Annotated in this window: 95 protein-coding genes and 3 tRNA genes (1 of these 98 only partly in view); 46 read left to right on the top strand and 52 right to left on the bottom strand. The window is 53.7% G+C overall.

The annotated features are described in order from the left end of the window. Positions 1-74: 74 nt before the first annotated feature. A complete protein-coding gene (locus AC07UY_RS09970; RefSeq protein ID WP_494701035.1) occupies positions 75-515 on the bottom strand; it encodes a hypothetical protein in 441 nt (146 codons plus the stop codon). Positions 516-941: 426 nt separating this feature from the next. On the opposite strand from AC07UY_RS09970, the gene AC07UY_RS09965 reads away from it, so the two are divergent. The 5 genes from AC07UY_RS09965 to AC07UY_RS09945 are packed head-to-tail and all read left to right on the top strand — an operon-like array spanning position 942 to position 4388. After that, entirely contained in the window at positions 942-1886 is a 945-nt protein-coding gene (locus tag AC07UY_RS09965) for an MBL fold metallo-hydrolase (protein ID WP_494661452.1), read from the top strand. A gap of 3 nt (positions 1887-1889) precedes the next feature. Then, on the top strand, positions 1890-2216 hold the full coding sequence (locus AC07UY_RS09960; protein WP_494661453.1) for a hypothetical protein: 327 nt from the start codon (positions 1890-1892) through the stop codon (positions 2214-2216). Continuing rightward, the gene (locus tag AC07UY_RS09955) at positions 2204-3019 is read left to right on the top strand and encodes an MbnB/TglH/ChrH family RiPP precursor modification enzyme (protein WP_494701036.1); all 816 of its coding nucleotides are present in this window, start codon (positions 2204-2206) and stop codon (positions 3017-3019) included. Before AC07UY_RS09960 ends, AC07UY_RS09955 begins: the two co-directional genes overlap by 13 nt. A 12-nt stretch (positions 3020-3031) precedes the next feature. After that, entirely contained in the window at positions 3032-3763 is a 732-nt protein-coding gene (locus tag AC07UY_RS09950) for an HvfC/BufC family peptide modification chaperone (RefSeq protein WP_494701037.1), read from the top strand. Positions 3764-3767: 4 nt separating this feature from the next. Beyond that, a complete protein-coding gene (locus AC07UY_RS09945; RefSeq protein WP_494701038.1) occupies positions 3768-4388 on the top strand; it encodes an HvfX family Cu-binding RiPP maturation protein in 621 nt (206 codons plus the stop codon). Between the two features lie 125 nt (positions 4389-4513). Here AC07UY_RS09945 and AC07UY_RS09940 read toward each other — a convergent pair whose 3' ends face one another. The 3 genes from AC07UY_RS09940 to AC07UY_RS09930 all read right to left on the bottom strand — a co-directional run bounded on the left by AC07UY_RS09940 (position 4514) and on the right by AC07UY_RS09930 (position 7569). Beyond that, positions 4514-5767 (bottom strand): MFS transporter, encoded by a 1254-nt coding sequence (locus AC07UY_RS09940; RefSeq protein WP_203359067.1) that lies wholly within the window; start codon positions 5765-5767, stop codon positions 4514-4516. Positions 5768-5899: 132 nt separating this feature from the next. After that, complete coding sequence (locus tag AC07UY_RS09935; protein WP_203359066.1) at positions 5900-6856, bottom strand: sugar phosphate isomerase/epimerase family protein; 957 nt, start codon at positions 6854-6856, stop codon at positions 5900-5902. A gap of 8 nt (positions 6857-6864) precedes the next feature. Then, positions 6865-7569 (bottom strand): GntR family transcriptional regulator, encoded by a 705-nt coding sequence (locus tag AC07UY_RS09930; RefSeq protein WP_203359065.1) that lies wholly within the window; start codon positions 7567-7569, stop codon positions 6865-6867. 1041 nt (positions 7570-8610) lie between these two features. On the opposite strand from AC07UY_RS09930, the gene AC07UY_RS09925 reads away from it, so the two are divergent. The 4 genes from AC07UY_RS09925 to cuyB all read left to right on the top strand — a co-directional run bounded on the left by AC07UY_RS09925 (position 8611) and on the right by cuyB (position 12659). Continuing rightward, positions 8611-9981 carry a tyrosine phenol-lyase gene (locus tag AC07UY_RS09925; RefSeq protein WP_203359064.1) on the top strand — a complete coding sequence of 457 codons (1371 nt, stop codon included), beginning with the start codon at positions 8611-8613 and terminating at the stop codon, positions 9979-9981. A gap of 185 nt (positions 9982-10166) precedes the next feature. Beyond that, a complete protein-coding gene (locus AC07UY_RS09920) occupies positions 10167-11429 on the top strand; it encodes an aromatic amino acid transporter (protein ID WP_494701039.1) in 1263 nt (420 codons plus the stop codon). Positions 11430-11454: 25 nt separating this feature from the next. Beyond that, a complete protein-coding gene (locus AC07UY_RS09915) occupies positions 11455-11589 on the top strand; it encodes a hypothetical protein (RefSeq protein ID WP_255565705.1) in 135 nt (44 codons plus the stop codon). Between the two features lie 335 nt (positions 11590-11924). Next, positions 11925-12659, top strand: a complete 735-nt coding sequence (gene cuyB / locus AC07UY_RS09910; RefSeq protein ID WP_494701040.1) for a cysteate racemase — start codon at positions 11925-11927, stop codon at positions 12657-12659. 7 nt (positions 12660-12666) lie between these two features. Here the strand turns inward: cuyB and hypT are convergent, their stop codons facing one another. The 5 genes from hypT to AC07UY_RS09885 form a co-directional block, all read right to left on the bottom strand. Next, complete coding sequence (hypT, locus tag AC07UY_RS09905) at positions 12667-13575, bottom strand: hypochlorite stress DNA-binding transcriptional regulator HypT (RefSeq protein WP_494701041.1); 909 nt, start codon at positions 13573-13575, stop codon at positions 12667-12669. A 68-nt stretch (positions 13576-13643) separates the two neighbouring features. Continuing rightward, positions 13644-14810, bottom strand: a complete 1167-nt coding sequence (iadA, locus tag AC07UY_RS09900) for a beta-aspartyl-peptidase (protein WP_494701042.1) — start codon at positions 14808-14810, stop codon at positions 13644-13646. A gap of 12 nt (positions 14811-14822) precedes the next feature. After that, positions 14823-15284 (bottom strand): YjiG family protein, encoded by a 462-nt coding sequence (locus tag AC07UY_RS09895; protein WP_162380735.1) that lies wholly within the window; start codon positions 15282-15284, stop codon positions 14823-14825. Then, positions 15281-15967 (bottom strand): nucleoside recognition domain-containing protein, encoded by a 687-nt coding sequence (locus AC07UY_RS09890; RefSeq protein ID WP_494661460.1) that lies wholly within the window; start codon positions 15965-15967, stop codon positions 15281-15283. The genes AC07UY_RS09895 and AC07UY_RS09890 overlap by 4 nt, the downstream gene beginning before the upstream one ends. Before the next feature lie 185 nt (positions 15968-16152). Then, positions 16153-17316, bottom strand: a complete 1164-nt coding sequence (locus AC07UY_RS09885; protein WP_494701043.1) for an MFS transporter — start codon at positions 17314-17316, stop codon at positions 16153-16155. A gap of 247 nt (positions 17317-17563) precedes the next feature. Here AC07UY_RS09885 and AC07UY_RS09880 point away from each other — a divergent pair, with 247 nt between their 5' ends. From AC07UY_RS09880 to bglB, 3 genes are all read left to right on the top strand, one after another. Next, the gene (locus AC07UY_RS09880) at positions 17564-19237 is read left to right on the top strand and encodes a hypothetical protein (RefSeq protein WP_494701044.1); all 1674 of its coding nucleotides are present in this window, start codon (positions 17564-17566) and stop codon (positions 19235-19237) included. 241 nt (positions 19238-19478) lie between these two features. Then, positions 19479-20636, top strand: a complete 1158-nt coding sequence (locus AC07UY_RS09875; RefSeq protein ID WP_494701111.1) for a hypothetical protein — start codon at positions 19479-19481, stop codon at positions 20634-20636. Continuing rightward, positions 20633-21715 carry a beta-galactosidase BglB gene (gene bglB / locus AC07UY_RS09870; RefSeq protein ID WP_203359055.1) on the top strand — a complete coding sequence of 361 codons (1083 nt, stop codon included), beginning with the start codon at positions 20633-20635 and terminating at the stop codon, positions 21713-21715. Before AC07UY_RS09875 ends, bglB begins: the two co-directional genes overlap by 4 nt. A 203-nt stretch (positions 21716-21918) precedes the next feature. Here bglB and AC07UY_RS09865 read toward each other — a convergent pair whose 3' ends face one another. Continuing rightward, complete coding sequence (locus tag AC07UY_RS09865) at positions 21919-23199, bottom strand: DUF445 domain-containing protein (protein ID WP_494661464.1); 1281 nt, start codon at positions 23197-23199, stop codon at positions 21919-21921. A gap of 212 nt (positions 23200-23411) precedes the next feature. Continuing rightward, complete coding sequence (locus AC07UY_RS09860) at positions 23412-23942, bottom strand: NlpC/P60 family protein (protein ID WP_494661465.1); 531 nt, start codon at positions 23940-23942, stop codon at positions 23412-23414. 477 nt (positions 23943-24419) lie between these two features. Between AC07UY_RS09860 and AC07UY_RS09855 the strand changes: the two genes are divergently transcribed. Continuing rightward, positions 24420-24773: a hypothetical protein gene (locus tag AC07UY_RS09855; RefSeq protein ID WP_494661466.1), complete on the top strand. Its 354-nt coding sequence runs from the start codon at positions 24420-24422 to the stop codon at positions 24771-24773. A gap of 42 nt (positions 24774-24815) precedes the next feature. Here AC07UY_RS09855 and AC07UY_RS09850 read toward each other — a convergent pair whose 3' ends face one another. The 3 genes from AC07UY_RS09850 to xapA are packed head-to-tail and all read right to left on the bottom strand — an operon-like array spanning position 24816 to position 27868. Continuing rightward, positions 24816-25769, bottom strand: a complete 954-nt coding sequence (locus tag AC07UY_RS09850) for a LysR family transcriptional regulator (protein WP_494701045.1) — start codon at positions 25767-25769, stop codon at positions 24816-24818. 20 nt (positions 25770-25789) lie between these two features. Further along, the gene (gene tsgA / locus AC07UY_RS09845; RefSeq protein WP_494701046.1) at positions 25790-26995 is read right to left on the bottom strand and encodes an MFS transporter TsgA; all 1206 of its coding nucleotides are present in this window, start codon (positions 26993-26995) and stop codon (positions 25790-25792) included. A 39-nt stretch (positions 26996-27034) separates the two neighbouring features. Further along, complete coding sequence (xapA, locus tag AC07UY_RS09840) at positions 27035-27868, bottom strand: xanthosine phosphorylase (protein WP_494701047.1); 834 nt, start codon at positions 27866-27868, stop codon at positions 27035-27037. A 420-nt stretch (positions 27869-28288) separates the two neighbouring features. Here xapA and AC07UY_RS09835 point away from each other — a divergent pair, with 420 nt between their 5' ends. From AC07UY_RS09835 to AC07UY_RS09820, 4 genes are all read left to right on the top strand, one after another. After that, positions 28289-28765: a hypothetical protein gene (locus tag AC07UY_RS09835; protein WP_494661470.1), complete on the top strand. Its 477-nt coding sequence runs from the start codon at positions 28289-28291 to the stop codon at positions 28763-28765. Positions 28766-28768: 3 nt separating this feature from the next. After that, complete coding sequence (locus tag AC07UY_RS09830) at positions 28769-29353, top strand: OmpA family protein (RefSeq protein ID WP_494701048.1); 585 nt, start codon at positions 28769-28771, stop codon at positions 29351-29353. A gap of 379 nt (positions 29354-29732) precedes the next feature. Next, positions 29733-30020, top strand: coding sequence for a BrnT family toxin (locus tag AC07UY_RS09825; protein ID WP_203359047.1), 288 nt, complete (start codon positions 29733-29735; stop codon positions 30018-30020). Beyond that, entirely contained in the window at positions 30007-30309 is a 303-nt protein-coding gene (locus AC07UY_RS09820) for a BrnA antitoxin family protein (RefSeq protein WP_203359046.1), read from the top strand. Before AC07UY_RS09825 ends, AC07UY_RS09820 begins: the two co-directional genes overlap by 14 nt. A 104-nt stretch (positions 30310-30413) precedes the next feature. Here the strand turns inward: AC07UY_RS09820 and yjiA are convergent, their stop codons facing one another. The 7 genes from yjiA to hpaX form a co-directional block, all read right to left on the bottom strand. Beyond that, complete coding sequence (gene yjiA / locus AC07UY_RS09815) at positions 30414-31370, bottom strand: GTPase (RefSeq protein WP_192610939.1); 957 nt, start codon at positions 31368-31370, stop codon at positions 30414-30416. Between the two features lie 12 nt (positions 31371-31382). After that, positions 31383-31577 carry a YbdD/YjiX family protein gene (locus tag AC07UY_RS09810; protein ID WP_192610940.1) on the bottom strand — a complete coding sequence of 65 codons (195 nt, stop codon included), beginning with the start codon at positions 31575-31577 and terminating at the stop codon, positions 31383-31385. Positions 31578-31673: 96 nt separating this feature from the next. Further along, complete coding sequence (btsT, locus tag AC07UY_RS09805; protein WP_494701049.1) at positions 31674-33824, bottom strand: pyruvate/proton symporter BtsT; 2151 nt, start codon at positions 33822-33824, stop codon at positions 31674-31676. Positions 33825-34095: 271 nt separating this feature from the next. Next, positions 34096-34608, bottom strand: coding sequence for a 4-hydroxyphenylacetate 3-monooxygenase reductase subunit (locus tag AC07UY_RS09800; protein WP_203359044.1), 513 nt, complete (start codon positions 34606-34608; stop codon positions 34096-34098). A gap of 17 nt (positions 34609-34625) precedes the next feature. Beyond that, entirely contained in the window at positions 34626-36188 is a 1563-nt protein-coding gene (gene hpaB, locus AC07UY_RS09795; RefSeq protein WP_494701050.1) for a 4-hydroxyphenylacetate 3-monooxygenase, oxygenase component, read from the bottom strand. A gap of 221 nt (positions 36189-36409) precedes the next feature. Next, positions 36410-37300, bottom strand: coding sequence for a 4-hydroxyphenylacetate catabolism regulatory protein HpaA (gene hpaA, locus AC07UY_RS09790; protein WP_192610944.1), 891 nt, complete (start codon positions 37298-37300; stop codon positions 36410-36412). Between the two features lie 9 nt (positions 37301-37309). Next, positions 37310-38686, bottom strand: coding sequence for a 4-hydroxyphenylacetate permease (gene hpaX, locus AC07UY_RS09785; protein ID WP_494661475.1), 1377 nt, complete (start codon positions 38684-38686; stop codon positions 37310-37312). Positions 38687-38736: 50 nt separating this feature from the next. Here hpaX and AC07UY_RS09780 point away from each other — a divergent pair, with 50 nt between their 5' ends. Continuing rightward, positions 38737-38871 (top strand): hypothetical protein, encoded by a 135-nt coding sequence (locus AC07UY_RS09780; protein WP_255565704.1) that lies wholly within the window; start codon positions 38737-38739, stop codon positions 38869-38871. A 27-nt stretch (positions 38872-38898) separates the two neighbouring features. Here the strand turns inward: AC07UY_RS09780 and hpaI are convergent, their stop codons facing one another. The 6 genes from hpaI to hpaG form a co-directional block, all read right to left on the bottom strand. Continuing rightward, on the bottom strand, positions 38899-39693 hold the full coding sequence (hpaI, locus tag AC07UY_RS09775; RefSeq protein WP_494701051.1) for a 4-hydroxy-2-oxoheptanedioate aldolase: 795 nt from the start codon (positions 39691-39693) through the stop codon (positions 38899-38901). 10 nt (positions 39694-39703) lie between these two features. Next, positions 39704-40507 carry a 2-oxo-hept-4-ene-1,7-dioate hydratase gene (gene hpaH, locus AC07UY_RS09770; protein ID WP_494661478.1) on the bottom strand — a complete coding sequence of 268 codons (804 nt, stop codon included), beginning with the start codon at positions 40505-40507 and terminating at the stop codon, positions 39704-39706. A gap of 139 nt (positions 40508-40646) precedes the next feature. Then, positions 40647-41027 carry a 5-carboxymethyl-2-hydroxymuconate Delta-isomerase gene (locus AC07UY_RS09765; protein ID WP_494661480.1) on the bottom strand — a complete coding sequence of 127 codons (381 nt, stop codon included), beginning with the start codon at positions 41025-41027 and terminating at the stop codon, positions 40647-40649. Between the two features lie 9 nt (positions 41028-41036). Next, entirely contained in the window at positions 41037-41888 is an 852-nt protein-coding gene (gene hpaD / locus AC07UY_RS09760) for a 3,4-dihydroxyphenylacetate 2,3-dioxygenase (protein WP_494701052.1), read from the bottom strand. A 1-nt stretch (position 41889) separates the two neighbouring features. Next, positions 41890-43356, bottom strand: coding sequence for a 5-carboxymethyl-2-hydroxymuconate semialdehyde dehydrogenase (hpaE, locus tag AC07UY_RS09755; RefSeq protein WP_494701053.1), 1467 nt, complete (start codon positions 43354-43356; stop codon positions 41890-41892). Then, complete coding sequence (gene hpaG / locus AC07UY_RS09750) at positions 43353-44642, bottom strand: 4-hydroxyphenylacetate degradation bifunctional isomerase/decarboxylase (protein ID WP_494701054.1); 1290 nt, start codon at positions 44640-44642, stop codon at positions 43353-43355. The genes hpaE and hpaG overlap by 4 nt, the downstream gene beginning before the upstream one ends. Positions 44643-44914: 272 nt before the next feature. Here hpaG and hpaR point away from each other — a divergent pair, with 272 nt between their 5' ends. Then, positions 44915-45358 (top strand): homoprotocatechuate degradation operon regulator HpaR, encoded by a 444-nt coding sequence (gene hpaR, locus AC07UY_RS09745; protein ID WP_192610952.1) that lies wholly within the window; start codon positions 44915-44917, stop codon positions 45356-45358. Here the strand turns inward: hpaR and AC07UY_RS09740 are convergent, their stop codons facing one another. Genes AC07UY_RS09740 through AC07UY_RS09725 form a run of 4 tightly spaced genes read right to left on the bottom strand, consistent with a single transcriptional unit; the run spans position 45359 to position 48906 of the window. Next, positions 45359-46615, bottom strand: coding sequence for an FAD-dependent oxidoreductase (locus tag AC07UY_RS09740; protein ID WP_494661484.1), 1257 nt, complete (start codon positions 46613-46615; stop codon positions 45359-45361). Beyond that, on the bottom strand, positions 46596-46856 hold the full coding sequence (locus tag AC07UY_RS09735) for a (2Fe-2S)-binding protein (protein WP_276292921.1): 261 nt from the start codon (positions 46854-46856) through the stop codon (positions 46596-46598). The genes AC07UY_RS09740 and AC07UY_RS09735 overlap by 20 nt, the downstream gene beginning before the upstream one ends. Beyond that, a complete protein-coding gene (locus AC07UY_RS09730; protein ID WP_494701055.1) occupies positions 46853-47962 on the bottom strand; it encodes an NAD(P)/FAD-dependent oxidoreductase in 1110 nt (369 codons plus the stop codon). The genes AC07UY_RS09735 and AC07UY_RS09730 overlap by 4 nt, the downstream gene beginning before the upstream one ends. Beyond that, entirely contained in the window at positions 47959-48906 is a 948-nt protein-coding gene (locus AC07UY_RS09725) for a 4-hydroxyproline epimerase (protein ID WP_494661487.1), read from the bottom strand. Before AC07UY_RS09725 ends, AC07UY_RS09730 begins: the two co-directional genes overlap by 4 nt. A 309-nt stretch (positions 48907-49215) precedes the next feature. On the opposite strand from AC07UY_RS09725, the gene AC07UY_RS09720 reads away from it, so the two are divergent. From AC07UY_RS09720 to tsr, 6 genes are all read left to right on the top strand, one after another. Then, the gene (locus tag AC07UY_RS09720) at positions 49216-50043 is read left to right on the top strand and encodes a helix-turn-helix domain-containing protein (protein ID WP_370552280.1); all 828 of its coding nucleotides are present in this window, start codon (positions 49216-49218) and stop codon (positions 50041-50043) included. Between the two features lie 172 nt (positions 50044-50215). After that, the gene (locus AC07UY_RS09715) at positions 50216-51136 is read left to right on the top strand and encodes a dihydrodipicolinate synthase family protein (protein WP_494661488.1); all 921 of its coding nucleotides are present in this window, start codon (positions 50216-50218) and stop codon (positions 51134-51136) included. A 14-nt stretch (positions 51137-51150) separates the two neighbouring features. Further along, positions 51151-52758: an aldehyde dehydrogenase (NADP(+)) gene (locus AC07UY_RS09710; RefSeq protein ID WP_494661489.1), complete on the top strand. Its 1608-nt coding sequence runs from the start codon at positions 51151-51153 to the stop codon at positions 52756-52758. A gap of 11 nt (positions 52759-52769) precedes the next feature. Continuing rightward, positions 52770-54371: an APC family permease gene (locus AC07UY_RS09705; RefSeq protein WP_490468724.1), complete on the top strand. Its 1602-nt coding sequence runs from the start codon at positions 52770-52772 to the stop codon at positions 54369-54371. A gap of 11 nt (positions 54372-54382) precedes the next feature. Continuing rightward, positions 54383-55390: an Ldh family oxidoreductase gene (locus AC07UY_RS09700; protein ID WP_494661490.1), complete on the top strand. Its 1008-nt coding sequence runs from the start codon at positions 54383-54385 to the stop codon at positions 55388-55390. A gap of 137 nt (positions 55391-55527) precedes the next feature. After that, positions 55528-57192, top strand: a complete 1665-nt coding sequence (gene tsr / locus AC07UY_RS09695; RefSeq protein ID WP_203359027.1) for a methyl-accepting chemotaxis protein — start codon at positions 55528-55530, stop codon at positions 57190-57192. A 41-nt stretch (positions 57193-57233) separates the two neighbouring features. On the opposite strand, the gene AC07UY_RS09690 is transcribed toward tsr, so the two are convergent. From AC07UY_RS09690 to AC07UY_RS09675, 4 genes are all read right to left on the bottom strand, one after another. Beyond that, complete coding sequence (locus AC07UY_RS09690) at positions 57234-58511, bottom strand: TRAP transporter large permease (RefSeq protein WP_203359026.1); 1278 nt, start codon at positions 58509-58511, stop codon at positions 57234-57236. Beyond that, positions 58502-58981 (bottom strand): TRAP transporter small permease, encoded by a 480-nt coding sequence (locus AC07UY_RS09685; RefSeq protein ID WP_203359025.1) that lies wholly within the window; start codon positions 58979-58981, stop codon positions 58502-58504. Before AC07UY_RS09685 ends, AC07UY_RS09690 begins: the two co-directional genes overlap by 10 nt. 73 nt (positions 58982-59054) lie before the next feature. After that, positions 59055-60050: a C4-dicarboxylate TRAP transporter substrate-binding protein gene (locus AC07UY_RS09680; RefSeq protein WP_203359024.1), complete on the bottom strand. Its 996-nt coding sequence runs from the start codon at positions 60048-60050 to the stop codon at positions 59055-59057. 219 nt (positions 60051-60269) lie between these two features. Beyond that, on the bottom strand, positions 60270-61190 hold the full coding sequence (locus AC07UY_RS09675; RefSeq protein ID WP_494661491.1) for a GntR family transcriptional regulator: 921 nt from the start codon (positions 61188-61190) through the stop codon (positions 60270-60272). 139 nt (positions 61191-61329) lie between these two features. Between AC07UY_RS09675 and AC07UY_RS09670 the strand changes: the two genes are divergently transcribed. Next, positions 61330-62352: a zinc-binding alcohol dehydrogenase family protein gene (locus tag AC07UY_RS09670; protein WP_494701056.1), complete on the top strand. Its 1023-nt coding sequence runs from the start codon at positions 61330-61332 to the stop codon at positions 62350-62352. Between the two features lie 13 nt (positions 62353-62365). Beyond that, positions 62366-63811 carry a tagaturonate reductase gene (locus AC07UY_RS09665; RefSeq protein ID WP_494661493.1) on the top strand — a complete coding sequence of 482 codons (1446 nt, stop codon included), beginning with the start codon at positions 62366-62368 and terminating at the stop codon, positions 63809-63811. Positions 63812-63915: 104 nt separating this feature from the next. Here AC07UY_RS09665 and opgB read toward each other — a convergent pair whose 3' ends face one another. The 6 genes from opgB to AC07UY_RS09635 all read right to left on the bottom strand — a co-directional run bounded on the left by opgB (position 63916) and on the right by AC07UY_RS09635 (position 69674). Continuing rightward, complete coding sequence (gene opgB, locus AC07UY_RS09660) at positions 63916-66207, bottom strand: phosphatidylglycerol--membrane-oligosaccharide glycerophosphotransferase (protein ID WP_494701057.1); 2292 nt, start codon at positions 66205-66207, stop codon at positions 63916-63918. 267 nt (positions 66208-66474) lie between these two features. Further along, entirely contained in the window at positions 66475-66966 is a 492-nt protein-coding gene (locus tag AC07UY_RS09655; protein WP_203361325.1) for a YjjA family protein, read from the bottom strand. A gap of 58 nt (positions 66967-67024) precedes the next feature. Then, a complete protein-coding gene (gene dnaC, locus AC07UY_RS09650; RefSeq protein WP_192610962.1) occupies positions 67025-67762 on the bottom strand; it encodes a replicative helicase loader DnaC in 738 nt (245 codons plus the stop codon). Positions 67763-67764: 2 nt separating this feature from the next. Then, positions 67765-68304, bottom strand: a complete 540-nt coding sequence (gene dnaT / locus AC07UY_RS09645) for a primosomal protein DnaT (protein ID WP_203359019.1) — start codon at positions 68302-68304, stop codon at positions 67765-67767. Between the two features lie 129 nt (positions 68305-68433). Next, positions 68434-68907: a threonine/serine exporter gene (locus AC07UY_RS09640; protein WP_494661495.1), complete on the bottom strand. Its 474-nt coding sequence runs from the start codon at positions 68905-68907 to the stop codon at positions 68434-68436. Then, positions 68898-69674, bottom strand: a complete 777-nt coding sequence (locus tag AC07UY_RS09635; RefSeq protein WP_203359018.1) for a threonine/serine exporter family protein — start codon at positions 69672-69674, stop codon at positions 68898-68900. The genes AC07UY_RS09640 and AC07UY_RS09635 overlap by 10 nt, the downstream gene beginning before the upstream one ends. Before the next feature lie 614 nt (positions 69675-70288). On the opposite strand from AC07UY_RS09635, the gene AC07UY_RS09630 reads away from it, so the two are divergent. Together AC07UY_RS09630 and bglJ are read left to right on the top strand one after the other, a co-directional pair. Next, on the top strand, positions 70289-71011 hold the full coding sequence (locus tag AC07UY_RS09630; protein ID WP_203359017.1) for a helix-turn-helix domain-containing protein: 723 nt from the start codon (positions 70289-70291) through the stop codon (positions 71009-71011). Next, a complete protein-coding gene (gene bglJ, locus AC07UY_RS09625) occupies positions 70972-71646 on the top strand; it encodes a DNA-binding transcriptional activator BglJ (protein WP_203359016.1) in 675 nt (224 codons plus the stop codon). The genes AC07UY_RS09630 and bglJ overlap by 40 nt, the downstream gene beginning before the upstream one ends. Positions 71647-71699: 53 nt before the next feature. Here bglJ and AC07UY_RS09620 read toward each other — a convergent pair whose 3' ends face one another. Then, a complete protein-coding gene (locus tag AC07UY_RS09620; RefSeq protein ID WP_494661496.1) occupies positions 71700-72158 on the bottom strand; it encodes a YbaK/EbsC family protein in 459 nt (152 codons plus the stop codon). Between the two features lie 369 nt (positions 72159-72527). Between AC07UY_RS09620 and AC07UY_RS09615 the strand changes: the two genes are divergently transcribed. After that, positions 72528-73871: a PTS sugar transporter subunit IIC gene (locus AC07UY_RS09615; RefSeq protein ID WP_494701058.1), complete on the top strand. Its 1344-nt coding sequence runs from the start codon at positions 72528-72530 to the stop codon at positions 73869-73871. 31 nt (positions 73872-73902) lie between these two features. Here the strand turns inward: AC07UY_RS09615 and fhuF are convergent, their stop codons facing one another. Together fhuF and AC07UY_RS09605 are read right to left on the bottom strand one after the other, a co-directional pair. Continuing rightward, positions 73903-74691, bottom strand: coding sequence for a siderophore-iron reductase FhuF (gene fhuF, locus AC07UY_RS09610; protein ID WP_494661498.1), 789 nt, complete (start codon positions 74689-74691; stop codon positions 73903-73905). 113 nt (positions 74692-74804) lie between these two features. Then, positions 74805-75869, bottom strand: a complete 1065-nt coding sequence (locus tag AC07UY_RS09605) for a GGDEF domain-containing protein (RefSeq protein WP_494661499.1) — start codon at positions 75867-75869, stop codon at positions 74805-74807. A gap of 217 nt (positions 75870-76086) precedes the next feature. Between AC07UY_RS09605 and AC07UY_RS09600 the strand changes: the two genes are divergently transcribed. Further along, the gene (locus AC07UY_RS09600) at positions 76087-76362 is read left to right on the top strand and encodes a DUF1435 domain-containing protein (protein ID WP_494661500.1); all 276 of its coding nucleotides are present in this window, start codon (positions 76087-76089) and stop codon (positions 76360-76362) included. A 39-nt stretch (positions 76363-76401) separates the two neighbouring features. On the opposite strand, the gene AC07UY_RS09595 is transcribed toward AC07UY_RS09600, so the two are convergent. The 4 genes from AC07UY_RS09595 to rsmC all read right to left on the bottom strand — a co-directional run bounded on the left by AC07UY_RS09595 (position 76402) and on the right by rsmC (position 77926). Next, positions 76402-76488 (bottom strand) — tRNA-Leu (locus AC07UY_RS09595). A gap of 31 nt (positions 76489-76519) precedes the next feature. Then, positions 76520-76606: transfer RNA gene (locus tag AC07UY_RS09590), tRNA-Leu, on the bottom strand. 28 nt (positions 76607-76634) lie between these two features. After that, positions 76635-76721: transfer RNA gene (locus tag AC07UY_RS09585), tRNA-Leu, on the bottom strand. Between the two features lie 173 nt (positions 76722-76894). Continuing rightward, positions 76895-77926 (bottom strand): 16S rRNA (guanine(1207)-N(2))-methyltransferase RsmC, encoded by a 1032-nt coding sequence (gene rsmC / locus AC07UY_RS09580; RefSeq protein ID WP_494659988.1) that lies wholly within the window; start codon positions 77924-77926, stop codon positions 76895-76897. Between the two features lie 103 nt (positions 77927-78029). Between rsmC and AC07UY_RS09575 the strand changes: the two genes are divergently transcribed. The 8 genes from AC07UY_RS09575 (at position 78030) to AC07UY_RS09540 (ending at position 84516) form a co-directional block, all read left to right on the top strand. Then, complete coding sequence (locus AC07UY_RS09575) at positions 78030-78443, top strand: DNA polymerase III subunit psi (protein WP_494701059.1); 414 nt, start codon at positions 78030-78032, stop codon at positions 78441-78443. Beyond that, complete coding sequence (gene rimI / locus AC07UY_RS09570) at positions 78412-78858, top strand: ribosomal protein S18-alanine N-acetyltransferase (protein ID WP_203359009.1); 447 nt, start codon at positions 78412-78414, stop codon at positions 78856-78858. Before AC07UY_RS09575 ends, rimI begins: the two co-directional genes overlap by 32 nt. A 20-nt stretch (positions 78859-78878) precedes the next feature. Next, positions 78879-79556: a pyrimidine 5'-nucleotidase gene (gene yjjG / locus AC07UY_RS09565; RefSeq protein ID WP_203361323.1), complete on the top strand. Its 678-nt coding sequence runs from the start codon at positions 78879-78881 to the stop codon at positions 79554-79556. Positions 79557-79646: 90 nt separating this feature from the next. Next, positions 79647-81236: a peptide chain release factor 3 gene (gene prfC, locus AC07UY_RS09560; RefSeq protein WP_203359008.1), complete on the top strand. Its 1590-nt coding sequence runs from the start codon at positions 79647-79649 to the stop codon at positions 81234-81236. A 404-nt stretch (positions 81237-81640) separates the two neighbouring features. Then, positions 81641-82258: a molecular chaperone OsmY gene (osmY, locus tag AC07UY_RS09555; RefSeq protein WP_192610976.1), complete on the top strand. Its 618-nt coding sequence runs from the start codon at positions 81641-81643 to the stop codon at positions 82256-82258. Between the two features lie 127 nt (positions 82259-82385). After that, positions 82386-82547, top strand: a complete 162-nt coding sequence (locus tag AC07UY_RS09550) for a DUF1328 domain-containing protein (protein ID WP_162380798.1) — start codon at positions 82386-82388, stop codon at positions 82545-82547. Between the two features lie 122 nt (positions 82548-82669). Next, entirely contained in the window at positions 82670-83743 is a 1074-nt protein-coding gene (locus AC07UY_RS09545; RefSeq protein ID WP_494659990.1) for a patatin-like phospholipase family protein, read from the top strand. Then, on the top strand, positions 83740-84516 hold the full coding sequence (locus tag AC07UY_RS09540; protein WP_494701060.1) for a metal-dependent hydrolase: 777 nt from the start codon (positions 83740-83742) through the stop codon (positions 84514-84516). The genes AC07UY_RS09545 and AC07UY_RS09540 overlap by 4 nt, the downstream gene beginning before the upstream one ends. 73 nt (positions 84517-84589) lie before the next feature. Here the strand turns inward: AC07UY_RS09540 and AC07UY_RS09535 are convergent, their stop codons facing one another. Further along, positions 84590-85453 (bottom strand): YjjW family glycine radical enzyme activase, encoded by an 864-nt coding sequence (locus AC07UY_RS09535; protein WP_494659992.1) that lies wholly within the window; start codon positions 85451-85453, stop codon positions 84590-84592. Further along, entirely contained in the window at positions 85425-86975 is a 1551-nt protein-coding gene (locus AC07UY_RS09530) for a YjjI family glycine radical enzyme (protein ID WP_494659993.1), read from the bottom strand. Before AC07UY_RS09530 ends, AC07UY_RS09535 begins: the two co-directional genes overlap by 29 nt. Before the next feature lie 261 nt (positions 86976-87236). Between AC07UY_RS09530 and deoC the strand changes: the two genes are divergently transcribed. The 4 genes from deoC (at position 87237) to deoD (ending at position 91554) form a co-directional block, all read left to right on the top strand. Next, positions 87237-88016 (top strand): deoxyribose-phosphate aldolase, encoded by a 780-nt coding sequence (deoC, locus tag AC07UY_RS09525; protein ID WP_494701061.1) that lies wholly within the window; start codon positions 87237-87239, stop codon positions 88014-88016. A 122-nt stretch (positions 88017-88138) separates the two neighbouring features. Continuing rightward, positions 88139-89461, top strand: a complete 1323-nt coding sequence (deoA, locus tag AC07UY_RS09520; RefSeq protein WP_203359002.1) for a thymidine phosphorylase — start codon at positions 88139-88141, stop codon at positions 89459-89461. 52 nt (positions 89462-89513) lie between these two features. Then, complete coding sequence (gene deoB / locus AC07UY_RS09515) at positions 89514-90737, top strand: phosphopentomutase (RefSeq protein WP_494701062.1); 1224 nt, start codon at positions 89514-89516, stop codon at positions 90735-90737. Between the two features lie 97 nt (positions 90738-90834). Next, on the top strand, positions 90835-91554 hold the full coding sequence (gene deoD / locus AC07UY_RS09510; protein ID WP_203359000.1) for a purine-nucleoside phosphorylase: 720 nt from the start codon (positions 90835-90837) through the stop codon (positions 91552-91554). 100 nt (positions 91555-91654) lie between these two features. On the opposite strand, the gene lplA is transcribed toward deoD, so the two are convergent. Next, positions 91655-92671 carry a lipoate--protein ligase gene (lplA, locus tag AC07UY_RS09505; protein WP_494659996.1) on the bottom strand — a complete coding sequence of 339 codons (1017 nt, stop codon included), beginning with the start codon at positions 92669-92671 and terminating at the stop codon, positions 91655-91657. Between the two features lie 67 nt (positions 92672-92738). Then, positions 92739-93386: a YtjB family periplasmic protein gene (locus tag AC07UY_RS09500; RefSeq protein WP_276292901.1), complete on the bottom strand. Its 648-nt coding sequence runs from the start codon at positions 93384-93386 to the stop codon at positions 92739-92741. 117 nt (positions 93387-93503) lie between these two features. On the opposite strand from AC07UY_RS09500, the gene serB reads away from it, so the two are divergent. From serB to nadR, 3 genes are all read left to right on the top strand, one after another. Next, positions 93504-94472, top strand: coding sequence for a phosphoserine phosphatase (serB, locus tag AC07UY_RS09495; RefSeq protein ID WP_192610986.1), 969 nt, complete (start codon positions 93504-93506; stop codon positions 94470-94472). An 11-nt stretch (positions 94473-94483) separates the two neighbouring features. Next, positions 94484-95866, top strand: a complete 1383-nt coding sequence (gene radA, locus AC07UY_RS09490) for a DNA repair protein RadA (RefSeq protein WP_494659997.1) — start codon at positions 94484-94486, stop codon at positions 95864-95866. Between the two features lie 123 nt (positions 95867-95989). Beyond that, on the top strand, positions 95990-97021 hold the 5' portion of the coding sequence (gene nadR / locus AC07UY_RS09485) for a multifunctional transcriptional regulator/nicotinamide-nucleotide adenylyltransferase/ribosylnicotinamide kinase NadR (RefSeq protein WP_494701063.1). Its footprint extends 201 nt past the window's final position; the window shows 1032 of its 1233 coding nt (coding positions 1-1032); it begins with the start codon at positions 95990-95992; the stop codon falls past the right edge of the window.

Raw genomic sequence — 97021 nt, 5'->3', positions numbered from 1 at the left:
ACTGGTTTTGTCATGAGTCACCTCTGATTGAGAGTTTACTCACTTAGTCGCGTGTCCACTATTCGCGGGTAAGATCACACCTCCACCGAGCCACTCAGATGACCGCCGCCATGAATAAAGAGCAACACATCCTGTTTTCCCTGCAACGTGGGGCGGTAAATACGAACCGGAATGCGCCGTTCGCCGGTATCCACTTCAGCATTGAGCACCGCTGCCATCGGGTCGGACGTGGTGACGTTCGCTTTGGTCAGCGCCGCCAGTCCCTCTCTTGCGCTTAACGTATCGTAAGCTCCGGGAGGATTGCTGGCCTGTTTATCCAGAAATGCGGCAAGCCGGTCGGGTGGTGTTTGTACCAGAGGACCGTTAGCGTGCTGCCACGCCTGCTGGTAACGCCGCTGTTGTTCCTGTAGCGACTCCGCACTTACGGAAGGACTGAGCATACTGGCAGTGGTTATTGCGGCGAAGGGTAATAGTAATTGCTTTATGGATAATCCTAATCTGGGTATGACGTTCATTTTTTCTCCAGGCGTACAATAGTGTCGCTTCGTTAAGCATATAACCCAGAGTAAAAATGTGTTTTATCGAGGTAAATATTATTGCTTATCGGGTAGCCAGGTTTAGTAAAACACTTTTATCGTTAAATTGATTTTTAGCTATTCTTGCTTATTTTCTTTTTTATCGTGCTCATGATTTACGAAATTAACCCTTACTTTTTTAAATGTTATTTGGGGTAACAATGTGAATTAATACAAGTTATTCCCGAAGTCATTGCATACGGCATTGCTTATCAAGAAAACAGATATCGATAAGTTAAATTATGGATTTCATCATATTTAAAACTTGAATTACATTTCCTTTACATTTTTAACTGTCTGGCAGGAATAGAAATTTCAGCACCTAATACACAGGGTTCAATATATATGGAAGGAAATAAAAAATTAATGTATTTAAGAAAAGCGTCATTGCTGACACTTTCGCTGTTTTTTTCTGTCAATGTGTTGGCTGCCGGGTTGCAGTGCGAAAATAAGGATTTCACTCTGCAAACGCTGGGTACTGGCGGACCGATTACAGACGATCAGCGTGCTTCATCGGGAGAGGTTATTTGGCTAAATGGGAAGTCGGCCATTCTTATTGATGCTGGTGGCGGTATTTTTTTACGTTTTGGCCAATCGGGCGCCCGTCTGGAGGATTTAAAACTCATTGCCATCAGCCATTTCCACACTGACCATGTCTCGGATCTGGCACCGATTTTAAAAGGCGGCTATTTCCTGAAGGAGAAGGAGACCATTAACCTTGCGGGGCCAGAAAGTGGCGGCGTATTCCCGTCAATGACGCAATATTTTAATGCGCTCTTTAAAAAAGAAAATGGCGCTTATTCCTATCTGAATGGGTTGTATAACGCGACAGATGGTTTACAACTTGCGAGTCACATTAAAGATATTAATTACACCGCCACTGACCCACAATTGGTGTATCAGGACGATGAAATGAAAGTGACCGCGCTGGGTATTCCTCACGGCGATGTTCCTTGCCTGGCGTTCCGTATTGAAACGGCGAAAGGCACTATTGTTGTGTCAGCCGATCAGAATGGCAGTAATAAAGCGTTTGCCCGCTTTGCCAAAGGCGCAGACATGCTGGTGATGCCGTTAGCCATTGATGAAGATACTGACGAAACATCGAAATTTATTCATGCCGCCCCGGATGTGGTGGGCAAGGTGGCAGCTGAAATCAATCCCAAAGTGCTGGTGCTAAATCACTTTATGGGCAAAGGGTTGCGTCTCAAAGATCAGTCCATCGACATTGTGAAACAGTATTACCACGGTCCGGTCTATAGCAGTCGCGATCTCTCCTGTTTCCCGATTTCATTAACCAATGCGAAGGAATAACCGATGAAAAAAGATATTGTCCTTTCAATCGTCGTGGGTTCCCTGATGACCGCTGGAATGGTTAACCCCGCCAGTGCAACAGAGGCGAGCGGCAGCGCCAGTCAGGTGCAGAATAAAGCGCCGACCAGTAGCGGTAAATGTGCCAGTGGTAAATGCGGTACGGAGAAAATCTATAGTCAGGCCGCGCTAAAGCATGACCCTCAGGATCAACTGGTGCGCGCCAGAGACGGTAAATGTGGCCTGACGGGGGAAGGCATAAATAAGCCTGAATCCGAATCCTCCCAGCTGGCGAGTGCCGAAAAATGTGTTAGTGGCGTATGCGGGAAATAACCTCAGAGGGGGCAGGAATCGGGCTGCGCGGCGAGCATATTACGGCACTGCTGCAACAACCCCGCCGTCAGGATATCGACTTTCTCGAACTGGCCCCAGATAACTGGATGAATATCGGCGGTGCGAGGAAAGAACAGTTAGCAGACATCAGTAAAAAATATCCGTTAATTGCGCACGGACTGAGTTTATCCATTGGCGATAGTTGCCCATTAAATGAAGAATATATTAATGATGTTCGCCGTTTTCTCGACGAATACCACATTGATATTTACAGCGACCATTTATGTTTTTCCCGCGATCGCCAGGGGTATCTTTACGACTTGCTGCCTGTACCCGGTTTTACCGATGTGTTGCCTTATTTAGCCGCACGTATTGATCAGGTACAAAATATGACGGGGCGGCAGTTGGTTCTTGAAAATATCTCCACCTATCACCGCTACGCAGGTGAAATGCCGGAGGCGGAATTTTGGGGCGAGCTGCTCAACCTGAGCGGTTGTGGAATGCTGCTGGACATTAATAATGTCTTTGTGAATGCCTGTAATCATGGGTTTGATGCCTTTGAGTATATTCGCAGCATTCCGTCGTCGTCGATTATCTATTACCACATCGCAGGTCATCTGGAGTATGAGGAGTTCCGCCTCGATACCCACGGAATGCCAGTACTGGAGGATGTATTAGCTCTGGCAAAACAGACCGTGCAGTTTCATGGCGCGAGACCTTTGCTGCTGGAACGTGATAACAACGTACCAGCACTGGAGACGTTATGCGCGGAATTAACGCAAATTAGGGAATACCTTTTATAAAAGCGAGTGCCTGTGACGACACATTATTTAGTACCTGCATTATTGGTCGAGATGGAGACAACGTTTTCGGCGCAACTTCGGGCCAGAACAACGTCGGGCGAAACCTGTTCTCGCGGTATGTTGCTGTACCGGAAAATCGTCAGAGAAAATATTGGCGGCGTGTTGCAACGCGTTTTTCCTTTATTTTGCCAGCGCATCAAAGACGCAGATATTCAGGATCTGACGGATGCTTTTCTCCATCAGCATCAGGCCAGCCAACCGGAATTTCATCAGGTGGCGACAGAGTTGCTGCTTTTTATGCGTCAGCAACGTCAGTTGTCGCCTCATGATTTGGCGCTGATCGAATATGAATGGCTGATGTACGCCGTGGAGATCGATGACAGTCACGTTCCACCTCCTCAGAAAACGTCGTTACGGTTGGTACAGACAGGCGATGTGGATGTGGTGCGAAATCCCACGCTGAAGATGGTGGCTTTACCGTTTCAGATCCACGAGGGAGAACCCTGTTATGAGGATGAAGGGCGCCTGAATTATTTTGCGCTCTATCGAAAGCATAATAATGCGCTGTACCAGAAGAGACTCAGCCAGGTTGATGTGCAGCTATTGTCAGCGATTAATCATCAGATCATTTCAGCCGAACGCTTGCTAAATAGTGCCTCACTTTTTTTAGCTGATTTTTCTTTGCGCTCGTGGCTGGAAACCAACAATAACGACGAACTTTTGTCTTTAAAATACAAAGGGTGATGCTATGTGGATAAACGTAATTTCGTGGTACAAGCTCGTTATATCAAAAATAAAGAAAGCAGACTTTATTGCGCTGCTGCTTATCCGCCTTTTTTTAATTCCGGTGATTTTTGCTGGCGCACACTCCAAGGTCATGGGATTTAGCGGCACGGTGGCCTGGTTTGCACAACCGACAGCAGAAGGCGGACTGGGACTACCGTTTCCCTGGCTGCTGGCATTTCTGGCAACGTCTACTGAAGTGCTGGGGTTGATTTGTATTACGCTTGGGCTTTTCACGCGGATCATCGCCATCCCAATGATCGTCGTGATGAGCGTCGCCAGCCTGATGGTTCACTGGTCGCACGGTTGGCTGGCTATCGCCAGTAACAGCATGGAATCCAGTCAGCGAATGACAGCGTTTCTCCAGTGGTTGATGGAAAACTTCCCCGGTCGGTATAACTATATTACGCAACTGGGCGATCCGATTATCCTGAATAACGGTATTGAATTCTCTGCCACTTATTTCATCATGCTGTTAGTTCTGCTGATCTACGGTGGCGGAAAATATGTCAGTGTGGACTATTGGCTGACAAAAGCGACACCCGTCTGGCGCAATCAGAACAGTAATACCGCGCTGAAATCCTAAAGCGACGCCGTATTCCTGAGAGGAAAAATGGCAGCAGGATGACCCGGCTGCCATTTTTAAGCATAAAACTAACGACCCTTACTTTCTTTTTTACGTTCAGGGAAGAAAAGTCATCGATGACTCAATTATGCTGACGTTGCTTCTAACGCCATTTTTTGCTGCTTAATCCTTCTGGCCAGAAGAGTGGAGCACACGAAGCCCAGCAGGCTGAATACCACCATCACGCTGAAGACATAGTTATAGCCGGTAATGCCTTTGAAGTTATCCAGAAGCGAGCCATACAGGGTGTAGGCAAACATGGCTGGCATGTAGCCGATGATGCAACCAAATGCCATCGCAGAACCACTGTACTGGCGTGAGATACCGATCTCATCCATCGGCGCAAAGAAAATCGCGCGCTGGGAGAAGATAATGGCGCCAAAGCCTAACGTCACCGCCATCCCGACATACACATTCATAGACTCGTGAGGCAACTGAATGAAGAGGATCATGGCAATCGCCGCGATCAGGAACGTCCATTTCAGGTAGACCGTTGGCGATTTAGTGACTTTATCGGCAAGGAATCCGCCAATCGGGCCGCCGACCATTTTTAACGCATACTGGTTGATGATACCGTACGCCCCAACAAGGGCTACCGGTAACATATAGATATCCTTTAAGAAAGGGATGAAGTAGGTTAATCCACAGTAAGCGGCGTACACAAAGAAGATACCAAATGCGGCCAGCCACACGTTAGCGCAGGTCAGAACATGTTTGATGCCCTTGAGAACTTCCAGATTTGCACTGCTATTATCGCGAGCGGTGACTTTGTCATCATCCCCCACAATGAAATAGGTAATAACACCGACGGTGAGCGTGATTAACGTGTAGAAAAGCAGACCCGCCTGCATACCTGCTTTACCTTCGCCGAACTGCACAAAAATAAACAAGGCACCGGAGGCGACAATCACATCCACAACACCACGGCCGGCTTCCAGGAAACCAAACATGCGTCCCTGTTCTTCCTGTTTCCCCAGCAGGCGTACGGCTTTCAACAATACGGGCCAGAAAATGACATCGCCAAAGAAGGCCATTGCCGCAAAACAGAGCAGATAACCGGTGAATGAAGGCAGTGTGGATAAATACAATCCACAGAGTCCAACGCCAATCAACCCAAAGGGTAAGAGTATTTTCTTGGAATAACGGTCAGCAATATAAAGGGAAAGAAACAGCCCTGTTGTCTGGATAATAGTATATACAGTGAAGCCGAGACCAATTTGTGTATTGGTTAAACCCCAGTCATTTTGCATCGGGACGTAAAATACGTCCTTCATGCTGGAAAGCTTAAATATTGTTCCACCACCGAGGACTAAAAAGCACAGTCGTGCCCACTTGTTCATGAACATAGTTATACCTTCACTTACTCAAAAGCATAGAGGGAATAACCTTCCATATCTGCTATTGATAAATATCAAAGCGATAAGAAAGTTGATGTAATTATCGTTGTGTTAGATTAATTTATAATATTTAAATTAATTCTCGTTAATAAACTTATTGCATATGTTTCTGACATAGTGAATTTGTTCTATTGCGTGCTCTGATTCCTGAGCAAGGCGCGCATCAACCTTATCAGCATCAGGTAATGGTGTATAACTCGCGGTTCTCCAGGGGATCCACGGGTTATCTCCCTCATCGTCGAAGCGGAAAGCGGGAGCAAAGTAATCGACTTCTTCCTCAAGGCCGAAAGATATTACCTGCGGCTTGTCTTCTCCCAGCAGCAATAATTCTCTCAGCATCGCCTCCATGGGTAAATCCCCATGCCCGGAGCGGCACGCTTCATGTGCCCAGCCGGAACCATCCTGGATGATTTTGGCATCTTTTACATGCACTTGCGTTATGTACGGTGCCATGACTTTCAGGGCGTCGAGCGGCTTTTCATTGGCATTAATCATATTGCCGAAGTCAAAAAGTATTGAAAGGTTCTTCATCCCGCTCTGTTTTACTAAGCTGACCAGTTCTTCTCCTTTCAGATCTTCATGCTGCTCTATTGTGAATGTTAAGCCGCAATCATCAAACTGAGATAAATATTGTATATCTAACGCTATCTTTTCCATGACGTCTTGCAGATGCCCCTCATAGCGAGGGTAAAAACGGACGGATGAAGCGCCTGTCGCACGGGCAATCCTGATCGCATCGTCCAGCGTTTTTTTATCTGATGCGCTGGTTTCAATGTTAACATCCAGACCGTAGTCTTCTGCTTTTTTCCTGAAATCAAATAACTGATGGTCACTCAACATTTGTAAGGCCTGAGTTTCACCATCCTCAACATGAATCTTCACACCCTGTAATTGATGCTGATGTGCAATATCCAGTAGATCACCTGGCAGAATCCGTTCGTACCGCATATTTAAATGAAATGCATAGGCATGCAAATATAGGGGGATATTGCTGGCTCGCTCAGCGAGGCACACCCTGTCTGTTGTTTTCATTTTCACCCTCATTCATCTTTGATATAGAGTTCAACGGACTCCAGTCTCCAGTACTCAAAGTCAACCTGAACCACTCTTTTCTCTCGTGTTGCCCGATGTTTTTCGACCAGAATGACGAAAGAATTTGGTGCAACACCCAACTCTTTGCATGCCTGATCAGGTATTTTTACGGGTTTAAATACCATGCTCTTTATACTCAGGAACTGACTGAATTCTCTTTCCCAGACTTCGGCAAATGACTGGTTGTTGATTTTATTAACAAAATCAGGGGCGAAGTCGGCGTCAATGTAGGACTCATGATAAAAAACCTTATGCCCGTCAAGACCACACCAGCCAGTGATGAGATAACTGCTGGTATTTTCAGAGAACGCCTTCACCACACTGGAAGGCGGCGCTTCGCACAATTCTTCTTCCAGATACCCCCAAAACGGAAGTCGCCCCTGGGCGCGGGCTTCGGCATTAAAGCTGGACTGCGCTTTTGGGTTATAGATGAAACGCTTGGGCGCAATAAACCAGCCGCTACGATTTTTCCTGAAGATGATGGATGCCACCTCCAGCTCCAGTAACACTTGTCTCAGCGTCATCCTGCGGGTATCGAGCAATTCACAGAGTTCCCGCTCTGAAGGAAGTCGTGAACCCGCAGCCAGATTTGTCTCAGACAACCACCTTTCCAGGCGCTCCCGGATGATATCTACATAGCTTTTGTCTTTCATTCTCACCAATCTGGTATAAACCAATTTTTCGCTACGTTAAGGGTTTTAGGTTAAACAGCAAGTTTTTTCGCCAATGGTGGTTAAATTTTGTGTCCTTTATCGCAAATAATGCGATGCGCATTCATTTGAAATACGTCTTATTGGTGATATCGGTGGCATTCAAAATAAAACGACGATCTTTGGTTTCACGCAGGTGGATTTTGGTTGTTGTTATTTTGTTAATTATTTTGTTTTTCTAAAGTCAGGTGGTCGGATAAAGAGGGATTGTTATGAAATAGTAAATTATTCGGAGAGTGGGATTATTTAGCGTACAGAGATTTGTGGAGTGGAAGAGTCACGACACGCTCGTACAATGATAAGTAACTGTATGCATCATCAGGAAAAAGCAATAAAGTCAGGACGGATATAAAATATAATCGGCACCTTTAAATATATTTCCAGAAAATAAGATTGTCGGAAAATAGACATTGCACGTCATTAAAAACCATTCCCGCTAATTGTCTCACGCGTCAGATCTGGTATTGCAAAACCATTGCAGAAAAACGTGAAGTAGATCTCTGAAGTAAATCATGTTTTCTGAAAGTACGTTGTTTTGTACAAATTACTTTACGCTTTTAGTGATGTTAATCACGAAATTAACGGTGGAGGGTGATCGTAATCCCACAATATCCACTCTCAAAAATAGAGATTGTGAGCTGAAAAGGGGCTGGAAAGTTATGTTTTCAGTTCGTTCTTGCTTTTACAGTGTCTGAAGGGACGTTGCAATTCACTGCGTGGTAAATAACTTGTTGAATATGAAAAGCTAAGAAAAGAACGTGTGATTTATATCACGTGCATTTACACTTTTCTTTATCATTTGAAATGATTAATGGTGCGAGGACTATTTTCTTCAGTAATTAAATCTTGCATAGTGCCATCACATTATTTCCACCCCCTGGTTCAGGCGGTGAATAGTTATATCTCCTCAGGGCCTATTGATGAGATAAGGGTGCTTTACTTCACATTAATACGAACATGATCACTGTTTACTGGAGAAACAAAATGAATTATCCGGCAGAACCCTTCCGTATTAAAAGCGTTGAAACTGTATCTATGATCTCGCGTGATGAGCGCATTCAGAAAATGCAGGAAGCGGGTTACAATACTTTCCTGTTAAACTCGAAAGATATCTATATCGACCTGCTGACAGACAGTGGCACCAACGCGATGAGCGATAAACAGTGGGCCGGTATGATGATCGGTGATGAAGCTTATGCGGGGAGCGAAAACTTCTATCACCTGGAAAGAACAGTTCGGGAACTGTTTGGTTTTAAACATATTGTGCCTACTCACCAGGGGCGTGGCGCAGAAAACCTGCTGTCAATACTGGCAATTAAACCGGGACAGTATGTCGCCGGGAACATGTATTTCACCACCACGCGTTATCACCAGGAAAAAAATGGTGCGATCTTTGTCGATATCGTACGTGATGAAGCGCACGATGCAGGTCTGAATATCGCATTTAAAGGTGATATTGATCTTAATAAACTGCAAAAACTGATTGATGAAAAAGGCGCAGAAAATATTGCCTATATTTGTCTGGCAGTCACGGTTAACCTCGCGGGCGGTCAACCTGTTTCTATGGCGAATATGCGCGCCGTCAGGGAATTAACTCAGGCTCATGGTATTAAAGTGTTCTACGATGCGACCCGTTGCGTAGAGAACGCCTATTTCATTAAAGAGCAGGAGCAAGGGTTCGAGAATACCAGCATCAAAGATATCGTGCATGAAATGTTCAGTTATGCTGATGGTTGTACCATGAGCGGCAAAAAAGACTGTCTGGTGAATATCGGCGGTTTCCTGTGCATGAACGACGATGAAATGTTCTCTGAGGCCAAAGAACTGGTGGTGGTTTACGAAGGGATGCCATCCTACGGCGGCCTTGCGGGCCGTGATATGGAGGCCATGGCCATTGGTCTGCGTGAATCCATGCAGTTCGAATACATTGAGCACCGTGTTAAGCAGGTTCGCTACCTGGGCGATAAGCTGAAGGCGGCGGGTGTACCCATTGTTGAGCCGATCGGCGGTCATGCGGTGTTCCTGGACGCGCGTCGTTTCTGTGAGCATCTGACGCAGGATGAGTTCCCGGCGCAAAGTCTGGCAGCCAGTATTTTTGTGGAAACCGGCGTTCGCAGTATGGAGCGCGGTATTATCTCTGCCGGTCGTAGCAAAGAGACCGGTGAGAACCACCGTCCTAAACTGGAAACGGTGCGTCTGACGATCCCACGCCGCGTATACACCTATGCACATATGGATGTGGTGGCAGACGGTATTATCAAACTGTATCAGCATAAAGAAGATATTCGTGGGCTTAAGTTCATTTATGAGCCTAAGCAGTTACGCTTCTTCACCGCGCGTTTTGACTATATTTAATTTTTTCGTGGCCCCAGGTAACTGGGGCCTTTTTGTTTTTATTTTCACAGAACAGGAAGCCTTTACTGTATCGGCGATTCTTTGCTGACTAATAAAAATGCAAACCTGACTTCAACACGTTCATTATCCGAAGATGTACAAATGACAGCCGTAATTATAAATAATAGTCAACAGGAACATTTACTATGGATATTAATGCCATTGAACGACAGAGTACCCCCGGATTAATTAGCGGGACAATGCTTGTCATTGCGACCGTTGTGGGAGGGGGGATGTTTTCTCTTCCTATTGCGATGGCTGGCGTATGGTTTCCCGGCGCTTCTGTCATTCTGATTGTTATTGCCATCATGATGTTGTTAACCGGTCTGATGTTGGTTGAGGTTAACCTTCACTATGGTGCTGGAGCCAGTTTTAATACGTTTACTCAGGATTTGCTGGGGCAAAAGTGGAATATAGTCGTTGGGATTGCCTTTGGCTTTGTGCTGTATATCTTAACCTACGCTTATATTTCCGGTTCCTCGGCGGTGATGGCGCAGACCGTGTTCAAATATAGCGGTATTCGTTTCCCTGCAAATATTTCAGTGGTTCTTGTCAGCATGCTGGTCGGCGTGATTGCCTGGTACAGTTCGTTGCTGGTCGGGAGAATTACGACCGTTCTTATCATCGGCAAATTTTTGGCGTTTTTTGCCACCTTCTCCGGGCTGGTCGGTCATATTGAAGTGGCTAAACTAGTCGATAGTGCTGAGATCGCGCTACCGAATGCACAATACCTTCCGTACATTCTGATGACGCTGCCATTTTGCATTATCTCTTTTGGTTTTCATGGCAACGTTCCGAGCCTGGTTAAACTCTACGGAACGCGAGGTATCCCGCACATTACGCGCTCCATTATCATCGGTACGCTCTTTGCTGTGCTGCTGTATGTCTTTTGGCTGGCGGTCACGATGGGGAATATCAGTCGTGCGGACTTTCCTCCGATCATTGCCAAAGGGGGGAACATCGATGTGTTTGTGGAAGCCATTAGCGGGTTATTTACCAGTCGGTATATGGACTTGATCCTGACATTCTTCGGTAATTTCGCGGTAGCCAGTTCATTGTTGGCGGCCACGTTGGGTCTGTTTGATTATATTGCCGATCTGTTTCACTTCCCGGATGACAATATGGGGCGTTTGAAAACCGCGCTGGTGACCTATTTCCCACCTGCGGCCGTGTGTTTCTTCTTCCCGAATGGCTTCGTGCACGCGATTGGTTACGCGGGTCTGGCGTTTACCATCTGGAGCGTGATCTTACCGCCTATTCTGGTCAAAGCCGCGCGTAAACGTTTTGCGACGGCGCATTACACCTCTCCTTGTAACAACACGGTGCTGAACCTGGTGATTGTGGGAGGGGGGATTGTCTATCTGACTGTCGTCCTGGATGTGTTTGGCTTGCTGCCGACATTCCGTTAGGTCTTGAGGCAAGAAAGGAGTCGCTATGTTTCTGACATTACTCAGGTGGCAGCATCCGCTGGTGTATCGATATACCTGGCTACGGATGTGGGTGGTGGTGTTAAGAACATCCGGATTGCGTAAAAGCAAAGAAGGGAAAGGGAATCAGGCCTGTCGGTGACAGGCCTGCCTGGTTTTACACCCGGAAGTAGCCTGGTGGGAGCAACATTGCGAACGCGTCGATTTTTCTCACCATCTTTTTCCAGAACAACATAACAACAATCCTCTACTTGAAACATCGGCGCTATTTTATGCTGCTCTGGAGGCGCTTAAAAGATAGCCTCTGCGTTCTCTCTTTTGTGAGGGTGTAAAGCTTTTTGTTCACAGTGGCAACCGGTCGCCGCCGGGAAGAGGGGGCTATGATTTTTACGCATAGCCGCTAATAAAACGGCATTTTTTACCTAAACATCATGCTGATAGTGTGTTTCTGAACTCAAGCTAAGCAGTGAGAAAGTGATGAAACATACGATTGGGATCTTAGGTGGAATGGGGCCAGCAGCGACGGCGGATATGCTGGAAAAGTTTGTTTACTTACGCGACGCCAGCTGCGATCAGCAGCATATCCCGCTGATTGTGAGCTCTATCCCGGATATTCCCGATCGCACGGCCTGTTTATTATCCGGCGGTCCTTCACCCTATCACTATCTTGAGCGTTATCTGCATATGCTGGAAGAGGCGGGGGCGGAATGTATCGTGATCCCCTGCAATACCGCACATTACTGGTTTGAGGATCTGCGGGCCGTGGCAAAGGTTGAGATGATTAGCATTCTGGATGCGACTCTTGGCGAAATTCCTCCGTCGGTCAAACGCGTAGGTCTGTTGGCGACGAACGCCACACTGGCGACAGGGCTGTATCAGAAAAAAGCAACAGCGCAGGGACTCACCCTGATCCCGCCGGAGGAAACGGGGCAGGAGCAGGTGATGCAGGCTATTTATGCCCTGAAAAGCGGTGATAAACCGGCGGCGGAAAAGCTGCTGTTTCCGCAAATCGAACGGCTGATTTCCCGTGGTGCGCAGATGGTTATCATGGGGTGTACCGAAATTCCACTTATCGTGTCCGGGCATGAGGACGCGTCTGGTTGCCGCTTTATCGACTCGACTGCGTCACTGGTGCGTGCCGCCATTCGATGGTATGAGTCCTGGCCGGATACGCAGACAGCGCTGGCGCCGGAACAGTTCGCACATGCCTGAATGGCGTTCAGGGGGTGGCGTGAAGGTTGTGCAGTTCCCGCCAGAAACGTTCCGCTAAGGGATTCATACGCGTATCCATGCGGTACGCATAAGCCTGAATTGGAATCACCAGCGCGTCATTGTCCAGCACGATCAACTGTCCGCTACTGAGTTCCTGGCGAATGGCATACTCCGGCAGCCAGGCGATCCCGCAGCCGTCCAGCGCAACCTGCTTTAACAACTCACTCATTGAAGAGACAAAAAACGTGCTGAAACTGAGCTCGGCGTGGCGGGTCAGCGTGCGGTTTATCAGCCTGCCCATATAGGAGTTGCGGCTATAGTTCAGCAAGGGGAAGTGAGGCTGGTCAAGGGTATAGCGTGGTTGCCCCTGTTCGTTGCTGGCGCAGACGGGAAAGAGTTGCGACTCGAACAAACGAATGTTGGCAAACGGCGCCTGCAGCAGATTTTCGTCGTGATAAGAAAAGATAAAATCGCTTTGTCCTTCCCGCAGCATATCGACCGCCTGATCGACATCGATCGCCTCAACCGACCAGGTAAACTGCGTTGGCATCGCTCTGACAACGCCCGGCAACAGGCCGAGGGAAAGCGAGTGCGCCGCGGCAACTTTGATTTTACGCAGCGTAAAATCGCTGCCGCCCCGCAGTTCCGTCAGGTTACTTTCCAGTTGTTGTAGCAGATGACGAATTTGAGAATGAAAGATTTTCCCCTGCTCAGAGAGCTGTAGCGGAGAGATCTGGCGATTAAACAGTTCGACGCCCACGGCGCTTTCCAGCGCGCGGATCCGACGACTAAACGCTGGCTGTGAGACATTACGGATGATCGCCGCCTGAGAGAAGTTACGGCACTTTTCCAGGGTCAGAAAATCATAAAGCCATTTCGTTTCAATGTTATGCAAACCTGCACCACTCTCGTCCATTCCTGTTTACCTGTCAGCCGCTCGTTTGCGCATTCTACGTTCATTCGAACGGCTGACAACCTTTCGACCTACTCAAACGTTCCTTTTACGCAAGCTTTACCGTCCACGACCATCCGTTTCCCATGCGCGTAAACCTGCTCAATGCGCAGTTCCGGCGTCATCACCAGCAGGTCGGCATCGCGACCGGGGAGGATTTCACCTTTACCGGAAAGATTCAGGAACGTTGCCACGCTGGTGGTGAGAGGGCGCAGCGCGTCCGTCAGCGTAAAACCGTAGTCGTTGACCAGCACTTGCAGGGTTTGCAGCAAACTGTCGAAACCGGCAACGCCAATGCCCGTCAGATTGCCCGCCGCATCAAACAGCGGTTGGCTGCCGTTGCCATCAGAACTGAGCGTGACCTGGGCAAGCGGTACGCCCGCTTTCACCGCGCGCGCAATACCCTCTGCTGGCGTTACCGGGCCGGGAATACCGCTGGTGATATCGATGGTGCCGCCTTTGAGCGCGAAGGCCAGCGCCTGATCGAACAGATATTCGCTGCGGTTTACGTGGGTCGGGAGCAGTTTACCCATCGGCACATCGCTGTTTTCCAGAATGTCATACAGCGGTTGCAGCCCTTTTTTACTGCTGCCCATGTGGAACACGCTGACGCCAGGCTTGCCGCCGAGCAGCCCGCCAACGCGGGATTGTGCCGCCATGCTGGCCAGTTGATATTCGCCTGGCGCGGCAGAACGATGATCGGATACCGCGCATTTCACGCCGATAACGCGATCGATCAGCGCCACATCTTTCTCTACGGAACCGGTGATGGTCGGCGAAGGAACATGATACGCGCCGGTCAGCATCCAGGCGGTGATCCCTTCTTCATTTAGCGCCCGGGTTTTCGCCAGCAGGGATTCCGGATGGCGGGTGACGGAGTCGGTGCCCAGCAAGCCTATCACCGTGGTGATCCCCGCTTCGGTGAGACGGCTCAGCGTGACTTCCGGCGTCCGTGTGGTAGGGCCGGCTTCACCGCCGCCGCCAATCAAATGGACGTGCTGATCGATAAAACCCGGGCACAGAATGCGCCCGCGTAAATCAATGACCGTACAGTCCGGCACAATGTCTGTTGGGATGGCACTATCAACGGCAATGACCTTGCCGTTGGCCAGCAGCACGTCGCAAATTCCCCGGTCTTCTGGCGCAAACAGGTGCGCCCCCTGCAGCAGAGTAAACTCTGCAGCGGATAAATCAGACATGATGACTCCTTACTAAACAATAAGCTGCATAACCCAGATCGAAAGTAATGCGTTGATAGCGCACACCGCGATGATATGGGGATAGTATTTGGCATTCACTTCGGCAGTCCCGAGACAGCGACCAACGTTCTGTACCGGGTTACCCATCAGATAGATGGCCGGGAGCAGTACTGTGACGTCGTGGCCGGTTAAGGCTCCGGCCGTGAGCAGGCTTGCAGAGACGCCGACGGCGCCGCCCATACTCATCAGCGAGGCTAACAGAACGGTTGCCGCTTCGCCGGGAAGTCCCCACAGCGCCATGATCGGCTGACAGATATGTCCCACCCAGTCGAGTAGGCCCGTAATTTTTAAGGCCTGAATAATCACGAACGCCATGACGACGTTAGGTAAGAGGTTGGTGGTGGCGATGGTAAAACCGCGACGTGCGCCATCGATAAACATATCCATGACGTTTTTGCGTACCTGAGTGGTCATGATTGCGCTCCTTGCAGAGGGTGACGACGTTCTTCGAAGTTAATCCAGAGACGCAGCAGGTTAGCGCCGACAAATTTAAAGACCAGGATCACCGCCAGCGGGACGATAACGGAGGTGCCGAGAAACGCGAATACGGCGACGCCGGAGGAAAAATAGTTGGTGATAATGGCGCTGCCGCTGGTCTGGTACGCCGCAAAAATGACTTTATCCCGTTCGGTAATTTCCCCTTCCTGGGCAAGCTCTTTAGTCATACCGGCTGCCGCATCGGTGTTTTGCAGGTTAGCGATCAGCGCCAGTGAGCAAATACCGGGAATACCCAGCAACGGTTTGAGAATCGGGGTCATCAGCTGTTGAGCCGCACGCAGCCCGCCCAGACCGTCGGTGACGGCAATGATACCCAGAGAGAGAATCACCGACGGGGCGAGTTCCAGTGCGAACAGAAAGCCATCTTTTGCCCCGGTGCCACCCGCACCGCGAAATGACGTGGTGGCGTGCCCGGCACTGCCAGGAAGTTGACCAAACGCGCCATTCAGCACGCTAAAATCAAAAACGCGCCACCATCCCTCACTCCCGGAAAAAACACCCGAAAAGAAAATGATGGTCAGAAAAAATGCCAGATAGCCTTTAATTCCAACCCGTTCCGTTGCAAGCGGTATGGCCGCTTGTTCCCCTTGTTGCGCCATAGTGAACCCCGTTTTATTTTTTTGATAATATGTGTTTGCTGCGACAGGCCACGTCGGGCCTGAAACTGAATGACCTTATCAGTCATAGGGAAAAGGGGAAAATGCAAGTATGTTTCGAGCTATGCGTTTCTTGCATAGCTTAGGGAGAGGGGGAGGGTATTGATCCGTTTACGCTGTGGCGGGCGCTAACGTTTATACAGCTGTAGTGCGCTGATGGTGGCCGCGAGAAACAACGCAGCGGCGCCCCACAGAGTGGCGTAAGTCAGCGCCTCTGAACCGCTGCCCAGCATGCTGGTTAACATCGGACCGACGATCTGGCCGATGCCGTAGGTCAGCGTCACGACGCCTAACAGATTGATGTTGCCCGGAACGCTCAACTGGCGCGCCAGAGGCATCACCAGAGAGGTGGTGCCCATAAAGGTGGCGCCAAAGCCGATGCTGCTCACAATGAGCAGTAGCGGCGCGTCGCTAGCGAGGGTCAGCATAACGCAGACGCCCTGAATAATCAGATTCGCCGTCAGGCATTGCAACACCCCCCAACGTTTTGCCGCCCATAACCAACCGAAGCAGCCCGGAATAATCGCCAGACCCACCAGTGACCAGAGATGTAAGGCGATTTGCGGTGAGCCTGCGTCGCGCGCCATCAGCGGTAAATAGGTGGCGACAATGATATAGCCGAATCCGGCAAGGCCGTACAGTAGCGCCAGTTGCCACCAGCGCATGACGGGATTTCGCGCGGTCGCCAGTGGCGCAGGGGGCAGGGCGTGAGCGCGACCGGGCATCAGCCAGGCCAGCAACAGTAGCAACAGGCCGGAGAGCGCGCCTGCGCCAAGCCAGAGTGCGTGAGAGGCCAACGACATCTGGATCCCGGCGATGACATACTCATTACCCAGAATAATGCCTGCGCCAACACCGGAAAAAAGAGACGCAATAACAAACGGATGGCGCGTATGGAGCAGCACAGTCATGGTGCCGAAAATCATCATTCCGGCACTGGCGACCCCCGCCAGAAAACGTATCAGCATCACCAGTGCGGGTTGCGTAAACACTGACATGGCGACGATCAGCCCTCCGGTTGCAACGGCCGAGGTCAGCAGCATGGAGCGTAAACGTGAGGGAAGATGGAACAGGCCGAAGGAGAACAGCAGGCTTCCCGCCAGATATCCGGCATAGTTGGCGCTGGCAATCCACGACAGCTGGCCGAAAGAGAAATGACCTTCCGTCAGCAGCAGCGCCAACATTGGCGTATACAGAAAGCGACCAATCCCCATGCCCAGTGCCAGCACCAGCAGGCCAAAAAGCGACGTCCTGATGGAATAGCGATCCGAATCCGTACTCCCCTGAATCATGCCGTGTTCTCTTTCCTTCTTTCATGGCTGTTTTGTTATCATACATGGGTAAATGATAATAAAAAGTAAAATAATTAACGCGTGCTACCTCAGCGTGGCGGCATTTTCGTAAAGCGATACAACAGATTGGGTCGCCCACGATAAATGCCGGTACTGAATGAAGGGTGATATCGTGCGGTGCCAGAGCACAAACGCTTTGTTCTATGCTATCTATACGGGCGAAAACGTGTGGTAGAGGTAAATAAAGATGTGGCAAACGCGAGCGCTGGAACTTAACAATCAGGCGTACTGGAACTGGGAAAAAGCCTGCGAACTGGTCGAATGGGCCGTAGCGCATGATTTTAATACCCTTATTGTTGGGCAGGTCGATCTGTTCGACAAACTGGTTTCCCCGAAAGGCTACACGCCGCATCAGTATAACGACCGCCTTTCCAGCCAGCAGCGCGCCCGTTGCGTCTACCTCAACCGGCTGGGAAAACTCTGTCAGCAAAAAGGGCTGCGCTTTTATCTGCAAGCCAAAGAGTTTAACTTTCCGACCGACCTGCTGCTGGCGCACCCGCAACTGTTTGAACCAGGCCGTGGCGTCCGGTTTGACGTCGATTTCTGGTGCGGGTATCTCGCCGACAAAGTCTCGCTGATTTGCCAGCGTATTCCGGCGCTCACCGGCTTACTGGTGGCGATTTCCAACACCGACGGCCTGTTGCCGGTTTCGCGTCCTAACTGGGAGCTACCGTCGGAAGACGACACAACGCAGCCCCAGCGTGACGAGCGCAGTTTTGCCATTTACAGCCGCTGTTTCAATACGTTATCCCGCGTGATGCAGGCGGAAAACAAACATCTGGTGCTGCGCGTATTCCCTGCCGGAAACCACGATCTCGGCAATGTGCTGGCGGCGATCCGCCCGTTGCCGGAAAGCGTCAGTGTCTCCATCAAACTCACGCCAGAGCGGTTCTGGCCCTCCTTTCCCAACAACCCGGCGCTGTTGCAGGTCCGCGAGCGTGAAGTGTGGGCCGACATCGATCTGGTCGGCGAAGAAGTCGGCTGGGGCGTTTTCCCGTTCCCGCGTATCAATGAGTTGCAGGGGAGATTGTTGTGGTGTCGCAGCAACCCGGCTATTCGCGGTGCGGTATGTAAAGCCAGCTGGGAAGGCGTCGATAACCACTGGATTATGGGCACCCTGAGCGCCTGTAATCTGGTGGCATGTAGCCGGATGCTGGCCAGTAGCGGAACGCACTATAGTGAAGCGCAACTGATGACCTGGTGGCTGGATGAAACCTACGGCTGGCGCCCCGACGAGAAAACGTTTGAAACGTTCTGTTCGCTGATGGAACAGGCGGGGCAGGTGCTGTACAAGGCCACCTACGTGCGTGACCATGTTTTTCACCGTCACAGCCAGGTGCCGGAAAGCTACGGCCAGGCGGTCTGGAGTTTGTACGGGCAGCTTAACCGTAACCACTGGCTGCCCGGCTCGGAGCGTGACATCACCTTCGATCGCAGCGATGTAGAAACATCTGCCGCCTGCCTCTCCCGTATTGCCAGCGAAAAAGACGAAGCCCGGGAGGCCGCGACAGCGCTGCGTGAGCAGGCGCTGAGTTTTGCGCAAACGGCGGCCTTCCCTTACGCGCTAAAACGTCGCTGGCTGGAGGAGTGGCAAGGGTTTGCACTCTACTGCCACCTGTTTTTACATGCTCAGAAAGCCTTTTTCACCCTGCGTTTTGCCCACAAAGCGGAGAATAGCTGGAGCATGCGCGAGATTTGCCAGATCAACATTCAGGAGCTGTACCGTAGCGCGGCTGAGCTGGAAGATTACTGTGCAAAACACGCTGATGCGTCGCCGGGTCTGCACGTATTGTTTGACGCTTCGCGGGTGCGGTCGCTGGCAGACAGTCTGAGCGAAGAACTTAAAATCCTGAAAGGGTAATTTTTATGTGACGCGGATCACGCAAATGGGGTGAACCTCAAATTTAGCGTGATCTGCATCACGCTGCATTGCCATCACCCTCAATAAAGTGTGATCTGAATCACTCTGCATCCCCTGGTATTCTCCGGATTGTGAGTTGTCAGGCATATCCCGATATTTGCCAAAAATGGTTGCTCGCCTCAAAAATCAAACCCGCTGAAAATATCGCCCATCGCATGAATCCTGCTGGAGTTGAGCAAATATGTCACAGGGTGACTGGAAATTGGTACAGGGAGACGCACTGACGCGTTTCCTGTTCTCAGCGGCAAAAACAGAACGCTTTGCCGAGTTTTACACGGGCGAAGGGGCAGACCCGGCGACCCGTGAATCATTTTGTCGCGACGTGTTTCGCCAAAATCTGGCGCAGCGCGCGGTCGACTCCGCTGCGGCCCTGACCTGCAATGAAGCCGTTATTGCCGACGAACACGGCGTGGTTTCTTTCCCTGACTTCCGCCCGCTGCCGTTTCACGTTCAGCGCTGGCTGGCGATTGATCTTTACGCACCGTCCACCGGGACATTCGCGTTTCGTCTGGGCACCTGCGGCGGGGTGCGCGTCTGGTGTGAGGGCGCTCAGGTCGCTTGCTTCACGCCGTTTACGCGCAATCTTATGCAGCATACCGACGTTGAAATCCCGTTACACGCAGGCAAAAACAGTCTGCTGATCCATCTGGATGAGCTGGCGGAGCGCGAATTGATCTGCTCTCTGCAGATGGTCTATCTGGGCGCGGAAGCGCTGAGCGCGGCGTTTCCCCACACCCAGGTGCTGGCTGAACATCAATGCGCGTCGCAGCATCCGGTGGTTTCCCATACCAACGTCTGCGCCAGCCACCTGTTAGCGCTGATGCAACAGCGCGAATACGGACCACAGGCGGAAGCGCTGCTGTACAGCGCCCTCAAGCACATCAGTGCGCGCGAAGAGGCTTCAGTGTTCTCCGTGCTGCCGTTGCTGCAAATCTGGCGTTGCCACCAGGGAGAATACTTTTCCGAGGTGCTGTTCCGCCGCATAAAATCCACGCTGATGGGCTACCGCTACTGGCGGGATGAGCGGGGTTGCGACGCCATGCGCTTCGACACGGAGAACCATGCACTGGCTTTCCATGCGGCGCAGTATCTGGCGGGGCTGTGCTTCCCGGACGAGTTGTTTATCGCTTCGTGCCGCAAAGGGCGCGATCAGCAGGCGATCGCCAAAGCGCGGCTGGAAAACTGGCTGAGCGTGGTTGAAGCGCAGGGGCTGGCTGAATTGAATGCAATCGTAAGCTATCCCGTTGATTATCGAGGGCTGTCTGCTCTCGCCCTCATGGCAGACGATGCGAGCCTACGCGATCGTGCGGCCAGACTGATTAAAGGAGTTCAGGCATGAATCGTGATGCACTGATGGGAACGTTGGATCAGGTGGTTCGCGGATTTTGCCGTCTGAAAAACCTTGATGAAGTGGGCACCAGCGACGGATTTTCGATCCACTTCGAAGAGTGGGAGTGGGAGATCGGCGTGGGGCTGTACGGGTTCTGGCGTTTTGCGGATTTCCAGCAGGACACGGCGCTGCAACAGTCGATCCTCACCTGGTATGAAACGCAGATCGGCAAAGGGTTGCCGGAGATGCAGATCAACACCACGGCGCCGATGATCGCGCTGGCGCTGGTGGCGAAACATCATCAGCGTCAGGATCTGTTGGCCGTCGTCAACGACTGGGCGGATGCACTGCTGCGTGATTTGCCAAAAACGGAAGAGGGCGGTTTTCAGCATGTGGTGAAAGAGCAGGCCAATACCGGCCAGCTGTGGGATGACACGCTGTTTATGACCTGTCTGTTCCTTGGCGTGGCGGGCATTGCGCTGAAACGTCAGGATCTGATTGATGAAGCGGGATACCAGTTCCTGCTGCATACGCGCTATCTCAGCGATCCGGCGAGTGGGCTGTGGTATCACGGCTGGACGTTTGTGGATAAACACCATTACGCCGGGGCGTTCTGGGCGCGGGGCAATGCGTGGATCACCGTGGCGATCCCGGAGTTTATCGAGCTGATGGGCGAGCATCTCGACACCAGCGTGCGGCGTTTTCTGTCGCAGGTGGTGGCGCGCCAGGTACGCACGCTCTGCGAGCTGCAGGCCGACAACGGCATGTGGCATACGGTGCTCGACGATCCGCTGTCACCGCAGGAATCATCAGCAACGGCAGGCATTGCCTACGGTATGCTGCGCGGCGTGCGGATGGGGATTCTGGATGATTCAGTCAGCGCCAGTGCGCTGCGTGCGTTCGACGCCGTGATGGCGCGGATCGACGACGGCGGTCTGGTGCTGGAAGCTTCACGCGGGACGATGCTCGGCTGGGATATCCAGTATTACTGTGACATCGCGATAGCCCCGGTGCCTTATGCGCAGGCGCTCACCATGCTGCTGTTGCTGGAAATGGACCAGGGTAACTGGCTCGAGGCAACGCGATAGCGTTTTTGCCGGATGACGGCATGAATGCCTTATCCGGCATACAAAACCCTGCACCGTTTGGCAGGGTAGGGCGCAGCCTGTAGGCCGGATAAGGCGAAGCCGCCATCCGGCGTGCTTGTGCTTCACATCTGCGTTAAAGGTTCGGCAGTCTGTAGGCCGGATAAGCGCAGCGCCATCCGGCGTGCCTGTGCTTCACATCCGCGTTAAAGGTTCGGCAGCGTCAGCAGAGACGGAATTTGCGAGAGCAGATACAGCACCAGTCCGATGGAGCCACCGACCAGCGTGCCGTTGACGCGGATAAACTGCAAATCTTTGCCGATATTCAGCTCAATTTGCTGCGACATATCCCGCGCATCCCAGCTTTTGACCGTGTCGCTAATGTGGCGCGTCAGGAACGCGGCGAACTCTGGCGCGACCTTACGCGCGGCCTGTTCCAGATGACCATTCAGCGATGCGCGCAGCGCTTCGTCGGCGACCAGCGTTTCACCAAACCACTGCCCGGCATGTGCGATCCGCTGCTTCACGCGGGAATCCGCGGCATTAATATCCGCTTTCAGCCACTGACGGACATCCCCCCACAGTTCGCCGAGATAACGGTTAAACGCCTCATCTTCTTTCAGATACGCTTTGATGTTCTCTGCCCGCAACGCCATTTCCGGATCGTGTTTGAGCTTGTTGATCAACGTAAACGTCGCGCGATCAAAGGCATGGCGGATCTGATGGGCGCGATCGTGGCTGATATCATCAAGTAGCGAGTTGACGGCCTCCGAAACCAGTTCGGCGCTGTGTTCCCCCAGCCATTCGGTCGGCAAAATCTTTGCTTTAAGCGGGTGCTCCGCCTCCAGCCAGCGCACGATCTGGTGGGCGATAAACGCCCGCGAGCTGTCGCGCTGTAGCAGGGAAATGAGCTGGGCAATTAGCGTGTCGAGCAACACCTGATGGCGATCGTTTTTGGTCATACTCTCCAGCATTAATGCACTGGCGCCGGAAAGATCCACCTTATCAATGGCTTTATGCACCGCGCGTTTGATCAGCCGTTGAATACGGGCGTCGTCGGTCAGCTCCAGAAAGCCGCTCATGATTTGCAACAGATGTTGCCCTATCCGCTGGGCGTTTTCCGGCTGGCTGAACCAGTTACCGAGAAGGCTGGCCGGTTCGTGGCGGCGGATCAGCGCCACCAGTGACTGGGTATCGAGAAACTTCTCCTGGACGAACTGGCCGAGATTTTCGCCTATCCGGTCTTTATTGCGCGGGATAATCGCCGTATGGCGAGAAATAAACGGAATCGGCACCCGACGAAACAGCGCCACCACTGCAAACCAGTCGGCCAGCGCGCCGACCATCGCGGCTTCGGCAATCGCCTTAATGCCCAGCACCCAAAAGTTGGGCGGCAAAAAGAGCGTAATGACAAACGTTGCCGCAGCCATCAGCAGCAAAGAGAGCGCCAACAGCTTGGCGCGTTTGAGTTCAGCGATTTTATTCATAAGGTTAAGGATAGAGCCAGACGGGACGATCGTGCAAAGGTGGACAGTCTGGATATCGAAACTCACTGTACGTTAAGCCTATTTTTGGACTTTCCGACGTTAGCTGGCTGTCGTCACCGGAACCCACCTAAAGCAGGTGTCCGGTTGCTTCGCCAGAGATGTTTACCCGTCCGATTGATGTGTTCCCGGCCAGACAGTGACAAACGTGAACGCTACGACATTCCCCGTACCGGGGCCATTCTCCTGGCGGTCAGATAATGCTCTTGCCAGTAACTGCCTGACAAATGAGAGAGCATCACGCCCTGGGAACTCGACGCATGGATAAATTGATCGTTACCGACAAAGACACCAACATGGCGAACATTGGGTTTTGTCATAAAAAAGACCAGATCTCCGGGTTTCAGTTGTTCCTGTTGAACGGGGTAGCCAGTATGACTTTGCTCCGCTGCTGTTCTCGGTAAATTCAGATGAGCGACGGTCTGTATCACTCTTCGGGTGAACGCCGAACAGTCAATGCCATTATGGCTATTTCCGCCCCAGCGATAACGGGTTCCTTTCCATTGGGCATATTCATCCATAATACGTTGCTGTAAATTCCCTTCTTTTAGAGTGTGTATTGGTAGAGTCGATGATTTAAAAGCAAAAACAGTCTCGACTCCCCACTCTTCAGGAATGATTTTTTCGAAAGCAAAGGTGGTTGAAGAGGAAAGTACAAAAACAATAAATAAAATTAAACGAAGCATAACTCAAAAATTAATTTATATGATCACATCCTTACATTTTGCGCAAAAGAACCCCATCAACCATGATGGTTTTAAATTATAGTTTTAACGACGCCAGGAATAATAACACTGATGAATGAATACATCTTTCACTAGTCAGTCCATAAATGGACTGGGCGATAACTCATTGTTTTTAAATTGTTCCAGGCTGACAAGCTGTTCACTGTCGATCACGGCAGTGCAGGGATTCCACTAGCAGGTTCTCCATCACGCGGGAAACGTGGTTTGGCGCGTTTGAGTTCACCGATTTTATTCATAAGGGTAAAGGGAGAATGTTGAAGTGAGCAACCGAAGGAAGATGAAACGAACTCACGATAAATTATCGTGTTTTATCCTGAATTTTTAGTCAGATTTGTTTATTACTCACTGCGTTTATTGCGTCATATTGCATTGTCATCCCATACGCTTAATATTTCAGTTTCGCTAACAGGAGGCACTATGCATAAACCCGCCGCTCTTTTTCTGTGTGTCATGCTTTTTATCCCGCTTATTTTTCTGATTAACGTCACCCCGCTTTCGGTACTGTGGCTTTTATTGTATGTCTTTGTCATTTACTGGTTTACCCGAAAGGCGAATAAAGAGAAGACCTACGTGAAAGGGGCCAGCATTATTTATTTAGGCGCCGCCGTTGCGGTTATCGGGAAAAAATGTGTTGCCCTGTATTCCGTGAGTGGGGATGTCAGCAGCGAGGAACTGGTCATTGAGACTTTCTTCCAGGTGATGCTGATGGTCAGTTCCGGTCTGGGCGGTGGGTTGCTGGCGCACTACTTTATTAATGAACGTAAGGCGTAGCGTGCCGTGTCTCTGCCGGATGGCGGCTTTGCCTTATCCGGCCTACAAATCGGCGTTGGCCCGTGGGCGCAGCGCCTCCAGGAAACGCGTGAACAGTTCAGGTAACGGCTCGTCGTACCACAACGCATACAGGTCGGCCGGGATCGTCTCTTCAAGCGGGAGAAAGGCCACACCGGGCCAGTAGATCAGCCCGCAGGTTTCCGGCAACAGCGCCACGCCGCTGCCGGTGCTGACCAGCGCCAGCGCGGTTTGCGGCTCGAAAACCTGATGGGTGATCAGCGGCGAGACACCCAGTTCGAGGCAGCGCTCGTACACCTGATGGGCAAAATCGCTGCGGGTGAAGGAGAGTGAAATAAACGCCCGATCCGCCAGATCGACCAGCGAGACTTTTCCGCGCCGGCACAACGGATCGCTTTCATGCACGGCGACATGCACCCTTTCACGGGCGATCAACTGACAGCGAATCTTCGCTCCCGGATGCGGGATCACATTGCGGTTGATGGCGATATCAATGGTGCGGGCGCGCAGCGCTTCGGTTTGCTCGTGCTGCCCCAGTTCATGCAGCGTCCAGTTCACATCGGGGTTGGTTTCCCGAAACGCTTTCATCCTTTCCAGCAACGGACCCCACATCGCGCTGCCAATCACCCCAATATTGATATGCTGCTTTTCGCTGCGACCGATCTGACGCACATAGTTCAGCGACTGTTCGGTGGCGTTGAGGAGGCGGTCGACTTCGGATTTCAGTACTTTTCCGGCGTGGGTCAGCGCGACTTTGCGGCTGGATCGTTCGAACAATTCCACGCCGAGGATCTCTTCCAGCTCTTTTATTTGTACGCTGAGCGGCGGCTGAGAGATGTTCAGCCGTGCCGCGGCGCGGCCAAAATGCAGTTCGTCGGCAAGGATCTGAAAATAGCGTAGCATCCGAAAGCGAATGCGGCTGTTGGCCTGAGGATCGAGCATGCAGGGCACCGTGAAGGGGGAGGGTGGCGGTATCATGCAACCCTCCTGAAAGGCTGTCAAACCGCGACCGCCTCGCCCTGATGCAGGCGTTCGGCTTTGCTACAGGCAATGCCTGCCAGCAGGGTTACCATCAGCAGCGCGTAGGCAACGGTAGACGCATTCACCGCGCCGTGCAGGCCGAAGCGACTGTTCACCAGCGAAGAAACCGTCGCAAACAGCAGCGTACCGACAGTGCCGCAGGTGAGCAGCGCGGAAATCAGCGTCGGCGAACTGCGGCTGACCTGCAACGAACCGTAGCTCATCAACCCGGAAAACAGCCCGGAGTTGAAGAAGCCAAACGCGCCGCAGGCAATCAAAATCAACGTGGTGTTGCTGCTGTTACTGATAAGCGCAATCGACACCAGCCCGACGGCGGTACAAATGAGCAGGAAGGTGCGCAGTTTCATCCACTTGACGGTGAACTGGTTGAGGAATAGCCCTGTCGCCTTCGTCACCCAGTACACGGTGGTGTACAGCGCCGCCTGCTCCGGCAGCAACTGGAAGCGCCATTGCAGATAGCCCGGCGTCCACATAGTGAAAATCGGTTCGGCGAGCAGGAACAGGAATAGCGCCCCGCACAGCAGCCACACCGAGCGACCCCACGGCTCCTTGTTGGCGGTTTCCTGATGCGTCGGTTCCGGTGATTCGGTCGTCGGGTAGCGGCTGCGCAGGGTGAGGATCAGCATAATCACCCCCAGCGCACCCATAATGGCGTACATCGCCATCCAGCTCGCGCCCAGCTTAAACAGCCACGCCAACAGAAACGAGAGCGTCGCGCCCGCCAGGCTGAAGAAAAAGTCGGTGAAAATCAGGCTTGAAGAACGGCTCTTTTCGTCCGGGTTAATGCGCACCACCAGATAGCTGCCTATGGTCATAAAAATCCCGCCGCAGGCGCCGATAATGGCGACTGCCACGCTGAACATGGTCAGCGTCGGGGTGGCGAACAGCAGGGCGCTGATGAGAATGGTCAGCGCGGCGGCGATCACCAGCGGCTTTTGCAAGCCCCATTTCTTCATCAGGATCCCGCCGAGCATGATCGGCACGAACATGCCGATATTCATCAGCGTAAACACCTGGCCGATAAAGCTCGGGTCTTTGTTGAACGCCGCACACAGAGGCCCGAGGACGATCCCGAGCGTCGACACCAGCGCGCCGACGAAGTAATAGCTCAGATACGAAATCGCATTCAGACTGCCGCGAGAATAATGTTCTGACATCTGCATTTCTCCTGGCGGGCGCTTCGCCCGCCGCTGGACGGGAACTTAGCGGTAGTTCTTCACGAACTGGCTAATCAGGCGAATGAAATCGTCGGTCACCATCGCCGCGCATTTCAGGGTTTGCTCGTGGGAGAGTTCCACGTCGCTTAAGCCTTCCGCCATATTGGTGATGGCCGACACCGCCAGCACCTTCAGGCCGCAGTGGCGGGCGACAATCACTTCCGGTACCACCGACATGCCCACCACGTCGCCGCCGATTTTCTGCATCATGCGGATTTCCGCCGCCGTTTCGAAGTTCGGGCCAGGGTAGGAGACGAACACCCCCTCGTGGAGTTTCAGGCCCAGATCGCGGGCGGTGTGATGCAGTTTTTCGCGCAGGTCTTTGTCGTAGGCGTTGGCGAGGCTAAAGAAGCGCGGACCAAAGCGGTCATCGTTCGGCCCAACCAGCGGTGTCGACGGCATGGTATTGATGTGATCGTTAAGCGCTACCAGGCTGCCCGCCGGAATAGCCGGATTAAGCGAACCCGCAGCGTTGGTGCAGAACATAAATTCGCAGCCGAGCAATTTAAAGGTGCGCACCGCGTGGGTCATGATGCCCATCCCGACGCCCTCGTAAAAATGGCCGCGACCTTTCATGCAGATAATATCCACGCCATGCAGCGCGCCCATCACCACCTCGCCCGCATGCCCAATCACGGTGCTCACCGGGAAACCCGGCAGTTTTTCATAAGAGATCACGGTTTTGTTATCGAGCTTATCGGCCAGTGCCCCGAGACCCGATCCGAGAATAAAGGCAATACGCGGCTGAAAGCCGGGTTTCGCCGCTTTGAGGATGTTAACGGCGTCGAACGGGGTATCGTTAATCACGGAATGAGACATAAAAACTCCTGAATGCGTAGGTTTATGCACATTCTGCGAAGCGGACGATTGCTAATCCAATTGGATAAATGCGCTTATTGATTCGGTTTTATGAATGGATGATGTGGGGAAATTATTGTACTGACGGAATTTCAAGGAGTTATACAGAAGGAAGCGCAGCTCCCGCGACTGAGCAGGGAAAATGGGAGGGTTGAAGTGTGATGAGGTTCACTGACGGTCTTTGTCGGCGCAGCACACCTGTCCGGACTGGCGTGCCGTCACGCCCTATTAAACGTGATCACGCTAACGTTTTTGTACGCTTAGGGGGTGATACCGGGGTGTTTTACTATACTTCGGGGGCATTACTCTCCCGGCGACTTTCCTATGTTATTGAAAATATAAGATAACAAAGACAGCGCCCTACAGAATAAGGACCTCAACATGAAGCGAATGAAAAACTTCGTTGCCTCCTGTCTGTTGACCGCGCTGGTTTTTCCGGGCGTCGCGCTGGCAGAGGAAGCGCCAGCCGCACCGCTGGCCACCGGTATGGTGAGCGCGGGGACGGCGGAAGCGCAGGTGGTGGAAGCAGTGCGCCACGGCGACATCCTGACCGTCAAGGTACGCTTTAAGGGCCTTGCGGATAACCTGACTGCGCAATCTCTGTATACCGGAATAGATAAAGAGGCGCTCGCTAATTCCTTCTATTTGTTAGTGGGTAACAAGAAATATCTGCTGCTGACCGACTCGAATGGCGTACCTTTGGCGCCGAATAGCGTGATGTTTAGCTCGCGCCGCGGTGTTCCGTACGTCGGTTCGTGGTACGGCAGTTTCCCGGCACCGCCGAAAGACGTCAAAGAAGTGTATTTGACTATCGAAAACGTTGAGCCGCTCGGGCCCATCGCCATTACGGATCGTTAAGCGATGAGCGGCCTGCATAAACTCCTGTTCGCCAGCGCTCTGGCGCTGTGTTCTGCCGCTGGTGCGGAAGATGCGCCAGCGCATGCGCCGCCAGTGATCCTCGACCTTAAAGCGACAACGCTGGATCTGGTGGGCTTCCCGTCGGATACCGGCGGCGCGGTGCTGGATTTACAGAGCAAGGCGGCGGATCTGGCGAAGCAGTCGGCGGATATCACTTTTCGCGATGATAAAGACGCGGTGACGTTGTCTATTCGTAGCGACGTGTTGTTTGCTTTTGATAGCGATGCGATCGCCAAAAAAGCCGAGCCAACGCTGAAAAAGGTGGCGCAGTTAATCGTCGACGATCCTGACGGCGCAGTCATGATTGAAGGGCATACCGATTCGGTGGGTAGCGATAAGTACAATCTCGATCTTTCGCAGCGTCGCGCCCGCTCGGTCGCCAAATGGCTGACGGCACACGGCGTGGATTCATCACGTTTAAGCGAGAAAGGCAAAGGTGAAAGCCAGCCGGTGGCGAGTAACGATAGCGACGCCGGAAGGGCGAAAAACCGTCGCGTCGATTTCGTATTGCCGAAGAAGAAAGCGTGAGTTCACCACCCGATCTATGGCTGTAAACCTGTAGCCCTGCTGGGAATGGCTCCGGAGTCTCAGTCTGGCTACTGGATCTCTGTAGTAGATTCCATCGCCACCTTCACTGTCATCCTCGGCTACACGCAGTTGATCCGCAGGCAGTTTCTGTATTACCCAAAACAGGGATTCCATTGCACCTTAATCTTCATCTTACACAGCTGCTGGGCGAGATTCTGCACTTCGCGCTGGCGGGCGTAGAGCATCGTTTTGACCGCTCTGGGGGCTTTTTGTCACTCATATCCATTTATGCAAAATGTGATGCTATTTCCAGCAATATCGCTATACTCGTAAGATAATTGTCTATACATTTTTGTATATACAATCAGGGATAGATACTATGCCGATGGAGTATGAATGGGATGCTAATAAGGCCAGAAGCAACCAGATAAAACATGGCATTCGCTTTGAAGATGCTGTTCTTGTGTTCGATGATCCACGGCATCTCTCAAGGCAGGATCGCATAGAGAACGGTGAGCACCGCTGGCAAACCCTCGGGCTTGTGCATGGGATTATTGTCATTCTTGTTGCCCACACCGTTCGCTTTGAAAGTGGCTGCGAAGTCATTCGGATCATTAGCGCCCGAAAGGCAGACAGTAAAGAGAGGAATCGTTATGAGCATGGTTAAACATAAACGCGGCAGCGTATCCGCGCTGAGTGCTCAGCATGAGGCTGAACTTAAGGCGCTGGCGATGAAATCCGACACGGATATTGATTACAGCGACATTCCTTCTTCGGAGGATGAACAGTGGTCTGAGGCGGCGCGGGGTAAGTTTTTTCGCCCATTGAAAACGCAAGCCTCTGTGCGCATTGATGCCGATGTCATGGAGTGGCTGAAACGTCCGGGGAAAGGGTATCAGACGCGGCTTAATGCTATTTTGCGCGAAGCCATGCTGCGAGAGCAAAACAAGAAATAGCGAGTATCTGCTCGCGTGTAGATGCCGGATGGCGGCTACGCCTTATCCGGCCTGTAAATCGGCATAGGCCCGATAAGCACAGCGCCATCGGGCATCAGGATAGATTACTTCTTCAACCCCGCAAATGCGGCGCGGATCTCGTCTTCGGGGAGTTGAATCCCGATAAATACCAGCGTGCTGTGCGGCTGTTCGTCGCCCCACGGGCGGTCCCAGTCGGCGCTGTAGAGGCGTTGAACACCCTGGAATAGCAGGCGGTTTGGCTCGCCGTCGATCCACAGCATTCCTTTGTAGCGCAGGAGTTTGTCTGCGGATTCCAGCAGCAGGTTTTCCATCACGCGGGAAACGTCACCGATGTCGACCGGGTAATCCAGCTCCACCACGATCGATGAAATATCGTTCTGCTTGTCGGCGATAAAGTGGAAACGCGGTGTGGCGCTGACCACGTTCTCTTCCAGCATAAAGCCGTTGGTGTTGAACAGCAGGGCGAGATCGATATCGCCATGGGTGACAGTGTAAACCGGTGCGCGGGCGTTGATACGCGCCAGGCGTTCACGCAGTTTTTCGCTTTCCCCCGCCACATCGGTTTTGGTCAGCAGGATGCGGTCGGCGTAGCCAATCTGCGACTGGGCGATGGTGAACTGGTTCATCTGCTCATCGGCATGTACCGCATCGACCAGCGCAATCACGCCGTCCAGTAGATAGCGTTCGCAGAGCACCTCATGCGAGAAAAAGGTCTGAATAATCGGGCCGGGATCGGCCATGCCGGTGCATTCAATCACCAGACGGTCGAACTGGATGTTGCCCTTGTCGAGGTTGTCGAGCAGGTCTAACAGCGCGTCTTCCAGCTCGCTGGAGCGGGTGCAGCAGATGCAGCCGTTGGTGAGGGTTTTGATCTGGGTGGCGCGATCGCCAATCAGCTGATCGTCAACGGAAACTTCACCGAATTCGTTTTCGATAACGGCAATTTTATAGCCGTGCTGTTCGTTGAGAATATGGCGAAGCAGCGTGGTTTTACCGGCGCCAAGAAAACCGGTGAGTAGGGTAACTGCAATCGGGGTCATTCATTTCTCCTTCTAACAGCAACTGCTTCCGCCGCTACCGTAGCGGGCTTCCTGGCGCTCGCGGAAGAATTCTTCGTAAGTCATATAAGGCTGGTCCGGATGGTTGGTCTTCATGTGCTCGACGTAGTTGTCGTAGTCCGGAATGCCAATCAACATCTTTGCCGCCTGACCGAGATATTTTTTTGCCTGACCTAAAGTACCAAACATTATACCGTCCAGATAGAAAAAGCCCGGTGACGCTACGCTGACCGGGCCTACAGGAGCTGTGTAGGGCGGGTTAGCGTAGCGCCACCCGCCAGGTTTTTAGTGGTGTGAAGAGGTCTTCACGCCGCCTTCCGGAATCGGTACGTACGGCGTTTCCTGGTCGGTACGACCGTTGACGTTACGCACGTTCATCCAGGTTTTGATGGCGTAGAAGATGATGCTGTACACCACAATCAGGAACAGAATACTCAAACCTGCGTTGGTGTAGTTGTTCACCACGATATGGTTCATGTTGGCAATCTGCTGTGCAGTCAGTTCACCGCCATTCGCAATCTTCTCTTTGTACTGGCTGGCCATGTAGAAGAAGCCTTCCATCTGCGGGTTGGTGCTGAACAGTTTCAGACCCAGCGCCCAGGTGGTGCAGAGAAGCAACCATGATGCCGGAACAACAGTCACCCAGATGTATTTGGTGCGCTGCATTTTAATCAGTACCACGGTGCCCAGAACCAGCGCCACGGCAGCCAGCATCTGGTTAGAGATACCGAACAGCGGCCACAGGCTCTTAACGCCGCCCAGCGGATCAACCACGCCCTGATACAGCAGGTAGCCCCACAGACCAACACAGCCCGCGGTTGCCACAACGCCCGCCACCAGAGAGTCGGTTTTCTTCAGGAACGGCACGAAGTTACCGAGCAAATCTTGCAGCATAAAGCGGCCTGCACGGGTACCGGCGTCCAGCGCGGTCAGGATGAACAGCGCTTCGAACAGGATCCCGAAGTGATACCAGAAGCCCATATCCGCCATCGGCAGCACTTTGTGGAATACGTGTGCGATACCCACAGCCAGCGTCGGTGCGCCACCTGCGCGGTTCAGAACGGACGGTTCGCCGATGTCTTTCGCGGTTTGCAGGATCTGCTCAGGCGAAATCACGAAGCCCCAGGAACTGACGGTCGCGGCGGCGTGTGCCGTCACGTCTTTCAACTGCGCCATAATCAGCGGCGCGTTTTCACCGCCCATCTCATGCAGGTTTGGCATGGTGATGCCAAGGCCTGCTGGCGGGGTGTTCATCGCGAAGTAAAGACCCGGTTCGATGATGGACGCAGCAACCAGCGCCATAATCGCAACGAAGGATTCCATCAGCATGGCACCGTAACCGATAAAGCGAGCGTCGGTTTCGTTGGCCATCAGCTTCGGCGTGGTGCCGGAAGCAATCAGCGCGTGGAAGCCAGAGACGGCGCCACAGGCGATGGTGATAAACAGGAACGGGAACAGCGCGCCTTTCCACAGTGGCCCGGTACCGTCAATGTACTGGGTTATGGCGGGCATTTTCAGTTCCGGGTTGATGATCACGATACCGATCGCCAGACCGACGATAACACCGATTTTCAGGAACGTTGCCAGGTAGTCACGCGGGGCCAGAATCAGCCATACCGGCAGCAGCGCAGAGATAAACGCGTAGCCGATCAGTGCGAAGGTAATGGTGGTGTCTTTAAAGGTCAGCGCCGGGCCCCAGTACGGGTCGTGGGCAATCACGCCGCCGAAGTAAATAGAAGCAACCAGCAGAACGATACCAATCACCGACACTTCGCCCACACGACCCGGACGCAGGAATCGCATGTAGATTCCCATGAACAGCGCGATAGGCACAGTAGAGCACACGGTGAAGACGCCCCACGGGCTTTCCGCCAGCGCTTTTACCACGATCAACGCCAGTACCGCGAGGATGATGATCATGATTAAGAAGCAGCCGAACAGCGCAATGGTACCTGGTACGCGGCCCATCTCACCTTTGATCATCTCACCAAGAGATGCGCCGTTACGGCGGGTCGAGATGAACAGTACCATGAAGTCCTGCACCGCACCGGCCAGCACCACACCCGCCAGCAGCCACAGCGTACCCGGCAGATAACCCATCTGGGCGGCCAGAACCGGACCCACCAGCGGACCCGCACCGGCGATGGCGGCAAAGTGGTGACCGAACAGCACGTAGCGGTTGGTCGGCACGTAGTTCAGGCCGTCGTTATTGATGACCGCTGGCGTGGAACGCGTCGGGTCAAGTTTCATCACCTTTTGAGCGATGTACAGACTGTAGTAGCGGTACGCTACCAGATATACAGAGACGGAAGCGGCCACAATCCACAGGGCGCTGATGTGCTCGCCCCGACGTAATGCCACTACCGAGAGGCAGAGTGCCCCGATGATTCCGAGAATCACCCAGGGTATGTGCTTGAATATCTTTTTGGTATCCATAGTAAAACCTGGTTTCTTTAGATTAATAATTGGCCGAAGCCGTTTGGGTTCAAGTGTGTGTTTGAGGAGGTATATGACTGTTATGCTGGGGACGATCTTGCCAGAGAAACGCGCGCGTAAAGTAAGGTAAATAGGCGAGTGGTTATATGTCAGCTTAAGCGGTCAGGAGTGTCAGCGAGCGGTAAAGAGAGGGCGTAAGCGGTGGAAATTGTGTGATTTGGGTCACAATGAAAGCGGGCGGCAGTGCTGCCGCCCGTTGGGCTTCACAGGATTAGACGGTGGTTTCCATTTCCGTCATCACTGGATGGAAACGACGCTTGAAGTAGATCAGACCGTGACCGTCCTCGCCCAGGATAATATTTTTGATCTCAACCAGATAAACCAGATGCGTGCCAATCGCCTGCACATCGCGGATCTCCCCTTCGAGGCTGGCCAGCGCGCCTTTCAGCACCGGTTGCGCCAGCGGCCCTTTTTGCCAGCAGGAGAGGTTGAAACGTTCGTCCATCGCCATCCCGGTCATGCCGGCGAAGTGGCGCGCCATCAGTTCCTGCTCGTGGTTCAGCACGTTGACGCACAGCTTCCCGTTGTCCTGAAACACCGGATTCATGGCGCTGTTGGCGTTAATGCAGACCATCACTGACGGTGGCGTATCGGTCACCGAGCACACGGCGGTGGCGGTGATCCCGCAGCGTCCGCCGTCGCCTTCGGTGGTCACAATATTGACCGCCGCTGACAGGCTGGCCATCGCATCACGAAAACGCAGACGTTGTTCATCTAATTGCATTTTGACCTCCGACTGCGTTATTTCAGCAGCTTATCCAGCAGGTTGATATCGTTGTTGTTGTGCAGGTGTGGCACCGTCCAGCCGTTCTGGTCGTATTCAGACAGGCAGCGGTCAACCATCGCCATCATTTTGTCCATGTTGCCGGAGGTCTGCGCCTGGCGCAGACACTGCAGGCGGATCTCGTCCTGGCTACCGGAGTAGTTGATTTCATATAACTCGTGGCGTCCACCAAATTCGCTGCCGATGGCGTCCCACATCAGTTTTAAAATCTTAATGCGTTCAACGTGATCCATCCCGTTGGAGCCGCGCACGTATTTTGCCAGATACTGATCGATCTGTGGATTATTCAGATCACGCGCGCTGGAAGGCAGATAGATCAGACCGCTGGTGACGTTACGCTCAATAATGTTTTTGATCTTCGCATAGGCCATCGGCGCCATCACTCGATAGGTTTGCAGCGCCGCGTGATCCGGCAGCCAGGCGCCATTGACCCACGGCGTCGCTTCAGAACACATGGAGTCGCTCAGCGCCCAGAACATGTTACGCCAGGCCACGACTTCCCCCAGATCGGCCTGCACGCCACGGAACTCCGCCGTGCCGGTACATTCGAGCGATTTTTTCAGCAACGCGGTGATGAAGTCGAGTTTGACCGCCAGGCGCACGCACGCCTGCAGCGGATACATGCGGGCGAAACCGCCTTCCATCGTCCAGCGACGGCAGCGATCAAAGTCGCGGTATATCAGCACGTTTTCCCACGGGATCAGCACCTTATCCATCACCAGAATGGCATCGTTCTCGTCAAAACGGCTGGAGAGCGGGTAGTCATATGGGGAACCGGTCGCACCTGCCACCAATTCATAAGAGGCGCGGGAAATCAGTTTCACGCCGTCGGCGTCCATTGGGGCGACGAACATCAGCGCGAAGTCCGGGTTTTCGCCCATCACCTGCGCAGAGCCAAAGCCGATCATGTTGTAGTGGGTCAACGCTGAGTTGGTTGCCACCACTTTCGCGCCGCTGACGATGATCCCGGCGTCAGTCTCTTTTTCCAGTTTGATGTAGACGTCTTTCACTTCGTCGGCCGGTTTGTGGCGGTCGATCGGCGGGTTGACGATGGCGTGGTTAAAGTAGAGTCCGGTTTCCTGAATGCGGGTGTACCAGTTGTGGGCGTTCTGCTCAAACTGGCCGTAAAACGCCGGATTCGCCCCCAGCGCGCAGCCAAAAGCGGCTTTGTAATCCGGTGTACGTCCCATCCAGCCGTAGCTCAGACGGGACCACTCAGCGATGGCGTCACGCTGCTGGCGCAGGTCGTTGGCGCTTTTCGCCACGCGAAAGAATTTGTGGGTGTAGCCGCCGCTGCCGGTGTCGGTGCCCCAGCAGAGGGCGTCCTGCATCTCTGGTTTGTGCAGTGCGTCGTAGAGTTGGGCAACGGAAGCCGCCGCGTTGCGAAACGCCGGATGCGTGGTGACGTCTTTCACGCGTTCACCGTAGATGTAGATCTCGCGCCCGTCCTGCAGACTTTTTAAGTACTCTTCACCGGTTAATGGGCGTTTGGCGTCAGCGCGGAAATCTTCAGGTTTCATAGTCAGACTCTCTTTTCGTCATCGGATGGAAAGCCTGCGCCAGTGGGCGTTTCAGGCTTTAATGTTAAATTTATGTTTTGTTTTTGTTGTTTAATTGAAGCGTGATAAGGCAACGGCGTGAAGGGACGATTGCGACAACGGCAGGTACTTTTCGGACGGGATTGGGTTTTGTGATCCAGGCGGCTTTTTGGCGGGCAGCGCTGCGCTTACCCGCCGGAAATTCATGATACGGGTACTTTACTTGCCCGGTACGCACTCGGCGAACATCCCACCAGCCGATTAAAGAAGCGGGCGAAATAGGCGGGATCTTTAAACCCCAGTTGCCAGGCGATCTCATTGACCGCGCTGTCAGAAAAGAGCAGCAGCCGTTTGGCCTCGCGCAGTTGCCGGTCGAAGATCAGGCGTTTAGGGGGCCGATTGGCGAAACGGCGACAGATATCGGTCAGACGGGACTCCGTCAGATGCAGCTCGCTGGCATAGTCCGGCACGCTCCAGTGCTGGTGGAAGTGGGTGTCGATCAACTGGGTGAAACGCTGGAACAGCTTCAGTTCACCGCGCATCCCGCTTGCCGCATGGTCGTCGAGTTTGGCGTTACGCAGCAGCAGGGTGAAGACCGCTTGCGCCAAAAGTACCAGCGTGTGTTCGCACCCGGGCAGTTGTTCAGTCGATTCCCGCTCAATCAGCCGCCAGTAATGGGCTAACGCCGCGAGTTCGTCCGGTTTATCCGCCAGCGAAAGGCAAATCCCCGGCAGGCCGAACGTCTCCCGTGTGCCAGGGTAGAGCACCTCTAACAGCGGCCAGATCAGCGCTTCCCGCACCGTTAGCACGTGACCGTCGCTGTCTGATTCGGTAATAAACGCATGCGGTACGGAGGGCGGCGTCAGGACGAACAGCGGCGCCTGCACCGAATAGCGGTGATCGTCGAGCTGGAGTTCGATCTGCCCGGTATCAAGAAAGTGCATCTGAAAGAACTGGTCGTGGCGATGCGCCTGCATATCCCGGCCAAAAAACGCCGCCATGCGGGCGAATGACTGGTAATGCACATCGTCGCTGCCGAGGCTTTCGTCATACTCTTTGCTGATGTCGATATTGGCGATCGAACTCTGGCACATACTCGCTCCTTACGGGGTGGCGCGTGGGCGCGATGACTGCATGGGAATTAACCAGACAATGACGGCGCCAACAACCAGCAGCGAGGCCACAAACCACAATCCGCTGTTAAAGCTGCCGGTGATATCTTTCAGCCAGCCGATCATAAAGGGGCTGAGCGCCGATCCAATATTACCCGTGGCGTTGATCACCGCAATCCCGATCGCTCTCGCCCGCAGGCTGATCGACTGATCCGGCGTGGTCCAGAAAATGGCCATGGCACAGAACGATCCGGTGGAGGCCATGACGATCCCCAGCATCTGGAGCAGATTGTTATCGGTGGCGGAGGCCAGCAGCCAGCCCGCGGCGGCGAAGAGATACGGCAGGGCGGTGTGGTGCTTACGCTCCTGACGGCTGTCCGAATGGCGGCTCCAGAAGATCATCCCGAAAATAGTACACACCTGCGGAATGGCGGCCAGCAGCCCGATAGTGATGTTACTGCTGCCCTGATTAAAACTTTGCAGGATCTGCGGCGTCCAGATGCCGATGGCGCTGAGGGTATTGGTCAGGCAGAAGTAAGCCAGCGTGTACATCATCACAATCGGAGTGAAGATTTCGCGCCACAGGCTGCGCTGCTGCATGGCGTGATGACTGACAGCGCCTTCCGGCTGCACCAGCGTCAGACGGTCGTTGTCCATCATCTCTTGCAGACATTTTTTGTCTTCTGCGGTGAGCCATTTGGCCTTCGACGGGGAGTCGTCCAGCCAGAACCAGACCAGGACGCCCAGCAGAACCGACGGGAACCCTTCCAGCAGGAATAACCACTGCCAGCCGCGAAGGTCAAACAGGCCGTCCATAGCCAGAATATAGCCGGAGACAATCGATCCGAGCGCCGTCGTGACGGGCATGGCGATCATAAACAGGGCGTTGGCGCGGGCGCGGAAAAACGCCGGAAACCAGTAGGTTAAATAGAGCAGAATGCCCGGTAAAAAACCGGCCTCGGTGATGCCGACCAGAATACGCAGGATGTACAGGCTGTTCGGCCCGGTGGCAAACAGGGTCGCGGTGGAGGCAATTCCCCACAGCACCATAATGGTCGCAATCCAGCGGCGAGCGCCGACAATACTGAGCATGATGTTGCTGGGAATACCGAAAATAACGTACGCGGCGTAAAACAGGGTGGTCGCCAGGCCGAACATGGTGGCGTTTAGCCCCAGATCGCGGCCCATCGTTAATCCGGCAAAGCCGATGTTGATGCGATCGAGGAATGAAAAAATAAACAGCACGAACAGAAACACGATCAGACGGCGGAACAGTTTGTTGATCACCGACTGTTGCTGCGCCGTCAGTTGTTTATGCTGACTGGCAGGGTTTTGTTTCTCAGGGATTGCAGATGAGGTGTCGCTCATTGTTTTTCCTCTAATGGGAATTTTGTAGGGTACGACATAGGTTATGCCGGATGGGGGTTAGCGCCTTATCCGGCCTGCGTTTCGGTACTGCTGTTTGCCGGATGGCGGCGATGCCTTATCCGGCCTACGGTTCGCTACTGATGTTTGCCGGCTATGCCCTATCCGGCCAGCGCGATGCGTTGTAGGCCGGATAAGCGCAGCGCCATCCGGCGTTAATACACGCCGGGTACTGCCGGTTTGGCGTCGACGTGTGCGCCAAACCGTGCGGCCAACGCTTCGGCGGCGCGGGCGAGCAGGGTGGTGTCGACGCCAACGGCGACAAACAGCGCGCCGAGTTCAAGATAGCGTTTCGCCAGCTGTTCATTGGCCATCAGAATACCCGGTGCTTTACCCGCTGCCCGAATCTGCGTAATGGCGTGCTCAATGGCGGCCTGCACTTCCGGGTGCTGTGGATTACCGGCAAAGCCCATATCGGCGCTCAGATCCGCCGGGCCGATAAACACCCCATCGACCCCTTCAACGTCCAGAATCTGTGGCAAATTCTTCAGCGCCTCGCGGGTTTCGATCTGCACCAGTACGCACATTTCATCGTTAGCCTTTTGCAGATAATCCGGGATGCGATTCCAGCGCGACGCCCGCGCCAGAGCGCTGCCGACACCGCGAATACCGGCCGGAGGATAACGTGTCGCGCTCACCGCCAGACGGGCTTCATCGGCGTTTTGTACCATCGGAACGAGCAGCGTTTGCGCGCCGACGTCCAGCAACTGTTTGATCTGCACCGGATCGTTCCACGACGGGCGAACGATCGGCTGGCTGGCGTAGGGGGCAATCGCCTGCAGTTGCGTCAACACGGTTTGCACGTTATTCGGCGCATGTTCACCGTCGATAAGCAGCCAGTCGAAACCCGCGCCCGCCAGCAGCTCCGCGCTGTAGTTGCTGCACAGTCCCAGCCACAGCCCGATTTGCGGACGGCCCGCTTTCAGCGCCTCTTTGAATACATTTTGCATGGTCGTCTCCTTACACAAAGCGGCAGCTGATTGAGCCCATGTTGCCGTAGTCCACATGGAAGGTATCGCCCTTGCTGGCCGTGACCGGGCGGGTGAACGAGCCGCCGAGAATAATCTGCCCTGGCTCCAGTTGCACATCGTATGGCGCGAGTTTGTTCGCCAGCCATGCCACGCCGTTGGCCGGATGATTCAGTACGCCCGCCGCCACGCCAGTCTCTTCGATCACGCCGTTGCGATAGAGCAGGGCGGAGATCCAGCGCAGATCCAGCGCATCGGGTTTAATCGGACGCCCACCGAGGATCACCCCCGCATTGGCGGCGTTATCCGAGATGGTGTCGAACACTTTGCGCGGACGCTGCGTTTCCGGATCGATGTTGTGGCAGCGGGCGTCGATCAGCTCCAGCGCCGGGATCACGTAATCTGTCGCGTTGTAGACGTCGAATAAGGTGCAGTTCGGGCCGCGCAGCGGTTTCGCCAGCACGAAAGCCAGTTCGACTTCAATGCGCGGCACGATAAAGCGATCGGTCGGGATATCGCTGCCGTCATGGAAAAACATGTCGTCGAGCAACGCGCCGTAGTCCGGTTCGCTTATCTGCGAGCTGGCCTGCATCGCTTTCGAGGTCAGACCGATTTTGTGGCCTTTCAGCACGCGGCCTTCAGCGATTTTAAGACTGACCCATTCGCGCTGAACGGCGTAGGCGTCGTCGATGGTGATCGCCGGATAATCCAGCGAGATCTGGCGGATCTGCTCGCGGGATTGTTCCGCCTGATGCAGGCGCTGCGCAATCAGGGTATGGGTGTGTTTATCGAGCATGATAGTTTCCTTTGTGCTGCTGTTGCCGGATGGCGGCTGCGCCTTATCCGGCCTACGGTTCGGTGTTGCGCCTTATCCAGCCTACGGTTTGGTGCTGTTGTAGGCCCGGTAAGCACAGCGCCACCGGGCAAAAAGCGCGCTACTTAAATAACGCGTGCACATTGTTCTGTTTGTAATTCAGCGTCGGGTGCAGCTCGTCGATTTCAAACGACAACGCCAGATAGCGGTTTGCCATCAGGTCGGCGAAATGGGTTTTAATCAGCGCAAACAACATCTCTCCCACCTCCTGACGGCTCTCCAGACTGCGCCCCGCGCCGATTTTTAGCGTCATATGGACAAACGCGTAGTCGTGTTGACCGTCGGCCATCTGCCAGGTTTCCAGCCAGTGCGCGCGGCTGCGGATACCACCGAGCGGGAAAATACCCGTGGCAGCGAGCGCGGCGTTAACTTTGGCGAACAGCCCCGGTAAGTCGGCCTGTTCACGGATGTTGTCGGTACATTCAGCGATAAAGTGCGGCATTTTCTCTCCTCAGGCGGGCAGCGGGAAAACGGCGTTCACCTGGCCGGTGCCAGAACTGGCGAATAACTCGGTGAGGAACTCCACCTTGCCGTCGTATTTGTCCCAGCCGAGCATCCCCAGCAGCATCACCGTGTCGTGCATGTTGCCTTCGCCGTAACAGTAGTCGGCGTACTCCGGCAGCATGCAGCAAAATTCTTTGAACTGCCCTTCGCGCCACAGCTTGACTACCCGTTCGTCCATCTGACGATCAAACTCGCGGGTGTAGCTGTTCATCCCTTCTTCCGCGCGCTGGTCGTCGATGAAACGGTGCGACAACGAGCCGCTGGCGAGCACCGCCACGGTGCCGTCGTATTGCTCAATCGCGCTGACGATCGCCTCGCCAAGCTTGCGGCTGTCGGCAAAGTCATGAACGGTACAAAAGGCGGATATCGACACCACTTTGAAATGCTTGTCGCTGTTCATGTAGCGCATCGGCACCAGCGTGCCGTACTCCAGTTTGAGGCTCGGAATGTTGTGCGCTTTGGCGCGTACGCCCAGCTTTACCGCTTCGTCGGCAATCAGCTGACCCAGTTCCGGGTTGCCGTCGTAGTCGTAGGTCATGTCGCGGATAAAATGCGGCAGTTCGTTACTGGTATAAATGCCGGAAAAATGGTCCGCACAGTTGATGTGGTAGGCGCTGTTCACCAGCCAGTGGGTGTCGAACACGATAATGGTGTCGACGCCCATTTCGCGGCAGCGATGGCTGATCTCTTTGTGTCCGTCAATCGCTGCCTGGCGGCAGCCGTGGTTTTTCCCCGGCAGCTCAGACAGGTACATCGACGGGACGTGGGTGATTTTTGCGGCTAACGCTAATGTGCCCATATCAGACTCCCCATTTCGGGATCGGATGGTCGCCCATGGAAATGCAGACGTTCTTCATTTCGGCGAACACCTCAAAGCTGTATTCCCCGCCTTCACGTCCGGTGCCGGAGGCTTTGACGCCGCCAAACGGCTGGCGCAGATCGCGTACGTTTTGGGTATTCACAAACACCATGCCCGCTTCGATATTGCGCGCCAGACGCAGCACTTTGCTGACGTCCTGGGTCCAGATGTAAGACGCAAGGCCGTACTCCACGTCGTTGGCCAGACGCAGACCTTCCGCCTCGTCTTTGAACGGCATCAGGCAGGCGACCGGCCCGAAGATCTCTTCCTGGGCCACGCGCATCCGGTTGTCGACGTCCGCCAGCACCGTCGGGCGCAGGAAGTTGCCGTTTCTCAGATGAGCAGGCAGATCGGTCGGTTTGTCCGGGCCGCCCGCCAGCAGAGTTGCCCCTTCTTCAATGCCGAGGCGGATATAGCCGGACACTTTTTCCCAGTGCTGCTGGCTAATCAGCGCGCCGACCTGGGTGTTGGGATCGTTCGGATCGCCCACGCGCAGGCGGTTAGCGCGTTCGGCAAAGCGTTTGACGAATTCCGGGTAGATGCTCTGTTGAATAAAGATGCGCGAGCCTGCGGTGCAACGCTCGCCGTTGATTGAGAAGATGGTGAACAGCGCGGCGTCCAGCGCGCGTTCGATGTCGGCGTCTTCAAAAATCAGCACCGGCGATTTGCCGCCCAGCTCCATCGAGTATTTCTTCAGCCCGGCGTTTTTCATGATGTTGCGCCCGGTGGCGGTGCCGCCGGTAAAGGAGACGGCCCGCACGTCGTGATGACGCACCAGCGCGTCGCCCGCAGTGGCACCGTAGCCCTGCACCACGTTCAGTACGCCCGCCGGAATGCCTGCTTCCAGCGCCAGCTCGCCCAGACGATCGGCGGTCAGCGGCGAGAGTTCAGACATCTTCAGCACCGCCGTGTTACCCAGCGCCAGACACGGCGCAACTTTCCAGGTGGCGGTCATAAACGGCACGTTCCACGGCGACACCAGCGCACAAACGCCTACCGGCTGCACCAGCGTGTAGTTGAGCATCTTGTCGTCGACCGGATAGGTCTTGCCGTTCATCTGCTGGCAGACTTCGGCGAAAAATTCGAAGTTGTGGGAGGCTCGCGGGATCAGCACGTTTTTGGTCTGATGGATAGGCAGACCGGTGTCGGCGGTTTCCATCGCGGCGATCTCCGGCACGTTCTGATCGATCAGGTCACCGAGGCGACGCATCAGGCGCGCGCGCTCTTTCATCGGCAGGTTCGCCCATTTCGGGAACGCCTCTTTCGCGGCCGCTACCGCCTGGCTTATCTCCGCTTCACCGCCGGAAGCCACTTCCGCCAGCACTTCTCCGCTGGCTGGATTGGTGGTGTGGAAATAGTCGGTGCCTGCCACGTTTTTGCCGTTGATCCAATGGTTTATTTTTTTCATTTTGCGGTTTCCTCACTCACAATTCGGTTGACCAGGCGGCCCACGCCTTCCACTTCCACGACGACTTCATCGCCCGGCACCACGTCGGACAGCCCTTTTGGCGTGCCGGTGGCGATCATGTCGCCCGGTTGCAGGGTCATGAATTCGCTCAGGTAAGCGATTAAAAACGGGATGTTGAAGATCAGATCGGCGGTGGTGCCCTGCTGGCGCAATTCGCCATTGACGAAAGTGCGCAGGGTTAGGTTGTGCGGATCCGGGATGGCCGCTTTATCAACGATCCACGGCGCAATCGGGGTCAGACCGTCGCGGCTTTTCACCCGCAGGTTGGGGCGGTAGTAGTTTTCCAGATAGTCGCGGATGGCGTAGTCATTACAGATCGTATAGCCCGCGACATAGTCCATCGCGTCGGCTTCGACGACGTTGCGCGCCGTTTTGCCAATTACTACCACCAGTTCCGCTTCGTAGTGCATGTACTCGACGTTGTTCGGGCGCACGGAAGTTTGTCCGTCACCGGTAAACGAGTTTGGCGCTTTGATAAACACCAGCGGCTCTTCCGGCGGTGTAAATTCCAGTTCGCTGGCGTGGTCGGCGTAGTTCAGACCCAGCGCGAACAGGGTGCCATTTGGGTGCGAAAGCGCAGGCCGCGTTCTGGTTTCCGTGATGTCGCGCGCGTCCACCACCGGGTTTTCCAGCGGCGGGAAACCGTCTGCCAGAATACGCATCTGGTCGCCGGGGCGAATTTCCACGCGTGCCTGCGGGGTGCCGATCAGGATGGCGTCGCCCGGGTTTAGGGTGGCGAATTCGCTGAGCGCGCTGAGCAGTTCGGCAGCGCTGCGTTGCAGGTCGGCGGTGTTCCAGCGATCGGCTTCGCGACCGTTGATTTCGGTGATGATCGTCAGGTTATCGACGTTTTTCAGCGCCACCGTTTCGCCCATCGGGCAGAAACCGTCGCGGCATTTTGCTTTGATGGCCGGGCGGTAGAAACTCTCTTCCGGCAGGCTAACCTCGTTGGCCAGTGCGTAACCGGCGATATAGTTTGCCGCCTCTTCAACCGGGACGTTACGGGCTGTTTTGCCGACCACCAGCGCGACCGTCGCGCCGCTTTGCACCTTCTCGCCCTGTGGATGGGGGATGGCGTCGCCGTGACGAATCACGGTGTTGTGCGGTTTGATAAACCAGACAGCCGTCTTCGGCGGTGCGTTATACGGGGCTTGCGTAAACGCGTCGCGCCAGGCATCAAGCTGGCTGCGATGGTTTAACGCGACGGCAAAAACAGTACCTTTCATACACAAACTCCTCAGGGTGAAATACCACACTGTGATTTCATTAATATGTTAATGATTCGGTTGTATGCTTTTGCTGCGCGTTTGGCAAATAGAAGTGAAATAATTGTGATGATAATAACAATAAATTTACATATTAAAATTAATGTCTATATTTATCATGTTATTAACAAAATGGTGTGATTTCTGTTAGACTTTTTTGCCTAAAACGGGTTGTTTATAAAATCATCATTATTGAATTGTTTATCTGTTAATGATTTTTCCAGGGGAAGACCATGCATGACTCTTTAACCATTGCACTGTTGCAGGCACGAGAAGCGGCAATGTCTTACTTTCGGCCCATCGTGAAGCAGCATAATCTGACGGAACAGCAGTGGCGCATCGTGCGCGTACTGGCGGAACATCCGTCTATCGACTTCCACGATCTGGCGTTTCGTACCTGCATTTTGCGCCCGAGCCTGACCGGTATTCTGACGCGAATGGAACGCGATGGACTGGTGTTGCGATTAAAACCGGTGAATGACCAGAGAAAACTGTATGTGTCGCTGACGAAAGCCGGAAATGCGCTGTATGAACATGCGCAGTCGCAGGTGGAAGAGGCGTACCGACAAATTGAAGCGGAATACACGCCTGAGAAGATGCAACAACTGACGGCGCTGCTGGGTGAGTTTATTGCGCTCGGCAACCGCCATATTGCCGAACGCGGGGAAGAAGAGTAACTACGCGTCCGGGTTCACCAGATGAATCAGCGTTTCGGTTCTGGCAGGGGAAAGCGGTTCACGCGGCTGGGGAAGCGGCCAGTGATAGAGCCAGCGGGCGCTGGTGGCGCAGGTTTTTCCCTGACAGGCACCCATGCCGCAACGTGAGGCCAGCTTTGCGGTTTGCCAGTTTTTCGCGTCGGCAACGTCGCCGCAGCGCACATCTTCACAGCGACAGAGCAATGTTTCCGGCGTGACGACCTCTTTAAGAGCGTCGGGCAGGGCGAACGTGGCATTGAGCGCGTTGGCAAAACGTTGCCAGCGATCGCGTTTTTTGAGCGCTTCGCTCGCGCTGTCCGGACGCTGTGCCGCGATATATCCGGCAACTTCCCCTTCTGCCAGCGCCAGTTCGCTGCCGCCAAACCCCGTACACTCCCCGGCGGCGAAAATATCGGGCTGGCTGGTGCGCTGCTGCGCATCCACGGTGATGGCATTGTTTGCTGTCGCACAACCAAAAATCAGCGCCGGTTCAAGGTTGGGCACCAGCCCATAGCCAATGGCCAGGCGGTCGCAGGCGATTTCCCGAATTTTACCGTGTTGACGCACTGTGACCGCCCGTAGTCTGTCATCGCCCAGCGCCTGCGTGACCTGGCTTGCGGTGGCGTAACCTGCTGGCGCGACGGTGAAAAGTTGACGTAGTTTGTCTGGCCAGCGCCATAACCCCATCGCAAAGCGAACCAGCGCGCTACGCGGCGCCTGTTCCACGATAGCGACTACATTGCCGCCCGCTTTGCGCACCGTATCGGCAACCGCCAGCAACAGCGGGCCGCTACCGGCAATGACCACCCGTTCGCCGTTAAGCGGCAACCCATGTTTGATTTGCGCCTGTAAACCGCCAGCGCCGGTGACACCAGGCAGCGTCCAGCCGGGAAAGGGCAGCGATAGCTCGCGCGCGCCGCAGCATAAAATTAATCGCTGCCAGTGGACAATCCCGCCGCTTTCTGCGGTTTCAAACAGCACGCTGTGTGAGGAGGGACGGGCAATCAGACGGGCAGCGGACAAATGCGTGATCCGCGATTCGCGTTCCACGGCGTCACGGTAGCGTCTGGCGAGCGGCGGGAGCGCGACCTGTGGCCCGTCGCGCCAGATTTGCCCGCCGGGTCGGGGGTTATCATCCAGGATTACCACCTGCTTGCCGCTTTGCGCCGCCGCTAGCGCGGCCGCCAGTCCGGCAGGCCCGGCGCCCAGGATCAGAATGTCACAATGCAGTGTGCGCATGGCAGCTCCTTTCTATTTTCATCTCCGGCTGGCATTCCGTCTGGCAGGCCAGCACCCGGCGTCCATTCACCGTCACGCGACACTCCTGACAGACACCCATTCCGCAAAACGGGGCGCGTGGGCGGTCGTGAACCGAGCGGCGCGTCACGGGGTTGCCGCTCATCGCCAGCGCGGCGGCGACGCTGATGCCTACCGGAACCTGGCAGGGCAGACCGTCAATAAACAGGGTAATGATTTTCATGCGCTCGCCTCCTGGCGTATCAGGCGTGCGGGCAGCCAGGCGTCCGGCGCGAACGCGGGTCGCTCGCCGAGGATCTGCGCACAGAGCAGCTCGGCGGTCGCCGGTGCGGTAGTTACGCCCAGCCCCTCATGACCGAGCGCCAACCAGACGCCGGGGCGCGAAGGATGCGGACCGATAAGCGGATTGCCGTCTTCGGAGGCGGCGCGAAAACCGCTCCAGCAACGGATGATATTCAGACTGGCGATGGCCGGTAAAAAATGGTGCGCGCGCTTGAGCATCATCGCCAGCAGCGGCAGATCCAGCTCACGGTCGAGGGTGTCAAACTGGCGCGAGGAACCAATCAGCCATTGTCCGGTGGGGCGCGGTTGTACATTAAACGCCACCGACGTTCCCCCGGCGTGGGCGCTGGCGCCGTAGCCCAGTTCCACCAGTTGGTGGTTCAGCGTTGCGCCGTAACGGTCGGTAATCGCCAGTTGGCCTTTTTTGGGGCGCAGCCAGTTTTCCTGCAACAGCGTATTGGCGCCCAGGCCGCAGGCGACCACAATCGCGCGCGCCCGCAGACGTTTCCCGCTCTCCAGCACCACTTGGGGCGCATCGATTGAAACGGCCCCTTCGTTGACACAGGTGATGGCCTGCGCCGCATCGTCAATAAACCAGCGCGCCACGTTGGGGGCGTAAACAATGCCGTCGCCCGGCACCCACAAACCTCCCGCCAGATCCGGCGTCAGCAGCGGTTCGCGCACGGCAACCTGTGCGCGGGTCTGCATTTCGCTGGCGACCTGGTGCGTCGCCATGCGCTGTTGTTTTTCCTCGGCGAGGGCCAGTTCCTGTTCGTTTTCCGCCAGCCATAAGGTTCCGCAGCCGTGCCAGGCGCAGGTTTGTGGCATCCGTGGCGTGAGTTCCCGCCAGCGCGCCAGCGACCAGGCCGACAGCGCCAGTTCGGCGGGATCGTCATCCATACAGACCAGATGCCCCATTCCGGCGGCGGTTGCCCCAGCGTGCCCGTCGTCGATAAGGGTGACGCGTTGCCCGCGCTTCGCCAGTTGCCAGGCACAGGCTGCGCCGATAATCCCGGCACCGATGACAATGACGTCGCTTTCTGTCACAGGGTGATCCCCCAGCGGAAAGGATCGTCTGCATTGAGGATCAAACGGTTGTCGCCGCACACCCACGCTTCACCGCGGATCGTCGGAATGACCTGAGCGCCTTTGCGGATAAAACTGGCCGTAAACTGACTGCCGATAATGCTCGCCTGTCGCCAGATTTCTCCGGGCTGCAGTTTGCCGTCATCGGCCAGACAGGCCAGTTTGGCGCTGGTGCCAGTGCCGCACGGCGAACGGTCCCACGCTTTTCCTGGACAGAGGACAAAGCTGCGACTGTCGGCACGATCGTCACTGGCAAACAGCTCGATATGATCGATAACGCCGTCATTTTCGCCGCGGATCCCTGCGGCTTCCAGTCCTTCACGGATGGCCCACGCAAAATCGGTGAGGGCGGGGATCTGCTCTGGCGTGATATCGAAGGGATGATCGTTAACGAGGAAAAACCAGTTGCCGCCCCAGGCGATATCGCCAGTGACGGTGCCGTGTTGCGTGACCACGCTGACCTGTTTACGCCAGCGATACGACGGCACGTTTTCAACCGACACGCTACCGTCGTCGTGGAGGGTGGCGGTGACATCGCCCACCGGCGTTTCAATGCGGTGCTGACCGGGTTTGATGCGCCCAAGCCAGGCCAGAGAAGCAATCAGCCCTATCGTGCCGTGACCGCACATATTCAGGAATCCGGCGTTGTTGAAAAAGATAACCCCGGCGGTGGCCTCGGGGGAGACGGGTTCGCACAGCAGCGCGCCAACCAGTACGTCATTTCCGCGAGGCTCGAGGATGATGGCTTTGCGCCACGCATCGTAGTCTTTGGCAAAGCGTTCCCGACGCTGCGCCATCGTGCCGTTACCGAGATCCGGAAAACCCGCAACCACCAGGCGCGTCGGTTCGCCGCCGGTATGTGAGTCAATCACTCTGAGTTCGCTTTCCTGCTGTGTCGTTGTCATGAGATCTCCGAAACGTTAAATGTTTGTTTCTAAATGCTGGCGCAACCCTGACGTTCCGGCTTGACTGCTTTCACCACCTGAGATGACGAAATCAGCACAGTGCATACGCGTGTTTTTGCATGATCTTCATATTTATTTCTTATTAATCATTTTATTACCGCCGTGGTAAACCAAAGAACGCCTCTGCGCCAGTGCGTGAAACAGGGGAAATCGTAAACCACAGGCAGGATCGCAAAACGCATCACTGGCGCTTGCTGAGTTAACAAAAAGTTAATAAATATCCCTCGTCACTTATTGTGAGGAAGCGTTATGTCCTGTGCTTATGAAGAGGTGTCGGGGAAAGCCCCGGCGCAAGAGGTGGGGATGGAGGTGGGTGAACTCAGCCAGATATGTGAGGGGCTGGCCCGCCAGCGCCCGGAAAACATCCAGACCTTGCTGAATGCGATGGCGCTGATTGCGCCATTACTCAACGCCATTCCTAACGTTGTCTTTTTTATCAAAGATGTGCAGGCAAGATACCTGCTGGTGAATATGACGCTTGCCCGTCGATGTGGGTTCAAGAATGTGGTTTCGTTGCTGGGGAAAACCTCGGCGGATGTGTTTCCTTCTGCGCTGGGTCAGGGTTATACCGAGCAGGATCTGCGGGTTCTGCGCGACGGTGTGACGCTGCGCGATCAGTTGGAGATGCATCTGTATAACGGTCGCGAACGGGGCTGGTGCCTGACCCAGAAGCTGGCGTTGCGTGATGTTCATGGGCGTGTGATCGGGATGGCCGGGATCTCCCACGATCTGCTGGAGACGCAGGCGCGTCATCCCGCATGGCAACGGCTGGCGATCGTCGACGATCATATCCGCAAACACTACCACCGCCCGATCGCAATGGAAGAGTTGACCGTGCTGAGCGGGATGTCGGTGGCGCAGATCGAACGCTACTGCAAACGCATTTTCCACCTGACGCCGCGTCAGATGATCCACAAAGTCCGCCTCGAAAAAGCCACCGAATTACTGGCAGGTACGACACCCATCACCGATATCGCATTGCAATGCGGCTATACCGATCACAGTGCTTTTAGCCGCCAGTTCAAAGCGATGACCGGCTCTACGCCACGGGATTTTCGCCTGACGCTGGCAGGTTGATCTTCCATTTGCGACCTCCCCCAGGGAAGAGGGGGAAAATGCCACTGTGCTAATTTCGTCATCCTTGCAAAGGAAAACCCACAAGCCGCCGAACGCCTTAGCCGTCAATCTGTCAGTGAATATTCACCATTCATTCACCAATGTTTAACAAATTGACGACAAGGAATCGAAAATGAGCAAAAAAGCTATTCACTGGAGCGGCGTATTTCCGGCCGTCAGCACACAGTTTCGCAGCGATTACTCACTGGATTTGGACGCCACCCACACGGTGATGAAAAACCTGGTCAAGGATGGTGTTTCAGGTCTGGTGGTTTGCGGCAGCGTCGGGGAGAACACCTCACTGACCACCCAGGAAAAATTACAAATTATCGAAGTGGCGAAAGACGCTGCTGGCGGCCAGATCCCGGTGATTGCCGGGGTGGCGGAGTTCACCACCGCGTTTGCCCAGAAGATGGCGAAAGAGGCTGAGAAGGTGGGCGTCGATGGCATTATGGTGATGCCTGCGCTGGTCTACTCTTCAAAACCGCATGAAACTGCCGCCCACTTCCGTAGCGTCGCGACTGCCACCGACCTGCCGATTATGGTCTACAACAACCCGCCAATTTACAAAAACGATGTCACGCCAGATATCCTGGCGACCCTCGCCGACTGCGACAACATCGTCTGTTTTAAAGATTCTTCCGGCGATACCCGCCGCTTTATCGATCTGCGTAATGCCGTGGGCGACCGCTTTGTGCTGTTCGCCGGGCTGGACGATGTGGTGGTCGAGAGCATTGCGGTGGGCGCTGAAGGCTGGATCTCCGGGATGTCGAACGCCTTCCCGCGTGAAGGCGAGACGCTGTTCCGTCTGGCAAAACAGCAACGCTACGAAGAGGCGATGGCGCTGTACCGTTGGTTTATGCCGGTGCTGCACCTCGATGCGCGTCCGGATCTGGTGCAGTGCATCAAGCTGTGCGAAGAGCTGCTGGGTCGCGGTAGCGCCGTGACGCGTCCGCCGCGCCTGGCGCTGGAAGGTGAAACCCGCGCGCAGGTGGTGGCGGTGGTTGAACAGGCGCTGGCAACCCGTCCTCAACTGCCGGATGTCGGTCTCTGAACGCAGGAGTGAACATGACATTACGACAGCCTGAACAGGGCTTGCAGTTTATTGCCGGTCAGCGGGTTGGGGGTGGCGATGCCACCCTGCTCAGCCTGCGTGCTGAAGATGGCGAAGCCACCGGTTATCGTTTCCTGTCGGCCACCCGCGAGGAGGCCACACAGGCGGCGCTGGCGGCAGAACAGGCATTTGCGGTGTATTCACAGACCTCGCCTGAAGCACGGGCGCGTTTTCTGGAAGCTATCGCCGCTGAACTGGACGCGCTGGGCGAGGCGTTCTTTGCCATCGCGCATCAGGAAACGGCCTTACCGCTGGCGCGTTTGCAGGGCGAGCGGGCACGTACCAGCGGCCAGTTGCGGATGTTCGCCGGGGTTCTGCGTCGCGGCGATACGCATGGCGTGCGCATTGATACGGCATTACCTGACCGCCAGCCGTTGCCGCGTCCGGATTTGCGCCAGTATCTGATGGCGCTCGGGCCGGTTGCCGTCTTTGGCGCCAGTAATTTTCCGCTCGCCTTTTCGACCGCCGGAGGCGACACCGCTGCGGCGCTGGCGGCAGGCTGTCCGGTGGTGGTGAAGGCGCATCCAGGTCATATGGCGACGGCGGAATACACCGCACTGGCGGTGTTGCGCGCGGCAGAGGCATGTGGCATGCCCGCAGGCGTGTTCAATATGATTTTTGGCACCGATATCGGCGCAGAACTGGTGAGCCATCCGGCGATTCAGGCGGTCGGTTTTACCGGTTCTCTGCGCGGCGGGAAAGCGTTGCAACAACTGGCGCAGCAGCGCCCGCAGCCGATTCCGGTGTTTGCGGAGATGTCCGCCATAAATCCGCTGATTGTTCTGCCTCAGGCGCTGGCGAAAAATGCCGTAACGCTTGCCAACGATCTGGTGGCCTCGTTCACGCTGGGCAGCGGTCAGTTTTGTACCAAGCCCGGGCTGATTCTGGTGATGCAGGGGGAAGGGGAGAGCCGTTTCTCCAACGCGTTAGTCGAAGCGGTGGAGCGCGCCCCGGCGCAGGTGATGCTCAATGCCACAACGCTTACGCATTACCAGCAAGGCGTTCGCGCGCTGGACGCCCATCCGAATATTCAACGTATTGCGGGCCGTAATGAGAACGTCTTCGGACGTGCGCAGGCACGCTTATACAAAGCGCCCGCTTCGCTGCTGCTGGCGAAAGATCCGTTGTTGCAAGAAGAAGTGTTCGGGCCGCTGGCGGTGCTGGTGAGCGTGGCGGATGAGGCCGAACTGTGCGCCATTCTGCGGGTGATCCAGGGACAGCTCACCGCCACGGTGCATGCCGAAGCGGATGACCGACAGCTGGCGGCGCGACTGTTGCCGATGCTGGGTGAGAAAGCCGGGCGCGTACTGTTTAACGGCTACCCAACCGGCGTGGAAGTGTGTGACGCGATGGTGCATGGCGGTCCGTGGCCAGCGACCACCGATGCGCGCGGCACGTCGGTCGGCAGCAAAGCCATCGAGCGTTTCCTGCGCCCGGTGTGTTTGCAAAACGTCCCTGGCGCGCTGTTGCCGCCTGCCGTGCAGGATGCCAATCCATTAAACCTGCTGCGCCTGGTGAACGGGCAGTGGACCCGGGAAGCGATTTCCCCCTCTGTTAACTGAAGGGCACAATCATGACGATTCACTCTACACCTCAATCTCAGACCCGGGTTGTTGAGTCGGGGAAATTTAAAAAGCAGCTGACGTTAACGGATCTGACGTTTATTGGACTGGGGGCGATTTTTGGCTCTGGCTGGCTGTTTGCCGCCAGCCATGTCGCCTCGATTGCCGGACCTGCCGGTATCGCCTCGTGGGTGATCGGCGGTATCGCCGTGTTGCTGCTGGGCATTGTTTATTGTGAGCTGGGCGCGGCGTTGCCGCGTGCCGGGGGCATTATTCGGTACCCGGTGTTTTCTCACGGCGAGCTGATGGGGTATCTGCTGGGTTTTATTACGCTTATTGCGTTTTCCAGCCTGATCTCCATCGAAATCGTCGCGGCGCGTCAGTATGCCGCAGCCTGGTTCCCGGCATTGACGCAGCCCGGTTCCAGTGACCCGACGTTGCTCGGCTGGGTGGTGCAATTTTTGTTGCTCTGCTTTTTCTTTGCGCTGAACTACTACAGCGTTAAAACGTTCGCCCGCTCGAACAACATCATCAGCGTACTGAAATTCCTCGTGCCGCTGGTGGTAGTGATCACCCTGTTTGCCTTCTTTAAACCCGAAAACCTGCACGCGCAGGGGATTGCGCCGTTTGGCATGTCGGGGGTAGAGGCGGCGATAAGCGCAGGCGGGATAATCTTTGCCTATCTGGGGCTAACGCCGATTATCTCGGTTGCCAGTGAAGTGCAAAACCCACAGCGAACCATTCCGGTGGCGCTGATTTTGTCGGTCGTGCTCTCGACCATTATCTATGTGCTGCTGCAGGTGGCGTTTCTGGGCAGTATCCCGACTGAGATGCTGAACGGCGGCTGGGCGGAAGTCAGTAAGCAGTTCTCTTTGCCGTATCGCGATATTGCTATTACGCTGGGGATGGGCTGGCTGGCGTTTATGGTGGTCAGTGACGCGATTGTCTCCCCGAGCGGGACCGGCAATATTTATATGAACGCGACGCCGCGCGTGATTTACGGTTGGGCAAAAGCGGGCACTTTCTTTAAAGCGTTTACCCACATTGATAAAGAGTCCGGTATTCCTCGTCCGGCGTTGTGGCTGACGTTTGGTTTATCGATTTTCTGGACGCTGCCGTTCCCGTCGTGGGAGCAGTTGATCAGCGTCGTCTCCGCCGCGCTGGTGCTCAGTTACGCCATTGCGCCGGTGACGGCGGCAGGGCTGCGCCGGAATTCGCCGGATCTTCCGCGTCCGTTCCGCGTTCGCGCATTTCATATTATCGGTCCATTGTCGTTTGTTATCTCCGCGCTGATTGTCTTTTGGTCCGGCTGGGGAACGCTGTCGTGGTTGTTGGGGCTGCAGATCGTCATGTTCGTGGTGTATGTGCTGTGTAAATCCAAAGTGCCGGTGCATACCGTCAGTCTGGCTCAGCAGGTGAAGTCTTCGCTGTGGCTGGTAGGGTTTTACGCGCTGATTATGCTGTTCTCCTGGTTAGGCAGTTTTGGCGGTACAGGGGTGATTGGCCATCCGTGGGATACAGTGATTGTCGCGGTGATGTCGCTGGGAATTTACTACTGGGGCGAGCGGACTTGTCTACCACAAGCTAACTTTACTGGAGACGAAGAAGAGTAAAGGAGAAGGTAATGACAATGGTAAACCTCTCGTTAACAGAGGCTTACTCGCTGGCACATCAGGTGCTACGCGGGAATGGATTCAGTGAAGAACATGCCGCTGTTGTGGCGCGCAATGTGACCAACGGGGAGCGCGATGGCTGCGCTTCCCACGGTTTATGGCGTTTGTTGGGGATTGTCGACACCTTACGCAAAGGTAAAGTGTCGCCAGACGCCATGCCGGTGGTGACCGACAGCGCCCCGGCGATTGTGAAGGCGGATGCCGGCGGCGCGTTTTCGCTGCTGGCATTTGAACAGGCGTTACCGTTATTGATTGAGAAAACACGGCATTGCGGTATCGCGGCGCTGGCTATCAATCGCTGCGTTCATTTTTCGGCGCTGTTTGCCGATATTGAACCGCTCACGGACGCCGGACTGGTGGGCTACGCCTGCACGCCAAGTCACGCCTGGGTCGCGCCTGCCGGTGGCACACTACCGCTGTTTGGTACTAACCCCATTGCGTTTGGCTGGCCGCGTGGCGAAAGACCACCGTTTATCTTTGATATGGCAACCAGCGCGGCGGCACGGGGAGAGATCCAGCTTCACTTACGCGCCGGAAAACCAATCCCCGAAGGCTGGGGGGTAGACAGCGATGGGCAGCCGTCAACCGATCCGCAGGCGGTGCTGGATGGCGCGATGCTGACCTTTGGCGGGCATAAAGGCTCGGCGTTTGCGGCGATGGTTGAACTGTTGGCCGGACCGTTGATTGGCGACATGACCAGCGCGGAGTCGCTGGCCTGGGATGACGGGGCCGGAGGGCTGCCTTATGGCGGCGAACTGATCCTGGCGTTCGATCCGACCCGTTTTCTGGGTCAGGAGGCGCATGTTCATCTTGCGCGGGCGGAAACGCTGTTTGATGCGATGCAGAGTCAGGGGGCGCGTTTGCCTGGTGAGCGGCGTTTTGTGGCGCGGGAAAAGGCAGAGCAGGAAGGCGTGGTCATTACCCGTACGTTGTACGATGACATCTGCGCGCTCAGGTAGAGTCATCAGGCGGTAGTCTGTCATGGTGTTTTTTGCCAGCATTTTGCACAAAATACCTGTGACAGACGTCGCTATTGTATAAAGTTTTCTCATTCCAGGCCGACAACCAGAGTATCTGTCTAGCGGAATGAGAAAACATGTTAAAACGAATTAAGATTGTGACCAGCTTACTGCTGGTGTTGGCAATATTTGGCCTTTTACAACTGACCTCGGGCGGTTTGTTCTTTAACTCATTGAAAAATGACAAAGAAAATTTCACCGTTCTACAGACCATTCGCCAGCAGCAGTCCACGCTGAATTCCAGCTGGGTTGCGCTGCTACAAACACGTAATACCCTCAACCGGGCGGGTATCCGCTACATGATGGATCAGAACAATATCGGCAGCGGCGCCACCGTTGTCGATCTGATGCAGATTGCGAGCACGTCCCTGAAGCAGGCGGAAAAACACTGGGCCGATTACGAAGCACTGCCGCGCGATCCGCGTCAGAGCGAGGCTGCGGCCGTCGAGATCAAACGTAGCTACGATATCTATCACAATGCGTTGGCTGAACTGATCCAGTTGTTGGGCTCAGGTAAGATCAACGAGTTCTTTGATCAACCGACGCAGGGCTATCAGGACGGTTTTGAAAAACCGTATACGGCCTATATGCAGCAGAACGATCACCTGTATGACATTGCGGTTGAAGACAATAATAGCTCCTACAGCCAGGCGATGTGGGTGCTGGTCAGCGTGTTAATCGCGGTGCTGCTGGTGATCGTCGCCGTCTGGTTCGGCATTAAGTTCTCTTTAATCGAACCGATGAACCGCCTGATCGAGAGCATTCGTCATATCGCCAGTGGCGATCTGGTGAAGCGTATTGATGTGGAAGGCTCTAACGAAATGGGCCAACTGGCAGAAAGCCTGCGGCACATGCAGAGCGAGCTGGTGCATACCGTCGGCGATGTGCGCAACGGCGCTAACGCGATTTACAGCGGTGCCAGCGAAATTGCGATGGGCAACAACGACCTTTCTTCCCGTACTGAACAGCAGGCTGCCTCCCTGGAAGAGACCGCAGCCAGCATGGAAGAACTGACGGCCACCGTGAAACAGAACGCCGAGAACGCCCGTCAGGCCAGCCATCTGGCGCTGAGCGCTTCAGAAACTGCGCAGAAGGGCGGTAAAGTGGTGGATAACGTGGTGCAAACCATGCGTGATATCGCCTCCAGTTCACAGAAAATTGCCGACATTATCAGCGTGATCGACGGTATTGCTTTCCAGACTAACATTCTGGCGTTGAACGCGGCGGTAGAAGCGGCGCGTGCAGGCGAACAGGGCCGTGGCTTTGCGGTGGTTGCCGGGGAAGTGCGCAACCTGGCGCAACGCAGTGCCCAGGCCGCGCGTGAGATTAAGAGCCTGATTGAAGACTCGGTCAGTCGCGTGGATGTCGGTTCAACGCTGGTTGAGAGCGCGGGCGAAACCATGGATGAGATTGTCAACGCGGTCACCCGTGTCACCGATATCATGGGCGAAATCGCCTCTGCGTCTGATGAGCAGAGTCGCGGTATCGACCAGGTCGGTCTGGCTGTTGCAGAGATGGATCGCGTGACGCAGCAGAACGCCTCGCTGGTGGAAGAGTCCGCCGCAGCTGCAGCCGCGCTGGAGGAACAGGCCAGCCGTCTGACCCAGGCTGTTGCCGTATTCCGTATTCAGCAGGAACAACAGCGTTCTCGTGACGTTGTCGCCGCGAAAAGCGTTTCTGCGCCAGTACCGCCGCGCAAAGCCGCTGTTACCGATGCCGGTGAGAACTGGGAAACGTTTTAATGATGTGTTGTCGCGCCCTGTTGAGCAGGGCGCGACACGTTTTACAGCGCGGGCAGGAAGGTTGTCAGAGCCGGAATAAACGTCACCATCAGCAACACGGCAATCAGTGCCGCTAACAGCGGTAGCACTTCACGCAGAAAATCAGCAATTTTTGTTCCCGTGATGGAGGTAGCAACGAACATGACCGTTCCCATAGGTGGCGTCAGGCAACCAATGGCCAGGTTGAGGATCATCATCACGCCGAAGTGAATCGGATCGATGCCCAGCAAGCGTACTGTTGGCATTAATAGCGGAACCAGTACGATGATGGCGGCATTTCCTTCAATAAACATTCCCAGAAACAACAGAACCAGGTTCACGATCAGCAAGAAGATGTAAGGATTATCAGAGAATCCTGTCATCACGACGGCCAAATCTTGCGCAATCTGTTCGTTCGTTAACACCCATGCCAGCGCTGAGCAGGTCATGATGATGAGCATTACGCTTGCGGTTGAGCGCGCCGTTTCCAGTAACGATGCCGCGATATCTTTCACCGTCATTTCACGATAGAAAACGGCTCCGATAATAATCACAAACACAACGGCAATAGCGCCTGCTTCTGTTGGGGTAAAGATCCCAAAACGGATCCCGCCGATAATCACCAGAATCAAAATGAGTGCTGAAGTGGCGCCTTTACCCGCTTCCCAAAGTTCACGGCAGGTTGGGCCATGGGCTCTGGCGGGGAGATAGCCGCGTTTTTTCGAGATTAAATAGATCGTGAACATCAGCGCGACGCAGCACAAGAGTCCCGGAATGATCGCGGCCATAAACATTTTTCCGATGGAGACATCGGCAACAAAACCGTAAATGATCAGGGCGATTCCCGGGGGAATGATCGGCGTAATAAGCGACCCGGCAGCGGTGACGGCAGTAGAGAAACTTTTGCTGTAGCCGAGTTTAGTCATTTCCGGCACCAGCATTTTTGACAACATCGCGCAGTCAGCCAGGTTCGATGCCGACAGACCTCCCATCATGGTACTGAGCAGGACGTTGGACTGGGCGAGCCCGCCCGGATAGTGACCGGAGAGCACACCGGTGAATCGCAACATACGGTGCGTAATACCGGTGTAATTCAGTAGGTTACCGAGCAGGATAAAGAACGGAATTGCCAGTAAAGTGACGTTTTCTCCAGCGCCGATAATACGTTGAACAGCGATCAGCGGTGAAATGTCGCCCGCCATATAAAAGTAAGTCAGTATTGCGACCAGTACGCTGATGAATATCGGCGTATTCAGAATAAACAGAAACAATAAGACAATACACGCGATCGCTACTGACATACGACCTCCCTGCGTTTCAGTTTTTGAATGTCTTGCCAGAGGTGTTGCAGGCAAAACATCACCATGATCCCAGCGCCTGTCGGCACAGCAAAATCGATGTACAGATAGGAGACCCCAAGAATGGGGGTGATTTTATCGACGGCGATAAGTGACAGCTCATAGCCGAGATAGCCAAATGTAGACAGTGAGACAATGGCAATCATGTGGGTGATGATGGCGCAGGATAAACGCCAGTTTTCCGGCAGCATGGAGGTGAAGGCATCAATACTGACGTGCATACGATGGCCCATTGCTGAGGCCGCACCGATCATAATCAACCAGATGTAACAGATAATCAGCGCTTCCTCACCCCAGATCAGTGGGGCGTTGAGCAGCCAGCGCATCAGGACGGCCACGACCGTAATGAGCACAATCCCACCTGCCAGCAGGCAGGCCAGAATATCGCTGAATTTATTGAGAAACCGAAACATAGTCATTCCTATACGGCGATACTTTTTTCAGGGAAAGGGAAACGCGCAGGCAGTGCGCTGCGCGTTTTCTCCGTTACTGTGCGATGATTTCCTGTGTTTTTTCATACAATCCTGGCGTCCATTCCGGGAATTTTGTGTAGAACGGTTTTGACGCTTCGCGGAACAGATTGCGGTCAACTTCCACCACTGTGACGCCTTCTGTCTTCATCTTCTCAATCAGTTCTTGTTCTTCCTTCTGAACGAGCTCAGTCAAGTATTTCCCTGCTTGATCGCCGGAGTTCACCAGTGCGGTCTGAATTTCCGGCGGCAGTTTTTTGTAGGTATTGCTTCCCATCACCAGGTTAGTCACGTTTTCGACATGGCCAGTGAGGATCAGGTATTTAGCCGCTTCATGATGTTTTTGTCCGTACAACACCGGAATTGGGTTTTCCGCGCCATCAATAACTTTCAGATTCAGCGAGGTATAGACTTCGGCGAGAGGGAGTGGCGTCGGGGTTGCGCCCATCGCTTTCATGCCTTCGATTTGAATGCGATTGTTCGGGACGCGAATTTTGAGGCCTTTCAAATCTTCCGGTTTGGTGACCATTTTGGTGGTCAGCATATGGCGCGTACCATACAGCCAGTCTTTAGAGACGATGTGCAGGCCTTTAGCATCCAGTTTGTTTTCCAGATCCTTGTACCAGTCTGACTGGTTGAGTTTAAAAATATCTTTATAGCTATTGCCGACGTAAGGACCAAACATAATGCCGAAATCAGGCACATAGTCAGAGAAGAATGCGCCATCGGCGAGGGTAATCAGTGGACTGCCCAGTTTCATTTGCTCAATGACATCCTTTTTCGAGCCTAATTGTGAACTGGGATAAGCAATGAGCTCGCCTTTACCGCCGGTTTGTTCATTAAATAAGCGCGCCCATTCACGGATCGCCTTATCAAAAGGTTCTCCTGGATTATTTTCATAGGCAACTTTCAACGTATATTCGGCAGCGGCTATCGCAGAATTGCTAAATGAGACAGTAGCGAGTATAGAGCCAACAGCGAATGCTAGTAACGTATTTCTTTTTTTAGACATCAGACTCATTATTACTCTCCGTTTTTTTAGTAGGTACTGAGGATTTTATTATTTTGTCCGGGTTTTCCGGGATGTATTACAGAGTTTCTAAACTATTTATTATTATGCGTATTGATTATCTTAAAATGTTTATCAGAGCCTAAAGTGTCTTATTAATGGATAGTTATTTTTATTAAGGAATTGTGGCTACGGTAATGATTTGCTGTTTTTAATCGGTTTTTAAAATCTCACAGAGTGGCTGCTCGTCGTATTGATGGAGTGGATCATGGTCTGCCGGGCGGTTTGCAGATGCTGACGTAATGCGGCTGTGGCGCTGAGGTCGTTGCGACAGATGAGGGCGCTGAGAATGGTCATATGTTCATTGACGGCGACGATATTCCTTTGTTTGAGATCGCTCTCATCCCATTGATAGTGAAAGTGAAAAATAACAGAGATAATCTCCAGTGATTGATCGAAAAAGACATTTTCGGCGGCGCTGAGAATCAGATTATGAAAGTCCCGGTCCAGCACGGAAAACATGCGATAGTTGTCGCTGATGGTGTCGCGTAATGCGCGGTGACGATCGAGTAAATCTCGCGCTTTCTGCCAGCGGATATCCGTAACCGGCAGATTGAGAAAGTGTTGAAGGGCGTGGGTCTCCAGCATTTCCCGTATTTCGAAAAGCTGTTCGGCATAGCGTTGATCGAACTGTTGCATACGCCACAGACCACGCCGTTCGCTGATAATCAGATTGTAACGCCCGAATTTTAAAAGATATTCCCGCACAACGACCGGGCTGACGCCAGCGGCGCGCGCCAGTTGCAGTTCGGAGAATGTCTCACCAGCGCGTAGCTGCCGTTGGTTAATCATGGTGAAAAAGGCGTGCTCGAAAATACGATTTTGCTCAGCCAGCGAGGCGGTGGTGCAGGCGAAACCGTCGTCATTATTGGGTTTGCGGGCGATCACATAGTCGCTGCCAACCGGCGTCAGTACGCCGCATTCGCTTAAATGGCTCAGCATATGGCGCACCGTAGTACGGCTGATGTTGTACATCTCCGCCAGTGCGCTTTGTGAGGGGAGCGGGGAGGGGATATGGCCGCGAGCCATATCATCGATCATCTGGTTAATGACGTTGTGACGTAAATTTTGCGAGCGGCTCATCGGTCTCTCCTTTTTGCGCGTATTAAAACCCGATTTAAAACATTTTTATGCGTCGGTATTCACAAATTACGTTTCCTGTCCCTTCGATATTTTTATTTTCATCGATATCTGATGCAACGAAAAACAGGAGAGCTGAATCATGTCAACGATGAATACGCTGATTTGCCAGGAACCGAAAAAATTAGTTTGGGAAGAACGTCAAGTTCCTATTCCTGGTGAGGATGAAGCATTAATAAAAATTAAATCCGTAGGGATTTGCGGTACCGATATTCATGCCTGGGGAGGCAATCAACCCTTTTTCAGTTATCCCCGCGTGTTGGGCCATGAAATATGTGGCGAAATTGCCGGGTTAGGTAAAAATATTTCGCATCTGAAAATGGGTCAACAGGTCGCAGTGATTCCCTACGTTGCGTGTCAGCAATGTCCGGCGTGTAACAGCGGGCGTACCAACTGCTGCGAGAAAATTTCGGTGATTGGCGTGCATCAGGATGGCGGCTTTAGCGAGTATTTGTCTGTACCTGCGACTAACCTGCTGGCGGCTGACGGTATTGATCCGCAGGCGGCAGCGCTGATTGAGCCCTACGCCATTAGCGCGCATGCGGTACGCCGGGCGGCGATTGCGCCAGGCGAGCAGGTACTGGTGGTGGGCGCAGGCCCGATAGGGTTGGGGGCCGCGGCCATCGCTAAAGCTGACGGCGCGCAGGTGGTGGTTGCCGATACCAGCCCAGCCCGTCGGGAGCATGTGACCTCTCGCCTGGCACTCCCGGTTATTGACCCGTCTGCCGGCGATTTTGACGCACAGCTACGCGCGCAATTTGGCGGCTCCCTGGCGCAAAAGGTCATTGATGCCACGGGGAATCAGCATGCGATGAATAACAGCGTTAACCTGATTCGCCATGGCGGCAGCATTGTTTTCGTTGGGCTGTTTAAGGGGGATCTGCAGTTTTCCGACCCTGAGTTTCACAAAAAAGAGACCACCATGATGGGCAGTCGTAACGCCACGCCGGAGGATTTCGCCAAAGTAGGGCAGCTGATGGCGGAAGGTAAGCTGACCGCAGACATGATGCTGACGCACCGCTATCCCTTCACCACGCTGGCGGAGATATACGAACATGATGTGGTTAACAACCACGAGCTTATCAAAGGCGTGATTACTTTCTGATAGGGATATAGCAATGAAAACATTGAATCGACAGGATTTTCCTGGCCAAAACTACCCGACGAAAGTGATCCAGTTTGGCGAAGGCAATTTTCTGCGGGCGTTTGTAGACTGGCAGCTGGATGTTCTCAACGAGACGACGGATCTGCAGGCTGGCATCACCATTGTTCGCCCTATTAATACCGATTTTCCGCCGTCGCTAAATACTCAGGATGGCCTGTACACCACGGTGATCCGTGGCCTGAATGAGCAGGGCGAGGCCGTTAGTGACGCGCGTCTGATCCGCTCGGTGAATAACGAGATCAACCCGTATCAGGATTTTGCCGGGTACCTGGCGCTGGCGCATAATCCCGATATCCGCTTTGTGTTTTCTAACACCACTGAGGCAGGGATCGGCTATCACGAAGGTGACAGTATCGATGATGCCCCGCCGGTGAGTTTCCCGGCGAAACTGACACGTCTGTTGCTGGAGCGTTTTAATCACTTCAACGGCGCGCCAGACAAAGGCTGGGTAATGATTCCCTGCGAACTGATCGACTATAACGGCGATGCGCTCAAGGCGTTAATTCAGCGTTATGCGCAGGAGTGGCAGTTGTCTCCGGCGTTTCTCGACTGGCTGGAAACGGCAAACACATTTTGCTCCACGTTGGTGGACAGGATCGTGACCGGCTATCCGCGCGAGGAGGTACCAGCGCTGGAAGCGCAGTTGGGGTATCACGATGCGTTTCTCGACACCGCCGAGCATTTTTATCTGTTTGTGATCCAGGGACCGGCCTGGCTGGCCGAGGCGCTGAAATTGACGGAATGTTCGCTGAATATTCGCATTGTCGCCGACATCAAACCGTATAAAGAGCGTAAAGTCGCCATTCTCAATGGCGCGCATACCGCACTGGTTCCGGTGGCGTGGCTGTGCGGGCTGGATACTGTCGGCGAGGCGATGCAGGATGAGGATGTGTGTTGCTTTGTGGAAAAGGCGATTCATCAGGAGATTATTCCGGTCCTGGATCTGCCCGCCGCTGAACTGCGTGAATTTGCCGATGCGGTGACAGGACGTTTCCAGAATCCGTATATCCGCCATCAGCTACTTTCTATTGCGCTCAACGGTATGACGAAATTCCGCACGCGTATTTTGCCTCAGTTGCTGGCTGGCCAGCAGAACGGTACATATCCGGTGCGGCTGACGTTTGCGCTTGCGGCGTTGATCGCTTTTTACCGCGGCGAACGGGCAGGAGAGGCGTATCCACTCCAGGACGATGAGCAGTGGCTCACACGCTATCAACAGCTGTGGCCGCGCGTGGGTGAAGATCTGACGTTACAGGAACTGGTCGATGCCGTACTCAGTGATAAAGCGCATTGGGGCGAAGATTTAACGTTGTTGCCAGGGCTTACCGCCCAGGTGACTGCCAGCCTGGAAAATATACGGGTACAGGGAATGCGTCAAGCGGTGAAAGCGCTGGATTAAAGTTGCCATGCAGCGCCCGGAGCCGTGTTGGGCGCTGTTTTTTTCACCGATAAAGAGAGGCCCGGTGGCGTGACGCTTATCGGGCCGATACTCTCCATTCGGGGTTATCCTTCGGCATTCACCACTTTGATTTCCACCATACCGATCCCCAGTTTACGTGGCGAGTGCCCCAAAATGTTGCCCTCGTTGGTGGATTGTGGGTCGGGTGGCGCGATCACCAGCGTGCTGGCCGCTTCCGGATTGTCAAAATGCAGTGTGGTCGTGGTGATATCGTTACCCAAGCGCAGGATCTGTTCTTCTTTGCCTACACGTACCGGAATGGGGCGATCGGCGTTCGCGCCGTAGGCTTTGGCGGTGATCACCAGATCGAATTTTTTTGGCAACGGCGTCTTGTACTCAATTTTGACCTCTTCTCCCAGCTGCGCGTTGGACCAGCGCCCCCAGGATTCCGGGCGAGAGATACCGCTGAACTGTTTCACCTCTTCCGGCGCGCCTGCCACGTTAAAGACGAAACTGTCCGCTTTGTAGCGAATATCGTTATCGACGATTTTCAGCGTATCCACGTTGCCTTTATAGCGTTCCATATCGATGATGGTGTTCTTAAACGCCGTCTTGCCCTTCCACTGTGCCTTGTTCACGTGCTGTACGACTTGCTCCCCACCCAACTGGCCCTGCGAAACACACCAGTCGGTGGAGAGCGCCAGTTCCGGCGACCACAGTTGCGCCATTTTGTAGCAGCGATCGACCCAGACAAAGTTGTCGCGTGGGGCAAAATCCGCCAACTGGAAGCGTAGTGGGGCGGAGTATTCGCTTTCCGGCAGCGGTTCCACGCGATTGTCTGAGACCCGCAGCAGCAGCGGCAAACGGAAATGGCTGCCCGAGAAGGCAATCATGTTTTTATCCTGATCGATGGTGAACGCTTTCATCTCTTTGGGGAAATTCCACAAGCGGATGATGTCGGGTTTCCACGCCAGAACTTTCTCTTTAATGTTCAGGAACACCAGCGACATGGATTCACCGGACAAACTGCTGCGCCCGAGTCCAATAAAGTTATCCCCGCCGAGAATATCGAGCACGGTCGCGCCGTTATCCATCGTGTTGCGTTTGACCGCCAGCGTCTCTTGCTGAGGCTGGTCGCCGCGCAGAACGAAAAACAGGTTGCTGCGATCTTGCTTATTCAGGTACTTCCACGCGGTGTTGTTCATCGCCAGATGATCGGAAGAGACGACGATGACGGTGTCTTTAAACCACGGCGACGCTTTGATCTTATTGATAAACTGGGCAATGTTTTCCTGGCTGCAGCTGACGGCGCTAAATGACTGGTTAGGCTTGCCGTCGAAGTCGTAGCGTTTACGGTTGCAGGTGCGCGAGATAAATCCATCCGGGTGATGGGTGTCGACGGTCAGCGTAAACAGAGAAAAACGCTGGCCGGAGCGAGAGAGTTCTTCAAACTTTTTCCATGCCTCGTCGAGTACCGTATCGTCGTAGAAACCCCAGTCATTACGATACGTTGGGTCCGCGACCACGGTTTTTAACTCTTCGGCACCGTAGAGATGATCGAAGCCGTGGGATTTCAGGAACACATCTTTGCCGGCAAAACGCAGGTTCGCCCCCTGAACAAAGTAGTTCTGGTAACCGGAGTTCTTCAGGATATCGCCAAGACAGATATTCTGTGGGAAGAAGCTCGAAACCGATGCCGAGGCGTTGCCTTCAAAGGGGGCAAACAGGGGAATACCGCATTGGGAGGCCACCATCCCGGCAATGGTGTAATCCGTGCCCGGCAATTGCATGGTTTGGCTGAAATCCAGCCCTTCGTTTTTCAGCGCGCCCAGTTCCGAAGCGAGATCCGGGAAGGCATCGTTGTCAAAATAGGTGCGCTCAAGGCTTTCGCCATAGATATAGACCAGATTCAGTTTGGGGTTGGGGATCGTTTTCGACGGCTCTTTGTAATAAGCCGTGAAATCAGGATCGCCATCGCGGGACTGTGATTTCACCAGCTCGGTAATCTGGCGAAACGCCGGGCTGGCGTCTACCGAACCCAGTGCCAGCAGCAGTGCCAGCAGGCTATACCCCATATGATGGGGATGGTGCCGACGGCGGCGAAGAACCCAGCCCAGCGCACCAAAAACCAGCGTCAGCGCGAGGACGATCCCCACGCCCGGAAGAATGTATTTACTGACGCCCGCGCCTGTCAGGCTATTGGTTAACGTGTAGAGCACCGCATCGTTGATGCCGTCGCCGGTAAAGTAGTCGCTGGCATAGAGTGTAATGTTCAGGACAACAAAAAGACCGAGCACCGTCAGAGTGGCTGCAAACCACCAGGTGTTACGACCCGCTTTCCAGGCATAAATCAGCACAGAGGCGAGAAACAGGGCGATGGACAGGAATTCAGACAACTAACGATCCTCAGTTATAGCCTGCTCCTCCCGGCGATCTATCAGGAGGGCTAATCTTTTACGGGGTATACAATGTAATTGCGATGTTACACTGCTGCAATTCTAGTGACATTAAATTACGTTGTTATTCAGAATTGGTTTAGAAAGCGTATATTTTGATCGCCATCACTTCCCGCGATTCCGGCGTGTATCAAGGGGTGAGGGGAGAAAAGAGAGGATTAAGGCCGCGTTTCTTGCCCAGGCGCTAAAACGCGGCGTGTGGAGCGATTAGGAAATGAAACTCATGCCTTGCTTAAGTACCAAATCGCAGGCTTTGGTTTTGACTTGCTCCGCCAGCGGCGTGCTGCCGATGTTGCTCAGATTCAACTGCTGGCCATCTTTGGTGTTCAGCAGACCCTGAATACCGTCCATATAGTTGGTATCCTGTTTTTGCTCGTTTGCGCTCAGGCCCAGTTTATCCAGAACCTGATTTTTGACGTTTTCCGCATCGGTCGCGGACGCGAGTTTTTGTTTGGCGCAATACTGCAAAATCCCCGCCGCGTTGTTCATGTTGCTGGCGCTCAACGCGTCAGTGCTGCCATTTAACAGACTGGTGAGGGATGAGAGCGACGTGCTGCTTTGTCCTGAGGTGGTGCTTTTGGTGAGTTCGTTGGCCGCGCTGGAGAGCGAATCCTGCCAGGATGATGCGAAAATGCTGGTGGAGATGAGTGCGCTGGCGGCGATCGCGCAGCGCAGAATGCGTTTTGTTGTTTTCATAATGGTAACTCGTATGTGCCTTTTCAGCGAAAGTATAGCGCTGCTCGTATTAAGAATGGTCTTAATACTCTTTTCCGGTCACACGGCTACGATAGCTATCCCAGTTGAAATTTACCCACAAACTGTTGCCCAAACGCATACGATCCATCACACGCTCGCCGAGCAATTTGCTCATCTCTTCCATATTGCTGTTGGTCAGCATGCCGGTAGGGCGTTTTGAGGATGAGCGACGATCGACGATCTGATTGATGATCACTTTTTCGTAGCGAGATTCGGTTTGTACGCCAATTTCGTCGATCACCAGCAGATCGACATTGCTCAGGTCGTTGAGCAGCTGTTCTTCACTGGTTTCACGATTCGTGAAGGTCTCTTTCATCGCTGACATAATATCGGCGACGGTAATGATCAGGACTGATTTTCCCCGCAGCAGCAGCTCGTTGCAGATCGCCGCCGCAAGGTGGTTTTTTCCGGTGCCGGGCTTACCCGAGAAGATAAAACTGGCGATGTTGCCATCGAACTCTTCTACATACTGTCGGGCTTTGCTGAGCGCATTCATTTGACCGTCGCACTCGACCCGGTAGTTCTCGAAAGAGCAGTTTTGATGTAACGGGCGGATCCCGGAACGGTTGAATGTACGCTGCATTTTCATCGCCCGGTTTTCACGGGCCAGCGCGGCAGCGCGAATTTCGCCCTGCTCTTTCTGCCATGCCAGCAGCTCTTCGCCTGTTTTAAACGCAGGCACTACATTCGCCGGCATCATTTTTTGCAGACGTTTCATCAGATCGCCAACGTTTTTCATCGTTACCCTCTAAATCCCGGTGGAATGTGGTTGTCAGGTTCGCTAATGCTATTCACATCACGTTTGGGCATCCCGCCATTGCTGGACCGGCCAATCTGGAGACTGCGCGCCAGCTTTTGCTGCCACTGAACATGGTGAAAGACCTTGCCTTCCGCCTGCCAGTAAGCCACAAATGACGCCAGCTCTTCCGCTGTCGCCGGCTCTCGTAACGCGATGCCCCATAATGCCGCCTGACGCTGGAAGTCGGCGTCCGGCTGCCAGGCAGGATACATCGCAAATTTCCCCATCGGGACCGCAACGGGCGCGGCCTGCGGTTCTTCGTAAAACTGCGCGTCCAGCGTGATGTCGCTTCCCGGGCGCGACAGTTTTTCTTCCAGCGCCAGCAATTCTGCCAGACGGGCAGGCGTGACGGCATAAAATGCGGGCACGTTATTGGCAAATACCGCGACCGCGCCGCCAGCCGATTTCGCCAGCACGGCGTTGTGATCGTGGACTAATGCGTCAATACCGATGACGTCCGGGGTTAAAATTCTGCAAGACATAATGTTTCTCAATACGGAACAACAACCGAGAAGGGAGACTGTTTTTATAGTAACACACCGATGACCAGAAGCGGCAGGGAGGCGGGGTCACCGCCTCTTATTCACAAAGTGATGCCAGAGGAGGGCGAATCAAACGCGTGGGCGTTTGCGGTACAACCAAAGCCCCGGCACGGAAAGCCCAATGGAGAGCGCGCCGACAATAGAAGATGCTTTCAGGAAATTGGTCAGCAAGGTGATCATCAGAGGATCGCTGTAACCAAAATGGCCGATCTTAACGGCGGAAATCATTGCTGTGTAGGCGGAGATCCCCGGGAACATAGGGATGACTGCCGCGACGGTGAAGACCTTCGGGTGCGCCAGATACCAGCGCGACCACTGGATACCGATGCTGCCGACCAACAGCGACGCCATAAAGGTCGACCATTCAATGTTAAACCCGGCGGTCATCATCACCATCCGTGAGCCGTGGCCCAGCGCACCCAGCAGGGCGCACCAGGGCAGCGCACGGTGTGGAACGTTAAAGACCATCGCAAACCCGACGGCAGGGATTGCCGACAAAATCATGTCCTGCATAAGGGCAAGAACGAACTCAATTACACCCATCCGCGAAGCCCCCATAAGGTTAAAGCCATCACGACGCCCACACAGGTCGCCAGCGTCAACAGGCTGGCGATTGCCCAGCGCGCCAGCCCGGTATTAATGTGACCTTTAAACATATCCGCGACAGAGTTGATTAACGGAAATCCCGGTACCAGCAGCAGCACGCTGGCCGCCATCGCGATGGTCGGGGTTTGGCTGAACGTATCCAGACGCAGTAACAGACCGGAGATGGTTGTGGCAACAAAGGCGGTTATACAAAAGTTGATTTGCGGGTGGAGATGTCGGTGCGCCAGAAACTGACGGATATACATGGCCACCATACTGGCGAAAAAGGTGATCACGGCGCCGTCCCATCCGCCCTTATTCAGTTTGCAGAAACAGGCGCAGGAAAGTCCGACCATGAGAGCCACCAGCCATCGCGGATAACGCAGCGGTCTGATTTGGCTAAAACGCTTCTCGACTCCCCGGCAGTCCAGGAGTTTGTGTTCGGCCAGAATCACAATGTGTTGAACTTCCGTGACAACGTGCATATTAATGCCACGATCCTGATTCTTCCGCGTCGACGTCAGACAGTGGCCGTCTTTAATGGTGGTGAGAACGATGGCGTTAGAAGAGATGGCGCTTTCTACGCTGTCCATCCCTAGCGCCAGACCCAGACGCGTGGAGAGTTCATCAACCAGTGCGCTTTCTGCCCCGTGCTGCAATAAAAAAAGCCCGCATTGAATACATAACCGTGTAACCGTTCGTTGTAACAACTGCTCTGTTTGCATGACTCGCCCTGATTGAAAAGACGGGTAAAAATGACAAAGTCTTCTTTGTAACACGAAGTATGAGTCCGTTGGCTCTGGCCCGGATCAATCTTTGTGTTGAAAAAAACGTCAGGGCGATGGGTTTGAACATTTGAACCGTGTCGCCCTCCGTTTTGCGATTAGACTCATCATTGCAGTGCATTGATCAGGTTGTGTCAATGAGGAGGGGTAACGTGAAGTACACCGACGATATTCCGCACCCGCCTGTTGCTAGCATTATGATTATATGGGGATTACTGATGTGGCAGATTTCCTCTTTATTCATAAGGGAAGATAAGTAGATGTTGCCAAATACATATTGTTAATTTATTAAACGAAATTAATTCACCTTAAAATATTCGACAATTAAATTTGGTTAATTTAATTGTCCGGGAATTGTTTTTATAAAACACTATGTGATAATGTTCAGAGGATCTTATACTATGTGGGTTCTGGTATGGTCGCAGTCACAATGTATAAAAATAAAATAACGGAATAATTCACATTGTTAATTAATTTTAATTTCATCTCGCTATTTATATGTTTGGTTTATTAATAGGGGTGAAAATAAGAAAGGATGTGAATATGGAGGGAATATGTTGCCAGGACGCTACAAAAATGGAATTGTTATCAGTAAAATACCCGTTATCCAGGCCGGACTAAGAGGCGTCTTTCTGGGTCACTTTCCCGATCATGAGTTAACATTCTGCCGTTCAGTAGAAGAGCTCACGTTGATGCAACTGCGCCGCTCTGAACTGGTGTTGGTTGATTTAACGGGGGAGTGCAATCAACCTCGTGTTGTTTGTGAACAGTTTTATACGCTATTAACGCAATATCGTGATATTCATTGGATTTTTCTCGTTTCCCGCACTTACTATCCTTCGGCCGTTGAGCTATTGATGGGACCTGCAACGACGTTGCTCTCTGATGAGGATCCGGTCGAAAGCGTGATTAATGCCATTCGTTCAGGCAATTATAGCGCTGAGCGAATCAGTAAAGCGCTGATGTTTCCGACACTGCAAGAGATGACGGAATATGGTGGGCAGTCGATGGTTCTTACGCTATCGGAGCGTAAAGTATTACGGCTTCTCGGAAAAGGCTGGGGAATTAATCAAATAGCGACGTTGTTGAAGAAGAGTAATAAAACTATCAGTGCTCAGAAAAACAGTGCCATGCGTCGTTTGTCCATACACAGTAATGCTGAAATGTATGCATGGATTAACAGTTCTCAAGGAGCAAGAGAACTGAACTTACCTTCAGTATATGGAGATACCACGGAATGGAAAAAAGAATCATCAAGAGAAATGTCGCACTGGTAGAAAAGTGCGCAATGAGCAGTATTGGTATTAAGAGTTTATTTAATTCAGATCCTGAATGTCTCTATCAGCTTCATCTCTTTTCTAATCAGTCTGAATTTAAAGCGGCGATGGTTAATACACCTTTTTCTGCGGTTATCTTCTCACTTTCGGCAATACGAGAAGATCGTCGGGTTGGGTTGGCGTGCCTGACGGAACTGGCGATCGATTTCCCGCGTATGCGCAGACTGGTCATTGCCGACGACGATGATGAAGCCCGTCTTATTGGCTCTCTGTCACCCTCGCAACTGGATGGCGTATTAAGTAAGTCATCGCCGCTGAGTAGTTTACAAGAACAGTTATCTTTAGCGCTGAATGGCGCACGTCGGGTGACGGAAAGCAGCAGCAATCTTTGGTTTACCAGTCAGAGCCGTATGATTAGTCCTACTGAGCGTGAAATTTTACGGTTTATGTCGCACGGCTATTCGATGGTTCAAATAGCCGTGCAGCTTGAACGTAATATCAAAACGATCCGGGCACATAAATTTAATGTGATGTCCAAGCTGGGCGTGAGTTCTGATGCCGGGTTGCTGGATGCGGCGGATATCTTGCTGTCTCTGCGCGCCCTTGACCCCCGTTCTGCGCTGCACACGGCATAGCGCTGTGTACCTGAAATGGCGAACGAGGCGCATCCTTCAGACTTGACGGCGGATCACTGGCAGACATCAATCCAGGTCGCTGAAGTCAACTCGGCCATCCTTTCAGGTGCGATTCTTATTGCACTATTCGTTGCGCCAGCAGCAGGCAATACCTCTGTGTAATGCCTGAGGGAGACATCGCAATAGACTGGCAGAGGCGTTTCCAGACCAAAAGGACAGACGCCGCCAGGCGGATGACCTGTTGCACTCACCACCTCATCAAAACTGAGCATACGCGCTTTCGCCCCAAATGTTTCTTTGAGCTTCTTGTTGTCCAGGCGGACATCACCTTTGGCGACAACCAAAATAATGTTGTCTTTCACCTTTAGGGAAAGCGTTTTTGCAATTTGTCCCGGCTCCACATTATGGGCTCTTGCAGCCAGTTCAACCGTTGCTGTGCTCTGATCTAATTCGATAATTTCAATATCGGGGGCATATTCGGCCAGAAATTGCCGTACAGATTGCAGACTCATTCATTCCTCCTGACGCGGTGTAAGCAGCCCCTGTTCTTTGGAAAACTGCGTGGCGTAATTTGTCATAAGGAAAGTACCGCTGTAAATATTTTAAAGTAACAATCCAGTAACATGCACAAATATTAGATCCTCTTCACAATCGCAGAAACCGGTTACAGTAACCGGTTGCGGTACGGGTGGGAGAGATTAATACTAAAATTGTCACTTCCTCTGTATCACATAATAAGAGCCACCTATGAAACTTAATTCTCTACGCTGTATCACGGGTCTTTATTCCGGCACGGTTGCGAAAAGTGGTAATGGATTCTTACGTGGCGGTGTTGCTGCTGCCTGCATATCTACGTTGTTTTGACGGACTGGAGAGCGGATATGTCTACCAACCATGCTGTGTTTAATGTGATTTTTCGGTTTGTTGAAAACTATGTTAGCCCCGTTGCCGGGCGTATATCCTCACAGCGCCACGTGATGGCGATCCGCGATGGGTTTATCTCGGCAATGCCGTTTATGATTGTCGGATCGTTCCTGCTGGTATTTGCCTATCCTCCTTTTTCTCCGGATACCTCCTGGGGGTTTGCCCGTGCGTGGCTGGATATGGCAAAGCAATTTGAAGGTCAGATACTCACGCCGTTTGATATGACGATGGGGATCATGTCCATCTACATTTGCGCGGCCATCGCATACAACCTGGGGAAACACTACGTTAAGTCGCATCAGTTAGATCCTTTTATGTGCGCGATGCTCTCGATCATGGCGTTTTTACTGATTGCTGCTCCAAAAACGAAAGGCTCCCTGCCGGTTGACAGCCTCGGAGGCACCGGTATTTTTACCGCGATCCTGGTGGCGATTTACTGCGTCGAAATGATGCGTTTTCTGAAAGCGCACAATATCGGTATTCGCTTGCCGGATCAGGTTCCCCCGATGATCAAAAACTCTTTTGATCTGCTGATTCCGGTGTTAGTGGTTGTCCTCACGCTGTACCCTCTGAGCCTGTTGATCCAGGCGCAGTTCGATATGCTGATCCCACAGGCCATCATGGCGATCTTTAAGCCACTGGTCTCAGCGGCTGACTCCCTGCCTGCAATTTTGCTCGCGGTATTGATTGGCCATCTGTTGTGGTTTGCGGGGATACATGGCGCCGCGATTGTCTCCGGAATGCTGCAAATGTTCTGGCTGACCAATCTTGGGATGAACCAGACCGCGTTGGCGCAGGGCGCACCGCTGCCGCACATCTTCATGGAAGCGTTCTGGACGTTCTTTATTGTTGTGGGCGGGTCCGGTGCGACAATGGGGCTGGTGATTTGCTATCTGCGTAGCCGTTCTGTGCACCTGCGATCCATTGGTCGTTTGAGTGTGGTTCCCAGCATTTTCAACATTAACGAGCCTGTCATTTTCGGTACGCCGATTGTGATGAACCCGGTCTTTTTTATTCCGTTCCTGCTCGCGCCGATGGTTAACGCGATACTGGCCTGGGCGGCAATGAAACTCGACTTGATTGGACGCGTGATTTCCGTTGTTCCGTGGACCGCACCAGCGCCGGTAGGGGCTGCCTGGGCATTAGGCTGGGATTATCGTGCGGCAGTGCTGGTGGTGGTGTTGGCGTTAGTGTCCGCTATTATTTATTTCCCGTTCTTCAAAGTATACGAGAAACAGTTGCTGGCGCAGGAAGCTGAAGAAGCTCAGCGTACGGAAGAGGAAAGTCAGCAGGTTGCATAAGGCGAAAAAGCAAGGGGCGATGGCTCCTTGCTTATTTTAACGTACAGTCACCACACTGCTGAACATCAGGAAGGCGATAGCGCTGGCAGCAGGTTCTGCGCACCAAAAGCCCTTCGCGTGGAACGACAGTTCGCCACAGGGGGTTATCTTCACCGCCAGATAGCTTTTTCTCGAAAAAGCAGGTCTGGCGCAGTGTCGCCAACAGCTCTTCTCCCAGTAACGGTTTCATTTCTGTCAGATACCAGTGGATCAAATACCCGGTGTTGCTCCAGATGAGTTTGCTATTAATCTCTCCGGTAGCTTCCAGCGCCTGAACGATGGGCATTAACGCCCGGAGGATCAGCGTTTCCAGGCGTTGCTGGGGAGAGTGCAACGTCGCCTGGTGATCCTGGTGCACGTCAATCCAGAAACAGGCTGCCCGTCCCGTTTCATGAAACTCAACGCTGACATATTCAGGAGAAACATCAATGGCTTTTTCCTGAGTGAGCAGGGCAAGCATCAGCGGGGGAACCATCAGTCCGATATACCATTGCGCCCACAGTGAAATCAGCGGTTTATTTTCGCGCGGTTGTGTGGGTTGATTGCGATAGATGTGATCGGAATATATCGCCAGCAAAGAGCTTAACGCGCTGGGAGTAGACCACTGGGCCAGCGTCATGACGCCTTGCGGGGCGGGTTCATCAAGACGAATAAATTCCAGTAGATGCTCGCGGGTTTGCGCGATCGTTTCACGCACAGTATCGGCAAGCGTTGGCTCCCCCGACGGGAGATGAGCTTGCCAGATGACATCTTCAATAATGGGAGCAGAGCGATAGGCCATAGCGCTATATCTGGATAGTAATCTAAATGATAATGATTACGAATCCTAGCGATAGAGCGAAACGATGGCAAGTGCTTTGTCGCTATCCTCTGCGGCGTAGCACGATTAAACCATCAGGGGAGGGGGAGCTCATCGAAAACCAGCGTATTATTTCGCCCCTGGTTTTTTGCTTCATACAGCGCTTTATCGGCTCGGGAGATCGCGCCATCAATGTCCTGATCGACCAATGGCGCAATGCCGATGCTGATGGTGACATTTGTCGCGGTACTCTCATTAAACATATGCGGGATCTCGAGATCGTAGACTTTTTGGCGAATCTGTTCGGCGGTGACTCGCGCCTGTAGTTGATCCGCTGCAGTCAGCAGAACCATGAATTCTTCGCCACCAAAACGGGTGACAATATCCCGTGAACGGACGGCATCACGAATAGCCGCAGAGACGCGAATCAGCGCCTGATCGCCCATCATATGCCCGTAATGATCGTTGTAGGCTTTGAAGTGGTCGATATCGAGAAGTAAGACGTAGTGCCCGCGGGTGTCCAGGGCTAGCAGGGTATCCAGCTTATTTTGCAGACCGCGACGATTGTACAAACCGGTCAACGGATCCAGCATGCTCAGACCGTTCAGTGTCTCCCTCTCTTCCAGCAATTTGTACATCAGCTGTTGGGCAAAGCGGTCATAGCGCTTTTGGATCACATTCTGAATGGCAATACCTGCCATCGGCAAGGCCATTAAATAGAGGATCCGTATTCCGTGCTCATGGCCATTAAGCCATAAGCAGACAAACACCGAAGGTAACGAGTGAAGCGTAAACGCGATGATGTTGTTAGCAAAAGCAATGGAGCCAATAAATAACACGCTCAGCAGGGAAATCATTAAAAAAGAGTCATCACTATGACCTAACATCCTGTATTTCATTGCAATATGACTCGCCCACAGTATGCCAAATATCAGGGATACGACGGGAAGACTGATTTTTTTATCGGCGTATTTTCCATGCCAGACCAATAACAGCGTGCTTGCGGCAACGATAAAAATCGCAGGGGCGGGAAGTGTGCTGACCTCAAAAAGAGGAAATGCTAATGCAAACAGTGCCGATGCAGCGTTAAGAAACAGAAACAGGCGGAGTGAAAATTGATATTTCTTGGTGCGCAGTGATCGCCAGGATTGTGCTGTCATATCTGAATATCGTTATTAATCTGCAGGATACGTTGAGTGGGTTGCTAAAGTGAAAAATAACGTGCGAGGAAGAAACTCACATAGGTATACGTTTTATGGTGTTCGTTAGTTAACCAGCGAGCAATTTATCACCTTGCCAAATTTATGTCATCTATCGTTTAGTAAAACTCATGGATGCGACGAATGCGGCATGCTGACAGATGAGAAAATATATCATATGATATTGATTATCATTATTGGTGTCAGAGGTAAAACCATGTTGCAACGTGCGCTGGGCAGTGGATGGGGGATATTGTTGCCGGGAATGATTATTACCGGGCTGGCGTTTACCGATCTGTCTCTCGCAGCATGGAAAGCGATGATTGTGTCAGGATTACTACTGACTTCATTGATGTTATATCACAAGCAGTTACGACACTTTGTGTTGCTGCCATCATGTGTTGCGCTGGTGAGCGGTATTATGCTGGTGGTGATCAACGGGAATCAGGGATAAAACACAGAAGGAAGAAAACAGCGTGGGAAATAAGATAATTGGTGCGAGGGGGGGGACTTGAACCCCCACGTCCGTAAGGACACTAACACCTGAAGCTAGCGCGTCTACCAATTCCGCCACCTTCGCACAGTTATCTTACTTTTTGATATCGCCTCGTTGGTGCGAGGGGGGGGACTTGAACCCCCACGTCCGTAAGAACACTAACACCTGAAGCTAGCGCGTCTACCAATTCCGCCACCTTCGCCCAGTGCGAGCAATATCAACGTGGATTATGGTGCGAGGGGGGGGACTTGAACCCCCACGTCCGTAAGGACACTAACACCTGAAGCTAGCGCGTCTACCAATTCCGCCACCTTCGCATACCATCGATTCTTAAAAAAAGAATCACTACCACGGAGGCGCATTCTAGTGGTTTTCAGCTGTTCGTCAATAGTTAATTACGTGGGACGAATTGATTGCTGTAAAAATGGCCTGGCCTGTGGCGACCGGATGACAGATGCAAGCATCAGGTCCGGTCTTCACATTTAGTAAATCAGGCCTTCTTCGCCTGACGGGTCATCACCGTGCGGTATACCTTAAAGCGGCCGGTTTGTGCGATGACTTCGTGGAAGCCAAACGTCTCATCCAGCACTTTTGGATACGGCAGGAAGGCATTGGCGACAATCCGCAACTCTCCGCCGCTGTTCAAATGGCGAACGGCGCCGCGAATTAACGTTTGTGCAGCGTCAAGACTGGTCTGTACACCATCATGGAAAGGCGGGTTGGAGATGATCATGTCAAAACGACCCGTCACTTCCGAGAACACATTGCTGGCAAATACGTCACCTTCAATGCCGTTCGCTGCAAGCGTTGCACGGCTGGCTTCAACCGCAGGCGCGGAAACATCACACAGGGTCAGACGCACTTTCGGAGAGTGGCTTGCTAATGCGACAGACAGCACGCCTGCGCCACAGCCAACATCCAGAACTTTGCCTTTGGTGTGTGGCGTCAACGTTGAGAGCAAAAGCTGGCTGCCGACATCCAGACCGTCACGGCTAAACACGCCAGGCAGGGTTTTAATGGTAAGCCCTTCGCAAGTATATTCACCCCAGAATGCATCGGCATTAAAGACCGGCTGTTTTTCCAGACGACCGTGATACAGGCCGCAGCGGCGCGCGCTATCGACTTTATTCAATGGCGCGTATTCGGCCAGCATCTGCTCTGCGCTGCGCACACCGCTACGGTTTTCACCCACCACAAAAATGTCCGTGCCGACAGGCAGCAGTGACAATATGTTCATCAGCTGAAACTGCGCTTCCGGTTTGTTCTTCGGCCAGTAGTAGATGAATGTGTCGCAGTCGGCGACATCGCTGGCTTCCGCCACCAGGCTAAAACGCGCGTTGTCACCCATCTGGCGGCTCAACACCTGCCAGTGGTGAAACTGTTGAGTATGCACGCGGCTGGCGGCACTTTCGAAGCGGGCAGGCAGGTCATCCTGCAAATCTCCGGCAAACAGAATACGGCTTTGTTCGAAATCATCACTGTGACGTAGCAAGACTTCACTTGCCGGGGTAAAAGCAGACATGAAAAATTCCTCTATTGTTCCAGGCGGCGATTATAGTTGTTTGTTGGCGCAGTTTCGACGAATTTGCTATATTTGCGCCCCTGACAGACAGGAGCGTTTCGCTATGACATCCCGACGAGACTGGCAGTTACAGCAACTGGGCATTACGCAGTGGTCGCTGCGCCGCCCTGGCGCGCTGCAGGGCGAGATCGCGATTTCAATTCCTGCACACGTTCGTCTGGTCATGGTTGCCGCGGACTTACCGGCGCTGAACGACCCGCTGATGAGTGATATTTTACGCGCGTTGACCCTTAGCCCAGACCAGGTACTGCAACTGACGCCTGACCGCGTCACGATGCTACCGCAGGGGAGTCGCTGCAACAGCTGGCGACTGGGGACTGAAGAACCGCTGTTACTGGAAGGCGCACAGGTCTCAACTCCTGCGTTTAATGAAATTCGGGCAAACCCAACGGCACGCGCCGCACTATGGCAACAAATCTGCGCATATGAACACGATTTCTACCCTCAATCCGACTGATCTCCCTGCAGCCTTTCAGATTGAAAAACGCGCCCATGCGTTTCCGTGGAGCGAACACACTTTTGCCAGCAATCAGGGCGAGCGCTACCTCAACTATCAATTGACGGTAGACGGGAGGCTGGCGGCTTTTGCCATTACGCAAGTCGTACTGGATGAAGCGACGCTGTTTAATATTGCCGTCGACCCGGATTTTCAACGTCGGGGATTGGGGCGGGCGCTGCTGGATCATCTCATTGATGAACTGGAAAAACGCGGCATTCTGACGCTGTGGCTGGAAGTCCGCGCCTCTAACGTTGCCGCCATCGCGCTGTATGAAAGCTTAGGCTTTAACGAGGCAACGATCCGCCGCAACTATTATCCGACGGCGGACGGGCGTGAGGACGCCGTCATAATGGCACTTCCTATAAGTATGTAAAAAAGAGGCAAGGTGTAATGATGAAGTGGGACTGGATTTTCTTTGATGCCGATGAAACGCTGTTTACGTTCGATTCCTTCACCGGCTTACAGCGGATGTTTCTCGACTATAGCGTGACCTTTACCGCTGAAGATTTTCAGGACTACCAGGCCGTCAATAAACCTCTGTGGGTGGATTATCAAAACGGTGCGATTACCTCATTACAGTTGCAACACGCGCGTTTCCTGGACTGGGCTGAACGTTTGAATGTGCCGTCGGGCCAGCTTAATGACGCATTTATTAATGCGATGGCGGAAATTTGTTCGCCGTTACCGGGGGCTGTCTCGCTGCTCAACGCCATTCGCGGTAAAACGAAAATTGGCATTATTACCAATGGATTTACCGCGTTGCAGCAAATTCGCCTTGAGCGTACCGGACTGCGCGACTATTTTGATCTGTTGGTCATCTCTGAACAGGTTGGCGTGGCGAAACCGGACCCGCGTATTTTTGATTATGCGCTGGAGCAGGCGGGCAATCCTGACCGTTCTCGCGTGCTGATGGTAGGCGATACCGCAGAGTCCGATATTCTGGGTGGTATCAATTCCGGGCTATCCACCTGCTGGTTGAACGCACATCATCGTGACCAGCCTGCGGGGATTGAACCGACCTGGACGGTGACGTCATTAAGCGAACTGGAGCAGCTCCTGTGTAAACACTGATTGCCTCCCCCCTGTTGATGGGTAAAATAGCCGCATTTTTCGTATTCAACATGCGCGGCCTTAGCCGTGCTTACCTAAGAAGATTTGACTATGACGTTGTCTCCTTATCTGCAAGAGGTGGCCAAACGCCGCACTTTTGCCATTATTTCTCACCCGGATGCTGGTAAAACTACTATCACCGAAAAGGTGTTGTTGTTCGGACAGGCTATCCAGACCGCCGGTACTGTAAAAGGTCGTGGCTCCAGTCAGCATGCGAAATCAGACTGGATGGAGATGGAAAAGCAGCGTGGTATCTCTATTACCACCTCTGTGATGCAGTTTCCGTATCATGATTGTCTGGTAAACCTGCTGGACACCCCAGGGCACGAAGACTTCTCGGAAGATACGTATCGTACGCTGACGGCGGTTGACTGCTGCCTGATGGTGATCGACGCCGCGAAAGGTGTAGAAGACCGTACCCGTAAGCTGATGGAAGTGACCCGTCTGCGTGATACGCCGATCCTCACCTTTATGAACAAACTCGACCGTGACATCCGTGATCCGATGGAAGTGATGGATGAAGTGGAGCGCGAGCTGAAAATCGCCTGTGCGCCAATTACCTGGCCGATTGGCTGCGGTAAGCTGTTCAAGGGCGTTTACCACCTCTATAAAGACGAAACCTATCTGTACCAGACCGGTAAAGGTCACACCATCCAGGAAGTGCGCATCGTGAAAGGTCTGGATAACCCGGATCTGGATACCGCAGTCGGTGAAGAGCTGGCGCAACAACTGCGCGATGAGCTGGAGCTGGTCAAAGGCGCATCTCACGAATTCGATCATGAGCTGTTCCTGGCGGGCGAAATCACGCCGGTGTTCTTCGGTACCGCACTGGGGAACTTCGGCGTGGATCACATGCTGGACGGTCTGGTGGAATGGGCGCCACAACCGATGCCGCGCAAAACTGACTCCCGTCTGGTGGAAGCCTCAGAAGAGAAATTCACCGGTTTCGTCTTTAAAATTCAGGCCAACATGGACCCGAAACACCGTGACCGCGTTGCCTTTATGCGTGTCGTTTCAGGTAAATACGAAAAGGGCATGAAGCTGCGCCAGGTGCGTATTGGCAAAGACGTGGTGATCTCCGATGCGCTGACCTTTATGGCGGGTGACCGTTCGCACGTTGAAGAAGCCTACCCTGGCGACATCATCGGTCTGCACAACCACGGCACCATCCAGATTGGCGATACCTTCACCCAGGGCGAAATGATGAAGTTCACGGGTATCCCGAACTTCGCGCCGGAACTGTTCCGCCGTATTCGCCTGAAAGATCCGCTCAAGCAAAAACAGCTGCTGAAAGGCCTGGTCCAGCTCTCTGAAGAGGGCGCGGTGCAGGTCTTCCGTCCTATCGCCAACAACGATCTGATCGTCGGCGCGGTCGGTGTGCTGCAGTTTGACGTAGTGGTTGCGCGTCTGAAGAGTGAATACAACGTAGAAGCGATTTACGAATCGGTGAACGTGGCGACCGCACGCTGGGTCGAATGTTCTGACGTGAAGAAATTCGAAGAGTTCAAACGTAAAAACGAAATCCAGCTGGCGCTGGATGGTGGTGATAACCTCACCTATATCGCCCCAACGATGGTCAACCTGAACCTGACGCAGGAACGTTACCCTGACGTTCGGTTCCGTAAAACCCGCGAGCACTAATCTACCTTCCAGAGCGCGGTATCTCCGCGCTCTGCGACGTTTTCCCTCTTCTTCCCCCGTTGCGGAATGTTCTTAAATCCCTCTGTTTTCCTTATGATTGCCTGTTTTTTAACCACTTCAGCAAGCGATTTTGCGATTGTGATCTATATTTAACAAAGTGATGACATTTTTGACGGTTTTTACGACTGCCTGGTTTGTGAATGTTGGTTGTTAAAACTGTCACAAATTTAAATCACGATATTAAAAACTGACTCAGAAGGTACCAGGGCAGAGCTTCATCATAAGAGTTGCTGATTGTGATCTCTGCCATTGACTTCTGAACTGGGTGATTTTCACCACATTCAGCAATGCAGCCTCGTGTTGCCTGAGCTCAAATTATGAGCAAACCATACAGGAATAAATCGATGACTATGACAAGACTTAAGATTTCTAAAACTCTGCTGGCCGTTATGTTGACCTCCGCTGTCGCGACAGGCTCTGCGTTTGCAGAAACCTCTACGATGGATAAGGCGCAATCCGGGGCTGAAAGCGCAGGGCAAAAGATCGATAGCTCTATGAATAAAGTCGGTAATTTCATGGATGACAGCACCATCACTGCGAAAGTGAAAGCCGCACTGGTGGACCACGAAAGCATTAAGAGCACCGATATCTCCGTCAAAACCGACCAGAAAGTGGTGACCCTCAGTGGGTTTGTCGAAAGCCAGGCGCAGGCAGAAGAAGCTGTCAAAGTCGCAAAAGGCATTGAGGGCGTGAGCTCCGTCAGCGACAAACTTCATGTTCGTGACAGCAAATCAGATTCCGTGAAAGGCTACGCAGGCGATACGGCGACCACCAGCGAGATAAAAGCGAAGCTGCTGGCTGATGACACCGTTCCCTCCCGTAAAGTGAAAGTCGAGACCACCGATGGCGTGGTTCAGCTCTCCGGTACCGTCGATTCTCAGGCGCAAATTGAGCGCGCTGAAAGTATCGCCAAAGCGGTTGATGGCGTGAAAAGCGTCAAAAATGATCTGAAAACTCAGTAATTCTTCGTAATTTGCCCTCCTGACTTTGTCGGGAGGCGCACTGTGCACCACACTCAAACTATCGCCAATGAGCAGCCTGAGCGCTCATCTCAAGCGGTCGACATTAACTAGGGTAAAGGAGAGGCTTATGTTTCGTTGGGGCATTATATTTCTGGTTATCGCGTTAATTGCCGCCGCTCTGGGGTTTGGTGGACTGGCCGGCACCGCTGCAGGGGCAGCGAAAATTGTCTTCGTCGTAGGGATTATCCTGTTCCTGATCAGCCTGTTTATGGGCCGTAAACGACCCTAGCGCTCAATCCGTAACGTTTTGTTGATACTAAGCCAGTCTTGCGGACTGGCTTTTACGGTTTTAGCACAGGCAAAATTGCGTTACTTTGTCGCTCTATAATACAAAAGAACAGGAAGGCAGAGGTGGGGCAGCGAATACCCGTCACGCTCGGCAATATAGCGCCGTTAACAATCAACACATTCCGCCCGGGCAGCATGGCGCTGGTGTGCGAAGGGGGAGGGCAGCGGGGGATTTTTACCGCTGGGGTGCTGGATGAGTTCATGCGCGCGCAGTTCAACCCCTTTGATCTCTACTTCGGCACTTCCGCAGGGGCGCAAAACCTCTCGGCTTACCTCTGCAATCAGCCCGGCTATGGGCGCAAAATCATTATGCGTTACACCACGAAGCGCGAATTCTTTGATCCGGTGCGCTTTGTGCGCGGGGGAAATCTCATCGATCTCGACTGGCTGGTGGAGTCGAGCGCCGGACAGATGCCTCTGGCACTGGATAACGCGTCGCAGTTGTTTGAAATGGGGAAAAAGTTTTACATGTGTGCCTGTCGCGGCGATGACTACTCGCCGGTCTATTTTTCGCCAACGAAACAAAACTGGCTCGATCTTCTTCGCGCCTCCAGCGCCATTCCAGGATTCTACCGAACGGGCGTCGAACTCGATGGCATCAGCTATCTGGATGGCGGCGTCAGCGATGCGATCCCTGTTCGTGAAGCAGCAAAGCAAGGGGCAAAAACGCTGGTGGTGATCCGCACCGTCCCTTCGCAGATGTACTATACGCCACAATGGTTTAAGCGCATGGAGCGCTGGCTGGGGGAAAGTAGTTTGCAACCGCTGGTCAATCTGGTGAAGCACCACGAAGCCAGTTACAGCGCAATTCAGCGCTTTATAGAAAAGCCGCCGGGTAAATTACGTATCTTTGAGATCTACCCGCCAAAGCCTTTACAAAGCATGGCGCTGGGGAGTCGCATTCCGGCACTGCGTGAAGATTACAAAACCGGGCGTCTTTGCGGGCGATATTTCCTGGCGACGGTGGGGAAACTGCTGGCGGAAAACCCGCCGTTAATCCGCCATACGCCGAAGCTTGTGGTTCCAGGAAGGGTGGTGGTGCCAGCCGCTCCGGTGGCTAACGATGCGCATGTGAAAACCGTGAGTGGTGCGCCGCAGGCCAATGACACATCGTTCAACAGTGAGGATCTGGCGTGACCCGGTGTTTTATCGATACGCACTGTCATTTTGATTTTCCGCCTTTTTGCGGCGATGAAGTGGCCAGTATTCAGCGCGCTGCAGATGCTGGCGTCGGGAAAATCATCGTCCCGGCAACGGAGTCGGCGAACTTCTCACGTGTGCTGGCGCTGGCGGAACAGTTCCCGCCGCTGTTTGCCGCACTCGGTCTGCACCCTATTGTCATTGAACATCACGCTGACCATTGTCTGGATCAGCTCCAACAGATCCTGGAGAAACGCCCACAGAAAGTGGTGGCGGTAGGGGAGATTGGCCTGGATCTTTACCGGGACGATCCTCAGTTCGCAAGGCAAGAGTATATTCTGGAGGCGCAACTGAAACTGGCGAAACGTTATGATCTTCCGGTGATCCTCCACTCCCGTCGCACGCACGACACGCTGGCGATGCATCTTAAGCGCCAGAATTTGCCACGTACCGGCGTGGTACACGGTTTCTCAGGTAGCCTGCAACAGGCCGGGCGCTTTGTTCAACTGGGCTATAAGATTGGCGTGGGAGGCACCATTACGTATCCTCGCGCCAGCAAAACGCGTGACGTCATGGCGCGACTGCCGCTGGATGCTTTACTGCTGGAAACGGATGCACCGGACATGCCGCTGAACGGTTTTCAGGGGCAGCCGAATCGTCCGGAGCAGGCCGTCAGAGTGTTTGAGGTGTTATGCGAATTGCGCCCGGAGCCTGAAGAGGTGATTGCCGATGCGCTGTATCGTAATACGACGGCGCTTTTTCATCTTTGATTGCCGGAGGATGGTCTGTGAACGTGCTGTACCTGTAGGCCGGATAAGACGCTCTGCGTCGCCATCCGACAATTTAAAGATACAACGCCGGGAAAATCAGGTTATTCACGCCGCGATCCTGTAAGGCGCTCGCCAGGGCCTCCACGTCGTCCGGCGTTGCGCTCGGCCAGTTTCTGGCTTCGCCATACACTCCGTGGGCGTGGAAAGCATTTAATCGGATGGGAACATTTCCCAGAGTAGAGATAAATGCCGCCAGCGGGTCTATCTGTTGCAAATAATCAACCTGACCGGGAATGACCAGCAGGCGCAGTTCCGCCAGTTTACCGCGCTCTGCCAGCAGCATAATGCTGCGCTTAACCCGCGCATTATCCCGCCCTGTAAGCCGTTGGTGACACGCGTTATCCCACGCTTTAAGGTCAAGCATGACCCCGTCACACAGCGGGAGTAATTTCTCCCAGCCGGTTTCGCTCAACATACCGTTACTGTCGACCAGACAACTCAGATGACGCAGGTGCGGATCGGCTTTGACGGCCGCAAACAGTTGCAGAATAAACGGTAACTGCGTTGTGGCTTCGCCGCCGCTGACGGTGATGCCCTCGATGAACAATGATGCTTTGCGGATATGACGTAATACCTCGTCAATACTCATCGTCTGCGCCATCGGCGTGGCGTGTTGTGGGCACATCTGCAAACAGGTGTCGCACTGCTTACAGACATCAGCCTGCCACACCACTTTCCCGGCAACGAGACTCAGCGCCTGGTGCGGACAGTGAGACACACACTCTGCGCAATCATTACAGCGTCCCATCGTCCACGGATTGTGACAATTTTTACAGCGCAGATTACATCCCTGTAAAAACAGGGCCAGACGACTGCCTGGCCCGTCCACGCAGGAGAATGGGATAACCTTACTTACCGAAGCGCATCTGCTGTTCATGGCTTATTACGCGAGGTTGTCGTTCCAGAATACGTGTATTGCGTGCGGCTTCCTCTCCCAGCCAGGTGGTGTTGGTACGGGAGCCTTCGGCGCGGTATTTTTCCAGGTCTGACAAACGCACCATATAACCTGTGACGCGTACTAGATCGTTGCCGCTGACGTTGGCGGTAAATTCACGCATACCCGCTTTGAACGCGCCAAGACAAAGCTGTACCAGCGCCTGCGGATTACGTTTGATGGTTTCATCCAGCGTCAGGATGTCGCTGATCCCGGAGTGATACCACGCATGGTGCGGCGCGACGGTTTGCAGATGGGTGATGGGATCCGGTTCGTCGCCATAGGGCAGACGCGCGCCCGGCGTGGTGCCGATATCTGAACTGATGCCTGATTGCGCATGCAGCATCGCTCTTTGCTTCCAGCCGTGTTTCACCGGTGTACTTTCGACAAACCCAGCCAGTTGCTCACTGATGCGATAACCCAGCGCGTTCGCGGCCTCATCTTTCCCATACCGCGCTTTCAACCCTGCTTTTTCACACAGCAGATTGACGGCTTCCGCCAGACCATACATACCAAACATGGGCACAAAACGTTGTGGATCGATCAACCCTTCCTGCACGAGGAAGCTATTCTCAAAGAAATGTGATTTTTCGTAGAGGAAGTCACAGCGGGCATCAATGATGGAAATTTGTTGCTGACAGTAGTGCGGTAGCGTGCGCGTAAAGAAGTCATCGACAGAAGTACTGCGCTCTGCAACGGCTTTCAGGTTAAGCCTGACCAGTGTGCTGCCGCCCCCCGCAAGGGGTAAAGAGTTATAACAGCTGACGACGCCATAACCGCCTTTTGTGAAAATTTTATCATTTTCGGGGCCGTTGGAAATATGAGGTTTGCTGCATTCACAAATATTTTTTGCAACCTCAAGCAGCAAATCATCCGGAGTGATTTGCGGATCATAAATAAACGTCAGGTTAGGTGCTACCTGCTTTAACTCTGCATCTGCGCGTAAAATCGCACGTGTGACAGGGGTATCGGCAGGGCCAATATTGGCATGCATAAACGCATCAGGGAGGGTTCTGTCGAGATAGCGCCAGAAACGTTTTATTCGAATGTCGATCTCTTCTTGTGTTAGAATTCTAACATATGGTTGCAGCAGCGTATCAAGCTGACCAAGGAAGACCGGCATCGATGTTACCGAGGGCACATGGTGGTACAGAATGGTGAGCAAGGATAATGCGTCATCTAAATCCTGCGCCCCTTCCAGCTCCAGCCACTGTGAACCGTTAGCCAGAAAACGCGCATAATCAGGCAATACATAGCGGGGTTTGAAGGGGGCATGTCCTTCAAACATATCGCAAATAACGCCGTCATCCAGCGCCTGGCGGGCATCCGCGGGGAGCGCCGGATAAGGCAAGTTGTTCTCGGCCTCCAGCGCCAGGAAATGGCGTTTTTGTTCAGGGCTGAGCACCGGGCTGGCCACGATGTGTTGGCAACGTTGTTGCAGGGCGGTTTCGCTTGAAACAGGCATCTTCGTTTCCTTTTTGTACCGAAGGTTTAGCGCCATTGTAGAAAGTTACGCCACGATGGCTTTTGATCCTGATGCGCCTGTCGCATTCTCGTGGGGCCTGAAAAGGTCATTTATTTGAAGTTGATCTCATTAGAGTAATGCAAATTTGTACGTAGTTTTCATTAACTGTGATGTATATCGAAGTGTAATGGCGGATGAATGTTAGAATACTAACAAACCCGCAAGGTGAAATTTTATACGGCGATGCCGTTGGAGAATCAAATGACCGATTTAAAAGCAAGCAGCCTGCGCGCGCTGAAACTGATGGACCTGACCACCCTGAACGACGACGACACCAATGAAAAAGTGATCGCGCTGTGTCATCAGGCGAAAACCCCGGTCGGTAACACGGCTGCTATCTGCATCTACCCGCGTTTTATTCCTATTGCGCGTAAAACCCTTAATGCGCAGGGCACGCCGGATATCCGTATCGCGACAGTGACTAACTTCCCACACGGTAACGACGACATCGACATCGCGCTGGCGGAAACCCGTGCGGCAATCGCCTACGGTGCGGATGAAGTGGACGTGGTGTTCCCGTACCGCGCGCTGATCGCGGGCAATGAGCAGGTCGGTTTTGATCTGGTTAAAGCCTGTAAAGATGCCTGCGCGGCGGCTAACGTTTTGCTGAAAGTGATCATCGAAACCGGTGAACTGAAAGAAGAAGCGTTGATCCGTAAAGCGTCTGAAATCTCCATCAACGCGGGTGCAGATTTCATCAAAACCTCTACCGGTAAAGTGCCGGTAAACGCGACGCCGGAAAGCGCGCGCATCATGATGGAAGTCATTCGTGATATGGGCGTTGCCAAAACGGTTGGCTTCAAACCGGCAGGTGGCGTACGTACGGCTGAAGACGCGCAGCAGTTCCTGGCGATTGCCGACGAACTGTTTGGCGCTGACTGGGCTGACTCTCGTCACTACCGTTTCGGCGCATCCAGCCTGCTGGCGAGCCTGCTGAAAGCACTCGGCCACGGCGACGGCAAAAGCGCAAGCAGCTACTAAGGTGCTAAGTGCCTGATGGCGCTTCGCTTATCAGGCCTACGACATATCACCGTAGGCCGTATAAGGCGTTAGCCGCCATCCGGCAAAACCGCCTGCAAACTCTTTTCCTCATGGAGGTTACCTTGTTTCTCGCACAAGAAATTATTCGTAAAAAACGTGATGGCCACGCGCTGAGTGATGAAGAAATTCGTTTCTTTATTAACGGGATTCGTGACAACACCATCTCTGAAGGGCAGATTGCCGCCCTGGCGATGACCATTTTCTTCCACGATATGACAATGCCAGAACGCGTCTCGCTGACCATGGCGATGCGGGATTCAGGAACCGTACTGGACTGGAAAAGCCTGAATCTGAATGGCCCGATTGTTGATAAACACTCTACTGGCGGCGTAGGCGACGTGACCTCCCTGATGTTGGGGCCGATGGTGGCAGCCTGTGGGGGCTACATTCCAATGATCTCCGGGCGTGGCCTCGGTCATACCGGCGGTACGCTCGACAAACTGGAAGCGATCCCGGGGTTTGACATCTTCCCGGATGACGCCCGTTTCCGTGAAATTATTAAAGACGTGGGTGTGGCGATAATTGGGCAAACCAGCTCGCTTGCACCTGCGGATAAACGTTTTTATGCCACGCGCGACATTACCGCGACCGTGGACTCCATCCCATTGATTACCGCGTCTATTCTGGCCAAAAAACTGGCGGAAGGGCTGGATGCGCTGGTCATGGATGTCAAAGTGGGTAGCGGCGCCTTTATGCCAACCTATGAGCTTTCTGCCGCGTTGGCAGAAGCGATCGTCGGGGTGGCCAATGGCGCGGGAGTGCGGACTACGGCGCTGCTGACTGACATGAACCAGGTGCTGGCTTCCAGCGCAGGTAACGCGGTAGAAGTGCGTGAAGCGGTGCAGTTCCTGACCGGGGAATATCGCAATCCACGTCTGTTTGACGTCACGATGGCGCTGTGCGTAGAGATGCTGATCTCTGGCAAGCTGGCCAGTGATGATGCAGACGCGCGTGCAAAACTGCAGGCGGTGCTGGATAACGGTAAAGCGGCCGACATCTTTGGTCGTATGGTTGCGGCGCAGAAAGGGCCGACTGATTTCGTCGAAAACTACGCAAAATACCTGCCGACTGCGATGCTGAGTAAAGCGGTATACGCTGACAGCGAAGGGTTTGTTGGCGCAATGGATACCCGCGCGCTTGGCATGGCGGTGGTGTCGATGGGCGGCGGTCGCCGTCAGGCATCGGACACTATTGATTACAGTGTTGGTTTTACCGACATGGCGCGACTGGGTGACAGTGTTGATGGACAACGCCCGCTGGCGGTGATCCACGCGAAAGATGAGGCCAGTTGGCAAGAGGCGGCGAAAGCGGTCAAAGCGGCAATCAGACTTGACAACGAAGCGCCTGAAATTACACCGACAGTGTATCGTCGAATCACCGAATAGCGATATACTGATCTGATCGCTTTTTTGCAGCGCAAGATGTATGGAGAACAAGATGAAACGTGCATTTATTATGGTGCTGGACTCCTTTGGTATTGGTGCAACTGAAGATGCGGATCGCTTCGGCGACGTAGGTTCCGACACTCTGGGCCATATTGCTGAAGCCTGTGCCAATGGCGAGGCTGATAATGGTCGTAAAGGCCCACTGAATTTACCTAACCTGACCCGTCTGGGTCTGGCGAAAGCGCACGAAGGCTCTACGGGTAAAATCGCTGCCGGGATGGATGGCAACGCGGAAGTGATTGGTGCCTATGCGTGGGCGCATGAACTCTCTTCCGGTAAAGATACCCCGTCGGGGCACTGGGAAATCGCTGGCGTGCCGGTTTTATTTGACTGGGGTTACTTCAGCGACCACGACAACAGCTTCCCGCAGGAACTGCTGGATAAGCTGGTGAAACGCGGCAATTTGCCGGGCTATCTGGGCAACTGCCACTCTTCCGGCACAGTGATTCTGGACCAGTTGGGCGAAGAGCATATGAAAACCGGCAAGCCGATTTTCTACACCTCCGCTGACTCTGTGTTCCAGATTGCCTGCCACGAAGAGACCTTTGGTCTGGATCGTCTGTACGAACTGTGCGAAATCGCCCGTGAAGAGCTGACCGAAGGTGGCTACAACATTGGCCGTGTTATCGCGCGTCCGTTTATCGGCGACAAAGCCGGCAACTTCCAGCGTACCGGTAACCGTCACGATCTGGCTGTTGAACCGCCAGCGCCGACCGTGTTGCAAAAACTGGTCGAGGAGAAAGACGGTCATGTGGTTTCCGTGGGTAAAATCGCGGATATCTATGCCAACTGCGGTATCACCAAAAAAGTGAAAGCCACAGGGCTGGATGCGTTGTTTGACGCGACCCTGAAAGAGATGAAAGAGGCTGGTGACAAGACTATTGTCTTTACCAACTTTGTTGATTTCGACTCTTCCTGGGGCCACCGTCGCGATATCGCAGGATATGCTGCGGGTCTGGAACTGTTCGACCGTCGCTTGCCAGAACTGATGGAGTTGGTAGGGGAAGATGACATTCTGATCCTGACCGCTGACCACGGCTGTGACCCAAGCTGGCAGGGCACCGACCATACCCGTGAGCACATTCCGGTACTGGTTTATGGTCCGAAAGTGAAACCCGGTTCGCTGGGTCACCGTGAAACGTTCGCGGATATCGGCCAAACGCTGGCTAGCTATTTCGGCACGTCTGCAATGGACTACGGCAAAAATATGCTGTAATTGAACGCCCGGTCGCATTTGCTCACCGGGCCTTATTTTTGTAGGCCTGATTAGGCGTGGCCGCCATCAGGCATAAACAATTTAGAAGGATATAACGATGGCTACCCCACACATTAATGCAGAAATGGGCGATTTCGCAGACGTAGTTTTGATGCCGGGCGACCCGCTGCGTGCGAAGCACATTGCTGAAACTTTCCTCGAAGATGTTCGTGAAGTAAATAACGTTCGCGGCATGCTGGGTTTCACCGGGACGTATAAAGGTCGTAAGATCTCCGTCATGGGTCACGGTATGGGTATCCCGTCCTGCTCAATCTATACCAAAGAGCTGATCACCGATTTCGGCGTGAAGAAAATCATTCGTGTCGGTTCCTGCGGCGCAGTACGTACTGATGTCAAACTGCGTGATGTAGTGATCGGTATGGGGGCCTGCACCGATTCCAAAGTTAACCGTATCCGTTTCAAAGATCATGATTTTGCCGCGATTGCCGATTTCGGCATGGTGCGCAACGCGGTTGACGCAGCAAAAGCCCTGGGCGTTGACGCTCGCGTTGGCAACCTGTTCTCTGCAGACCTGTTCTACTCTCCGGACGGCGAAATGTTCGACGTGATGGAAAAATACGGCATTCTGGGTGTGGAAATGGAAGCGGCGGGCATTTACGGCGTGGCAGCCGAGTTTGGTGCGAAAGCGCTGACCATCTGCACCGTATCCGACCATATCCGTACCCACGAGCAGACCACTGCAGCTGAGCGTCAGACGACCTTCAACGATATGATTAAGATTGCGCTGGAATCTGTACTGCTGGGCGATAAAGAGTAATTTTCGTTCAGGGCAGTGTAGGCCCGGTAAGCGTAGCGCCACCGGGCAAAAAAGCCGGGTGGCGGCTTCGCCTTACCCGGCCTACAAAACCGCATTGATATTATCGAACAGCCTTCGCAATCCACGCCGACAGTTCCCGCAACGATTTTTCCTGCTCCGGGAAATCCACTAACAGCGCATCACACGCCTGTTGCAGTACATCTGAACGATACAGACAGCCTTGCAAACGAGTCGCCAACGCTTCCAGTGGCGCCGGGTTCAGACTATCGGTAAAGATCTGAGCACGGGTGATGTGGCCTCTCTCAACATCAAAGTGCAACTCCACGCCACCCCAGCTAAAGCGTTCATCCAGCAGATGCGAAAACGCCGGCGCCTGGCCAAAGTTCCATTCCCAACTGCTTTGACGGGCAAAGGTTTCGGCAAAGTTTGGTAGGTCTGGCGCTTTATCCGGTGAAATAATTTCCGCTTCCACACGCTCACCATAGTGGGCGAAAAAGGCGTCGGTTATCGCCTCGCACACCTGAGCGTGGGTAATGCCCGGCAACAGCTCGACCAGATTTGCGACGCGCGCACGCACGGAGGTAATCCCTTTGGCTTCAAGCTTCTTCTTATCCGGATTCAGATAGTTCGCCAGGCGACTCAGGTCGGCGTTGAGCAACAATGTGCCATGATGAAAACCACGATCTTTTGTTTCACGATAGGCGGAGCCGGACACTTTGCGCTCCCCATCGGGGGTTTTAACGATCAGGTCATTGCGCCCGGATGCATCAGCGGTAACGCCGAGTGAATTTAATGCCTGAAGCACAATGGCCGTTGAAATGGTTTTGTCGTATTCCGGCTTCCCCGCCATAAAGGTAAAACAGGTATTGCCGAGATCGTGGAATACCGCGCCACCGCCGCTGCTACGGCGCGCCAGACGGACGTTGTCTTCCTCCATGCGCCGGGTATTGCACTCCTTCCACGGATTTTGCGCCCGGCCAATAACCACCGTATCCGCGTTACGCCACAGGAACAAAACGCGCTGAGTGGCAGGCATCTGGCGGAAAATACACTCTTCGACCGCGAGGTTGAACCAGGGATCGTAAGAGTCTGAGATAAGTAAGCGTAGTGTCGACATGGCAGATTTCCTTTCTATAACTGACGTCTATATTAATGCTAACGTACTGGCGCTGCACTTTCGCGACTTACGGATCCTTTTTCTCGTTCTCATCCTCTTCGGGTACGGACTTACTGGCGGTAAGCAGGAAGGGGGATTGTTGCCAGCGCGTGCGTTTGCCCTGCAGAAGCGTTCGGGTTAATACCACGCCAATAGCCAGTGACAAGAGCAGCATCAGGCGTAGAATATTGGTGGTGTTATCGACCTGCTTCGCTTCGGTGGCTAAGGTGTGCGTGTCGAGCGTCAGACGCAGATAACCCAGTGGACCATTCTTCCCCTGAATAGGTTCGACTATCTGCTGGTTAAAATAGCCGCCGGCTTTTTTACCGTCCAGCGCCAGCCTGTCGCGCACATTAACGCTTTCGCCTGCACGGGTAATGAGATCGCCTTGCTCATCGTAAACTCCGGCATCCAGAATTCGGCTCTCTTCAGTGAGCTGGCGGAGTACAATGGCGATACGTTTTTCATCCGGCGTTTCGGTGCGCATTAACGGTGCGATGTTGAGCGTCACCTGATGTGCCAGCGTACGAGCCAGTTCTTCCAGTTGCGGATTTCGTTGTCGCTGATGGTTTTGACTGAACCAGGACGCACCCTGCATCAGCGCGACAAGCAGTGCGAGACAGAACAAGACAATCACTGCACGATGAAGCCGGAATTTGAGTTTTGCGCGAGCCATATTCCACCTGCTGAAAATTTGAGGCTTAATGTTGCCAGAAGCGATGGTTACAGGGTAGCCTCATGCGTTATTTTCCCCTGGATGTTTCCCGACCCGTACGATTTTACAGGAGCTTTAATGCCTAACATTACCTGGTGCGACCTGCCTGAAGATGTCTCTCTGTGGCCAGGTTTGCCCCTCTCATTAAGTGGTGACGAGGTGATGCCACTCGATTACCACGCAGGCCGTAGTGGCTGGCTGCTGTATGGTCGCGGGCTGGACAAGCAGCGCCTGACGCAATACCAGAGCAAGCTGGGGGCGGCGATGGTAATTGTCGCCGCCTGGTGCGTCGAGGATTATCAGGTTATTCGTCTGGCGGGTTCATTAACGCCGCGCGCCACAAAACTGGCGCACGATGCAAAACTGGATGTCGCCCCGCTGGGCAAGATCCCGCACCTGCGTAAGCCTGGTCTGCTGGTGATGGACATGGATTCCACCGCGATCCAGATTGAATGCATTGACGAAATCGCGAAGCTGGCCGGTACGGGTGAGATGGTGGCGGAAGTGACCGAACGGGCGATGCGTGGGGAACTGGATTTTACCGCCAGCCTGCGTAGCCGCGTGGCGACGCTGAAAGGCGCGGATGCCGATATTCTACGCCAGGTTCGTGAAAACCTGCCTCTGATGCCGGGTCTGACACAGCTGGTGCTGAAGCTGGAAACGCTGGGCTGGAAAGTGGCTATCGCCTCAGGCGGGTTCACTTTCTTCGCGGAATACCTGCGCGACAAGCTACGCTTGTCGGCGGTGGTGGCGAACGAGCTGGAGATCATGGACGGAAAATTCACGGGGAATGTGATTGGCGATATCGTTGATGCGCAGTACAAAGCCAATACGCTGGCACGCCTTGCGCAGGAGTATGAGATCCCGCCAGCGCAGACCGTGGCGATCGGCGATGGTGCCAACGATCTGCCGATGATCAAAGCGGCAGGGCTGGGTATTGCGTACCACGCCAAGCCGAAAGTGAATGAAAAGACGGAAGTGACTATCCGTCATGCCGATCTGATGGGGGTGTTCTGCATTCTCTCTGGCAGCATGAATCAGAAATAACGAGGTAAACCGTGGCAAAAGCTCCAAAACGCGCCTTTGTTTGTAATGAATGCGGGGCCGATTATCCGCGCTGGCAGGGGCAATGTAGCGCTTGCAACGCCTGGAACACCATCACTGAGGTACGCCTTGCGGCATCACCGACGGTGGCGCGTAACGAGCGGCTCAGCGGCTATGCCGGTAATGCTGGCGTGGCAAAAGTGCAGAAGCTGGCGGATATCAGTCTTGAAGAACTGCCACGTTTTTCGACTGGTTTTAAAGAGTTTGACCGTGTGCTGGGCGGTGGTGTCGTGCCCGGCAGCGCCATTCTGATTGGGGGGAACCCCGGCGCGGGGAAATCTACGCTGCTGCTGCAAACGCTGTGCAAGCTGGCGGAACAGATGAAAACCCTGTACGTCACCGGGGAAGAGTCTTTGCAGCAGGTGGCGATGCGTGCCCATCGGCTCGGCCTGCCGACAGCGAATCTGAATATGCTGTCGGAGACCAGTATTGAACAGATCTGCCTGATTGCCGAAGAAGAACAACCAAAACTGATGGTCATCGACTCCATTCAGGTGATGCACATGGCGGATATTCAGTCTTCGCCGGGCAGCGTTGCGCAGGTTCGTGAAACGGCGGCTTATCTGACACGGTTTGCCAAAACACGCGGTGTCGCTATCGTGATGGTCGGCCACGTGACGAAAGACGGTTCACTGGCAGGGCCAAAGGTACTGGAACACTGTATCGACTGTTCCGTGTTGCTCGATGGCGATGCCGACTCCCGTTTTCGGACGTTGCGCAGCCATAAGAACCGTTTTGGCGCCGTCAACGAACTGGGCGTTTTTGCGATGACCGAGCAGGGGCTGCGGGAAGTCAGTAACCCTTCCGCGATTTTCTTAAGCCGCGGTGATGAAGTGACCTCTGGCAGTTCGGTGATGGTGGTCTGGGAAGGCACGCGTCCTCTGCTGGTGGAGATTCAGGCGCTGGTCGATCACTCAATGATGGCAAACCCGCGTCGCGTAGCCGTTGGACTGGAACAGAATCGCCTGGCCATTTTGCTGGCGGTCCTGCATCGTCATGGCGGTCTGCAGATGGCCGACCAGGATGTATTCGTTAACGTGGTGGGCGGTGTCAAAGTGACGGAAACCAGCGCGGACCTGGCGTTGCTGCTGGCGATGGTGTCCAGCCTGCGCGACAGGCCATTGCCACAGGATCTGGTGGTGTTTGGCGAAGTCGGTCTGGCGGGGGAAATTCGCCCCGTGCCGAGCGGCCAGGAACGTATTTCCGAGGCGGCGAAACACGGTTTCCGCCGCGCCATCGTCCCGGCGGCCAATGTCCCGAAAAAAGTGCCGGAAGGGATGCAACTCTTCGGTGTCAAAAAACTCTCAGATGCGTTAAGCGTGTTTGACGACTTATAATTGCCTATATGTACTCACCTCCCGGGCCTGAAAAGCGTAGCGCCATCAGGGATGGGGTGGTGAAAGTGCCGGATGGTGACGATGCCTTATCCGGCCTACGATTTTTTTCAGCAGGAGGCACCTTTGTCAGCATTCGACTACTTAAAAACCGCCATTAAGCAAAAAGGCTGCACATTGCAGCAGGTGGCCGATTCCAGCGGAATGACCAAGGGGTATTTAAGTCAGTTGCTGAATGCCAAGATTAAAAGTCCCAGCGCGCAAAAGCTGGAGGCATTGCATCGTTTTCTGGGGCTGGAATTCCCCCGTATGCAGAAAAATATCGGTGTGGTGTTTGGTAAATTTTACCCCTTGCACACCGGGCATATCTATTTGATTCAGCGCGCCTGTAGCCAGGTGGACGAACTGCATATCATCATGGGCTATGACGACGCGCGTGACCGCGCCTTGTTCGAAGATAGCGCGATGTCCCAGCAGCCGACGGTTTCCGATCGTCTGCGTTGGTTATTGCAGACCTTTAAGTATCAAAAGAACATCCGTATCCATGCTTTTGATGAGGAGGGCATGGAACCGTATCCGCATGGCTGGGATGTCTGGAGCAACGGCATTAAGACGTTCATGGAAGAAAAAGGTATTCAGCCAAACTGGATATACACTTCCGAAGAGAACGACGCCCCGCGGTTTCTTGAGCATCTGGGTATTGAAACCGTACTGGTGGATCCGAAACGCACCTTTATGAGCATCAGCGGGGCGCAAATTCGTGAAAACCCGTTCCGCTACTGGGAATACATTCCCACCGAAGTGAAACCGTTTTTTGTGCGCACCGTGGCGGTACTGGGGGGAGAGTCGAGTGGTAAATCGACGCTGGTGAATAAACTTGCCAACATCTTCAATACCACCAGTGCATGGGAGTATGGGCGTGATTACGTCTTTTCTCACCTCGGCGGCGATGAGATGGCGTTGCAATATTCCGATTATGACAAAATCGCCCTTGGTCACGCGCAATATATTGATTTTGCAGTAAAATACGCCAACAAGGTGGCGTTTGTCGACACTGACTTTGTCACGACCCAGGCGTTCTGCAAAAAATATGAGGGACGCGAACATCCTTTCGTACAAGCCTTGATTGATGAATACCGTTTCGATTTGGTGATCCTG

The organism is Citrobacter sp. GW821-FHT02E08 (genome assembly GCF_059421685.1).
The sequence above is the reverse complement of the archived record's forward strand: the minus strand, read 5'-3'. Positions and strand labels throughout refer to the sequence as shown.

Excerpts from the sequence above, each read along its gene's own strand:
- AC07UY_RS09970 (WP_494701035.1), bottom strand. The coding sequence starts at position 515 with ATGAACGTCATACCCAGATTAGGATTATCCATAAAGCAATTACTATTA.
- AC07UY_RS09965 (WP_494661452.1), top strand. The coding sequence starts at position 942 with ATGTATTTAAGAAAAGCGTCATTGCTGACACTTTCGCTGTTTTTTTCT.
- AC07UY_RS09960 (WP_494661453.1), top strand. The coding sequence starts at position 1,890 with ATGAAAAAAGATATTGTCCTTTCAATCGTCGTGGGTTCCCTGATGACC.
- AC07UY_RS09955 (WP_494701036.1), top strand. The coding sequence starts at position 2,204 with ATGCGGGAAATAACCTCAGAGGGGGCAGGAATCGGGCTGCGCGGCGAG.
- AC07UY_RS09945 (WP_494701038.1), top strand. The coding sequence starts at position 3,768 with ATGTGGATAAACGTAATTTCGTGGTACAAGCTCGTTATATCAAAAATA.
- AC07UY_RS09940 (WP_203359067.1), bottom strand. The coding sequence starts at position 5,767 with ATGAACAAGTGGGCACGACTGTGCTTTTTAGTCCTCGGTGGTGGAACA.
- AC07UY_RS09935 (WP_203359066.1), bottom strand. The coding sequence starts at position 6,856 with ATGAAAACAACAGACAGGGTGTGCCTCGCTGAGCGAGCCAGCAATATC.
- AC07UY_RS09930 (WP_203359065.1), bottom strand. The coding sequence starts at position 7,569 with ATGAAAGACAAAAGCTATGTAGATATCATCCGGGAGCGCCTGGAAAGG.
- AC07UY_RS09925 (WP_203359064.1), top strand. The coding sequence starts at position 8,611 with ATGAATTATCCGGCAGAACCCTTCCGTATTAAAAGCGTTGAAACTGTA.
- AC07UY_RS09920 (WP_494701039.1), top strand. The coding sequence starts at position 10,167 with ATGGATATTAATGCCATTGAACGACAGAGTACCCCCGGATTAATTAGC.
- AC07UY_RS09915 (WP_255565705.1), top strand. The coding sequence starts at position 11,455 with ATGTTTCTGACATTACTCAGGTGGCAGCATCCGCTGGTGTATCGATAT.
- cuyB (WP_494701040.1), top strand. The coding sequence starts at position 11,925 with ATGAAACATACGATTGGGATCTTAGGTGGAATGGGGCCAGCAGCGACG.
- hypT (WP_494701041.1), bottom strand. The coding sequence starts at position 13,575 with ATGGACGAGAGTGGTGCAGGTTTGCATAACATTGAAACGAAATGGCTT.
- iadA (WP_494701042.1), bottom strand. The coding sequence starts at position 14,810 with ATGTCTGATTTATCCGCTGCAGAGTTTACTCTGCTGCAGGGGGCGCAC.
- AC07UY_RS09895 (WP_162380735.1), bottom strand. The coding sequence starts at position 15,284 with ATGACCACTCAGGTACGCAAAAACGTCATGGATATGTTTATCGATGGC.
- AC07UY_RS09890 (WP_494661460.1), bottom strand. The coding sequence starts at position 15,967 with ATGGCGCAACAAGGGGAACAAGCGGCCATACCGCTTGCAACGGAACGG.
- AC07UY_RS09885 (WP_494701043.1), bottom strand. The coding sequence starts at position 17,316 with ATGATTCAGGGGAGTACGGATTCGGATCGCTATTCCATCAGGACGTCG.
- AC07UY_RS09880 (WP_494701044.1), top strand. The coding sequence starts at position 17,564 with ATGTGGCAAACGCGAGCGCTGGAACTTAACAATCAGGCGTACTGGAAC.
- AC07UY_RS09875 (WP_494701111.1), top strand. The coding sequence starts at position 19,479 with ATGTCACAGGGTGACTGGAAATTGGTACAGGGAGACGCACTGACGCGT.
- bglB (WP_203359055.1), top strand. The coding sequence starts at position 20,633 with ATGAATCGTGATGCACTGATGGGAACGTTGGATCAGGTGGTTCGCGGA.
- AC07UY_RS09865 (WP_494661464.1), bottom strand. The coding sequence starts at position 23,199 with ATGAATAAAATCGCTGAACTCAAACGCGCCAAGCTGTTGGCGCTCTCT.
- AC07UY_RS09860 (WP_494661465.1), bottom strand. The coding sequence starts at position 23,942 with ATGCTTCGTTTAATTTTATTTATTGTTTTTGTACTTTCCTCTTCAACC.
- AC07UY_RS09855 (WP_494661466.1), top strand. The coding sequence starts at position 24,420 with ATGCATAAACCCGCCGCTCTTTTTCTGTGTGTCATGCTTTTTATCCCG.
- AC07UY_RS09850 (WP_494701045.1), bottom strand. The coding sequence starts at position 25,769 with ATGATACCGCCACCCTCCCCCTTCACGGTGCCCTGCATGCTCGATCCT.
- tsgA (WP_494701046.1), bottom strand. The coding sequence starts at position 26,995 with ATGCAGATGTCAGAACATTATTCTCGCGGCAGTCTGAATGCGATTTCG.
- xapA (WP_494701047.1), bottom strand. The coding sequence starts at position 27,868 with ATGTCTCATTCCGTGATTAACGATACCCCGTTCGACGCCGTTAACATC.
- AC07UY_RS09835 (WP_494661470.1), top strand. The coding sequence starts at position 28,289 with ATGAAGCGAATGAAAAACTTCGTTGCCTCCTGTCTGTTGACCGCGCTG.
- AC07UY_RS09830 (WP_494701048.1), top strand. The coding sequence starts at position 28,769 with ATGAGCGGCCTGCATAAACTCCTGTTCGCCAGCGCTCTGGCGCTGTGT.
- AC07UY_RS09825 (WP_203359047.1), top strand. The coding sequence starts at position 29,733 with ATGCCGATGGAGTATGAATGGGATGCTAATAAGGCCAGAAGCAACCAG.
- AC07UY_RS09820 (WP_203359046.1), top strand. The coding sequence starts at position 30,007 with ATGAGCATGGTTAAACATAAACGCGGCAGCGTATCCGCGCTGAGTGCT.
- yjiA (WP_192610939.1), bottom strand. The coding sequence starts at position 31,370 with ATGACCCCGATTGCAGTTACCCTACTCACCGGTTTTCTTGGCGCCGGT.
- AC07UY_RS09810 (WP_192610940.1), bottom strand. The coding sequence starts at position 31,577 with ATGTTTGGTACTTTAGGTCAGGCAAAAAAATATCTCGGTCAGGCGGCA.
- btsT (WP_494701049.1), bottom strand. The coding sequence starts at position 33,824 with ATGGATACCAAAAAGATATTCAAGCACATACCCTGGGTGATTCTCGGA.
- AC07UY_RS09800 (WP_203359044.1), bottom strand. The coding sequence starts at position 34,608 with ATGCAATTAGATGAACAACGTCTGCGTTTTCGTGATGCGATGGCCAGC.
- hpaB (WP_494701050.1), bottom strand. The coding sequence starts at position 36,188 with ATGAAACCTGAAGATTTCCGCGCTGACGCCAAACGCCCATTAACCGGT.
- hpaA (WP_192610944.1), bottom strand. The coding sequence starts at position 37,300 with ATGTGCCAGAGTTCGATCGCCAATATCGACATCAGCAAAGAGTATGAC.
- hpaX (WP_494661475.1), bottom strand. The coding sequence starts at position 38,686 with ATGAGCGACACCTCATCTGCAATCCCTGAGAAACAAAACCCTGCCAGT.
- AC07UY_RS09780 (WP_255565704.1), top strand. The coding sequence starts at position 38,737 with ATGGGGGTTAGCGCCTTATCCGGCCTGCGTTTCGGTACTGCTGTTTGC.
- hpaI (WP_494701051.1), bottom strand. The coding sequence starts at position 39,693 with ATGCAAAATGTATTCAAAGAGGCGCTGAAAGCGGGCCGTCCGCAAATC.
- hpaH (WP_494661478.1), bottom strand. The coding sequence starts at position 40,507 with ATGCTCGATAAACACACCCATACCCTGATTGCGCAGCGCCTGCATCAG.
- AC07UY_RS09765 (WP_494661480.1), bottom strand. The coding sequence starts at position 41,027 with ATGCCGCACTTTATCGCTGAATGTACCGACAACATCCGTGAACAGGCC.
- hpaD (WP_494701052.1), bottom strand. The coding sequence starts at position 41,888 with ATGGGCACATTAGCGTTAGCCGCAAAAATCACCCACGTCCCGTCGATG.
- hpaE (WP_494701053.1), bottom strand. The coding sequence starts at position 43,356 with ATGAAAAAAATAAACCATTGGATCAACGGCAAAAACGTGGCAGGCACC.
- hpaG (WP_494701054.1), bottom strand. The coding sequence starts at position 44,642 with ATGAAAGGTACTGTTTTTGCCGTCGCGTTAAACCATCGCAGCCAGCTT.
- hpaR (WP_192610952.1), top strand. The coding sequence starts at position 44,915 with ATGCATGACTCTTTAACCATTGCACTGTTGCAGGCACGAGAAGCGGCA.
- AC07UY_RS09740 (WP_494661484.1), bottom strand. The coding sequence starts at position 46,615 with ATGCGCACACTGCATTGTGACATTCTGATCCTGGGCGCCGGGCCTGCC.
- AC07UY_RS09735 (WP_276292921.1), bottom strand. The coding sequence starts at position 46,856 with ATGAAAATCATTACCCTGTTTATTGACGGTCTGCCCTGCCAGGTTCCG.
- AC07UY_RS09725 (WP_494661487.1), bottom strand. The coding sequence starts at position 48,906 with ATGACAACGACACAGCAGGAAAGCGAACTCAGAGTGATTGACTCACAT.
- AC07UY_RS09720 (WP_370552280.1), top strand. The coding sequence starts at position 49,216 with ATGTCCTGTGCTTATGAAGAGGTGTCGGGGAAAGCCCCGGCGCAAGAG.
- AC07UY_RS09715 (WP_494661488.1), top strand. The coding sequence starts at position 50,216 with ATGAGCAAAAAAGCTATTCACTGGAGCGGCGTATTTCCGGCCGTCAGC.
- AC07UY_RS09710 (WP_494661489.1), top strand. The coding sequence starts at position 51,151 with ATGACATTACGACAGCCTGAACAGGGCTTGCAGTTTATTGCCGGTCAG.
- AC07UY_RS09705 (WP_490468724.1), top strand. The coding sequence starts at position 52,770 with ATGACGATTCACTCTACACCTCAATCTCAGACCCGGGTTGTTGAGTCG.
- AC07UY_RS09700 (WP_494661490.1), top strand. The coding sequence starts at position 54,383 with ATGACAATGGTAAACCTCTCGTTAACAGAGGCTTACTCGCTGGCACAT.
- tsr (WP_203359027.1), top strand. The coding sequence starts at position 55,528 with ATGTTAAAACGAATTAAGATTGTGACCAGCTTACTGCTGGTGTTGGCA.
- AC07UY_RS09690 (WP_203359026.1), bottom strand. The coding sequence starts at position 58,511 with ATGTCAGTAGCGATCGCGTGTATTGTCTTATTGTTTCTGTTTATTCTG.
- AC07UY_RS09685 (WP_203359025.1), bottom strand. The coding sequence starts at position 58,981 with ATGTTTCGGTTTCTCAATAAATTCAGCGATATTCTGGCCTGCCTGCTG.
- AC07UY_RS09680 (WP_203359024.1), bottom strand. The coding sequence starts at position 60,050 with ATGTCTAAAAAAAGAAATACGTTACTAGCATTCGCTGTTGGCTCTATA.
- AC07UY_RS09675 (WP_494661491.1), bottom strand. The coding sequence starts at position 61,190 with ATGAGCCGCTCGCAAAATTTACGTCACAACGTCATTAACCAGATGATC.
- AC07UY_RS09670 (WP_494701056.1), top strand. The coding sequence starts at position 61,330 with ATGTCAACGATGAATACGCTGATTTGCCAGGAACCGAAAAAATTAGTT.
- AC07UY_RS09665 (WP_494661493.1), top strand. The coding sequence starts at position 62,366 with ATGAAAACATTGAATCGACAGGATTTTCCTGGCCAAAACTACCCGACG.
- dnaC (WP_192610962.1), bottom strand. The coding sequence starts at position 67,762 with ATGAAAAACGTTGGCGATCTGATGAAACGTCTGCAAAAAATGATGCCG.
- dnaT (WP_203359019.1), bottom strand. The coding sequence starts at position 68,304 with ATGTCTTGCAGAATTTTAACCCCGGACGTCATCGGTATTGACGCATTA.
- AC07UY_RS09640 (WP_494661495.1), bottom strand. The coding sequence starts at position 68,907 with ATGGGTGTAATTGAGTTCGTTCTTGCCCTTATGCAGGACATGATTTTG.
- AC07UY_RS09635 (WP_203359018.1), bottom strand. The coding sequence starts at position 69,674 with ATGCAAACAGAGCAGTTGTTACAACGAACGGTTACACGGTTATGTATT.
- AC07UY_RS09630 (WP_203359017.1), top strand. The coding sequence starts at position 70,289 with ATGTTGCCAGGACGCTACAAAAATGGAATTGTTATCAGTAAAATACCC.
- bglJ (WP_203359016.1), top strand. The coding sequence starts at position 70,972 with ATGGAAAAAAGAATCATCAAGAGAAATGTCGCACTGGTAGAAAAGTGC.
- AC07UY_RS09620 (WP_494661496.1), bottom strand. The coding sequence starts at position 72,158 with ATGAGTCTGCAATCTGTACGGCAATTTCTGGCCGAATATGCCCCCGAT.
- AC07UY_RS09615 (WP_494701058.1), top strand. The coding sequence starts at position 72,528 with ATGTCTACCAACCATGCTGTGTTTAATGTGATTTTTCGGTTTGTTGAA.
- fhuF (WP_494661498.1), bottom strand. The coding sequence starts at position 74,691 with ATGGCCTATCGCTCTGCTCCCATTATTGAAGATGTCATCTGGCAAGCT.
- AC07UY_RS09605 (WP_494661499.1), bottom strand. The coding sequence starts at position 75,869 with ATGACAGCACAATCCTGGCGATCACTGCGCACCAAGAAATATCAATTT.
- AC07UY_RS09600 (WP_494661500.1), top strand. The coding sequence starts at position 76,087 with ATGATATTGATTATCATTATTGGTGTCAGAGGTAAAACCATGTTGCAA.
- rsmC (WP_494659988.1), bottom strand. The coding sequence starts at position 77,926 with ATGTCTGCTTTTACCCCGGCAAGTGAAGTCTTGCTACGTCACAGTGAT.
- AC07UY_RS09575 (WP_494701059.1), top strand. The coding sequence starts at position 78,030 with ATGACATCCCGACGAGACTGGCAGTTACAGCAACTGGGCATTACGCAG.
- rimI (WP_203359009.1), top strand. The coding sequence starts at position 78,412 with ATGAACACGATTTCTACCCTCAATCCGACTGATCTCCCTGCAGCCTTT.
- yjjG (WP_203361323.1), top strand. The coding sequence starts at position 78,879 with ATGAAGTGGGACTGGATTTTCTTTGATGCCGATGAAACGCTGTTTACG.
- prfC (WP_203359008.1), top strand. The coding sequence starts at position 79,647 with ATGACGTTGTCTCCTTATCTGCAAGAGGTGGCCAAACGCCGCACTTTT.
- osmY (WP_192610976.1), top strand. The coding sequence starts at position 81,641 with ATGACTATGACAAGACTTAAGATTTCTAAAACTCTGCTGGCCGTTATG.
- AC07UY_RS09550 (WP_162380798.1), top strand. The coding sequence starts at position 82,386 with ATGTTTCGTTGGGGCATTATATTTCTGGTTATCGCGTTAATTGCCGCC.
- AC07UY_RS09535 (WP_494659992.1), bottom strand. The coding sequence starts at position 85,453 with ATGAACAGCAGATGCGCTTCGGTAAGTAAGGTTATCCCATTCTCCTGC.
- AC07UY_RS09530 (WP_494659993.1), bottom strand. The coding sequence starts at position 86,975 with ATGCCTGTTTCAAGCGAAACCGCCCTGCAACAACGTTGCCAACACATC.
- deoC (WP_494701061.1), top strand. The coding sequence starts at position 87,237 with ATGACCGATTTAAAAGCAAGCAGCCTGCGCGCGCTGAAACTGATGGAC.
- deoB (WP_494701062.1), top strand. The coding sequence starts at position 89,514 with ATGAAACGTGCATTTATTATGGTGCTGGACTCCTTTGGTATTGGTGCA.
- deoD (WP_203359000.1), top strand. The coding sequence starts at position 90,835 with ATGGCTACCCCACACATTAATGCAGAAATGGGCGATTTCGCAGACGTA.
- lplA (WP_494659996.1), bottom strand. The coding sequence starts at position 92,671 with ATGTCGACACTACGCTTACTTATCTCAGACTCTTACGATCCCTGGTTC.
- AC07UY_RS09500 (WP_276292901.1), bottom strand. The coding sequence starts at position 93,386 with ATGGCTCGCGCAAAACTCAAATTCCGGCTTCATCGTGCAGTGATTGTC.
- serB (WP_192610986.1), top strand. The coding sequence starts at position 93,504 with ATGCCTAACATTACCTGGTGCGACCTGCCTGAAGATGTCTCTCTGTGG.